The sequence below is a fragment of the Alteribacillus bidgolensis genome (assembly GCF_002886255.1).
GTDB lineage: Bacteria > Bacillota > Bacilli > Bacillales > Marinococcaceae > Alteribacillus > Alteribacillus bidgolensis.
Map to the genome: position 1 here is coordinate 860,448 of NZ_KZ614149.1, position 115,343 is coordinate 975,790.

A 115,343-nucleotide genomic window follows, 5' to 3' on the forward strand; every position below is an offset into this window, starting at 1 on the left:
TGCTAAAAGAGAGCAGTCGCCATACTGCCAAAAATAATTCCATATCGTTTCCATAAATATAGAAACATCCAAATATGGGAGCAAATAAAAAAGATTTTTATTGACGTTTTTACTATGCCTATATAGTAAAAACTGCGGATATACATCTTGAAATATTAACCAGTTTCCTCGTTCTAAAAATAAAAAGAAATTTTCCTGTTCTTTTTCAGATAGAAGTCTTGTGAGAAGATCCCCTTTTAAATCTGTCATATACCAGCCCCCGTTTCGGGATACCATATGACCTAATAAAGCCCAATGGATTTCAGGGTACTGAAGAAAAAAGTCAAAATAGGCCTGCGTACGAGTAACATTATTTATATTCCATTTCTGCGTAGTTTTTTTAATATCTTTTAATAGTTTTCTTTCACCGTAGGTTAGATTGTGTTCTGGAAAAGAGCTTGGTTTATTTTTGTTTTTCTTCTGTAATTCTTCTTTTATTTTAATATAAGATTGTTTCGTTATTTTCTTATTGTTTGACCAGCTGATCTTCATCAATTACCCTTCCTTCCCGTCCTGGAATATCCTTGTGTAGAAAGGAATAAGGATGTAAAAAGTGTTTTTAATAAGAGAGGGTTAGCGATTAATGAATCAATTAGAAGCGGAAGTAAATCGGCTGGTAAACATTTTGATAAGCGAGCAAAATCTAGACGGCTCTTGGTCCTACCCATTTGAAACAGGTATTTCAACCGATTGTTATATGATCATCTTATTACGCACGTTAGAAATAAATGATGAAGATTTTATTTACGAGCTGGTACGTAGAATTCTAAATAAGCAAGAAAAAAATGGATCATGGAAGTTATTTTATGATGAGGAAAAAGGGAATATATCGGCAACCGTTGAAGCATATTATGCTTTACTGTACTCAGGTTATCTAACAAAAAGCGATCCGGGGATGCGCGGTGCAAAAAAGTTTATTTTAAAAAACGGTGGTTTAAATGAAATCAATATGTTCACCAAAGTTATGTTAGCATTAACGGGTCAGTATAAATGGCCGAGTTATTTTCCGATGCCAGTGGAATTGCTGCTTTTGCCTACTTCTTTTCCAGTCAACTTTTTTGACTTTTCTGTGTATGCAAGAGTGAATCTACTTCCGATATTAATAGCTGCTGATTATACATTTAGTATAAAGACAGCACGGACTCCGGATCTATCCAATTTATTTTTAAATAGAAATGTTGATGGATGGGAAAGAGAATTACATGATTTACGGTCCTTTCTTTCTCCTATTCAACAAGGAATAAATAGGCTGATAGGGTATCCGAACGAGCTTCATCAGTTAGCTTTAGAACGCGCTGAGCAGTATATGCTGCAGCGAATAGAAGCAGATGGAACATTTTATAGTTATTTTAGTTCTACCTTTCTAATGATTTTTGCTTTAATGGCAAGGGGCTATGCGAAGCAGCATCCTGTTATCAAGAAAGCTGTTCAAGGACTGAAATCGTATCAGACCAGTATAAATAATTACACTCATATACAGTTCACAACCGCAAATGTTTGGAATACAGCTTTAATAAGCTATGGGTTACAAGAAGCAGAAATTTCTTCTTCATCGGAAACGATTCAAAAGGCCAACCAGTACTTACTGTCGAGGCAGCATTTTTTATATGGTGACTGGGCTGTTCATAATCAAAACGTGTTACCTGGAGGGTGGGGGTTTTCTGACATAAATACCATCAATCCTGATATAGATGATACAACTGCTTCTTTAAGATCTTTGCAATCCCTTATTATAAACGAACCCATTTATTATCAAACGTGGGATCGAGCTGTTCATTGGCTTTTATCCATGCAAAATAATGACGGAGGATGGCCTGCGTTTGAGAAAAATGTGAATAAGTCTATTCTTCAATGGCTTCCGGTTGAAGGGGGAGGGAAAATGATACTAGACCCTTCGACTGCGGATTTAACAGGGAGAACATTGGAGTTCTTAGGGAATTTCACCCATGCAGATCATTACTATCCTTTTGTAAAAAAGGGTGTGGATTGGCTCTTTCAAGATCAGAAAAAGGATGGGTCATGGTACGGCAGATGGGGCATTTGTTATATATATGGAACATGGGCAGCTATCACAGGATTAATAGCTGTAAATGTACGTAAAGACCATCCGTCTATTCAAAAAGCGGTCAAATGGCTATACAATATTCAAAATAAAGACGGCGGTTGGGGAGAGTCGTGTAAAAGTGACGCAGAGAAAAGATATGTTCCATTACAGGAAAGCACTCGCACTCACACCGCATGGGCGCTGGATGCACTTCTCGCAGCAGAAAAGGAAGAGACACCCGGCATAAAGCAGGGGATTCATTTTTTGTTAGAGACATCTGAGAAAAATAATTGGACAACAACGTATCCAAAAGGGCAGGGTCTCCCCGGAGGATTTTATATTCATTACCATAGTTACGAACATCTTTTCCCTTTAATCGCACTGAGTCATTATCAGAAAAAGTTTAATCCGGAACTATTTAAATAATTTTTTAAGGATTTTGTAATTAGAGGTTGGTATAAAATAAAAGGGGCAGTACAAAATAGGGAAAACAAAAATCTTGGAAGTGATGGGGTTGAAAAAACAAAAAAATATTGTAATATCCATAGTACTCTCAATTTTTGTTTTGAACAGCCCCCTGGCGGTGCATGCTTTTGAATCACAAGAGGTAGATAAGATGCAACCATCAATGCTTCCTCACTCTCCATTTGCCTATATCATACGGGAGCATTATTATGGTGAAATGCTTTCGTGGAAAGACGTTCGACCACTGTTGCCTCGTAAAGCAAAATTTCAGGTCATTGATCTAGAAACCGGGATAAGTTTTCAAGTACAAAAGCGTGCCGGTAATCAACACGCTGATGTACAGCCTTTAACAAGAAACGATACTCAAATCATGAAAGAAATTTATGAAGATAAGTGGAGCTGGAAAAGAAGGGCCATTCTTGTAAACATTGATGATCGTTTTATTGCCGCTTCTATGCATGGAATGCCTCACGGAGGAGGGGCATTATCAAATGGGTTTCCAGGCCATTTTTGTATTCACTTTGCAGGAAGTATGACCCACCGCACGAAAAACACAGATCCAACTCATCAACTGATGGTTTTAAAAGCGGCAGGAAAACTAGAAGAATACCGTGATCAGATGGATCCATATGAAGTAGCCGATCTTTTTCTTACAGCGATTAACCAAAGTGATCTGTATTTGTTACAGATCACTCTAGCTCAACCTTATAGGGAACATGCAGCAACTATTTTAGAGCGCTTCAATCAGATTGGGGTGGCTGCAAAAGACTCACCTTATAAAAAGATAGATCAACTGCCTGTCATAGCATTGGAATTACCTGTCGAACTTCAATATCATGACCCGAGACAGGGGAAGAAGAGAAAATCAGTTACTCTTACCCTTATCCGGGATGGCTTAACAAATCGTTGGGAGATTTATTCTAAGGAATTTTTTGACCTAAAATAACTTAGTTTTGAAAAAACAGGTAGAAATGTTAGAAGTCAGTGTGAAAACTAGAGTTTACATTGAAATAAAAGTTAAGCTCTAAAAAACATATTAAAAACCAAATCAAAAAAGTCGGTTCTGTCCTTTTATAGAACCGGCTTTGTTATGTTTAATTGGGAATCCACTTCTATATATGAGAGAAGAGTATCGATAATGATTGTTAAAAGTTACTGACTATCGTCGTTTAAGGTAGTACCAACAACAAAAAACAACTTTTATTACCACATTTTGGGTATTAATTGATATTACATATTTAATACTATTTTGAGTCATTCTAATAGCTGTAATAAAAATACAGCTAGGAGGATTTATATGACAGTAGCAAGTGATTTAAAAACAACTGTAGCTAATTTGAAGAGTGCTCAAGCCAGCTTAGAATCGTTTGCTTTGGCAACGGAAAATGAACAAGCGAAACAAATGTTCCAAAATGCTGCCCAACAAACTCAACAACTGGTGGATACCGTTTCTCCGCGTGTTCAACAAATTGAACAAGAAGAACCTCAGTATAAACAGTAATGTAGAGGAAAGAAAGGTTGGAAAACTCAACCTTTCTTTCCTTTTAATCCTAAATGATAAGAAGATGATAAAACGAAAAGAGTGTTGTACATGAAAACCCTAAACTTTTTGCTTTTAATTATACTTGTACTAAGCTTTGGCTCAGGATGCACCGAAAACCAAGATCAACTTAGTGATAATGGAGAGCCGACAAAGATAAACACAACAAAACCTAAAGATCAATCTCTTTCTAACCAGGTGAAGGAATTTGTCATTGAAAAGGATGAAATAACAGATGTCAAAGCTGTAAATACTGAGAATGAGCTTTTGCTTGCTATAAAAGTTGGACAGTTTGAACGTTTCCAAATCAAAAGCATTGAGGAAGAAGTTAAATCAGATCTTGAGAAAAAATATCCAAATAAAACAGTAGATGTATCTATCGATCAAAAAATTATTTGGGAGCTGGGAGCACTTGAGGATAAATTGCAGAAAGATGAGATAAAAGTGAAAGAATTAAAGGAAGACATTAAGAGGATTAAAGATCTTATGAAAGAAAAAACATAGTGGACTGGAGGTCAAACCATGGCCAACAATAAAAAGAAGAATTTAACTCCTGTTCAACAGGAATATCAAACATTTGAAAATGAGCGAGAAACAAAAAGACCTCTGATGGGAAACTGTATTAAAGCGTTTTTAACTGGAGGTGTCATTTGTTTAATTGGCCAGGGGGTGCAAACTCTATACATTTATTTTTTTAACTTCACAGAAGAAACAGCAGATAATCCAACAGTGGCAACGATGATTTTTATTGCTTTACTGCTTACAGGATTTGGTTTTTATGATCGTATTTCTCAATTTGGAGGAGCTGGTTCCGCGGTCCCAGTTACCGGATTTGGAAACGCGGTTATCTCCGCTGCCATTGAACATCGATCAGAAGGGTTTGTGTTAGGTGTAGGTCCTAATATGTTTAAATTAGCTGGTTCCGTCATCTTATTTGGAACGTTTGCCGCTTTTGTCGTAGCAACGATCAAAACGATTCTTATACAGTGGGGTGGATTTTAATGTTAAGCGGACATCGCACGTGGATTTTTGATCAAAAGCCTAAAATCACTTCTACTGGAACGATAGGCGGACCTTTTGAAGCAAAGGGAATGTTGGCAGAAGACTTTGATTTCCTCCATTCTGATTTATGGTTAAAAGAAGATTCCTATGAAAAAGCACATAAGGTTTTATTAGAAGAAGCGTGTGAACGAGCAATAAAAAAAGCAGGTCTTCAAAAGGAGCAAATTCAATTTTTTTTAGCAGGCGATCTGATAAACCAAATAACACCTACAAGTTTTGCCGCTGAAACCCTTGGTGCCCCGTATTTCGGATTGTTTGGTGCTTGCTCCACATCGATGGAAGGACTGGCTCTTGCAGCCTATATTGTGAACACAGGAGGGGCTAATTATATTTTAACTGGAGCTTCCAGTCACAATACAGCAGTAGAAAAACAATTTAGATATCCAACGGAATATGGGGATCAAAAGCCGCCCACCGCCCAGTGGACCGTTACAGGAGCCGGAGTTGGATTAGTAAGTGATAAAGGAGAGGGTCCCTCTATTACATCTACTACGATTGGTCGAGTTGTAAATATGGGGATGACTGATCCCTACAATATGGGTGGAGCAATGGCTCCTGCTGCTGTAGATACAATTGAAACCCATTTAAAGGAACGGAATATTAATCCTTCTTATTATGATTTGATTGTGACAGGGGATCTTGGACACATAGGGAGAGAAGTATCTTTTGATCTGCTTAAAAAACATGGGGTGCCTATACAGGAGGAAAATTATCAGGACTGTGGACTTATGATTTACCGAGAAGGACAGCCTGTTTTATCAGGAGCGAGCGGAGCAGCTTGTTCGGCAGCCGTTGTTTATGGTCATTTGTTAAATCGTATGAAGAAAGGGGATTTAAAAAGAATGTTAGTAGTAGCGACAGGAGCTTTATTATCTCCTTTAACAGTCCAGCAAAACGAAACTATTCCATGCATTGCCCATGCCGTTTCCATTGAACATGGAGGTGATTTAAAGAAATGATATTTTTTTGGGCTTTTGTAGTTGGTGGATTAATTTGTGTAATAGGCCAAATTATGTTCGATGTATTCAAATTAACACCGGCCCATACTTTAAGCACCTTCGTTGTTCTCGGCGCGATTCTCGATGGATTTGGTTTATACGAACCTCTTATTGCGTTTGCGGGTGCTGGAGCTTCGATACCTATCTCAAGCTTTGGTAATGCTCTTGTCCATGGGGCGATGGCAGAAGCAGAACAACACGGATTAGTAGGCGTTGTTACTGGAATGTTCGAAGTAACAAGTTCTGGTATTTCCGCCGCTATTATCTTTGGCATGATAGGAGCATTAATTTTTAAACCAAAAGGATAAGGAGGAAGGTTTCGTGACAGTAGGTTCTGATGTAAAACAATGTCTTTCAAGTATTAAAAACGTTAAAAATAGTTTAGCTAGTTTAGAGTTACGAACAGAGGATGAGTATGCAAAACAAACCTTCCAAGAAACGATAACAATCATGGAGGAGATAATGGATGACTTGAAAAAAAGGGTTGGCCGATTGGAACTGGAAGAAGATCAATATAGAGGTTTTTAGTCTAGCCGAATATTTAACATAAGAAGGGGGTCATACAGTGCCAGATTGGTTAGATATTGTTGTCCGGTCGTTAATCTTTTTAGTTATCCTTTTTATAATCACAAAAATAGTAGGAAAAAAACAACTTTCCCAACTTTCCTTTTTTGAATATGTTAGTGGTTTTACGATTGGTAGCATAGGGTCAGAAGTAATCATGAATCTTGATCTTAAGGTTATGCATGGGATTATAGGTATTGTAATTTTTGGAGTAATGCCGTTTGTGGCAGGTTATATTTCATTGAAAAGCAAGAAATTTCGGGATGTTATGGAAGGGAAAGGAACCGTTTTTATTAAGAATGGGAAAGTAATGGAAGAAAATTTGAAAAAGGAAAAATATACGATTGATGAACTGATGCAGTTACTGCGAACGAAAGATGTTTTCCAAATTTCCGATGTGGAATTTGCTGTGTTAGAAGCTAATGGAGAATTAAATGTGTTATTAAAGAAAGAAAATCAACCTTTAACAGCAAAAGATTTTGGAGTTAAAGTTCCCTCCTTTAAGGAACCGCAAACCGTCATAATGGATGGCGAAATTTTAGATGAACCATTATCTACTGTTGGTCAAAATCGAAATTGGTTAAAAACCGAATTAGAAAAGTTGGGTGTAACGATCGAAAACGTTTTTCTCGGTCAGGTGGATTCTTTTGGACAGTTATCTGTAGATCTTTTCGATGATAAACTTAAAGTTGCTGAACCTGTAGAAAAACCATTAATCCTCGCAACGATGAAAAAATGTCAGGCGGATTTAGAACTGTTTGCTCTTGCGACAAATGTAGAAGAAGCAAAGCAGATGTATAGTAAAAACAGCAAGAAATTAGACAAAGCCATAAATAAAGTGACTCCTCTATTAAGAGAATAAGATAAATTTATATCTAACATAGAGGAGTGGTTCCTTTGTCGTATCATAATATATTTTTTCTTGTAATATACAGATTAGCTTTGTACTGTTCGACTATTAACAGGCCTGCATTTTGCTTATGGTGTAAAAACAACTTTCATTGTGTTTTGTTTTTTCTTATTAGAGGCGGTAGAGATTGCTTCCCGATAACGTTCCAACGGAAAATAATGGGTGATGAGTGGTTCAAGGTTCACTTTCTTTTGAGCCATCAAATCTACCGCAATTTGTAACGTTCTTTTTTGTTCGCCATTGTACACATCCGTACCATAAGCGAAACTTCCTTTGATTTCTAGTTCATTCAGCCAGATCATCGTCATATCAAGGTTATCCACAAAACTTGCTAATCCTAATAAAACAACTTTTCCTCCTTTTCTGGCAAAACGAAGTGCATCATGTAAACTTTTACGATTACCTACACATTCGTAAACAATATCTGCCCCTCCATGGACAATAGGCTCACCGAAAACAGGGTGTAATACGTGCGCATCGAAGGATTTAGCTACTTCAGTAACATACTCTTGTCGTCTCGATAAAAAAAAGACTTCATCGGCTCCAAACTCTTTTGCTAGTTCCGCTTGAAAAGGATACTTCACTAACACTGCCACCTTGCAAGAAATATCTAATGCCCGAATGGCAGCTATAACACAAATCCCAATGACACCTGAACCTATCACAAATACTGTATCTGTGTTTTTCGGAGGATTATGTAAAACAGTATGTAAAGCACAGCTAAACGGTTCAACAAGAACGCCATTTTCATCATTTACAATTTCAGGCAGTTTAATAATTTGACTTTCATGAGCTACAACGTTATTCCCCCAGCTTCCCCCCGTATCCTTGCATGTGCCAGTGAGCAATCCTGGTGAAATAGAACCGTTGCTCATGTTTTTACAAAGGTTGTAGTTGCCCTGATTACATTCACGACAAAGGGGTGTGATCCCCCTTGCTTTACAAGATAAAATAGGATCAATAACTACTCGCTCTCCGACCGATACATGTTCTACCTTACTTCCAACTTTTGAGATCGTTCCTGCTATTTCATGGCCAATAGTAAAAGGAAATGAAATAAATGGAGATGTGGCAGGGCTGTCTTTCAGAGAAATTAAGTTTAAATCACTTCCGCAAATGCCGCCATATTTCACTTTTATCTCAACCCATTTATCTGTAGGAAGTTCTGGAGTTCTAACATCTCGTAATTGAACACATGTGAAGGGCCCATTAACATAAAGCGATGGATGCATTTTGCCCATCGCTTTACTAAAGGTGTATTTTGGCAAATTTAAGTTAAATTGTACAGCTTTCATTATAACTACTCACTTTCTTGTTATTAAATTTTCTCTCTTTATACTTTAGAAAAATTAACTTTGTTAAAGGATCAAAGTATAAGTAAAACTACGGCTTCCACAATTTGCACTTGGCAGTAAGCCAAGTTTTTCTAATATTTTATTGCATGGGTACTTGCGGTATGATTTTTCCTTCAATTCTCTCAAAAATATCATCCAAATCCCGTCCTGTAATGGTAAGACCGTGGTTTTTCAAACCAATAACTGTTCGGGATGGGTTTTTCGATTCACTGACTAATCGAGCAACTGATTCTGCTAGTTCTACTGTTCCGCATGGATAATTAAATTCCGTAGCCTTAATTCCATCCATCCACGCATGAATATGAACAATAGCTCCTACTTCGGGATGTTCTTGGTAGATCATCCAATGTTCAATTGCATCAACTGAAGCGCGTTTGGGTGTAATACGAGGTGGAACGCTAACTTTCATAGTATTCTTTTGGTCATCGTATCCGGAAATATAAAGAAAGTCTTTTCCTATTTTCCTCATGTTTGACTTATCTATTCCACTTGCACTCATCCAAAAGCTATTGTTATCTTTACGGGCACTGAGATTTCCATAACTTAACCCGCCAATTCCATACAGCTTTTTCAGGTGGCGTATGTCTCTTTCGGATAATATCTCCTCAAGGGGAAACGGAGCAGGCAGAAGGTTCATTTCATCTAGTTTTTTTCCTGATGCTCCTAAAGACTGGGTAATTTCGTCTCCATTCCATAGGGATTCCGGTAAATCTTTATAAAAATCATTATCAATAACAAGTTTAGATGAGGCAAGGGGTTCTAACCGTTCATAAATCTGTTGAAAAACCTGTTCGTCTCTTTTCTCTGTATCAAACGTTATACTGTAGTTTCCTTGTTCAGGGGTCAAAAAGTATAATTGGGTCTCCTTTTCACCATGAACTATATACATAAGGTGATTCGCCAAACTTCTTATTAGATAAGGATAAGCCTCTTTGTGAATGTCTTGAGGTTTAGTTTCTGTTTCAACGATAGAAACGACAAAAGTTCCTTGGGATTTTCTTCGGTATGGACGAGGAGCGTTACTATTAAGTACATGAAACACAAGCTTTATATTGTCCTCCGGAGTCGAATGATAAGTATATCCGTGTTCTAAAAATATGTTCCGTATCCCTTCAAACAACCATTGTGAACATTGGTTTGCAGGTTGTCCTGTAAACGTAAATGAATTCATATCCGATTCCTCCATTTCTTAATTAAAATTCGTTTTAAATATGATGTAGAAGCATTCCATGCTTAGGAATAATATCATCAATAAAAGCGAAAGTTATACATGTATATTTAAGTCAGCAGGAGGGAAGAAATTGTTCTACAAGGTAATTAAAAACGCAGCTAAATTCATACTTTCACTATTTTTTACTGTCAAAATTACGGGGCGTGAAAATATCGTAGACGATGGTCCCTTTATTATTTCTTCCAACCATCTTAGTAACTATGATCCAATATTGATTAGTTTAATGTTTCAAAACCACATTCATTTTTTGGCAAAAGCAGAGTTATGCAATCATCGTTTAACAAGCTGGTTTTTTAAGAAATTGCGTGTTATACCAGTAAATCGTCAAAGCGGTATAGTCATTCGGCCCGTGAGAGAAACGTTAAAACTATTACAAGAAGGAAAAGTGATAGGAATTTTTCCAGAAGGGACAAGAGTTGCAAATGGAAAAGAAATAGAGCCGAAGAAAGGAGTAGCTTTTTTTGCAGTTAAAAGCAACGTCCCTGTTTTGCCGGTAGCCATTACTTTTCACAAGAGCAAATTTAGGGTAAGACAAAAGGCTTTGATTAACATAGGTTCTCCGATTGATTTATCATCACGTAAAACGGTTGATTACAAGGAGTTGGCCTCTGATATATTGCAGCAATCAAGAAAATTAGCATTAAAAAATAACGAAAACGAAATAATTTTAAAAAACGGACAACGCAGTAAGTTAAATAATATTTTTGAAATAATACCTTCACTATTAAAAAAATCATAACGAATTGCTACAAGAAGAATGCAGCAAGAAGGAGTATAGAAAATGTTTGCATTTATCATCAATAAAACTTCTGGCAACGGGAAAGGACATCGAGTATGGAAACGTGTAGAAAAAATATTAGAACAAGAAGATCTTCCCTTTGTTGCTCGGTTTACAGAAGGCCCTCAACATGCTCAAGAGATAGTTAAAGATCTTAGCAGAAAAAATTTGAAAACAATTATAGTAGTAGGGGGAGATGGCACTATTCATGAGGTTGCAAATGAGCTTGCGTATAAAAATATATCTTTAGGGATTATTCCAGCAGGTTCAGGTAATGATTTCGCCCGCTGTATAGGAGTTCCAATGAACCCTTTAAAAGCTTTAGAGCGGATTATTGCAAATGAAAAGAAACAAGTCGATTTACTTCATCTTGGCCATCAATATTGCCTTACCGTAACTGGAATAGGTTTGGACGGGCAGATAGCTAAAAACGTGAATGACGGAGCATATAAAAAATTTTTTAATCAATTACGGTTAGGTGGATTGTCTTATGTCGTAAGCTTGTTAGAAACATTGAGAGACTACAAACCAACGAATGTCCAGATTACCATTGATGGAGTAGATATGACATTTTCAAACGTTTGGCTTGTAGCTGTAGCAAATGCACCAAACTATGGGGGCGGGATCACCATTTGTCCCGATGCTTCTTATAATGATGGTTTTCTAAATCTTTGTATTGTGCACGGAATAAAAAAATGGGAATTGTTACGTTTGTTTCCAAAAGCCTATAGAGGAAAACATACAACAGAGAAAAATGTTACTTTTTTACAGGGAAAAGAAGTTCAGGTCAGTTCTGGAAACTCAATCATGGTACATAGTGATGGCGAACAGATGACGGTAAGTCCTATTCATATACGTATTAAAAAAGATGCTCTACAAGTCGTGTAAGAGCATCTTTTTCAATTAAAAGCGACAGATTAAAACATAACTATTCTTCTTTGGGATTATTATTCACATTTTCTTTTATTCCTCTATCTTCAAAAATATTCTCATATTCGAGAATAAAGAAGGAGTAAAAGAAATCAGTCAGGAATTCATTTATTTTTTTGATATTATTCTTCAACTATGAACCCTCCCTCTTAAGATGTAAATGATCATGGAGATAGTACTTATTATTTAATCAGGTTAAGAATCCAATTTTTAAAATCAACCAAACGTAAAGACTCAGGTGTGGATTCTGTGCCTGTAACGACCATAGGGATATGTGAATCATTTTTATGAAAGCCTCCGTGACTGGCTCCACCCGGATGGGAAGGAGTAACTTCTCCGCTGAATTCGTAGCCTGGTTTGACGGAGGTGACAACAAAGTTTCCTTGATGGGAATGAAGGGTGCTATGGAGCCTCTTTAAAGCATCGGGGAAGTCTCCAAAATGAATATTGTCCTCTTGTATGTGAAGGTCAAGTATCGAAGGATCACCGTCTACTGACCACGTTTGATTGTATTCATCCTTCATTTCTCCATTTTCTTTAAAACGAAAAGTTTCTTTATTGTTTGCTGAAGCAACGTGAATCCAGTCATTCATTTTCCAAGCAATGATTTCTACTCGATCATCTTCTTTTAATTTCTCAACAATAGTGGTCAGTGGAACGTCCTCGGTATTTAATGAATAAATCAAACAAGACCTCAGGTTATTAGCTACAACAACTTGGTCATCTTTATGAACACCTCTGCTAAGTTTAGTGATTTTAAGGGGGAGTAAAAGCTTCCGTATGTCAACCATTGCTTGTCTGCGATCTTTTTTAACATGGGACTGGCCATTATCCCCAATAAGTATCCAAATATAATTTTTTAGTGCTTCTTCCCATGTTGGAAAAGAGTCTAATATGGTCTGTAAGTTTTTATCCATATCCTTGATCCCTTTCGTATCCATTGGCCCGTTTTTATGAACATTTTTATCATGATCCGGCAGATAGACAAGTGAAAAGTCGGGAATTTCATTATGATCAACCAAATGAGTAAATTCTTGGACGGAAAAATTATTATTAAATCCGTATTTATTCCACACGCGGCTGTATTTTTTCAAAGGACTTAGTTTTGATAATCGTCCGTATACAAACTTCTCAGCCGTAAACGTTTCCACCTGTTTTTCTATAGGAACAAAATAACGAATGAAACGAGGAATTGTTAAATTATGAGGAGTCTTGCCTCTATGAACCAGCGGGTTTATAGAAGCTGAATGTTTTCCTTGTTCGTGCAGGTCCTCATGGATGGTTGTTACCTGTGTATTCAAATGTTCATTATTTAATCGGTAGAGAGCATCATACATACTTTTAGACAGACCTAATTTCATCAGATCCTTAACGTGGGTTCCATAATTAATAATTCTGTTTTCTTCTTTGTTGTACCATACAAGAGAAGGAACGCCGTGCTGATCGGAATAGTGTCCAGTTAATAAAGTACTTTCAACATTCACTGACATAGTGGGAAAAGGTGCAACGACATCGGCAAAATAATTTCCATGTTCCATAAAATATGTAAATGCAGGTATTCTTTCCTCTTTTAAAGCCCGCTGCAAAGGCTTATCCATTAAGGTATCAAGCATTATCATGATCACACTTTTTTGAGAAGGGCTTGAAGGCATGTTTATCATCCTTTTAAGTTAATAAATAATGTTAGAAATACGTTTTGCATTTCATATAATTTAGTATGGAAGGTTTAGAAAAGATTATGTAATAAATCAGATGGTGGATATTTGGTAGAAGAACGGGGGATGACGAAAGAAAAATACATTATAAATATTACAAATTAGGTGATAGTAAAAAGGGTGAGTAACGAGGCTGTTGTGAAAGAGAGGTAATATGGATGAAAAATCAGCCATTGATTTTTTCTGCATCGATTGGACATGGACACAATCAGGCTGCGAAAGCTTTAAAAAATGAATTTAATAAAAAAGGTTTTTATCCAGAAATGGTTGATACATTTCACGTGATTAGCCCAATTCTTCATCACTTCATGCTTAGCAGTTATATTCGTCTATTGAAACTAGCTCCTTTTATATGGAGAAAAATTTACTTTTATGCAGAAGAGTATCCATTGTTTTTATTATTAGATCGCTTTGGTTCTCTTTTTATTGAACATTTGTATTCGATAATGAATAGGGAGGCTTGTCCGTTTATCATTTCAACTCATCCGTTTGTCACTGCTTTTTTATCAAGAGTTAAGCAGACAAAGCAATTAGATTTTCCTTTGTATACAGTTATAACGGATTTCGTTTTACACCCTGCATATATCAGAAAGGAAATTGATGGGTATTTTACAGCATCACCTAAGATTGAGGAATTTGCTAATTTGCATAATGTTCCTTCTCACCTTTTTAACTTAACAGGGATACCAATCTCGAACAACGAATGTATACACATATCAAAATGGAAAGCCCGTTATGATTTAGGGCTTGATCCAGGGAAGAAGACATTGCTAATAGCCGGCGGCGGCATTGGTTTAACAAATTTCGTACATGTCCTGCAGGTAGTAGAGCATTTAAAGGAACAGATCCAGATTTTATGTATGGTAGGACATAATCATAGAGCAAAACATAGAATTCTTCAAAAGAAAAGTAAGCACATGATTAAAGTGATAGAATTTACAGATCAATTTTTGTTATATTTAAAAGCGAGTGATGGTATTCTTTCGAAAGCAGGAGGACTAACCATGGCGGAAGCTCTTGCTTGCGAAACACCTATTATTATTTTTAATCCTGTTCCAGGGCATGAGGAACAAAATGCAAACTATTTAACACATGCAGGTGCTGCGGTAAAAGTAGATAAATGCATTCAATTACCCAGTGTTTTAGAGAGAGTCTTATATGAGAAAACATATTATACAAATTTGCAATATAACGCCCAAATGTTAAAGAAACCAAACGCTGCAAATCAAATTGTGGATCGAATACTTACGTTAACCAATCAGCAACAAATTACGAAAAGCCATTAATGGGGGAAGAAAATTAAAAATTTTCTTCCCCCATACATTCGTTTGTAAATCATTATTATCGATTATGCTGACTGGTCCAGATTGTTCGTACTGAAAAGCAGAAATGAATGATTTGATTTTTGAATCATAAACGCGTATTTAACCAAGTCATAACATTATTCAAGGCTTGTTGTTTATGGTGGGCGTGCCAGGGTCTATGGAGCCCCTCTGTATACATAACATGTTTTTTATCTTCAATTGTAATGGAATTTAAAAAGCGATGGACAGAACCTGGGTGAATGATAGGGTCTTGCTGATCATAAATGCACAAAATCGGAAACCGAAATGTTGCGGCTTCCGTTAATGCATGCATTCCATTACGAAGTAATTCCGTCAGCCAACGCGGCGTATATTCGAATGTAAAAAAAGGATCTTTTAATAAAGCATTACTCTCTGGAAAATAGGGCTTTAACTGACGAAATTTTCGCAGTATCCGAGCCCATTTATAAGGTTGGATGGATAAATTCGGTGAAACCCAGGAAATCAAATCTAACGTTCTTTTAAAAAGAAAAGGCATACGAAAACGGATCCCTAATGCAGGAGATGATAAAATAAAGCCTTCTGCTGTATGACGGTACATTTGTCCATAACGAATCACAATAAGCCCACCAAAACTGTGTCCAAATAAAAATAAGGGAAGGGAGTTATATTGTTTATAAAACATTTTGATTAATGTTTCCAGATCATCTAAATAATCTTTAAAGGTATTCACGTGTCCGCGCGGGCCTCCCGATTGGCCAAACCCCCGGATGTCAGGAGCAACCAAAGCAATTTGATGTTCCATACACACCTCTCCGATATCGGAGTAACGCCCTGAATGCTCGCCTGCACCATGAACCAAAATTAAAAGGGCTCGTGGTTTTTGAGGTATCCATCCACGATAAAACAGGTTTACATTTTCAGTTCCTTTAAAATAACCGTCAATATACATATTACTCACCTCCCTCCCCAAGTCATTTTTAGACTAACCATATTTTTTATCTTTACACTGGAGGGATTGCTAGTAATTTTTGTACATAGCCTGTGAGTTATTGGAAAATAATAATCTGTATTCGAAAACAGATTTGGAGTGGGTTTCCATGAGAATAGCGATTGTCACTGAAACATTTTTACCACAAGTAGACGGCGTTGTTACTCGAGTAACAGCCACTATTAAATGGCTTAAAGAACAAGGCCATACTTTGTTGATCATAGCTCCGGAGGGAGTAAATGAATTTGAAGGAATTCAGGTCAAAGGTATTCCTGCAAGGTCCTTTTTTATTTATAAGCACAGAAAGGTCGCACTGCCCAACCCAAAAGTTGGACAGCTGCTTGATGAATTTCAACCGGATGTCGTTCACGTTGTAAATCCTGCACTTCTTGGAATGGCAGGCATTTTTTACGGAAGAAAATGGCCGCTCATTGCTTCCTGGCATACGAATATCCCGCAGTATGCTGATTATTATAAGGTACCATATTTGAAGCCAATATTATGGTGGATTTTAAGAACCCTTCATAACAGAGCAGATGTAAATTTATGCACGTCCAACTCGGTCCAAAAAGAATTAACAGAACGGGGTTTTAAAAATGTCCACTTATGGAAACGGGGGGTAGATCTAAACAAATTTGGAGTGCAATATCGAGATGACGATGTTCGATATCGTCTATCTGAAGGAGAGACGGATAAAACGCTTTTATTATACGTGGGGCGTTTAGCGGCAGAAAAAGAAATTGAAAAAATTCGCGACGTACTGGATGGATCTAACCATTTTCGTCTGGCTATTGTAGGGGATGGTCCGCATCGAAGAATACTCGAATCCTACTTTCAAGGAACGCCGACAGTTTTTACAGGATTTTTGCATGGGGAAGAGCTGGCAAAAGCTTATGCTTCCTCGGATATTTTTGTTTTTCCTTCAAGAACCGAAACCCTCGGTCTCGTTATATTAGAAGCAATGGCTTCCGGTCTCCCAATTGTTGTAGCTAATTCAGGACCTACCGCTGAACAGGTGACAGACGGGGAAAACGGGATGTTGTATGATCCGAAAATAAAGGATGACTTTAAAAATACCGTATTAAAACTTCAGGATGGAACGTTGAGACAAAAAATGGGATATCAAGCAAGTGAAACCTCTCACGCCTTTAGTTGGTCTGCTCCAAGCAATCAGCTTTTGAGTTTTTTCAATGATTTAAAAGGTTCAGACAAAAAATCTAAGATGTCTCTGTTCAAAACTCTGTATGTTAAAAAGAGAGAAAGTTGAACGTGAAAGAGCAGGGGATGGCCCCTGCTCCTTTTCATATATTATTATAATTTAACATTTGAGCAGCCTATATATTTTATATTATTGAAAAAGCTGAGGCTGAGATTGCTGCTGTCCTTGGTTGTTTTGTTGGGCACCGATTTGTCCCTGCTGTTCCTGTTGATTTTGCTGACCTTGTTGTCCACTCATTTGACCTTGTTGTTGATTTTGCTGTTGTCCCTGTTGCCCACCCAATTGCTGCTGTCCTTGTCCTTGCTGATTACTTATTTGACCTAAATACTGTTGAGCTTGATTCACTGCAGCATTCATTTGGGTGAGAGCGCGGTTGGTTTGAACGTATTGCATTCCTTGATCTAGCATTTGAATAGCTTGTTGTAATGTTTGTTGAAGCTGTTGATCGGCTTGGGATTGTTGTTGTTGTGCTTGAGTGGTAAATTGCTGAATTTGTTGTAAAAGTTGATTTGTTTGTTGTCCCTGCTGTCCCTGTTGATTTTGCTGCTGACCTTGTTGTCCTTGCTGCTGCTGCAATTGATTTAAAGTGTTTTGCATTTGTCCCATTTGGCTTTTAAAAATGCTTAACTCTTCTGCAACCTCGGCTTCTGCTGAGAACCTAGCTAAATCTTCAACCTGTTTTTCAGTTTTTGTATCCACTATAATTCCTCCTGTGTTTATAATGGTGCAAAAGCACAACCATTATCATCCCCCTAGCTAACCATCATTATACGGGGCTTTACAGGGAGTTTGATTATATGGAGGGAGTGCTTTAAAAATAAATAAGAATAGGAAATTTATTGCATAACAGAACGTTTGTTCCATCTAACTAAACAAGAAGGGTACAGCAGTAGCAAAAGGAAGTTTCGTTAGGTCAAATGTATTAGTCAATAGAAAAAGCTAGGATATGATACCAGTAATCCCAGGTTTATATTGTTCGCTAAAGTGTCAGTCTTGATTAGCATAAAGCGTTCCAGAAATCTCGATATGCTTTAAATCATTCTGGAGGCGATGGTGGTAAACCGATACCGTTTTTTTTAAGAATTTGTTCTTTGTTGATTTTTATTCTTCTTTGCTTTGATACGTTTTTCTTTAACTCCTGATCACCAGCTTGATTCATATAAGTCTGATAACCTGCAATTGGGCCGCTATTTGTAGAAAGGTTTGAGGATTTCCTGATAAAATTTCCACTTATTCAGTCCTTGTTTTAAATTGGTTAACAAGGAATCCCCCTTTACTCTTAGAGCGCAAATGAATGAAGATCACTTAGCCTGGCATGAAACCCTTGAACTCCATGAATTAGTCGCTTTTCAAAGCATTGGTTTGATGAAGTTAAAACAAATGTATCCCCAGGTTAGCATCAAGAACTTCAGCAGATTTATGGAGAAGCTATACAATCCTTGGTGCAAAACTTGAATGAACTGTTACAATTTTTCTGTGTGCTCCTAGAGACTCACAAGAAAGAAATGAAAAAGATCCAATGACAGGATTTTATGCTGGAGATTTATTGGGGCTTGCTAAGACAACAGTTCGAAATTATGCTATAGCTATTACAGAAACAGCTACCTCTCAACTTAGAAAGGTGTTAAAAAGACAACTAAACAGCGCTATTGATTTACACGCTAGAGTATTTAGGTTTATGTACCAACGAAGTTATTATCCCTCTTATAATTTAGAAAAACTGTTACAAAATGATGTTCAAAATGCATACGAGCACTGAATTTATAAGTTACTTCGGAGGTTTCCGAAGTTTTTTGTACTTTAGGAAAGTTTAACTTGGCAAAAGGATCAAAGTATAAGAAAAACTAAGACTTCCGCCATTTGGACTCGGCGGCAAGTCGAGTTTTTCTAATGAAAATGTAGATGCATAAAATTTCATTATGGTTACACATCATAATATAGTCTTTGGAAGAAAGGAGGTAATAATGAAACATGTCATTGCGTTAATAATAAAAACGGTTCTTGTTCTTTTTGTACTGGTTGCTATTTTATCTTTGGCAAATGATTATGGTGTAGGAAATGTAATAGGACTGTCTCTGATTGTTGTTGGAGCAGCATATATTATAGGGGATTTGTTTGTTTTACAGTCAACTAATAATTGGGTTTCAACGATTGCAGATGTCGGTCTTTGTACTTTAGTTATATGGTTCATTGGGCCATACATTTTGAATGCTCACGTTCCATTTATTTTAGCTTTCCTTTCCGCTCTTTTTATAGGTGCTGGAGAATGGTTTTTTCACAAATATGTTATTAATGCAGTTATTACTAAAAATCCAAAAGTGTACTCATAATTTGATGATACCACTGCAATTAGAAGGAATGTGAATGAAATTAATTAGAAAGGACAATATAATCACGGAGGTGAAACAATGCAACAACAACCAGCTGGATTAGGTATCCATGAAAAAGCAGAATTACATGAAATGCTTGTGTTTAAAACAAACTGTTTAGCTAAATCGAAAATGATGAAAAATCAAGTTCAAGATACAGAATTACAGCAATTATTGGACCAAGATATTCAAGCATCTACAGACAACATTTCTCAATTACAACAACTTTTACAAGGATAGGGGATAAGTATGCAAAATTTTAATGATAGAGCAGCTGCTACAGATTTATTATTGGCCGCAAAATCTGGTGTTAGAAATTGTGCCTACGCGATTACAGAATCTGCTTCTCCAAATGTGAGACAGGCATTATCGCAACAATTGCAGCAGTCCATTAATTTTCACGAACAAGTCACAAATTATATGATGGATAAAGGGTATTATCACCCATATAACTTGAATGAACAGTTACAAATAGACCAGCAGGCAGTGCAGCAAACAATGCAGCAGCCCAATCAATAGATTACACCAAAGGGGCTGTCACATAAGTACTTCAGCTGAAATACACGCAAACTCCAGCGGTCGTCGGCTAAAAACGGTCACGTCCTGAGACCCAACACCGACATGAGAACGTCCGGTTCATTAAAGCAATAGCTGAAGATCCCGCAGTGAGCGGTATTTGCTCACGAGGAAACTGAAGCGTTGCCCGCGGAAATCGAAGTGTATTTCAGCTGAATAAAACCTTTTTGGGACAGCCCCTTAATTATTAAAAATATTTGAAAGTAAAGGTGAGAATTCGAGTGTGCTGCGGAAAGGAAGCCTTGGTAAATATTTTCTGATTAAGGTGAAGTGAATCGTTTGGAAAACATACTTGATAACCCCTCTGAAAGTCTTCTTTCACAAAAAGTATTCCCCTTTAAAAAGGTCTTTTCATCTGTAAACATCTTTTACCAAATAGTTTCTGTATTAAAAATGCAGCTAGGAGCAGTTACATATAATATATGCATTTTTTTAAAACTTTACAGAAGAAACAGCAGTTTTTGGCGGCTTCTTTATTGGTTGAGAGGTGTGTTCATAATCAAATGCAGAATCCACGGTTTAAAATCTACAATACGCTCATTTTTTGGATACACCTCTGTTCCTGCCACAATCATAGGAACTAATGATTCTTGTTTATGCAAAGATCCATGTGCTGCTCCACCTACATGAAGAGGAGAACCTGTATCTTTAAATTCATATCCAGGTTTGGCAGTGATCACAAAATAGTTTCCCTTGTGTGATGTTAGGCTGCTAGAAAGGCGTGCGAGTGCATCTGGATAATCTCCATAGTTTATTTTATAGTTTTTTACTGTAATATCTAGAAGCCTTTCATCTCCTGTAATGGTCCATGTTTGCTCATAATGATCTTGATATAAACCACCTTTAGAAAAAGTGAATTTTCCATCCTTCTCCCCTGAGACAACATGAGTTAATCCTTGTTCCTGCCATGCAATAATATCTATTCGTTTGTCCTGTTTTAAACTTGCCAGAATATGATTTTTTTCTACTCCATTGCCGAGGCAATAAACAAACGCCATTCGCTGATTCACAGCAAGAGCAATTTGATCTTTGCAGGGGATGGAATTATTATCTTTCATTATCGCAAAATCTTTCAGGATTTTTCTAAGGTTAATGACATAATGATGTTTATTATTGCCCATGGAAGCATGACCGTTGTCAGATAAAACAACCCACGTACACTCCTTAAGGGCTTTCTCCCAACTAGAATAAAGATTGAGAAGCTTTTGCAGTTGACGATCAATTTTTTGAATTCCTTTTAAATCCATCGGGCCTTTAAGATGGATGCGTAAATCAAGATCTTGGATGACGCACATCGTAAATGGGGGAAGTTTGTTTCTTTTTATTAAATGTTTTAGCTCCTTACAGCCTGCCTTATAATTACCAGAAAAAGTTTGGGGTGTGCTGGTAAATGGATTAAACTTTGAAAAAGAACCAAGGGACCATAAAGGCGGGGCCTGGATATGCCATGTGCCATTAAATCCAGTCATCCAGCGTAAAATTCTAGGCAGATGAATTTGCTGAATCGTATTTCCCCGATGTACAAACGCATTTATTGAGGCGCTTGCAAGTTTTCTTTCTGCTAATTCTTCATGTATTGTTTTTACTTGATTACTTAAATGAACATTGTTTAATTCAAAAAACATATCTTTAACAAACGAGGAAACTCCCGTTTTTATAATTTCTTTCACTCCGGTCCCATAATTTACTATTCTATTTTCACCTTCATGGTACCAAATGAGTGCTGGCAGGTGGTGTTTGTCAGCATACTCTCCGGTTAATAATGTGCTTTCTATTGTAACCGACATGGTTGGAAAGGAACTGACAACATGAGGGAAGTACCTGCCTCTTTCCATTAAATATTGCAAAGCTGGAGCATGTCCCGTTTGAACAGCTTCCTCTAATGGAGTTGACATTAAAGTATCAATAATTAATAAAATAACTGGTTTTGGAGTTGTAATCATCACGAACCCCCGTAAGATTTAACATTAAGTTTAGCATGAATAGAATCGGGAGATTTATACATCTTACAGAAGAGATAAACTCATATTATAAAAAGTTACATTTAGAGGTGGAAAATTCGTGGAATTAAAGGTCATGACCTATAATATTCACCATGGTAAAGGTATGGATAAACAAATTGACCTGACCAGAATTGCCGAAGTCATTCAAAGAAGTGATGTAGATATAGTTGGACTGAACGAAGTAGATAAGCATTTTTCAAAACGAAGCCATTATCAAGATCAAGTCTATGAGCTTGCAAAAAAATTGAATATGTACCACGGTTATGGCCCAGCTATTTCTTTAAAATCTAAAAATTCTTATGAGCAGAGGCAATATGGAAATGCCCTGCTGTCGCGTTATCCAATTATTCAAACAAAGACGCATTATTTTAATTTTATACCTTGGTTAACGGAAAGCCGGTCATTACTGGACGCTGCTATTCAAATAAATAAGAAGTTCGTTCAAATCGATGTTACACATCTTAGTCTTAATCCCATTCTTCATCAGATGCAAACGAATTTTATTATGAATCAGTGTAAAAAGTATACTCGCCCCCTTATCATTATGGGAGATTGTAATATGAAACCAGGGTCAAGGGGATGGAATAAAATTAACAGCCACTTTCAAGATGTTTGGAATGCAGCAGGTAATGGAGAAGGGTATACCTATTCATCGAATCGCCCGAGATATAGATTAGACTATATATTTACCAGTCCTGATTTATATATTATTAATACAGAACTCGTAACAGTAAAGCCAATGGCCTCTGATCACTTTCCATTAAAAACTACACTCCGTTTTGAAACCAATTAATTTTTCTGTGAGCTAAAAACATGGAGATGCTGGGGCAGCACTTTAAATTGAAAGTCCTGTATTTGGTATTTTTCCCCATCAAGGTTAAGTGCTATGGAATCTGGAATCGAAAAACGTCCTGATTGTATTTTAGTATGACTTATAATAGAAGAATTGTTTGATAGGCGGCACAGTTTAGCTATCAGTATTAAAAAAAGCTGGATTCGATTTGTTTTTTTACAGGCGAGAAGATGGAAATAACCATCGTCATTTGTGGAGCTTGTAATAAGACGTTCAAAGGGACCGACAGCGTTTCCATTCATAATTAAAAATAAAGATAAATCCGAAAGTACTTTATCAGTGGATACATTTACGGTAATCGGGGTGGATTGTTTTGTCATAAAAAATGTTTTAAGAAAGTAAAGAACATAAGCCCACTCCCCTATATAGGATTTAAGCAGGGGTGAAGTTTTATAAGTTATATCAGATAACCACCCTGCTGATGCAATGTTAACAAAGTATTGGCTGCCAAATTTTCCAATGTCAATCGGTCTTATATTATTATTTTCAATGACAGAAAGAGCTTGAGTTATACTGGATGATACTCCGATGTATTGAGCAATTTCATTGCTTGTTCCAAATGGAAAAATTCCTATTTGAGGACGATTTTCTTCTTCCGCTAAAATCTGTAAACAATAGTTTATGGTACCGTCGCCTCCTGCGATGAAGATCGCATCCCATTTATTTGTACATGCTTTCTTTAATGCTATTTCAATACCCTTGCTTTCTGTTACCTTTTGAACGAAGAGTACATAGCCCATTTCCTGAAGTTTGGCTGTTATTTTCGGAAAGCTTTTATGGATTTTTCTTTGCCCTGAAAAGGGATTATATATCATCAGTGCTTGTTTTTGTGATGTATGCTTCATAATACAAACCTCATCTATGCACGTTTTTAACCTGCAATTTGTTCCTCTTCATTTGGTTCTTTTTTAGATTGGACAATATCTTCGTTTTTACACGCTTGTTTTTATAGGAAATCGACATAGCCTTCACGCAAACTTCTTTGTATGTTGAATAATTTTGCCTCCATACACGAAAAATACTCGAAGCAGATTACATTATTCAACTATCTTATTAAGAGCCATTTAATTCAAAACTCAATCCCTGCTGTTTCAGCAAATAAAGAGAGGCGTATCGATATGAAAAAGGTAATGCTTATGCCTTTTTTACAATTATCAACTGGACATCATCAGGTTGCAAAATCATTTATTTCCTGGCTTAAAATATATGATCCAACAATTAAATGCGAAACTGTCGACATTTTTAGTTATGCCTATGGAAACATGGAAAACTTGGTTTCAAACATCTATATGAAATCAATCGTTTCCATTCCCTCGTTTTATAGCTGGCTCTACAAAAAAAACGCATTTGAAAACCATGAAAAAAACCGGTTTCGTGCATATGAATTATTATTCGAACGAGCGATGCTAAAATTGTTGGATGAGCAGCAGCCGGATTGTGTAATCTGTACGCACTGTTTACCTTCTTATATTTTAAGCTGCCTCAAGCAAAAGAAAGTTATATCTATTCCCATTGTGAATGTATACACGGATTTTTTTATAAATACGATTTGGGGAAAACAGGGGATTGATTTTCATTTAGTTCCTGACACTCCACTTAAACAAGCTTTAATGGACAAGGGTATAAAGAGGGAGAAAATCATTGTAACAGGGATTCCTGTACATCCATTAATCAAACGTTCAGAAAAACTAAAAGTTTCCACTTCAGAACGTTTAACCATTCTTGTAAGCGGGGGAAGTTTAGGAGTAGGGCAATTAAAATATTTTCTGGCTGCCATTAGACCTAATAGGTACCTTCAATATAAAATTTTATGTGGTAAAAATACTCAATTGTACCAAATGGTGAAAGCATTGAATCATCAAAATATTATTCCTTTAAAATACATTGAATCCAGAAGAGAAATGGATGTTCTTTATCGCCAATCAGACGGTATAATTACGAAACCTGGTGGAGTAACAATTAGCGAAGGATTATATAAGAAAATTCCTCTTTTTTTATATGACCCTTTGCCAGGTCAAGAGGAGATGAACCTACAGTATTTAAAATCACAGGGATTAGCTTTTCACCTGCACAATTGGAAAACAAAGCGGCCGATCGAAAATCAGATCTTTAGTAGCCTGAATTCACATACAAAAATAAATGATTTAGAGAATAGATTAAATCAATACCATGATCAAATTGCTGAAAATGAGCTGCTAAAGTTTTTTCCGCGCATAATTAATTAATTATTAACGATTTCATATGATGATAACACACTTTATTTGCTATGGTAGTTCCCGTAGGACTTTACGATAGAATTCAAAGAACAAATCGTCCAGCTGCACGCTTCAGGAAAACCCAGAGCTGAAATGATTAAAGAATATGAGCTGGAGCCACCTGTCTTTTATAAGTGGGTTCGTCAAATCCGGACCAGTGTATCCTTTGAAGAGAAAGACAACCGTACGCCTGAACAGGAAGAACTGATTCGACTACGCAAAGAGAATCAAAAACTTGCGATGGAGAATGATATTTTAAAGCAGGCCGCGCTGATCATGGGACGAAAAGTAGATGTGATCCGCAACAACCGTCACAAATACTCGGTATCAGCAATGTGCGACGTCCTACAAATTCCAAGAAGCTGGGCAAGGAGCCTGGGGTGGTGGCTCCGAGATCACGGACACAGCAGAAAATATTGGAGACCACCTAAGAGGAACTTGAGGATTAAAAGAAAGGCAAAATTCTACAATTTATGCTCGTTTTTCAAATGTAAACACAAGTGATGAAATTATTACGTTAGTTAATCGAATGAAAGAAAAGTTCGATGTCCCCGTTGGAATTAAATTAGCAGGTTCGGATTTTATTGAATACGATTTAGAGGTTATAGCTAAGACAAATGCAGACTTTATTGTGATTGATGGGGCTGAAGGAGGGAACAGCAGGAACAGCAGGAGCTCCCCCCACACTAGAAGATGATATTGGCCTTCCTACTCTTCATTCCATTGTAAGAGCAGCAGATTGGTTACAAGAAAACAATTTAAAGGATAAATATCAACTTATAGCAACTGGAGGATTAACAACTCCCGGTCACTTTTTGAAAGCTATTGCTTCTGGCGCTGATGCTGTTTATATCGGCTCAATAGCTCTTATGGCAACACTTCAAAGTCAAATGCTAAAAGCTCTCCCTAAATATCCACCGTCTCAATTAGCTATTTATACTGGAAAACTGAAAGAGGAATTTGATATAGAAGAAGGAGCTAAGGATTTAGCTAATTTTCTTAAATCCTGTACGAAGGAGATAAAAGCAGCGTTACAAGTTATAGGTAAAAGTTCAATACAACAATTAAGCAGGGAGGGTTTAGTAACTTTTGACAAAGAACTTTCAGAATTTATCGGGATAAGGTATGGCGTATCTAGAAGGAAAAATCAATAAAATTCATTATTATTTACAAAGGTGTACTTTTATTTTTATGGACTATCTTAGGAAGAGAATTAAACATTATAAAATATCCAAAATAATAATAGTATTCCATAAGAAATATATTGAATTTTCTAAAATTAAAAGAGACCGACAAGCCTATACAACAAAACGCTACTAATGAGAAAAAGTAAGCTATCTTACGGAAAATAATACCATACTTGTTACAATAAGGTTAAGTTTTTCTTATTATTCTCTCTTGTTTGGGTGGTTATTTTTAAATACATAGGAAAAAAGGTTTTAAAGAAGCTGATAATATGCATAAAACTATAACATTAAAAGAATATTCAGAAGTCGTGGAAAACTCCGCAAATCCAGTTGTCCTTGAGTTTTGAGCAGCTGGTGACGGGGCTGCAGACAATCCGGTGGTCTCAGCTGTGGCGGAGGAAACTACTGATGATATAAACTTTTATGATGTTGATGTTGATGAATCGAAGATCTTGCTGGTCAATTCGGCGTTCAAAGTATACCAACCCTAATTTTGATAAAAAACGGAAAAGAAATGAATCGTTCTTCTGGTTTTATGCCTGAAGAAACGGTAAAAGAGTTTATTTATACCTAATAAACCGAAGGATACCAAAGTGAATTTATGGAATTGGAGTAGGGTTTTTGTCCCAGCCTCTTTTCTTATTTATACCATATCAGAGCAGGTTTCTGTTAGTTATGGAGAACGTGTTTTTGAATCTACTTCACTTTACAAAGAGAAAAAAATTTTGAGTGATTCATCATTTGTAAGCTGGCTAACTTTTTTAAAAATATTTTTCCTTTACATTATTAATTAAAGGAGGGAGTAATTATGGAAGAAGTACAAAAAAACGCTTCACATGGATCCATGTCTAGAATAGTAGTTGCCTCTTTGGCAGGAAGTACAGTAGCCGGCATTGTTTTTGGAGTGATCATGCACATGATGGGTATGGTGGGGATGATCTCCTCCATGGTAGGAAGTGAAAGCCTAGCTGTAGGGTGGCTCATTCATATAATGATTAGCTGGATATTTGGACTTGGATATGGGGCGATGACGTTCTTATCCAAAAGTTTTTATGTGTTAGGGATCATACATGGGGTTCTTATTTGGCTGATTGGGCCTATTATTGTTATGCCAGTAATGATGGGGATGGGTCCCATGTTTACTCAAATGTTTGCACCGGATCAGTTAATGAGTTTGGTGACACATCTGATGTTTTCTCTTATTTTAGCTTTTATCTTTAAAAAGATGATTCTGGGTAAAAACTAGTTTGATTAACTTGTTTAAGGTTAGCTAGTTTAGATGTTAAAAAAGAAGCAGCTCCTATTTTTTATCCCTTCACCATTATTCAGAACTTTGATAAAAAGAATTTGGTAATTGCCTTTATCTTTAGGACCATGCTTCTTACAGGGTGCCAAAAAGATGCTCTACGAATATGTAATGATTTTTTTGTCTAGTATCTAATTATGGAATTATAAAGGGATCAAAAAATCATGACAATAAAAGCTCTATTTTTAAATTCATCTTTAAAAAAGTAAGGAAACCTTTTCATACAAGTGCGTTGCTACAGGAAGCTGGTGAATGGATTAGAAGAGAAAGTTTGCATGTAACAGTGTCCTGTTTACACTTATTTCATTTTTTTACCTTGTGGAGAGAAAGGAGAAAAAAATGCTTCAACTTTTGCAATCCTTCTTACAGAATTCCAATACTTTTAATAATCAAACACCTTCACCACCCCTAATCCCTTTGGATTTGGTCCACAAGACCTCCTCAAGGTGTTAACTCTAGTCCAATTCCTCCTGGATCTTTTAGCCAAAAAGGGGTTGGTTCTTCAAATATCTTACCAGGGGGAGCAAAAGGGATTGGAAGATCTTCCACTAAACGGCGGACCAGGATTAATGGGTACCCTTCAAAATGTACAAAATGTTTTAAAGGTTGCAGAAACTGCAGCCCCATTAATAAAGCAATATGGTCCGTTAGTAAGAAATATCCCGACCTTCTTGCGTCTGATAAAGGAATTAGGGAGTTCTGATAGTAATGAAAGTGATGACAATAAAAGCGAAGAAAATGACAATAACGATACAGATGATGATAAGGAAACAACAAGTTTAAGTGATGATAATGAACAGAAAAATGCAGCAGCACCTAAACTTTATATTTAAATAAATTTTTTCTTCTTCCTCGGGTTTCTTTAAGTATTGACAACATCGCGGCAAATGTACGGACAACTACCTGTTAAAATTTTCGTATTAGTAAATAAAAAAATAAGCATTAATATATATTAGGCTATAATACAAATGTGGTTTTTTAAAACTGAATGCGCTATTGCCTATAACATTTTAGTTTAATGGCATATACTTAAAGTATCCCAATAACGATAAGCAGAATAAACCGTATTACGGACACCTCCCAAAAATCCTATTTATTTCAAAACCTCCTGCAATAAAGAGTTGTGAGAAGTTAGTTTGAGTTATTTCTCATGACTCTTTATTAAGGCTGAAACCAAAACTCCTATTATACAATCAATTCAGTAAACCCTTAGACTATAAACGTTACCTAATAAAATGGTTAACGAGCAGGGCTTTCACGTGTTTTATTTACTAAATACTTTTTGATTATGGATAGAATGCTTATGATGCAGAATATGCAGGCTGGAAATAAAACGGCTGAACCTATCTTTAATCAGATCGAAGAGTTTAAAAGTCTAAACCGAAACTTTTTACAATAATATTGTCTATTTTGGATAAACAATTAAGAAGAAAAAAGCACAACTATTTCATTGGTGTTCTTAGAGCAAAAAAATATAGAAATGAGTATCTTTCCTTGTCCTATATTTGCTGTAGTAACTTCTTTGTTTGGGGATTTTATGATAATTTTAGAAGCATGAAGGAGGCTTTCTGATTTAAGGAATAGCCTCTTCTTTATTTTTAGTACACGTGATGTCCATGACCAAACGCCGCAGTTCCAACGATAATTAAGAGAATAAATAGTACGACGATTAAAGCGAACCCACTGTAATATCCATGTCCGTGTGACATAGAAGACACTCCCTTCCTTAGAATTAACTCCAATGTAATTGGTTTAGTTTCCCTTTATGTTCAACTTATATTTCAGAGAAGAAAGCGTTTGGGTAATAACCTTTTTTATTTTGGAATTTAATGATCGATTGATGAAAAATGTCTTCATTCAAATTGTTTCTAGTTATTCACACGGGCATTTTTGTTAACTTTCCATATCCTAAATAAAGTAAGATCATTAACATAAATACGAATATTAAACCTGGGACATATAATTCACTTTTTTTCAAAACAAATTTTAGGCAAAAACGTAAATGAAAACTCCTGTAGTTTATTCTTACAAATTGACTCCATCTTTAAGCATCATTGGTTTTAATAAAAAATATGAAATAATAGGAAGGGTGTTTATATGCCATCTCTTGTAATAGGGCCTTTTAAATTTAACAGTAATGATGGTGTGATTAATTTTGGGGATTCACAAAATATATCTCCAAAAGACACATCAAAAACAATAGACGGATCAGGTGGGAGTAATACAGGGGATTTTATCCAAACTAATAATGGAATTAATATTAATAATACATTTGATCACGATGTAAAAGATCAAAATCAAAGCGGGAATGTTTAATTAATAAAAAAACTTATTAATATTACCCGCAACTTAGTCGAATCAAGCGAATGGGGAGATCTATAAATGACCAAAAAGAGTACGTCGTATCTTAAGTGAAAAAAGTAAGGAGTAGATTGTAGAGCATGGCTAAGAGTTTCAAGGCAAAAATTAACTCCATCCGGAGTGGGATAATTGGAGTCGCATGAGTATAACGGGGTTTTTAGAAAAATATAATCATTTTCCGAAATAGAGTAGGGGGAAATAGTATGCAAATACGGGGTAAATATAAAATAAAACCGCACCAAAAGTAAATATTTTAGTATATATATATATTTAAAATATAGGATTTTGCCTTTACAAAAGTAAATGTATACATAGCTTAATATTATCTGAATCCTCAGTGAAAAAATTTCTTCCTCAACCATCGTCTTTCTACGGGACGATGGTTGAACTATTTAAAAATAATAATCCAAAAAAATGAAAAATAGTTATTTACCTTATCATTTTTAGGATTTTTTCATAATGTAAAGTACAGCGATGACAAAAAAATTGTGGTAATGATCAAGGTTGTTCTTTCCACCTTATTTTAAAGATACTGTCCTATCAAAAGGACAGTATCTTTTTTTAAATAATTATTTTTGTTTTCAAAAGAAAGAGGCAGTCCCTAACTCAAATATTGTAAAATATTCAATTTAATCCAAAAAATAGGAAACAGAATCAACGAAATCTTCTAGGGAATCCAAAACCATGACCAAACCCGGGTCCAAAGCCAAATTGGCGACCGTATCCATTCATATCGCCAGAGAGCATAAGTATTTAGCCCGTCCTGGTCAACATCGTCAGCCCATAGGATTAATACAAATTATTTAAATGCCTATATTTGTATTCCTGTGCTTTGGCACAAACGATTAATTCATTTCTTCGTACTTTATTGTTAAAGAAAACTTATACTGTTGCTTCTTCATTAGAGGTAACATTCAAAAAAACTCTCTTTTTCGAGGTGGGTATAATGAACCAAAATAATATATTTGATAAGGTTGAAAAAAAAACCGGCGTTAAAATGGATGAAATTCTGAAGATAGCGGATTCGGTTAAACATGCAAATTTTAAAGACGAAGCAACTGTTCGAAACCTAATTAGAAGAATTGGGAAAGTTGCCAACAGGTCGGTCAATAAACAAACAGAAGATCAAATTGTAGATGCCATTGTTAATGGCTCACAGCCGCTGAATTTTGATACCATTGCTAAAATGTTAAATAATAAAAGGTAATAGGATTGCAGCAGGTTAAAACGATACTCCCCTTAATCTAGTAAACGAAGGACTAAGGGGAGTATTTTAAAAACGTTTTGTAGGAACTAAACTGAAAATCGGTTTCAACTTAGTTAAGTCTAACTTATAACGTATACATACGATGAAACAGATGATTGATAAAGGGGCTATTACATTGAATCAACAAATGTATGGAGCCGGGGATAATATACATGGTTCTAATAACCAACAAATTTTTCTTATAAATTAACGGTACCATTTAGCATTAACATATATCTAATTTTTTTAAAGAGGGAGAGGTCACTATACAAAAATGCTAAGCCATGCGTATATAAATATAAAGGATATTTTTTCCTTTGTTGCTTTGTCATAGAGAAAGGAGGGTTTTGTATGTCATATGGTTATGGCGGAGGATTCGCATTAATTGTAGTGTTATTTATCCTCTTGATAATTGTAGGGGTATCCTTTGTGCGTCCTTTCTATTAAACTTTAAGTAACTCAAAGTTTCCGGCTAGCTTGATAAAGCAGCCGGATTTTTAAGATAGATTAAGAAAAAATTCAAAAGCCTATATATCAACCCATATTGGAATAACACTACTTGCCTCTAAGAACATGATTGTAAAGTGTCAATCAAACCCAACAATTAGATGTGTTTGAATTCAGCACTAAACACAAATAGACAGGTTGTATGTTAAGGTTTTACATGTTAAGACGGTAACCTTTCAGGTACATTCCTTGGCTAAAGAGTTTACATTACTTCCTATAGTTTTATTTCGTGTTTTTAAATATGAACCTGTTTAAGGTGCCTATTCATCTTTTTTAATATGGAATATAGTGAATATGATTGAAATGGTTATTATAAGGAAGGGAATGGAGGGGAGAAAATGAAGAGAACGGAAAACGTACCTTATTCGTCACCTTATCTCAAAGAAGAAAACAAAAATGAAAGTAGTGCCGACACAAATGAGGAAAAAACGGAAGAAGAAAAGGAACAGCGGCCAATGAATAGGGATCCATGGAATGATATATTGTTTGGGAGACCACCAGCTCCTGCTTCTTCTAAAGAAGATGAAACCACTGAAGGTGATACTGAGGATGGTGATGATGATAAACGTCCAAGGTTTTCTTGGATTTAAACGAATATGACAATCTTTTTTAACTGGAGCAAATGTCTTTCGCTCCGTTTTTTTTCATTTTTAAAATAGATTTTAGGTTCATAACTATGGGTAACCCATACCTTTCCAAGGAAAATACATTTGATTTATTTTCACTTCATAACTTCTATTCTAAAAGCATATATTTTTTACATATAAGAACTTTGCCATCTTTTTTAAGGTATAAATACATGTTCCCTAAAAATTAAATGGATGATAAAAGAACATATTTAAAATAAAAACATACCTTGCTACTACTAAGGATTAGTAAGGTGGGATCCAAATGCCTGCGATAGTTGGGGCAGTTAAAGTAATAAACGTAGGAGGAAGTGGAGTTTTTAATATTGGTGATGTGTTTACCATTTCTCCGGATAGTGCGGTAAAAACATTTGCTGGTGCAGGCTCATTTAATACAGGGGATTTTATTAAGGTGAGAAGTAATTATAGTTCCACAAATACGTATGATGAGGATATCGCGGATTCTAATATATATCCAATAAGATAATTAGAGGTGTCTTATGAACTTCTATATTAATCAAAACATTACAATAAATCATTTAAAACTTGGTGATATTTCAAACTCTTCCGTACTGCAAATTGGAAGTGCAGGTATTATAAAAGCTTTATCAAACCTTTACAATACAGGTGGGTTTGTTGAGCCCGCTCCCGAACCAGGTGAAGACAGTGCGTTCTTTGTGCCGCTTGCTCCACCTACAGGCTCTACGTAAAGAGGAGGGCTCGGCATGTATGATGGATACTGGGAAATGGTACAAAATATTCAAGCGCTTTATAGGCAGCTTCAATTTCAGCAAAATCAAATTTCTCAAATGGAATCGATGATCGAACAACTACAAGAAGAAATAAATAAATTAAAACAGAATCATTCATCTAATATTGAAAAGATAGAATATAAATTTGATCAATTAAAAGTGGAAACACTTGAAGGAACGTTAAATATTGGAATAACACCAAATGCTAACGATGAGGATAGTAACATTGAGGATTTTGTAGTAGGGGACAATAAAGTAAATACTCAATTAAACGAACAAAAACATAATACATTAAAAAATATTGAGAAACATATTCATGATTACTTAAATGATGAAGGTTACACTATTCTCGAATCCTTTGAAAAAAAATATTCTTATTATTTAGATGTTACTTACCGCCAATTTATTATTGAAGATATAAAGAAACAAATTAATAAACGCATTCAACATTATTTACACGAATATAACATTTCCGATCCTAGCCACAAAGAATTGGCTAAGATTGAAGAGATGACCATAATTAAGGTTAAAAAGGACATTTATAATACGTGTGAAGAATTTATTAGAAACTTACCGAGAAAGGAGTATTAAGGATGAATTTTACTGTAGTTAATCGTGAAGTTTGTGTGGAAAATATCCGCCTTATAGGTGTTTCTAATTCATCTGTGTTTTTAGTGGGTGATACAGATACGATTACCCTCTCATCTGTTTTTGACACTCCCCCTGAAGCTTTAATTGTTGGTCCATTCGTTCCACTATAAACCTTGGAAAAGGGAGTATATGTTATGAGCAAAAGAACATCCATTGTAAAAACATTAAAAGTAACGGATGTTACAACTAGTTCTGTCTTTGAAATTGGGGATGCCGTAAATATTCGGGCTTCCTCTAAAGCATTTGCGGTCCAACGTGAACATGAATTGTTTTTTACTAACGAGGGAGATTTTGAAGACTATCCTATTTTTACACAGGAAATTTCCAAACCAATTATTGATGAACAATTAAATATTCACAGGTATAATGATTCGCCTTATATTAAGGTGAATAAAATTAATGTTATTGGGGTGGCAGCTTCTGGAGTGTTTCAAATAGGTTCGACAAAGAATATTGAAAATCAGTCTAGAGTGAAACATATAAGACAATTGTCAGATAGCTCAGACAAATGATTAATTTGAGCACCATTCTATTTGTCGGGAATAAAATATAAGAGTAAAAATAATAGAAAAGGGTGTTCATATGCCATCGATTGTATTAGGTCCTTTTAAATTTAACTCAAATGATGGAGTTATTAACTTCGGGGATACAAGAAATATAGCCCCTAAAGAAACGTCTAAATCGATTAGCGGATCAGGAGGCGGCAATACAGGAGACTTTCTGCTTACAAACAACGGTATTAATATTAATAATACTATTGATCCCGATGTATTTGATCAAAATCAAACTGGTAATGTGTAAATGGAAATCAAATATAATATTATTTTGCTGATGTTGTGTTGATTTCTTCATGTTAATGTGAAGAAATGTTATTTTTTAAAGCCCATTCTTGAAAAACATTTTATTTTAATGTGAATCTGGGGATGGTTAAGATGGAAGAAGAGGACATAGCCGATTATAGATATACGATAGAAGAGCACAATGAGTCGTTTATTACGGTAATCCTTGGATTATTATTTGGTTTACTACGGGTTGACACTACGGAGAAGTCGAATAACAATAATACGCTTTTTTCAAAATCATCCCCCGTAATACCAAAAATCACCATCAAAGGTTTTATTTTTAATCACAATTAGAATTATAACATCATAATTATTTGAATATTTATTTGAATGAGTATCGAATGTTAGGGGGGATCTAATGGACAACTATTTCGTTGAATGGGAAAAAGCCTTTAAAAAATTTTTTCAGGATGAATTTTGGAATGATTTTAATCACTTTTTTGCCGAAAATGCATTACAACCACAAGTAAACCTATACGAATCCAAAGACCAGATATTGTGCATTATACTCTGGCCGCTTTTAAAAACGATGGAAGATGTCGACATAAAAGTTTATAATCGTGCCCTAGAAGTAAGCGGAAGGATTAAATTTGAGTATAAAGGGTTTCGTCTCATTCAACAAGAAATATTTCAAGGAGATGTTAAACGGAAAATTGAATTGCCTTATCCGGTTCGACAGGATAACATGGAATCGTCATATGACCGAGGACTTTTAAAAATACGTTTAGATTACTTATCAAATCAAAAACATAAGAAGAACATTAACGTTATTGAGTGACTAAGTTTTCATAAGTTTAGTAGATAAAAGGAGGCTTAGCCTTTCCAAAAATGAAATCTCCACATAACTTAATATTATCCGTTCTCTTCAATAACTAGTTTTACACCGTAACTTTATACTTCCGAAAACAACCGTTTAACTCCCAGACGATATTTTTCTGGGTGTGGCCGGTAAACCTCGAATTTGGATTAGTGGAAATGACACACAATTTCACAAGACAAGTAAGTTCAGTCTTAAGATTTCTCAACTAACAATAGAAAAACCAGTTGTGGCCATTAATGATCACAGCTGGTTTTACTTTCTTTAAAAAAGGGCTCGAAAGCCCATTTTTTTAATAACCGTATCCATATCCCCAAGCAGCTCCAACAATAATTAGTAAGATAAACAGAACGACGATTAACGCAAAACCGCCTCCGTATCCATACCCACCATGAGACATATTTAATTCCTCCCTTATTTATTTTCCCTATCAACCTATGCAAAACGTTTATGTTTGATCGGGCGGATGCACATATCGAGTGAACCGCTCTTTCATAATTTATTATTTGTTAGAAGTCTTAAGGTCTAACAATTAGGGAAGGTAATTTCCTTTGAAAATATAACAAGGGTTTGCATTCATTTTTATTGTTGAAGAATATGAAAGGTAGAAACTTTGGTCTGTTGCCGTTCTTTTTGGAGCCAAAAAAAGCTTCCAACTGAGGATTTTAGAACTACTGCGACTTATCAATCCAATTTTCACGCATTTAGTCCCAAAGGAATTTATTTATTGTCTTCTTCATCCTTCCCTTTAAGCAGCTTCTATTTTCTTATGAAAAATTTTTAGATCTTCCCAACCTTTTTGTAGCTTAAATTATTTGAACAACTGTTTATTTAAAGAAAAATACAATTGTTATTCTCATTTGCTATGGTCCATGTCCTAATTGTTCTAGGATTTCATTTAAGTTGTATAAACATTTTTTTATATTTATTTCTGATAAAAAACGATCCATTTTTGCAAAGAAGTCATTGTGGTTTAATGAAGGGGGACTTTCATAATTTGATGATTTATGTTCAACTGTTTTTTGAATTAATAATGGATCGTTCACAACAATTCCGTCAATTGTATAACCAAAGACATGTCGTAAAGTTATAGGATCGTTTATCCCCCAAGGAAAAGTTTTTAGGCTGTGTCGTTGGAATTGGTCTATTATTTCCTGATTAATTACGGTAACAGGTGGATTAATGTAATTTACATAAGGAATATTCTTTTTTATCCACTGATAACTGTTCATCGAATGAGAGGGAATCAACAAGCCTGTTTCTACTACAGGAAGCTGCTTCTTTAATTTTTTTAAAAAAGAAGAATCGAATGACTGTATCACAAATGTCGAAGGTTCCATGCCTTGTGCAATCTTTTTCTTTAATAAAGAGGAGCATTTATGAACTATCCCTGGATAACTAGTGTGTTTTACATCAATTAAAAATTTCGCTTTATTATAGTAAAGATCTAACGTTTCTTCTAAAGTAGGAATGGGTTCTGATTTAAAATCAGGATGAAACCAACTGCCTGCATCAAGGTTTTTTATCTCTTTGAAAGTAAGTTCATAAATATTACCTGACCCATTTGTCGTTCGATCCACCGTGAAATCATGAAGGATAACCAATTTTCCATCTTTAGTTACTTGGATATCCATCTCTAACATATCAGCTTTCATTTTTATGGCTTGATCAAAAGCTGCCATGGTGTTCTCCGGAGCATAAAAAGAAGCCCCGCGATGTGCAATAATAATAGGAGCTTTCCGTTGCATAGAAGGAGCTGTGATCACGGTTAGAATGAAGAGTAATAATACAATGGGATATATGGAATTGTCATTCATAAGATCATCTCCATAAAAGTTATGATGGATGAAAGAATCATTGCTTTGTTTGATACATAAAATTTATAATCGATATATTTATGTTATGTAAAAAATAAACAAAAAGGTCTTCTAGATGAAAAAATACGGGAGGGTATTTAATTGAGGAATATATTTTTAAAAAATTAACAAATTAAAGAGGCCCTTAATTACGACAAAGCCTTTTTGGAGCCAAATACATAACTAAAAAAAGGATGGTGTTTTGACCTAAAACTACAGTATTTGAAATGCCTTCCCAACAAAAGAAAATTTGTGGCTGCAAAACAGTTTGGTTTTTTTAACCAAATTTGGTGAGTTACTTTTTTGGATGCAGGCGTGAGTTGTGAGAATGGTTTGATGTTCATTTTTGTGTTGAAATTTAAAAAGAGTTGTAAGAAGTCAGTTTGAATTAACTTCTCACAACTCTTTACCGTAGGAGGGGTTAACATAGTGGCGTTTTTACTGGAGTTTCATTCTTCTAATTATTGTTGGAGTACTTTAATTATATGAAATGAAAAAATATATGAAATGGACAATAGCTTAATCAATTAAAAAGAGATCATATTTGTACTGGTATAATAGTGTTTTTTTAATTCCTTTACCAAAGGGGGCAGCAATCGTATATGTTCCACTCTAACCATCTAAGGAGAAAAATTTTAATCTCATTTATAAGGAGTATAGAGGTATGAGTAATTATATTAAATAATTACATTCTTGTATTTGCAAAAAATATCGTACGTAATAGTAAGGAAAAATAAAATCTAAGTCTGTAAGGACAAAGGAAAGTTAGGTCATAGTAGTCCGTTTATTTACGCTAACAATAATGGAGTAATTTTACATAAAAAACTTTAGCCTTATTTGTTTTGATAACCCAACTAAAAAACATATTGATCTAATTTCTTATATTACATGAATCGGACATGGTGTTTTCTTCATTTTGAAGAGTATCTTTTTAACTCGCTTCCTTTTAAAATATAAAACTGCCAAATTACCTTTTTCTTAATTTATTCTTAGAAAAGGTAAAATTTCTTTAACAGCCAAAATAATCCCTTTCCTTAGTCATTGATTTCATTTAAAAATCTCCAACGAAAAACCTCACACCCGTCATAATACTGATTTTTATAGTATAAAATCGGAGCATATACTTCTTCCATATTCTGTTGAATGGTTTTGATTACTTCTTTATTTGTTAATATATTAATTTCGGAAAATGGTATTTCTTTTTCTGTCAAATATTCCTTAACTTTCTTACATTTTTCACAACCAGGCAGGGTATATAAAATCATATTGATGCTCCTTTCTTTTAATTATAGATTAGCGAAAAACATTTTTTTATTCAGTAATAAGGATTACATATATTCATGAGAAAATAATGTACTATACGTATAAGAATTGAAACTTTTAAAAAAGGAAGAAGGAAACGGAAATGGATAAGTTAACGTTGTTATCTCAAATAAATTTATTAGATGAAATGCCGATGGAGGAATTACAAATCATTGATGAGATGAGTAATATGGAACCTGTAAAAAAAGGAACACTTATCGTGTCCCCTCACCAACCGATAAAATCGTTAGTTTTTCTTAAAAAAGGTCAGGTTCGTTTGTATCGAATTAATTCCGAAGGAAAGCAATTTACAGTTGATGTTTTAGTTGAAGGGAATATTTTTGGAGAAACCTCTTCGTTTAGTTTGACGGATGACGAAATATTTATAGAAGCGATGACAGACAGCAATTTATGTATTATGAGAAAGGAAGAATTTGAGCATTTTATAGAGCAAAATCCAAAAATTGCCTTAAAATTTATTAATATTTTATCTAACCGATTGAAAGATATTTATGACATGAGTGAAAAAATCGCTTTGGGAGATGTGAAGTACCGAATCTTATATTTATTACTTAAATTAAGTGAGAAAACAGGAAAAAGAAACAAAGAATGGCAAACCATTGAAATGAAGTTAACTCATGCTGATATTGCTACAATGGTTGGATCAACGAGAGAAACGGTAAGTACCCTTATAGGGAAATTGATAAAAGAAGGAGTTATTAAAAAAAGTTTTCGGAAAATGGCTGTCCATGCTAAAAAAGCGAAAGAAATCTTAGAACAGAAAGGATAACCTGAGTTCTTTAAAAACTTAGATAAGAAAGAAGGGTAGAACCATGAAAAAAGGGATTACTCTGCTATTATTTATTATCATTTTAAGTGCTTGTTCACAAAAACAAGAAGAAAATCAAACTTCAGGGTTATTAGAAAAAGAGTGGAAGGAGATCGAAGAGGAATCAGCTAATACAGAAGTTCGTCTCTATATGTGGGGAGGCGATGAGGATATCAATACTTATATTGATGAGTGGGCAGCTCCTGAATTAAAACAAGAATATGGAATCAATCTAAAACGCGTCCCCATGGACACCGAAGATATTTTACAACGTTTAATGACAGAAAAACAAGCCGGGCAAACGGAAGGGTCTGTAGATATTTTATGGTTGAACGGTGAAAAATTTAGAAATGCAAAAGTAAATGAATTATTGTGTGCAGTGGATAAAGGAGAAGTGGGGGCATGAAGTGGTTCAAAAATAAAGGGATCCATCAATGGAAAAATGTATGTCTTGTTAGCACCCTCGCTTGTTTCTATTTTTTTCCAAGCTGTTTGGGCAATAGACGAGGATATTAAAAAGAATATTGCAAATGAGGGTGGATAAGGTCCAAACGAGTTTAAACAAGCATTAATAAATAAAGGATTTAAAGATATGGTGCAAAAAGATTTTAAGAGTACTGTTGAAAATATAAAGATATATCTAGCCTAGGCAACCTGAAGCATATAAATTAAACGAAAAGTACTATTTAATGATTTACATGTAAAAAGCGGAGACAAGGTAGGGAGTAGCTGGATGGTACCGATTTTATGAAAGTTAAGTTGCTCGATTTTTTCAATCAGCTCTTTTTTTTAGTTTGGCTGGATGTCTGATAAGTTGGTAAAGCGGAAGAAATTAATGTACTTTGCCCCTAATGACTTGCGTATAATTAAGTACAGGGTTTATTTATTACCTTTGGCGGAAAGGAGGGATTGTTTGAATAAATCTTACTTTCCTATTCTAATTTGTTTGATACGTGGATTAAGTAAAGTGATGGAAGCTGATTTAAATAAATCCGCCAAAAAACTTGATTTAACAATAACCGAATTAAACTTTCTTTGGACAATCTTTTATGAGGAAGAACCTACGGTATCTAGAATTGCGGAGTTAACGATATTAGATTCATCTACCGTCACACAAGTATTAAGTCGATTAAAAAAGAAACAATTGGTTAGTATTTATAAAAAAGGTGAGGACTCGCGCTTTTCCTATGTAAAATTAACTAATAAAGGGAATAAGAAACGGGAATTATCTACTACTTATAATGAATATACCCTTCTTAAATTTTTTTATAAAGAATTGGATAATCCTGAAGAGAGAAAAAAAATGGAAATAACTCTGGATTACCTTCGAAAAATAAACCACTATTTTCATGGTGAAGAGTTTGTAAATTGGGTTTATAGTTTACCAAAAAAATTAGAAAAAGAGTTGGAAAAAAATGATCATTTTTAAATAGTATTTATAAATAAAGAATTTAACAGCATAAGAAGGGAACGGAGGCAGGAAACAAAGATAATATTGTGATATTAGGCGTAAAGATAGTTACTCTTGTTTGAGGAAAGCTGCTTTTTGCTCTTTCCGATTTAAGGTATAAATGGCCGCGACATTGTCGTATACAAGTAAAGATAATACTTTGCTGGTATCATTTCCGGTTAATTTATTGACTTTCAGTGTATTAAGAGTGGTAAATTCTACACTCATTTTGATACCAATAAATTTATCAAAATAAACGCTATAAACACGTATTGAGATATATCCGTGTTTGTAGCGTTTTACTATTTCTAGGAAACATACATTTTATATGTAATTTACAGTTTTTGATGAATGTGTCCACGCATCAAGATCGCTAAAGAATATGTTTATATTAAAGGTGTTTAGATATTTTTATGCACCTTACAAAACTTTGAAATGAAAGAAGGAGTGGATTTTAAATGTCACACTTTGCAGGCGGATTTGCGCTAATCGTAGTACTATTTATCCTTTTAATTATCGTTGGAGCAGCAGCGGTTGGCCACGGCTTCTATTAATAAATACAGTTTAGAATAGAAAGGAGGGACATTAATATGTCATTTGGACACGGTTTTGGTCATGGGTTCGGACATGGTTTTGGTGGATTTGGCCATGGGTTCGGTCATGGATTTGGACACGGTTTTGGGCATGGACACGGGGGCGGATTCGCCTTGATTGTAGTACTATTCGTTTTATTAATTATTGTAGGTGTCAGCTTCACTGGTCACCGTTAAAAAAGGACGCGAAGGCCGCAAAACCAGCGGTCTTCTTTTAATAAATATTTCCCCTTTTTTAATGACCAACAGGGGATTTTGAATTCTGTGTAAAATCCAGCAGGGTAGAGATTACGTCAACAAGCTGTTAAATAAGAAATTTTTCTCACCACCATATATTCAAAAATCCCCAGCGTTTTCTTTCAGTCTCAGGGGAGGCTTACGGCTTCCGAAGCCTTCAAGATGACTGAAAAGCTCACTATGAACAGGCGTTTATTCAGAATGTCCTTGCCATCTTAAATAAGTCCCTGAAAAACGGACAAGTTTTAGAAAATCTACGTAAATGTAAAAGAGAGAAGAGTATGAATACAGGATAGCATGATTATTTTGTTATTTTTATTTGGTACGGGATCAAAATAGCAGCCGTTTTCATAAGAAGTCTTCCTCCCCACACAAAGCCAAAACGTTGAATAGATTCTATCCCGTATTGGGAACAGGAGGATAGAAGCGGTACGCAGGAGAAGTGAGAGGAGAAAGAGCTTTCTGATAAAAACGGATAAGTACAATGACTATCTTTTTCATCGATACCACCCTTTCTTCTTAGTACAGACATACCCATTATTCTTCTTTGGAAAAGGAAAGTGCAGCCACCGCGTCATGCAGGTGTATGGATTCCTCATTCCTGCATTCCACTTGAAAGGAACGGATGAAGTCCATTTCATATAAGTCTGCCGCTATTAATCGACATAAATCTTCTACAAATCGGGGATTCTCATAGGCCTGTTCTGTCACCATTTTCTCATCAGGACGTTTTAACACAGGGTGAAGAAGAGCACTGGCATTTGTTTCTGCTGCTTCTAACAACTCTTTTTTCCAGTCAAAAGACACATGTTCATACAAATTTGCCTTGATGGTAACCATGCCTCTTTGATTGTGTGCCGAGTATTCACTAATTTCTTTTGAACATGGACATAGAGTAGTGACCGCTGCGGTTATTCCAATGGAAGGGCTATGTTTCTTTTCTTCCTCTTGATAAGAAGATTTCATCCACATATCCGCATGCATCAATCCGCCTTTTCCAGTTGCCGGGCCTTTCCGCTCAAAAAACCAAGGAAAGCTTACTTCCACCTCAGCATGATCCTGTTCCATCCATTGGACCAGTTCTTTGCTGAATTGAGAAAGGGATGAAAGGTCCAGCGTCCAGTTCTTTTTATGATATTCATGTAAAAGTTCTGTCAGCCTACTCATGTTTATTCCTTTGGACTGCTGGATGAGACTCGTAGTTAAAGTGAATTGAGCCACAGTCGTTTGGTGGCCGGGATCCAGTTCTGAGGTGATATTTACTGGATGACGGACGTTGCTGATACCAACTTTTTCTATAGGAAATAAGTAATCATTCGGTTTATTTTGTAAGTCGGGCATGTTTTCTTTATCTGTTGGTTTTTTTCCTTTAATAGGAGGGACAGAGCCAAAAAGTTTATGTCTTTCTTCTTTGTTGGGCAATATTTTTTTTAGGTGTAATGCCATGGTTTCTTCTCCTTTTGTCAATCTCATCATAGATGAACAATAATTTTTACGATAACTTCTAACGTATTATATAGTAATGATTACGATTTGAAAAGTTTTTCTTCTCCAAAAACCTTTTATGTGTTTGACCTAAAGGAGGAAATCAATTATAATAAGTTGATAAATAGTAATCATTACGATTTATAATTGAGAATATAAAAAAATTAAGAAGAGGGGGAGAAAACACTTATGCTTCAAGACTTATATCGCAAATTAGTGATGACGCATGCCAAGTATAGGCAGAATCATGGAAATCTTGAAGGTGATAATGTCTGGAAAGTCCATTATAAAAATCCAACATGTGGTGATGTCATCACACTTTATCTCCGCCTGGAAAGAGATAAGGTTCGAGATGTCTCCTTTGAAGGAGAAGGATGCAGCATTAGTATGGCTTCCTCATCAATGATGACGGAACTCATTAAAAATGAAGAGTTGGACACGGTTTCTGCTTTACGAGAAGCATTTGAACAGCTTATTCGTCAAGGAGAGAAACCAGGTGATGATATTGATCTTGGAGATGCCATGGCATTGGAAGGGGTCCACAAACTAAGAGCCCGCCATAATTGTGCATTAATGGCGTGGCAAGCCTTAGATAAGATATTGGATGATGTAGATTCTTACAGAGGACTGAAAGAAATGGAAATAAGGTAATCCACTGCAATAAAGCATGTTGCAGGGGGAATTGTCTGTTATAAATAGTAATATCAATTTAAGATATGAAGGAAAGGATGAAAAGAACATGGCGAAAAAATCAAAGATCGCAAAAGAACGTAAAAGACAAGAACTTGTGATGAAATATGCAGAGAAGCGGCGAGAGCTAAAAGAAAAAGGGGATTATGAAGCCCTTAGAAAGCTTCCTCGTGATTCTTCTCCGACAAGACTTACCAGTCGTTGTGCCATCACTGGGAGACCAAGAGGCGTCATAAGAAAGTTCGAGCTGTCCAGAATTAAATTTCGTGAGCTTGCTCATAAAGGACAAATTCCGGGTGTAAAAAAATCAAGCTGGTAAATAAAATTCTCCCTGCTATGGGAGTTTTTATTTATCTCTGACGCTCCAATAGAAAAGAAGAGAGGTATTTTAGATGAATAAAAAGACTCCTGTCACAATCATTAGCGGTTCGATAGGGTCGGGAAAGACAACTCTCATAAACGAACTGGTCTCTGCGTCAAAAGATATGAATACAGCCGTTATATCGCATGAGCCAAAACCGGTGACAGTGGTGGAACCCATTGGCCAAGTGAGAAAATATAAAAAACGGACGTTGGCTTCAACATATACGGTTTGTACTTCAACAATGGAAGAGTTATTGGAAGAAATGAAAAAACTAGCCGCCATAAATGACATCGATTATATCTTTATGGAGTTAGCAGGTACGGTTGAAGCTTTTCCTATTACTTATATGCTGTATAATCCTGAAGATGAAGATGCTTATTCTATATTAGAAGATATCTATATAGATAATATTGTCACTGTTATTGATACAACAAATTTCTGGCTTGATTTTACCTCAGACAAACAAATCCATTATCAACACCCTCTGACTCATCACATGACAGAGATGATGATGGCTGACCTGCTCATCAACCAAATAGAATGGTGTAATCTGCTTCTGATGAATAAGTACAAACACGTGAATAAAGAAAGGATCAATGAACTGGAGTGGTTTCTGGAAAAATTACAGCCTGCCGGCGAGATAGTAAAATTAGATTCAGGTGACACTTTAGCTAAGTATTTGTTCTATCGCCGCACATTTGATATGGAAGAAATGAGTAAAGCCTCCGCATTTTTAGGGGAAAAAACTGATGAAAGCAACGTTTTGAAGGTGGTAGGTGAGTATGGCATTGGCTCTTTTGTATATAAACGGGAAGGGTCTTTTCATTATGAACGGTTTCGGAAGTGGCTGGAACAACTGCCGCAGGAAATTTTACGTTCAAAAGGAATCGTATCCTTTTCCGAAGATAAAAAGAGAGGCTTTTTGTCTCAAGCAGGTCCTTCTATCACGTTAGAAATGGAAGAAGAATCATCCATTGGCAGACGTTCTGAAGAAAAAATTGAACTACATTTTATTGGGATAGAGCTTCCCTGTAAAGATATAATTGATGCATTAGATGCGTGTCTTGAACCTGCTCAAGAGAATCGAACTTTGATGGAAAAGTGTAAAGATATATCAGGTTTTAAGTAAAAAAGAATAACATTAAAGATATGCTCTGGAAAAAGAACGTGGAAAGCATGAGAGAGGGGGGATTCAAACTGGAAAAGGAACAGTAGAAATTATTGTCTTATCGTGAATCGATGCTGGAACACTTTCATAGAGAGTGGTATATACATCCAGTTTTGGTATTTATCTTAACCCTTCTTTTAAAAGGAAGGGTTTTATCTTTGATATTTAAATTGTAAATATTATCTAAATTGAAATCTCCTTGTCTTATCATGATTTGGGCAGACCATGATGGAAAAATGCAGGAAGAATGTGCACAAATTGAACTTCATTCCAAAAATATATCGTAATTATTACGATTTAATTTGACAATGATAGATCTCGTTTCTATAATAAATAACATAAATAGTAATAATTACGATTTACGGGAGCGATGTTCTTTGGATAATGTGGAAAGAATTCCAGTAACTATTTTAACGGGGTTTCTAGGATCAGGTAAAACAACGTTACTGAATCATCTTCTTACAGCAGATCATGGGGAAAGAATTGCGGTTATTGTGAATGAGTTTGGAGAAGTGGGAATTGATAATCAATTAGTGGTTGGTGCGGAAGAAGAGATTTTTGAAATGAATAACGGCTGCATTTGCTGCACCGTTCGAGGGGATTTAATCCGTGTTCTGACCGATCTCATAGCAGCTAAATTTGGTACCAATGGACGGAAAGGGGAAGTGGATTTTGACCGGGTTGTAATAGAGACAACTGGTTTGGCGGAACCAGCCCCAGTGATTCAATCCTTTTTTGTGGATGAAGCAATCGCCATGTTTTATCAGATGGATTCGGTGATTACGCTGGTTGATGCGAAGCATGCCAACCAACAATTGGATCAAACCCATGAAGCTCAAGAACAAGTAGCGTTTGCGGATATCATCCTGCTGAACAAAATCGACCTTGTAAACAATAAAGAAGTACAGGCACTAGAGAAAAGAATTCGCTTAATGAATCCATCGGTGAAGATTTTTAGAACAAAAAATGCTCAAATTGATCTGGAACATATATTATCCATTCATGCGTTTGAGTTAGATAAAAAATTAGAGGTCGATCCAGGCTTTTTAACAGAGGATCCGAATGATCATGAACATGATGATCACGTAACGTCTTTTGTGTTAAGAGCAAACCGTCCATTACATTTAGAGAAATTAGAAAAGTTAGTCAACCATTGGATAAGAGATTTCGGAACGGATATGTATCGATATAAAGGTATATTAAATATACAAGGAACAGAAAGAAAGGTGATTTTTCAAGGCATCCATATGCTGTTTGCTTCCACGATGGATCGCAAATGGAAGGATAATGAGGAGAGAATAAGTGAAATAGTCATCATTGGAAAAGATTTAGATCAAGAACAGTTTGAAACGCAGTTTACAGAATGTGTGGAAGAAACGTTATCTAATTAAGTAGATGGAAAAGCAGGAGAGATGTTCAATGAATATAGCTGCTGCATTAGATATTCTAAGGGAAAAAGGATATAAATTTACAGGAAAAAGAGCAAAAATGCTGGAAATATTCGTCGAAGAAAACCGGTATTTATCGGCCAAAAACGCCTTCCAATTTATGAGGGATGATTATCCCAACTTAAGTGTAGACACGATTTATCGAAATATCAAATTATTTGAGAAACTAGATATTTTAGAGTCCACAGAAATAAAAGGAGAAACACGTTATCGTTATAAATGTTCGAAAGATCATCACCATCAAATCATCTGCACTGATTGTGGCACGGTTCAAAAAATAGAAATGTGTCCGATGGAGGCTGTGTCGACTACACCGGAAGGGTTTACGATTACCCACCATAAATTTGAAATTTATGGATATTGTGAGGACTGCAAGCCATAACAGAACTTTCTCCCCAACTTTTTCAAGAAAATAAAATAATGAAGGTATCTTTTTCAATGAAACTATGGAGATCATATGAATTAGAGGTTACTTCTTATCCTTCCTTTGACACCATCATGTTTATAAAGGGAGAAACTCATTTGAGAGAGTGTGTTGTAAGGATGGATGGATAATTATTTCCAGATTTTTCTAATCTTTAAATTGTAATAATTATGAAAAAATCTCTAGGTGAGAACCTTCTTAAACAGGATATTTTGTGTTGCTAAAAAACAAAATAAGGTTTTTCGTCAAATGCGACATGTAAATAATAAATATTTTAATAGGAAAATCTAATGATTAATGGGAGGACAATATGTCACGTGTACCTGTAACAGTATTGAGCGGTTATCTTGGAGCTGGAAAAACAACGGTACTTAATTACATTTTAAATAATGCCGAAGGGCTTAAAATTGCGGTCATTGTGAATGACATGAGCGAAATTAATATCGACGCCAACCTCATTGAACAAGGAGGCTTTTCACGATCAGAAGAAAAACTGGTGGAGATGAGCAATGGCTGCATATGCTGTACTCTACGCGAGGATTTACTAGTGGAAGTAGAGAAACTTGCCAACGCTGGCGATATTGACTACATGCTTATTGAGTCTTCCGGTATTAGTGAGCCAATTCCCGTGGCACAAACGTTTACGTATTTAGATGAAGATATGGATATTGACTTAAGTCGCTTCTGCCGGCTGGATTCCCTTGTAACAGTAGTCGATGCCTATGGGTTCTGGAAGGATGTAAAGTCCGGAGAATCCCTGCTGGATAGAAAGCAGGCAGTAGGGGAGGAAGATGAACGGGAAATTGCTGATTTGCTTATTGATCAAGTGGAATTCTGCGATCAGCTGATTATAAATAAATGCGACAAACTTTCGGAAGAAGAACTAGCTAAACTGGAAGCTGTATTGAGAAAACTTCAGCCGGAAGCCACCTTCATTCGAGCAATTCACGGAAAAGTCAATCCGAAAAACATCCTCCATACTAAAGCGTTTGATTTTGAACGGGCCAGTGCTGCTGCCGGCTGGATTAAAGAATTACAGCAAGGACCTGAAAACCATACACCAGAAACCGAAGAATATGGCATTACTTCCTTTGTATATAAAAAACAGCGGCCTTTCCATACGAATCGTTTCAATGACTGGCTGGAACATCAAATGCCGGAATCCATTATCCGGGCGAAAGGTATTGTCTGGTGTGCGACACGAAATGATGTTGCTATTTCCATTTCTTATGCCGGCGGCTCTGTGTCGATCAGTCCTGTTTCTTATTGGCTCGCATCCTTGCCTCAACGTATGCAAGCACAAGTGAAAGCGGAGAATCCGGAATCGATCCGGCATTGGCATGAGGAGTTTGGCGACCGGATGAATGAATTTGTCATTATTGGAGCTGATATGAATGAAGCACAAATCCGCGAAGAATTAGATGCCTGCCTTTTAACAGATGAAGAGATGAAAACAGACTGGGAAACATTAGAAGATCCGTATGACTGGATTATTCAGCCTGCAGCCACAAATAGTTAATCAACAAATCTTGTTCAAACAAAAAATAACCATGGAGTAGAAAGTAGTAAAAATTGAAAAAAATAAATAATTACGGAAGGGGACTACATATGGAAGAAATCATTGCTATTCCCAGAAAAGTGGTATCCACATTCCGCAGAGGAAAATAATTTGAATCATATTATGTTTGAACAAAATACTTCCACATAAGTGGCAGAAACTGTTCAGGAAGAAACCGGAGCGGAAGCGCTAAAATCCATAACTTGGAATTTCGGTGGTGGAAGATGAACTCGATAAGAGTTATTTCAGTTTTTCAGTTTGATGGAACAAAACTTGCACAATCTAGAGATTTCCTTGAATGAATAATGAGAAAAACTTGAAAAAAGCAGGTTTAATATTCAAAAAGCCTAATGTAGTTGTATGTTAAACATAATATGATTAATTACTTAGATAATCTAGTGATATGATTATTTTAACAATATCAAAACGTCAGCATCTGAGAATATCTAAAAAAACCGAGGTGAAATAACCTGTGGCTTTAAATGAAAAAGCGCGATTGTTGGAGTTATTAGATAAATTGAGGGAAGAAGAAATAAGTACTATTCGACATTATATACCTAAACATCTGGGGGACCGGATAAGTTTAACTTCTCATTCTTCATGAAGACATACACCGGCTTGTTCCATAATTAGAGGGGCTGTCCCTTTTTGGACAGCCCCTTTCTATTTATAACTTGTTTACTCGCTTCTCGGGTTGTTGACGTTTCATTGCTTGCTTTTCTTGATTTAGTTTTAACCTTTCTTCTTTTAATTTCTGTCTTTCCTCTCGGAGTTGCGTCCTATTTTGGATTAGGTGTTTTTCGCTTTTCAGTGCTTTTGATAATGAGAAAATTAACCCAATCATGACAAAGGTAAAAGGAAGGGCTGCAATGATCATCACCGTTTGCAGGGCGTTTAAACCACCGGAAAGTAAAAGAATGGCAGCTGCTGATGATTGAATGATTCCCCAAATAAGTTTCACTGACATAGGGGGATTCATGCTTCCATTTGTTGTTTGCATGCCAAGGACAAACGTTGCTGAGTCAGCTGAAGTAATAAAGAATGTAATTATTAATAAAGTAGCAAGAACAATCATAATGGAAGCGAAAGGAAACTGCTCGAGAAGGGTAAAAAGAGCAACTTCTTCTCCCATTTTGGTCATAACGTTATAAAGGGCTCCTCCTTGTGCAATATCTTCCTGGATGGCTGTTCCTCCAAATACAGAAAACCATAATCCGCCAAAAATGGTGGGAACGGCAAGGACACCAATAACAAATTCACGAATGGTTCTTCCCCTTGACACACGGGCAATAAATGTTCCGACAAACGGAGACCAGGCAATCCACCATGCCCAATAAAAAATGGTCCAATCTTGTACCCACGATTGATCCCCCGCAAAGATATTTGTATCAAAACTCATACTAGGAAGGTTTTGCAAATAGCTTCCTAGAGTTTGCGTAAATACATTAAAAATATAAACGGTTGGCCCTGTAAAGAGGAGAAACAACATTAAACTAATAGCAAGAATGATATTAAATAAACTTAACATTTTTATACCACGATCAAGTCCTGTTGCTGCGGAGAGCATATATAATAAAGTAATGACTAAAATAACGATCAATTGAGTTGATGTATTGTTAGTCACAGAGTCGAAGATGGAGGACAAGCCACCCGTGACTTGGGCAGCACCAAAACCTAGTGAGGTAGAAACGCCAAAGATGGTAGCAAACACAACAATAACGTTTATTGCTGTGCCAATTTTTCCATTGATTCGATCCCCTAAGAGTGGTTTAAAAGCCGCACTAAGAACGCCTGGTGCTTGATGACGAAACTTAAAATAGGCGAGAGACAGAGCTACCACCGCGTAAATTGCCCATGGATGTAACCCCCAATGAAAGAATGAATAGCGAAGAGCTTCCTCTTGCGCTTCTACTGTTTCAGGAACTTGTGAAGAGGGGGCATAATAATGATATAAAGGTTCAGCCACTCCCCAGAAAACAAGCCCAATACCCATTCCAGCTGTAAATAAAAAAGCGAACCAAGTGAGGTAATGATATTCAGGCTTTTCATCAGGCTGTCCTAACTTTAATCGACCATAAGGACTAAAGATTAAGAATAAGGCAAATAACAAGAAACAAGTAGCAGAAAGTAAGTAAAACCATCCTAAATGAGAAGAAATGGCTCCTTGGATAGCACTGGTTATTGCTTCAACATTGTTTGGGGCCACAACCCCCCAAATAATAAAAAGCAGAGCTATGAACAAAGAAATGAAAAATACGGGTGTAAGTTTCTTCATGACAATGACAACACCTCTTTCTGAATAGTATAAGAAGAAAAGGACCAATTGTGTCTAGACCAATTGTGTCTACATGTAGACATCTTATAATCATGATTGTAACATAATCAATATTTCCAAACAATTATGAATTTTATAATGGATTTCAAAAAAGTCTATCTGTTTTAAAGGAAGGGAACCAGACAAGGTCAGAACTGGTTCCCATGACGGGGCGAACTGTGATCAAGCACGGGTTATTTACGCTGTTCAAGAGGTAGTTATTATTGTTTTGTTGAGGTTTATATTTAGTTAACATAATATATATTATCAGAAGTTAAATGAAGAATCGATTTCCGTCTCAAAAATTGAGTAAACTTATGATATTGAGACAGAAAAATTTAATTTAAAAACAAACTTTTGATGCTTTTGATGATTGCTATTAAGTAAGTCTAATTTCATCTCTTAGTAGTTTATTTATAATAAATCCAGGAATTGTTGTGCATTTCTCGATCACAATCACCTTTTTTTCGTAAGTATTCTAAATGAGCCAATGTTTCTCCGACAGCAAAACGTGTTTCGTGTACATTCAGTTCTTTTTTAAACAATTTTTGGCTGGCTTCATAAACATGACATGGTTTTTTAATGATGGCTTGCAGTTTTGTTAATCGTTCTTCATGGTGCTCTTTTATTTCGTCAATTCTTTCGTTTGCTCCATAAAACGGTTTTCCATGCGAAGGAATAACATAATCTGCATGCAGAGCCCTTATTTTATCTAATGACTCCAGATACAATTGAAGCGGGTTTTCTTCACCATGAAACCAGTACGATATGTTCGGAGTAATTTTGGGAAGAATATGATCAGTCCCAAGCAAAACGTTGTGTTCCGCATTATAAAATGTTACTAACCCATCTGAATGCCCGGGAGTAAAAATGACTTCGTATTCATAATTACCAATTCTAACCTTCTCCCCCTCTTCTAAATAGTGATCCACTCTAGGATAAGGGGTTACATAATGAATAAATTCTTCTGTGTTATTTTTCATTTTATTTGCTTTCTCGTCTGGAACACCTGCTAATGTGTAATTTCTGCGAATCTCATTAATAAACTCATTCGTCCATGCATTATATCCCAGGTCTGCATCTGTCTTCGTCATCGAGACATAAGCGCTGGTTTTTTCTTGCAGCCCTCCGGCATACCCAAAATGATCTGGGTGGTAGTGCGTAATGATAATGTTATTAATTTCTTTGTTGCTAAGTTCTTTATCCCACAAATCAACGGTGTATTTGTTATGTAAACCTGTGTCAATAACAGTCCAACCATCTTCTCCTTCTGCAAGAAAGCAATGAACGTGATTTAATCGAAATGGCAGATCAATTTTTATTTGCTTGATACCTAGTGTATCGATCATAAAGGAGCCCCCAATAGTGCATATTTAATAAAGGTTAAAAATAACTGTTCCCTTTGCTGCGGTCGTCTCGTCTTGTTTGACGGCTTTAACGGTGAAAATAAGTTTTTCTTCCTTTTTTTCTGTTAATTCAGCTGTGAGCGTTAATACATCATCTAAAAATACCATACCGGTAAAACGGGTTGAAAACGATTGAATAAAGCCTTGCTCCATGTATGGCGTAAATAATTTACTGATATTTCCCATGGTCCACATTCCGTGAGCAATAATGCCTGGAAGTCCTGCTTTTTCGGCTTCTTCATCAATGGTGTGGATCGGATTAAAATCACCTGACGCACCGGCATATTTAATTAAATCAAGCCTTGAAATAGGAGACAGCGTGATAGAAGAAATACATTCATTCACACTAAGCTCTGTGATTGCTGTCATAGTGACCATCCCCCTCTCTTGCTTGTTCTGTAAGAACGAGTACTACCTTGGATGTGAAAAGATTGTTTCCTTGCTTGTCTTCACCAACGTTAATTAGGGTTAGAAAACCGATATGACCGGACGCAGCCTGTTTTTCTCGATAATTTTCTACTTTGGAGTGACAATATATTTTTTCACCGATGAGTAAAGGTCTTTTGTATTCGAATGTCTGCTCGCCGTGAATTAGCCCTGCGACTGGCAGGTTTAAACCGGAAATGGTTCCATATGAAAAAGTACGAGGGAAAGTCGGAGGTGCTATGTTGTTTTTATATTTGGATTGTTTTCCATATTCTTTATCAACGTAAAGAGGATGAGCATCACCTATAGATCTTGCGAATGCTGCTACTGCCCCTCTTTCTACTTGATTTTCCACTTTTTCTGATTGTTTTCCAATTAAATGTTTATACATTGGGTTACATTCCCTCTTTCTGGCGTGATAATAACAAGTTTACACTATTCGGAAAATTCATTCTAGGAAAGTGCATACATCATAACACTCCCTCTGTTAGCTAGAAACAGAGGGAGAAAAATCAAAGCTTATCCTGTCATAGTCGTACTGAAATAAACAATCCAGGCCATCATAAGAAATCCGATGACCCCTTCTCCCATAATCGATCCTGTTTTTGTTGTTAGTGGTGCCTTAATATAAAACTTAGCAGGATACAATAAAGCAACTCCGCGCGGTGTTAGCATATCAAGCAGTAAATGACTTGCTGCACCTATAGTCAGACCGTACTGAAATGGTGCTGCCCAGTTCTCTTGTACGGCTCCGGAAGTTAGAAATAGAAACACTAAAAATAGTAAGCTGTGAGTAAATGTACGATGACCGAATATTTTATTGACCATTTTAGATATTAGGCCAAGCCTTCTTCCAATCCAGGAAAAAGGCTGGCATATATCTGGAATTAATCCTCCAGCTATCGTGCTTCCTACAAATATAGCACCATGGATGCTCTCTAATTGAAAAGGCATAGAATAAAATGCATAACATGCGGCGCCTGCTGCTGCAGCTCCTATAGTGTGAGTACCTGCATTCATTTTGGATTAACCTTTCTACTTTCTTGTTTGTTTACATAATATTTTTATATAAAACTAGGTGTTTTTTGATTCATTGAGCTTTTGATAATCAATTGTTTTCCAAATTCCTTTTACATTTCCATTTGTCTCGGTATCTATGACAAAAGAGCCATTACTATATCGATCACTTTTTCTCAGCTGATCAGGGAATTCTGCTGTAACTTCTCCGTTCTCTGTTAATATTTGAATAGAATCTTCTGTCTCATCAACAATTTCAAGCCCGACAATGTGGTGAGGTTTAGATTTTAACTCTCTCAACATGACTAAACCTCGTTTTGCACGTGTGCTTCTCTCAAATTCGGTCAAAGGCATTTTTTTCATTGCTCCGCGCTGGGTAACCGCGACGATATAAGTTTTGTTATCATCTAGGGTCGTCATGCTGAGGCCATTTATGACGTAATCATTTTCTTTAAGATTAATTCCTTTCACCCCTGCTGCTCTTTGTCCGACAGGAGATACTTCTTCTTCGTGGAAGCGAAGACCATAGCCTTTGTGCGTGCCTATTAATATCTCGTTCGTTCCGTCCGTCATTTCTACATTAACCACTTCATCTTCTTCTTTTACTTTGACAGCAACGAGCGCTCTTGAATACCGCTGCGCTTTATACGCAGATAAGACAGTTTTTTTCACCATACCGTGTTTTGTAAAAAATACGAGGAATTGGTCTTCTGTAAAAGAAGAAACAGGAACTGCTTTAATTAACGAATCATCAGAATCGAGCTGAACAATATTACCTATATGCTGGCCATTATCTTTCCAGCGGATATCAGGCAGTTCATGTACCGGCATGAAAAGATAATTTCCTTTTTTTGTAAAAAGAAGCAGTGTATTTGTCGTATTTAATTCCTGGAAGAAAAGCAGGTCATCCGTTTCTTTCATTCCTGGCGGTTCTTCATTTGATGCAGAATATGAACGCGGACTTGTACGCTTCACATATCCTTCTTTTGTAGCAGTGACGATAACATCTTCTGAAGGCACCATAACTTCAAGATCAATTTTTAACTCTTCAATTTTATCTTCAATAACGGTGCGGCGTTCATCGTTGTATGTCTTCTTTACGCGTTCAAGCTGTTTTTTTATAACATTAAGAAGCTTTTTCTCACTCGATAGAATACCTTCAAGCTTCTTAATTTGCTTTTCGAGTTCCTCTGCTTCTTTTTCTAACGTTGTAATATCTGTGTTCGTTAAACGGTATAACTGCAAAGTAACAATGGCTTCTGCTTGGGCTTCTGTAAACTCGAACTGCTCGATAAGGTTATGTTTTGCATCCTTTTTGTCTTTAGAAGCACGAATGGAAGCAATCACATCATCTAAAATGGAAATCGCTTTGATTAATCCATCCACAATATGCTGACGGTCTCTTGCTTTGTTTAATTCATAACGGGACCTGTTCGTAATAACATCTTTTTGATGCTCGACATAAGCTTGCAGCAGCTGTTTTAAGCCTAATAGCTTAGGTGTTTTATGATAAATAGCTACCATATTAAAGCTGTAAGACACTTGCAGATCCGTAGTTTTATATAAGTAATTTAAAATACCATTTGGATCCGCATCTTTTTTTAGTTCAACGACAATACGCAAGCCTGTTCGATCTGTATCATCACGAACTTCTGCGATTCCGTCGATTTTTTTATCAAATCGGATTTCATCCATTTTTTTAACGAGATTTGCTTTAATCACTTCATATGGAATTTCTGTAATAACAATTTGCTTTCGTCCGCCTCTTACCTCTTCAATATCAGCTTTTGCGCGGACAACAACTTTTCCTTTTCCGGTTTGGTAAGCTTTTTTAATGCCTTCTACCCCTTGGATAATCCCGCCAGTTGGAAAATCCGGCCCCTTTAAAACAGTCATTAAGTCATCGACCGTGCAATTTGGATTATTTATTTCCATAAGGACAGCATCAATAACTTCTCCCAGTTGATGAGGCGGGATATCGGTTGCATAGCCAGATGAAATACCTGTAGATCCATTTACTAATAAATTTGGATACATGGCCGGCAGAACGACTGGTTCTTCTAAAGAGTCATCAAAGTTAGGGATATATTCTACCGTGTTTTTTTCAATATCTTTTAAAAGCTCTGCAGAAATCGAAGAAAGCCTTGCTTCGGTATAACGCATAGCAGCTGGCGGATCCCCATCAATGGAACCATTGTTCCCATGCATTTCAACGAGCAAATTTCGTCCTTTCCATTCCTGGCTCATTCGCACCATTGCGTCATAAACAGATGAATCACCATGCGGATGATAATTACCGATCACATTACCAACGGTTTTTGCTGCTTTTCGGAATGGTTTGTCTGCTGTGTTTCCATCTTGCAGCATGGCGTACAAAATCCTGCGCTGCACTGGTTTTAAACCATCTCTTGCGTCAGGCAGTGCCCGCTCTTGAATAATATATTTACTATAGCGGCCAAAACGGTCGCCCAGTACATCTTCTAACGGCAAATCTAGGTATTTTTCAGCTTCTGCCACCTTTTACTCCTCCTCGGCAAAATGAAGGTTTTCGTTTTCTAAGATATTCGTATCTTCTTCGAGGCCAAATGCGACGTGGGATTCAATCCATTTCCGTCTGGGTTCTACTTTATCTCCCATTAAAGTAGTCACTCGTTTATCAGCCCGGGCAAGGTCTTCGACTGTAACTCGGATTAATGTTCTTGTGTTGGGATTCATCGTCGTTTCCCAGAGCTGGGTAGCATCCATTTCCCCGAGACCTTTATAACGCTGAATGGCATAGCCTTTTCCGACTTTATTTATCGCTTCTTTTAGACCGTCTTCATCCCAGGCATATTCAATTTTTTGCTTTGCTCCGCTTCCTTTGCTGACTTTGTACAATGGAGGAAGGGCAATATATACTTTGCCTGCTTCTACGAGCGGTCTCATGTAACGGTAAAAGAAAGTAAGCAGAAGCACCTGGATGTGAGCACCATCCGTATCGGCATCTGTCATGATGACTACTTTGTCATAGTTACGGTCTTCCATTGTAAAATCAGCGCCTACGCCCGCTCCGAGCGAATAAATAATTGTACGGACTTCTTCATTTTTCATAATGTCATCAAGTTTTGCTTTTTCTGTATTAATAACTTTTCCTCGTAGCGGCAAAACAGCCTGGAATTTACGGTCTCTTCCCTGTTTGGCAGAACCCCCTGCAGAGTCGCCCTCGACTAAATACAATTCGTTTCTTTCTGGGTTTTTGGATTGCGCTGGTGTAAGTTTTCCGCTTAACAGCACATCTTTTTTGCGGCTCTTTTTGCCGCTTCTGGCTTCTTCGCGTGCTTTTCTAGCCGCTTCTCTAGCTTGTGCAGCTTTGATCGCTTTTTTAATAAGCATAGCGCTTACCGCAGGGTTTTCTTCAAAGAAATAAGTTAGTTTATCTGAGACCACTTGATCGACGGCAGAACGCGCTTCTGTGGTGCCAAGCTTTCCTTTTGTCTGTCCTTCAAATTGAAGCATGTTCTCTGGAACCTTAATGGAAACGACAGCTGTAAAACCTTCCCTTATATCTGAGCCGTCAAGGTTCTTATCCTTCTCTTTCAAGAAATTCATTTTTCTTGCATATTCATTGACCGCTCTGGTCATTGCCGTTCTAGCTCCTGATTCATGAGTACCGCCATCTTTTGTACGTACGTTATTAACAAATGACAAAACATTTTCGGTATACGCATCGTTAAATTGAAAAGAAAATTCAACATCTATATCCTGGTTAGTTCCTTCAAAATAAACAACTGGATGCAGGACTTCTTTGTCTTCATTTAGGTATTCTACAAAAGCTTTAATTCCGGTTTCATAAGAAAATGTCTCTATCTCTTTTTTGTCATGTCTCTCATCGGTAAGCCGTATGCTTACTCCATTTAAAAGAAAAGCAGCTTCCCGCAGCCGTTCTGCCAGCGTTTCATATTGATAGGTGGTCGTACTAAATACATCAGAATCTGGCTTAAAACGAATAATGGTCCCCGTTTTTTTAGTGTTCCCTTGTTTTTTTAACGGTGTAACCGGCTGTCCGCCATGAGCGAATTCTTGATAAAAGATTTCGCCATCACGGTGAATCGTGACAGTCAGCCATTCCGATAGAGCATTGACGACAGAAGCCCCTACTCCGTGCAGTCCCCCGCTCGTTGCATAACCGCCCTGACCGAATTTGCCCCCCGCATGCAATACGGTGAAAATCACTTCTGGTGTAGAACGACCTGTGCGGTGCGTACCTGTAGGGATTCCTCTACCTTCATCGGCCACGGTCACACTGTTGTCTTTATGAAGAATAACATCTATCGTATCACCAAACCCAGCTAGGGCTTCGTCGACTGCATTATCTAATATTTCAAACACCAGATGATGAAGTCCGCGTGTGTCCGTACTGCCAATATACATCCCTGGCCTTTTTCGGACAGCGTCAAGTCCTTCTAACACCTGAATAGCATCATCGTTATAATCAAAAGCTTGTTTCAATGGCGTGTTCTCCTTTCTAAAAAAAGCAAAACCTGTAATCTACACTATAACATACCATAAATAGAACGTATGTTTCATCCTTCATTTTGTAATATGTATTCTTATTCTATCGTTATTAGGAGAAATGTTAACACTTCTTTATTAATAACAATGCAAAAAGAAGCGCTCATGTTAAAAAGAAATGAGCGCCAATTCTAAAGTTTACATTGTTTTTGCATGTTCTACTTTTATACATTTATCCATAATAACTGTCAAGCCGGCATCTTTTGCAATATGATATGCTTCCTCATTTTCTAAGCCAAGCTGTGCCCAGAAAACATCAGCATTTGTTTCGGCTGCTTCCTTGGCTACCCCAGGGAGATGTTCGCTGCGCCGGAACACATTAATAATATCAATGGGTTCATTAATTTCTTGAAGAGATGCTGCTGCTTTTTCTCCTAATACTTCTGTTGCTTTTGGATTAACAGGAATAATTTTATAGCCTGCATTCTGCATGACTTTACTCACTTGATAAGAAGTACGAGAAGGATCCTCGGATAACCCCACCACTGCAATTGTTTTACTTTCTTTTAAAATGTTTTCAATCTCGTTTTGCGTTGGGTATTCTAGCGTGTTCATCATGTATCCTCCTTTTATAAAGTTAAGATAAAAACCCATTATTTGTAAGGTGCTCTTTTGCTACAGCACTTGGGTCTTTGTCTTCATAATCGACCTTGTAATTCATTTCTTCATCCGTAATGTTGCCTGATAACTGGTTCAAGATTTCCGCAAGCTCCGCGTACTCATCTAACGTTTCTTGTTTCAGCAAAGGCGCTCCTTGATATGGAGGAAACAGATCTTTGTCATCTTCTAAGCTGAATAAGTCATATTTTACCATATCAGCGTTTGTGGAATACGCATCAATAAAATAAACTTCTCCTGCTTCAACGGCCCGAGTGCGAAGACCCTGGTCCATTGTTTCTACGTTATCAAAAGAAAATACATAGACTTCCTGTATGCCAATATAACCATCTTCTCGATCGGCAAACTCAAAAGTAATTCCAGCTGTTAGTTCTTTCGTATAGTCTTCCATGTCTGATATCTTTTCTATTCCGAGTTCTTTTGCTTGTTCATATACTTCTTTCTCATTGCTTCCTGGTTTAGGCTGTCTATCTAATAAAGCAGTCAGTGCCGTTCCTGTAAATTCAAGATACATATCTACTTCATCCACGGTTAATGCGTTGAATGCCATGTCTGTACTTCAAAACTCAGATTCAACAGTTACGGAAATATCTGTTTCTTCTTCGATTAAATGTTTATACATGTTCGCAATTATTTCTGGTTCCGCCCCCACTTTTCCTCCTATCACAAGTTCTGATTTTTGATGAAAGGAAAAAAGAGGGGTTATGACGACAAGTACAGAGACGGTAAGAACGACGATAACAGGAGTTAGTGCTTTTCCTCGCGATGTTCGTTCGGTTATTCGCAATATGAAATCGAAAAACAGAGCCAACAGAGCTGCCGGTATCGCACCGAGCAAAATATAGGCATTATCGGCACGGTCAATCCCTGTCATAATAAAATCACCGAGTCCTCCTGCACTGATTAATGCAGCCAGCGTTGCGGAACCGACAATTAAAACCATCGATGTGCGAATCCCTGCCATAATGACAGGAATAGCCATGGGCAGTTCAATTTTCCGAAGCCGCCGAAACGAACTCATTCCCATATCAGTTGCTGCTTCTTTTAACGCTGGATCGACTCCTTTAATGCCGGTATCACGTGTTTCTTAGAATTTGACCGTCTGTCGGCTCTATTAAACGGTTAATCATTTTCAGGGTGGTCGTTTTTCCACATCCGCTAGGCCCTATTAGTACAAACAATTCTCCTTGATTTATCGTTAGGTTGAAATCGTGGACTGCTTTTGTTCCGTCTGCAAAATGTTTAGAAATATTTTTAAATGTGATCATAGCTTGCGACCTCTTTTCATCATAACAAATCATACACCTGTATATCACATTTCTTTACGATTCAAACCTTTCTTTATACTTTAGGAAAGTTTAACTTTGTTAAAGTATCAAAGTATAAGCAAAACTACGACTTCCGCCATAAGACTGCGGCAAGTCGAGTTTTTCTAATTTTAAAAAACTTGAAAACGCTCGTTCTGTAACGTCAAGTACATTTTCTTGTTGTGCCTATTCTAACAGCAGGGAACAGCAAAAACCTGTCAGAGTTTCTGACAGGTTTCCTTCTTATATGACAACGCCGCCGTCGACGCTTAAAACGGTTCCTGTTATAAAGCGAGCTTCGTCTGAAGCGAGAAATGCATATGCATTAGCGATATCTTCCGGACGGCCAAGGTCATTTAATACGGACTTTTCTTTCATTGTATTTAATACTTTTTCAGGCATTTTTTCCGTCATTGGTGTTAGGATAAAACCTGGAGCAACAGAATTGACGCGGATATTATAGCGGCCAAGCTCTTTAGCCCACGTTTTTGTCATACCGTTCATCCCGAATTTGGTGGCAGCGTAATTGGTCTGCCCAAAATTTCCGTAAAGGCCTACTACAGAAGATGCATTTAAAATAACTCCGCTGTTTTGCTCTTTCATTTGCGCCGCTACTGCTTGGGTCATCAGAAAAACGCCTTTTAAATTAACATTTATTACGTTATCCCACTGGTCTTCTTCCATTTTTAAAAGCTGGGCATCTGCTGTAATCCCTGCATTGTTTACAAGAACATCCACAGTACCGAAGTGTTTAACAGCGAATTCGATGCCTTTTTGGGCAGAATCTTTTTTCGTAACGTCCGCTTCTACTCCGAGGACTTTCCCTTCATAAGCTGAAAAAGAGTCTGCCGTTTGATCAACCTCTTCTTGTTTCAAATCAACTAATACAACATTTGCTCCTTCAGTTAAAAACTTTTCTGCGGTAGCTGCTCCAATGCCGCGTGCTCCACCTGTAATGACGACTGTTTTATTTTCTAGTTTCATCTTATCTTCCTCCTACTATTTTTCAATTTATACCAATCCGACAGATGCTAGAAGAATAGCAACAATAACGGATAGAACAGGAATACCTACAGCCACGACGAAAATATCTTTATAGCAATCTTTATGTGTCATGCCGGTAATTGTTAAAAGCGTAAGTACAGCACCGTTATGAGGAAGCGCATCCAAACCGCCGGAAGAAAGAGATGCTACTCGGTGAAACGCTTCTGGGGCGATCCCTGTATTCATAGCAATTTCATAATATCTTGCCCCAAGTGCTTCAAGCGCAATTCCCATGCCGCCGGATGCAGATCCAGTAGCACCAGCTAAAATATTTACTGCAAACGCTTCGGAAATGAGCGGGCTTCCCTTTACTCCCATTAAAATTTCAGTGAGTCTTTCAAATCCAGGCACTGCTTGCACTACGGTACCAAATCCAACGGCCGCACTGGTGTTAATAATGGCTGTGACAGAACCAGCAGCTCCAAGGTTAATCGCCTTAACGAAATGTTTAAATTTTGTTAAATTCAATAGCATTATTAACACAATGCCAGAAAGAAGGGCGACTACAATGTCCCAGCCGAGCAAATTCAGCGTAATAAGCACAGTTAAAAGCGGTAAAAGAGATAATAGAAAAGGCGGGTCTTCACCTTTTACATCGACAATTTTTTTATCTTTTGGTTCAGTAAATACTTCGCCAGCTTTTGTCATACTCCTTTCACGCCAGCGCAAATAAACATACCCTCCAACCGACATGACACCGCCTGCTGCAATCCCCATTATTGGTGCTGCTGTGGCAGACGTATTAAAGTATTCTATCGGAATAAGGTTTTGAATCTGCGGTGTGCCGGGTACTGCTGTCATGGTGAATGTAAAGGCCCCAAGTGCTACAGTAGGCGGAATTAATCTTCTGCTGATGTTTGCTTCCCGAAATAAAGTTAACGCTAGTGGATAGACAGCAAACACAACCACAAACAAACTTACACCGCCATATGTTAAGACAGCGGCTGAAACGAGTACGCCTAAAATAGCTCGTTTCGTGCCGATCAGTTTTGTTAATGCAACAGCAACCGCCCTTGCCATTCCGGTGTCTTCCATCAACTTTCCAAACACCGCACCAAGCATAAACACAGGAAACCAATCTTTTGCAAAATTAACGAAACCGCCCATATACGTATCTTTATAAGCATCTAATAAATCCAGCCCGCCGGTGAGAGCGACCACTCCGGCTGCAATCGGAGCTACCCATATGATCGACCAGCCAAGGTAGGCGAGCACCATTAATACGATAAGTCCTAGTAATATACCAAACAATGAAAATTCCCCCTTTATAATAAATTTGGAAAAGCAGTTTTCTCGGTTTGTATCGATAAATTCATTTTTTCTTCTTTAAAGATCCGCTTATCCATTTCTCTTAATTGTGGCGAAATGGAAGGCTTAAAGCACATTTGATCGAAAATATCTTTTTCTACATCTATACCAGGAGCGTATTCTGTTAATTCAATCCCGCCGGGGACCAGTTTAAAAACAGCACGTTCTGTTACGTAATAAACGTCCTGTCCTGTTTCAAGGGCATACTCTCCGCTGAACGTGATATGTTCCACGTCGTGAAGGAACTTGTTGATTTTTCCTTCCTGCACAATATGAAGCTCCCCGTGTTTAATTTCAACGTTTAATCCGCCAGCGGTAAACGTGCCGCAGTATACGACTTTTTTGGCGTTTTGTGAAATATTAATAAAACCGCCTGCTCCAGCAATTTTTGGACCAAATTTACTAACATTGACGTTTCCTTTACGGTCTAACTGAGCTAATCCTAAAAAGGCAACGTCCAGGCCGCCGCCATCATAGAAATCAAATTGATACGGCTGATCGATAATGATGTCAGGGTTGGTAGCGGCTCCAAAACTTAACCCTCCTGCCGGTACTCCTCCGATCGGTCCGGATTCAACGGTTAAACGCATTTCTTTGCCAATGCCTTCTTCGTTTGCAACCATGGCTACACCCTCTGGCATCCCAATTCCTAAGTTTGTAATGGCATTTGGCATAAGTTCCATCGCAGAACGGCGAGCGATGACTTTTCGTTCATCGAGCAGAAGGCGGCTTAGCGATGTAAAAGACGTTTTTATTTCTCCGCTGTAAGCAGGGTTGTACTGTTCTCCATAGGTTTGCATATGATTTTTAGGTTCTGCTTCTATAATGGCATCTACATAAATCCCCGGTATCTTGGCCATGCGGGGATCTAAGCTGGCATTTTCGACAACTTTTTCTACTTGGAGAATTACTTTGCCGCCCGAATTGCGTGCAGCCTGGGCAATCGATAAAATCTCCAGCGTACCAGCTTCTTTTTCCATCGTTGCGTTGCCGTTTTCATCGGCATAGGTGCCGCGGATTAATGCTGCGTCTATAGGAAAAGCTTTGTAGAACAAGTAATCCTGATCATTAATCGAAATCAGCTCTACGACATCTTCTTTTGTACAATTATTTAGTTTCCCGCCGTCATTTCGAGGGTCCACGAATGTTTTTAAACCAACATGAGTGAAGGTGCCGGGTTTTCCGGCAGCAATATCCCGAAAAAGGTGAGTGATGACACCTTGAGGTAAATTGTAGGCCTCGATCTTATTTTCAATCGCTAGTTTTTGCAGCTTAGGGGCAAGTCCCCAGTGACCACCAATGACTTTTTTTACAAGGTTTTCATGCCCGAGATGGTTTAGTCCTTTCGATTTACCATCTCCTTGGCCTGCAGCATACACTACGGTCAGGTGCTGCGGCCTCCCTTCATCGAGAAACCTTTCTTCTAATGCTTTCGTTAACTCTTCAGGATGACCATTTCCGACGAATCCGCCAGTAGCAATAGTAGAACCGTCTTTAATTAACGCTGCGGCTGCTTTTGCACTCATTACTTTGCTCATGACTTCTACTCCTTCTTTTGTTTGTATCCGCTTTCATTAACGGTTGGTTTAGTAAAATGCAAGTGTTGTGCCAAAATTATAAGCCGTATTAGAAGGATTTAAATAAGATTTAAAAGGGAAAACAGATACTCCTTTTGAAAAGGAGCTTTTCCATTTGTTATATTAAGTTTACATTTAATAAGCGGTTTCAATTAAATTGTAAGTTTATCTTTACAGTTATTAAAAGGCGAAGAAAGGTTGTTAAGCTAAACGAACATAAAAGAACCACGCAACAGATACCAATCTGTTTGTGGTTCTTCTTTTATTCTAACGAATGCTTTTTAATTTTTTCATAAAGAGCTGTACGGCTGATGCTTAACATGGCTGCTGCTTTACTTTTGTTTCCAGCGGCGTTTTGAATAGCTTGCGATACAGCATGTTTTTCCGCTTCATCAAGAACCGATTGCAATGGTTTTGTATTTTCTGGCGAGTTGTCTCTTAATTTTTCAGAAAAATGCTCTGGTTCTAAAAAAGAATAAGGATCCGCAAGGTTAATGGCTCGTTCGAGAACATTTTCGAGTTCTCGAATATTGCCGGGCCAATCATATTGAAGCAATAAATATTTTGCTTTATCTGCAATGCCTTGAATGTGTTTTCCCATTTGTTCAGAAATTCTATTTAACAAGAGATTGGTTAATTTTTTAATATCTTCTTCTCGCTCACGCAGCGGCGGGATAGAGATAGCCACAACATTCAGCCGGTAGTATAAGTCGAGGCGGAATTCTCCTTTATCAACCATCTCTTCTAAGTTTTGGTTCGTGGCAGCAATAATGCGGACATCGACTGAAGTTGTGTTGTTTGCTCCCACCTTTTCTACTTCTTTTTCCTGCAGCACCCGCAGGAATTTCACCTGCATATGAAGAGGCAGCTCCCCGATTTCGTCCAAAAAGATTGTACCTCCGTCTGCCGCTTCAAATTTTCCTTTTTTACCACCTTTTTTTGCTCCGGTAAAAGATCCTTCTACGTACCCGAATAATTCTGCTTCTAACAATTCAGGTGGTATTGCAGCACAATTTACTTTTACAAAGCTGCCCGGAGCTCTTGCACTGGCGTTATGAATCGCGTGAGCAAACAGCTCTTTCCCCGTCCCGCTTTCACCAAGCAGGAGAACATTCGAATCAGTTTCCGCTGCTTTTTCTGCAAGCTGTTTTGTCTGCTTCATTTTGCTGCTTTCACCAACGATATCAGAAAATTGATATTTAGCCTGATATTGTTCTTGCCATTCCCCTTTATATTGTTTTAGCTCTTTTTCCATGCGCTGGATTCGTTTATACAAAGCATTGAAACCGCCAACATTTTTAAACAGCACTTTTCCGACAGCGCCTGTAATGTGTCCGTTTTTAATAATAGGAATCCTCGATGCGATCATGTAATCCCCTTTTATGCGCTGTAAATCAGCTATTTCTGCTTTTCCGGTTTGAACAACGATGTGCATTCTCGTATTTTCAATCACTTCTGTGACATGGTGTCCTATTACGTCTTGCAGGTTTATTCCGAGAAAGTCAGCATATTCCTGGCTTAACATCGTTATGTAACCATCTTTATCTACCATAATGATTCCGTCATAGAGGTATTCATAAATTGTTTCTAAGGTTTCTGCTCTTTGTCCTGATATTTGCCAAGCAGCAGAAGTCTGGTCTTTTATAAAAGTGAAAAGAAAAGCCGGCTTCTCGTCATAAGTGATCTCGTATTTGGCAGCATGAAAAGCAGCATCCGGAAAAGCTAACGTTATACTTTGTTCTTTTTTCGGTTCTAACCGTTTTAATAAATGCCATTCATTTTCCGTAAAAAGAGCCTCCGCAGGCTTCTTTGTTTTGCCAAACGTTCTCCAGTCTTCTACGATTTTATTCCAAAAGAGAGGGTGATTGTTTCTATCAGTAATTACTATTGCTTCCTGCAGCTGATTTAAAATGGCATGAAAGTGATCATTTTGTTCGGCAAAACGTTCTTCCATAAAATCAATCCATTTTTCAAATGAAAAAAAACCGATAAATTTTCCTTTTTCATCGGTAGCGGGAAGCGGTGTCCGGCTCAGACCTTCAGAACTTAGAGAAGAATGTAACGGCAGCTCGACGGCGGGTGCTGTGCAAATGTTCCCTACTGGCGTTTCAGGCGAAATACCTTCTACAATGGTTTCATATAAATCTTCTTTATGTATACGGCCGGCATATTTTTCTTGTTTTGTCATAATGACAGCTTCATCTGTATCATGTTCTTTTAATTGCTGGGCTGCTTCTTGAATCGACGTAGAGAATTTCATTTTTAAACCAGGCTTTATTGTTATTTCCTCTCGTTTTGGCAATTTCATCGCACTCAACTCCGTTTAGTAGTATGCTTTATACCAATAGTAGTATACCACTGATGAAAAAAGGAAGACTGCATGGACATGACAGTCTCCCTTAACGCTTATTTTCTGTGACGATTGACGATCAAAGCCGTTCCCTGGCCGCCGCCAATACATAATGTAGCCAGTCCGCGGGCCGCATCTCTTCTTTTCATCTCGTGCAACAGTGTAACGAGAACTCTTGCTCCTGAAGCACCGATAGGATGACCGAGAGCAATGGCTCCTCCATTAACGTTGACACGGTCTGGATCGATCTCTAAATCTTTTAAAACCGCTAAAGATTGTGCGGCAAAGGCTTCGTTTGCTTCAATTAGGTCCATATCACCAATGGTAAGGCCTGCTCGCTTTAATGCTTGTTTGGAAGCAGGTACCGGTCCGTAGCCCATTATTTTAGGGTCAATAGCAGCATTTCCATAGGAAGCAATAGAAGCAAGCGGGGTTAAGCCGAGTTCTTCTGCTTTTTCTTTTGCCATGACGACAAGCATCGCACTGCCGTCATTAATTCCAGAAGCATTGCCAGCTGTTACCGTGCCGTCATTTTTAAATGCTGGTTTTAATTTTTGAAGCTTTTCTATCGTCATCCCAGGCTTTGGAAATTCATCGGTATCCACCACAATCGGATCGCCTTTTCGCTGTGAAATCTCTACTGGGACAATTTCTTCCCTAAAAAGACCAGATTGTATCGCCTTTTCTGCTCGCTCTTGGCTCTTTAGTGCAAATGCGTCCTGCTCTTCGCGGCTGAAATTCCACTGATCAGCGATATTTTCAGCTGTAATACCCATATGAATATTGTGAAAAGAATCCATTAAACCGTCTGTCAGCATCGTATCTATCATTTTGCCATCCCCCATCCGTTCTCCCCAGCGTGCGCCAGGTAAAACATATGGGGCATTACTCATCGACTCCGTTCCTCCTGCTACAATCACATCTGCGTCTCCTAATGCGATAAACTGAGCGGCCATGCTGACTGTACGAAGACCTGAACCGCACAGTTTATTAATCGTCATGGCTGGCGTACTGTCGGGAAGTCCGCTATGAATGGCAATTTGTCTTGCTGCATTCTGGCCAAGGCCTGCCGATAATATATTGCCAACAAGCAATTCGTCAATTTCTTCTGCGTTGATGCCAGCTCGTTCAATTGCAGCCTTAGCTGCTATGACACCAAGATCCACGGCTGATTTTGAAGACAGTGCACCGCCGAAGCTTCCGATCGGCGTTCTCGCTGCACTTACAATAACTACTTCTCTCATGAAAAAACCTCCTGAGCTTGCAAATGTGTGATAGAGATCTCTTTTTATAAATGCAAAAACGGTGCCAAATTTTTATGAAATTTAGGATAAAGTATATTGCCATGAGGACTTAGCGGAAAGTCAAGTTTTTCTAATAAGATAAAAAAGTATCCAGGGCAAGCCAGTTCGGCGTTCTCACAGGACTGAGGAACTTAGCCGAACGTCATTTAAAACAAGGGCGCTTGCGCTTTTCTTAGGGAAGTTTAAAATTGGTAAAGTCCTTTGTATTTTTCTTTTAGATACGTTAGTAAATGTACAGGATTCACACCTTCCCCAGTAGCATCTTTAAGAATTTCTTCCGGTTTTTTCATTCGGCCGTGCTGGTGAACATTTTCAGTTAGCCACTCTTTAATAGGGGCCAGTTCTCCTCTTAAACAATGATCATCAAATGTTGGTATGTCTTTTAGCATCGCGTTTTTTAACTGGGCTGCATAAATATAGCCTAATGCATAAGATGGAAAGTAACCGAACGCACCGAATGACCAATGCACATCTTGGAGAACTCCTTTACTGTTATTCGGCGGAGTTACGCCTAGGTATTCTTCCATTTTTTCATTCCAGACGCGCGGAAGATCTTTTACTTGAAGATCGCCGCTAATCAGCGCTTTTTCCATTTCGTATCGCAAGATAATATGAAGCGAATACGTCATCTCATCTGCTTCAATGCGGATAAGAGATGGTTTTGCTTCATTGATAGCGTGATAAAAACGATCGAGAGCTACGTCGTCAAATTGTCCGTTCGAATAAGATTTTAATAAATCATAATTCCTTTCCCAGAAAGAACGATTGCGGCCGACAAAGTTTTCATAAAATAACGATTGGGATTCATGAATGCCCATGGAAGTGCCATCGCATAGGACGGTTCCTTCTAGTTTTTCTGACAGGTTTTGTTCGTAAAGAGCATGACCGCCTTCATGAATCGTGCCAAATACGGCGGTGCGAAAATCGTTTTCATCATATTTGGTTGTTACCCGTACATCATTTGGATTTAATCCAATCGCAAATGGATGTACCGTTTCATCAAGTCGGCCGGCTTTAAAGTCATACGTCATTTGTTCTAAAATATCTAAGCTGAACGCGCGCTGCTTTTCTTTTGGGAAATGTTCGAACAAAAAGCTAGTATCCGGTTTATGCGGAGAAGAAGTGACTCCTTCCACTAATGGAATTAATCCGTTTCTCAAACGCCCGAATACGTCATCGAGCTTGTCCACAGTCATCCCTGGTTCATAATCTTCAATCAAAGCATTATATGGATGGCCTTCATATCCCCAGTACTCAGCAAATTTTCGGTTGAAATCTACAATTTTCTCGAGGTAAGGCTGAAAAGTTTCAAAATCATTATTTTCCTTCGCTTCTTCCCAAACCGATTCCGTTTTTGACGTTAAAACGCTGTATTCCTTAAATTCGTCTTCTGGGATTTTTTTGGAACGATCGTATTCCTTTTTCAATTCTTCGGTAGCTTTCGTTGTAATGGAGGAAACAGTATTTTCCGCTCCGCTTTCTAATAGTGTATGAATGTATTCTCCGGTTTCTTCAGATGTTTTTAGTTTAAAGAGCTCAGTCGAAAGGAGCCCGAGCACTTCTGAACGCTGATCCGCTCCCTTTTTAGGAGCGCCGGTGCGCGCATCCCAATGCATTAAGCCAATGGCTTGTTCGTAGGCAGATAATTTTTTCATATGTTCATGAAACGCAGCTTCGGTTTTTTTTAGACTCACTAGATTCGCTCCTTTATATGTAGAAAATCCTGCTTCAGTCAGAAACAATTTCTTGATAAATAACGATTATCCTGCTGATTTACCGTTATTTTTGAAACATTTCTGTTCTCATGTTATAACATAAAAACAGAGAGGAGAGATACAATGGAACTGACGATTACCCCGGCAGCAGCTCATCATTATAAGGATGAAATGGATTTGAAAGAAGGCGATCACCTAAGATTGTTTGTTCGAATCGGCGGGATCGGCTCCGGCGGCTTTTCGATTGGAGTGGCAAAAGAAAAACCCGAAGCAGAGGCGTACGTGCTTCAGGAAAAAGGTGTTTCTTTTTTTGTCAATCCCCAAGATAAATGGTATTTAGACGGCATGACGATCTCGTACGATAAAACCATTGATTTGTTGCAGTTTGAAAATCCGAAGATCTATGATGTTATCAACCCGAAATAAGGTTGAGGATTAGTTTTTTAAATGATATTCCCACGCCTGCTGCAGCTGCTCTTTTGCTTCTTCGATCGCTGTTTTCCCCTCTGGCAGACGCACTGGCTCCCCATGCGATTGGAATGCTTTTTCCACGTTTCCGATCGCTTTTTCTATTTGCTGCAATGAATACAGCCCTTGATCCTTTTGAAATCTCACCAACTCTTTTTCCCTCCTTGAAGGTATTACTCTAAAAGAATATCCAAAACAAGAAAAGAATATGACTACTTTTTTCTGGGTCTTTTGAACTAAAAAAGGACAGGCTTCTTTTATTGCTTACCTCAGATTCAAAAGAAAAAATGCATAATAATGGGAGCTCAGGCGAAAATTATAACTACAATTTAAAGGAGGGCATTATGTATGAATAAAGAACGTGCCAAAGAAATTTTCCACGCACCTGAGATGATCGATGTTACCCATGATGAAAGACCAGTGTACATTGAAGAGGTTATTGAAAGAAATGAAACGGCTCGTATTCACCCCATGGATCAACCTAACATTATTCAAGAAGTACCTTTATATGAATTGAAAGAGAAATAAAAATAAATTTATCAATAAGATTTGTTCTCATCTTAACGAGCAGGTCTTTTTGATGAGATCTTCTCTGTCGATTTGAAGGTGCAATGGTACACAAAACAGTTCATACAAAAAGAGCCAGCATTCTAACCATTCTGGCTCTTTCATTTATATTTATAAACAGTAATAAAGTTATTTTCTTCCATTATTTTTATTTTGTTTGCGAATCTCTTCTACTACATGATTTGGTAAATTTGGAATAAATCCCCCTAACTCCGTTGAGCCAGCTGGTATATTATTGGTTGGGATCCTGCGAACAGCACAGACGCTGTTACAACAAATATTAACAACCGCATTCACATTAAGTAAGAATACCTCATTCAAAATATGTTACGTATGAGTAAGCTAGATGGTAGAGTAGTAGACTTGAGAATCCTTGTACAAAAAAATAAGAAAAAATAGTGGACCTTGACAAAAGGGATAAGCAGGGTGGCACTCCACCATTCTTTTATCACAAACGTCAGTCAAGAAATATGGGAAATGAAGGAGATTCTACCTGTATTGTTTGATAATCCTTTGAAAAGGGCTGCTATTTTAGAAGATATACAAATCGTGTGTATAGGAATTGCTAAAACCTTAGAAAAACAAATCGGGTTGCTGGGCGAATTAGGGATAGACTTAGCCATTGGCGAAGAAGGAAAAATAGGAATCATTGAAGTAAATGGCAGATCGCAAAAAGAATTTTATCATCAAGTAAAGGGAAAAGATTGTGAGAACATTGAATTAATATATAGACATCCTTTAGAGTATGCATACGCTTTAGCTAAATCATAAGCATAAGAAAGACTGATGTATTGTATCTCAACCAATTCATTGTTCTAAAAAGGATCTGAACAAATAGCTCGGTTCTTTTCTTCTTTGCACCTTGGTGTGTAAAAGTTGAAAAATATAAGGCCCCTACCGCATACACTTCATTTGCTGCGGATGGGGCTGGGTTTTAAAAAAGTTCAACCAGAACTTCTGGCTGATCTTATCTACGAACCGATAAGTTGTCATCTCCATCAAAGCTTTTCATATTATGCTGCTTTAACGGTTCCGCGGAGGTCTTTTCCCCCAATACTGATAATAATCCGTTTTAATATTGCCGTTATAAAGCTTGCGTTTTTTTGTCGCTTTTTTGCCGAAAAGCGACTCAAATTTTTCATTCGAGGTCAATACATAAACCGACCATGTGTCAAGCGGACGCAGCGTGGTGCCAAGTTCTTTGTAGAGCGCTTCAACGACTTCTTTATCGCCGAGCCGTTCGCCGTATGGCGGATTGGAAACGAGACAGCCATAATCTTTTTGGGCTGTAAAGTCGGTAACTTGCATTTGTTTAAACGATACTGCGCCATACAGCCCTGCTTCCATCGCATTTTCTTCTGCGAGTTCGACCATTTTATGATCAATATCGGATCCTTGAATATCCAGGGGCTGGTCATAGTTTGCTTTGTCTTCTACTTCTTCTCGGGCCCGGTCCCAAAGCTGCACAGGAATCCACGGCCATTCTTCAGAAACAAATTCGCGGTTAAAACCAGGAGCGATGTTCTGTCCGATGAGAGCGGCTTCGATTGGAATCGTACCGGAACCGCAAAACGGGTCTCTAAAAGGACGGTCTGGATGCCAGTTGGTAAGCTGAACCATAGCCGCAGCGAGGGTTTCTTTTAAAGGAGCTTTGTTGTGTAAGGGGCGGTATCCTCTTTTATGCAGCCCATCCCCGGACGAGTCAATAGAAAGTACGGCTGTATCTTTATGTATAGCAACTTCTATTTTAAAAAGGGCGCCAGTTTCTTGAAACCAATCCGTGTGATAAGACTGCTTTAACCGCTCAACAATCGCTTTTTTTACAATAGATTGGCAGTCTGGCACACTGTAAAGTTTAGATTTTACGGACCGGCCTGTTACGGGGAATTCTGCATCTTCTGGCAGGAACTTTTCCCAAGGCACCGATTTTGTTTGTTCAAATAATTCTTCAAAAGTTACGGCTTTAAATGAAGCGGCTTTTACTTTAATACGATCGGCTGTGCGAATCCACAAATTAGCTCTTGGGATTGCATCAAGCGGTGCGGTAAATTCTACTTTGCCATTTTCCATGTTAACATTTTCATAGCCGAGAGCTTTTACTTCTCGGCCGACCAGGGCTTCTAATCCCATCGTAGCTGTGGCGATTAATGTTACTTTATTTTCCATGCTGGAACTCCTTTGTGCTGTAAAAAATTGTTCAAGATGTTTTGCTTTTTTTAGTATAATTCCACTTGAATAATCGTTTATGCTTAAATAATCGTTCATGTATGATATTGCTTGCAGTCTTACAAAACTTGGTCATACTTTTTCAGTTTATCATATAACACGGATCGGCTGACACCTAATAATTTAGCCGCCTTGCTTTTGTTGCCTTTTGCTTGATGCAGTGCCTGATGAATAGCTGTTTTTTCAGCTTGTTCAAGAAGGGAATATGGATCATGGTCTTTATCAATAATTGTTCTATCTCGTCCCACTTGCTTTAGCACATAATCTGGTAAATCCTCGACTTGAATCATGCCGTGTTCTGCAAAAATCATTGCGCGCTCTAATATATTTCGCAGTTCGCGTACGTTGCCAGGCCAGTGATACTCTATCATGATTTCCTGTGCAAGCGGGTCTATACCGGTAATACTTGTGCCATTTACTTTATTTAATTGTGGAATAATTGACTCACTTAATAAATAGATATCTTCTTTTCTCTTACGCAGCGGTGGAATTTCAAGAAATTACATTTAGCCGATAGAATAAGTCTTCTCTAAATTCTCCTTTTTGAACCATTTCTTCAACGGAACGGTGTGTCGCTGTAATAATGCGAACGTCCACTTGTACCCGTTTTGTTCCGCCTACTTTGTAAAAGCCGTTTTCTTGGAATACGCGAAGCAGTTTAGCTTGCATTAAAAAAGACATATCTCCTATCTCATCAAGAAACAATGTTCCTTTATGGGCAATGTCAAAACTTTCCTAGCTTCCCCTTTTGTACGACCCCTGTAAACGCACCTTCTTCATAGCCGAAAAACTCAGATTCTAATAGGTGCTCAGGAATCGCAGCGCAATTAACAGTAATAACGGATCGTCTCCGCGTGCACTAACGGAGTTCGTGTGCGAACAATTCTTTGTCTGTACCGCCTGTCCGTAGCCGTTTTATTTCATATTGGAGAATGTTTGTTGAGAGAGAAAAAGAAGAGCTGAAGCATTAACTTGTAGGCTTTTTTTCCCATTGTTCGATCGATATGGTTTTAGGTTTATTGGATTTGGCGTACACCGCGTTATGAATAAGAATATCAAATCCTGGCAGTTCTTTCATCATGCGATGGATGTCTTCTTCTTTGCTGACATCGGCTTGTATAACTTCAGCTGATCCCCCATTTAGTACATGGTGGGAACACCGATAAAGAAATGTGTTCGTTATGAATCGTTTCTGCAACCGTTTCCAATTCGAAATGTTCAAATAATCTAAACTTTCCTTCTTTCATGAAAATAAGTAACAGACCGGCCATAAGAACTAAAAGATGGGATAGCGGTGTGACAATACAACCAAAATGGTCTTCGTTTAATTGGATCCCCTCTGCGTAAAATTCAGCATTCGTGTTTAAGTTATAATGGGTCAACTCTACTCCCTTTGGCTGGCCGGTTGTCCCAGAAGTGTATTAGATACAAGCGGTTACGTCTGGAGAAAGATCGATAGTTTCAGCTTCTTGATCTACTTCTTTTATTTTCCTCAGAGACAGAGTATGCTGGCGCTTTTGAAATTTCGTTCGTATCCGTTAACATTATCATTTCTAAATAAGAAAGCTTAGAAAAAACCGCTTCTACATCGTTTGCTTTTTCAGAAGTGGTAAAGAGAATTTTCGTTTCAGAGTTTGATAAAATATATTCTGCTTCTTTTATCTTAAACATGTAATTGAGCGGTACAACGATGGCACCTAGTTTGAGAACAGCATAAAAAAGATAAATAAATTTATGCTGTTTGGCAGCCAGACAGCGATGCGGTCTTCTTTATTCACTCCTCTGTTTCGCAAAAGATTAACATATACGTTGGTTTGCTGGTTAATGTATTCATAAAAATACGTTAGAATACGTTTTCTCTTTAAAGCGTACTGCTTCTGCGGTTGGTTTTCTCCATGCTTGCCTTTCAAGGGAAAAAGCCAGGTTCATTCGTTAACCTCCTTTTTGAGAAACCAGGCTCCGTCCGTGAATATGGTTTCCCTGTAACGTAAGAAGCTAGTTATTTTCAAAGAAAGTGCGATCCGAATTAATGCGGTATAGAAAGAACTAATTTCCCGAAGTTTACGCCTTGATCTATTTTTTTGTGTGCCTCGGCTGTATCTGAGAGCTCAAAGGTTTCATCAATGACAGGGTGAATACCATGAGCTTCCCAGAAGTTAAGCATTTGCTGAAATTCTTTTGGCGACCCCATTGTAGAACCGAATATATTTAATTGCTTAAAGAAAATCCGCGGCATGACTAATTTCTCCACCGGCCCTTTTGTGGCTCCAAAAGAGACGATTCTGCTTGCAGGCTTTGCTAAAGTGATAAGATCATTAAAAACATCGCCGCCGATGCTGTCAATAGCCAGGTCAGCCCCTCCGCTCATTTCTTGTAATTCTTTGACCCAGTTGATTGATTCCTTGTAATTTACGCCGCCAGCAGCCCCCATATCGACAGCTTTTTGAATTTTTTCATCACTGCTTGACGTAACAAATACTTTCGCTCCAAGGGCAGCTGCGATCTGTAAAACGAATGTGGCAACACCTCCTCCGATACCAGGAATAATGACACTTTCTCCAGGTTTTATCTGCCCTCTTGTTACTGCAGCTCTAAATGCGGTTACCCCGCCAAGCCCAATAGCCGCCGCTTCTTCAAAGTTAAGATGCTCTGGTTTGTGGAAGACGTTTTCTTCGGGAATGCTTATATATTGAGCATAGGTTCCATCGATAGGAACTCCTAGTACCGAAAAGTCCGGCCCTGCATAATCTGGATGATCTCCCCAGTTCATCGTTGGGTTTATGACAACTTCCTGCCCTTTTAGTGCACTTTTTACCCCTTCTCCAACTTTGACAATTTCGCCTGAACCATCTGCGCCAAGGATGGATGGAAGTTTTATTCCAGGGTATTGGCCATAGCGAATAAATAAGTCGCGTCGATTTACAGCAGCGGCGTGAAGTTTTACCAATACATGTCCTCGTTCTATGAAAGGATCCGCTGTTTCTTCGTAATAAAGTTCACCAGGATTGCCAATTTCTTTTAAGATAATTGCTTTCACGCTTTTCCTCCTATACATAAATACATTTTTTAAAAGGTTGGTCTCTGTCATGGGACGGGGCTGATTTAAAGCATGACTCCATTTTCCTTTAAACGTTTATATTCGTCACTTGAAATATTTATTTCGGCCAACAATTCTTCTGCATGTTCTCCAAGCCTAGGTGCCTTTTGTTTGTAAGTGCCAGGCGTTTTCGACATTTTAATAGGGGGAGAAATATGAGGATGGTTTTCAGTCTGTACCATTTCTCTATAAGCTAACTGCGGGTTATGTTTCATTTCTTCTAGGGTTAAAACAGGTGCCACACAGGTATCCATATCAGAAAAAATAGTAAGCCATGCTTCTAATGGCTTTTCTGAAATGATTGTTTGAATATCCGCTTTTAATTGATGCTGTTTAAATAAGGGAGCATCTAAAAGCGGAATAAACTCTTCTTTACCAATTCCTTTACAAAATGCTTCCCAAAATTTTGGTTCCAAAGCTCCAACCGATAAGTAACGCTTGTCTTTTGTTTCATACACTTCATAACAAGCTTTGCCGCCAGAAAGGGTTAATTCTCCGGGGCGGGGTTCGACGTTGGTCGTTAAATAATCAGGGAGAATAGTCTGCATCCACGAAATGACATTATCAAGCATGGATATATCGATAAACTGACCTTTTCCTGACTTTTCTCTTTCTAATAAAGCCATCATAATTCCAAACGCTGCAGGTAATGCTCCTCCGCCTAAATCGGCTATTTGCGCAGGAGGAACTGTTGGTTTTGTATTTGGTCTTCCAAAAAAATGGAGAAGACCGGAATAACTAAGATAATTTATGTCGTGGCCGGGCAAGTCTTTATATGGTCCGGTTTGGCCATATCCTGTAATGGCACAATATACGAGGGCTGGATTAACGGATGCTAATACATCATAGCCAATACCAAGTCTGTCCATCACTCCGGGGCGGAAGGATTCCACCACAACATCAGCTTCTTTCACCAGCTTTAAAAAAACTTCTTTGCCTTGATCTGCTTTTAAATCAATACTTATACTTTTTTTGTTTCTATTTAAAGAATGAAAAAATGCGCTGTTTTCATCTATTTTTGGTTCTTCCCATCTTGCATAATCGCCGGTTTTCATATCTTCTACTTTGATTACTTCCGCTCCGTAATCTGCGAGCAGCAGCGTACAATAGGGTCCTGGCAAAAGTCTTGTTAAATCAAGAACGCGATAGGAATTTAGCGGCATGGCTTGTACACCTCCTGCTTCGTTATATCATTTATAAGTTAAGATTTTTTGCAATAATTCCTTTCATAATTTCATTGGAGCCCGCATAAATCGAAGTGACAGCGGTATCACGAAATCTTCTCGCTATTTCGTATTCTTCCATATATCCATAGCCTCCATGAACCTGCATACACTCCACAGAGACTTTTTTTGCTAAATCTGTTATCCACCATTTAGCCATAGAAACTTCAGTAACAATATCTGCCCTTTCTATATGTTTTTCAATCAATTGATCAACAAACGTGCGGCCAATTTTAATTTCGGTTGCCATTTCCGCCATTTTAAATTGTGTATTCTGAAAGGAGCTGATCACAGAATACGGAAAATCCGCTTCCAAGCCTCCGTATATTTCTTCTGCCCACGGGCATAAAAAGCCTTGTTCCCCAAGCTTCTTCCAAAATGAACGAGGTATTGTTTTTTGGTTTTCCCATGTTTCAAAATATGGTTCAGCTTCTTGTTTTAAAAACTTTTGAAGAGAAGCACGAAAGATTTGATGTTCTTCCTTTATATATTGTTGGTTCATGATAATGCCCTCGTTTTCTATTTAACTCAATCGTTCGATAATGGTTGCATTGGCCATTCCGTGGCCTTCACACATGGTTTGCAGACCGTATCTTCCCCCTGTTCTCTCCAATTCGTGAATCATCGTTGTCATTAGTCTTCCTCCGCTTGCTCCTAACGGATGGCCCAGTGCAATAGCTCCACCGTTTGGATTTAACTTTTCCGGGTCGGCTCCTGTCTCTTTAAGCCAGGCGAGCGGTACCGGCGCAAAGGCTTCATTAACTTCAAAATGATCAATATCGTTTATCGCAAGTCCTGCTTTTTTAAGCACTTTTTCTGTTGCTGGAATGGGGCCAGTTAACATAAGGGTAGGGTCGGAACCTACAACACTGCGGGCGAGGACTCGAAAACGCGGTTTTAAACCAAGTTGTTCTGCTTTTTTTCGTGACATTAATAAAACGGCCACGGCGCCGTCGCTGATTTGGCTTGAGTTCCCTGGATGAATTTTTCCATTTTCATCAAAGGACGGTTTTAAGCTTCCCAATTTTTCTAAACTGCTGTTTGCTCTTGGTCCTTCATCGTTTTTCATGGTTTCTGATCCATTACTCTCTGGAGGAGTTACTTCAAGCGGCATAATTTCTCTATCAAAGCGTCCCTCCTTTTGAGCGTTAATCGCTTTTTCATGACTTTCTAGCGAAAATTCATCTAGCTGCTCTCGGCTGAATCCCCATTTTTCTGCGATACGTTCCGCAGACAATCCTTGATTGATCATTTCATATCTGGACGTCAATTCGTCACTGAACTCGACTCCCTGGATGTTGGAGAACATAGGAACGCGTGACATGTTTTCAATTCCCCCTGCTACCACCACATCCATATCCCCGCTTGCAATTGCTTGAGCCGCAAAATGTACTGCTTGTTGACTCGACCCGCATTGGCGGTCAAGCGTTGTGCCAGGAACTTCGATCGGATAATCCGCAATAAGCGCGGAAACCCTTGCAATATCAAAAGCCTGTTCACCTACTTGGGATACACAGCCGAAAATTACATCTTCAATGAGGCCAGGCTCTATATTTGTCCGTTTTACGAGTTCTTTTAACGGTTGTGCTGCTAATTCATCAGCACGTACTCCGCTAAGTTTACCTTTTCTTTTTCCAACGGGTGTTCTTACAGCTTCCACTATTACGGGTTCGTTCATATCTTATCTCCCTCTCCACTTTGTTTTCATGCCCTTTTATTTGAAACATTCTGACATAAAAGTATTTTATTTCGGCTGCATTCTGATTGCACCATCGAGGCGGATTGTTTCTCCGTTCAGCATTGGGTTTTCAATGATGCTTTGGGTTAAATTTGCAAATTCTTCCGGACGACCCAATCGGGATGGAAATGGAACCATGGCGCCAAGGGAAGCACGTGCTTCTTCTGAAAGCGTTTGAAATAAGTGTTTCAATTAATCCAGGTGCAATAGTCATTACTCTTATCCCATGTTTCGCAAATTCTCTAGCGATTGGCAGAGTCATAGAAACGATCCCGCCTTTTGATGCATTATAAGCTGCCTGCCCAATTTGTCCTTCATAAGCGGCTACAGAAGCTGTGTTAATAATCAATCCTCGTTCGCCTTCTTCATTTTGTACGTTTTGGATCATTCTTTCTGCAGCCAATCTCAGCACATTAAATGTTCCTATTAAATGCATGCCGGTTTTTGTACAGCCATAATGATCATATATTTCTTGTCCAAAATTGTTTTTGAAAAAACGAACGATTTCCGGTGTTTAGAGGTTCACCAGCGCTGCTGAATTTTTTAACTTGAAACGTGTGCTGCTTAATAAGCTCTTCTCCTGCGGCTTTCATCATTCGGTAAGCGGTAGGAGCGTAGGCAAAACATGTCACTTTATAACGTTCCATTAAATCATAGTACGCTTTAATATCAAGTCCCCCTTTATAAATGATGATCGGAACGCCAAGGCTTAACGGGCTTATAATGCTGTTAAAAAAACCATATGCCCATCCTGGATCTGCACCGCCAAAGAATATATCATTAGAATGCAGCCCGGGTGCGTATTTTGTATAGGGATATACGCTCAGTAAAATTTTATGCCCCCAAACAGCTCCTTTTGGCATCCCTGAGAGCCTGATGTAAATTGAATAATGCTTGGATCCATTAAGGTTGTTTTTTCTGTTTCATAGTGATTAGAAGCGTTTTCAAGCTGTCCCCAAAAGTTATGAGCAGGTGGAGTGTCATCATCAATGACAAATATTTGTTCGACAAGGCTGATATTGTTTACCTTTTTCATTTGTTCTTGATTGCTGACAAGCATCTTGCTGCCTGAAACAGACAATCGGTGAGCAATAGCTTCAGGTCCAAATGCTGTAAATAATGGTACATACACTGCGCCAATTTTCCACGTCGCTAGAGCAGTGAGTACGAGTTCAATATCCTTTCCAAATAAACAAGCAACTCGGTCTCCTTTTGTTACACCAAGAGAGCGAAAGCTGTTGGCAAGCTGATCAGATTTTTCTTTTAGTTGAGCAAAAGTCCAAGTCTGCTGTTTTCCTGATTGATTTTCCCAATATATAGCAACATGATCAGGATCGTTAGAAAAGCGGTCACAGCATTCATGTGCTATGTTAAATGATTGATTGGGATTAGAATCAAAGGATTGTTAAGCTTCCTCCCAAGTAAAATTTTTCGCTAATTCTTCATAAGCTAATTTTTGAATCATGTGAACAGCTCTCCTTTTTTAAGCAAAAAATAATACAAGTATATCCCTTATACCTACAATATTATGCAAGAAATTTGCCAATCTTAAAAAGTTTGTAAAATAGGATGTACAGAAACTTTTAAAGTTATTTTTGTATAAATTTCATACAAACGACAGCTTACATGTGTATTATATTCAAACAATTCCGTTCTCTTATGGGAGATTTTCCACTGAAGTAATTAATTCACTTGTTGGCCTCTCCATCCCAAAATGGCCGCCGCAGTGCTTTTTTGTCTATTTTTCTAAACGGCGTTACGTTGAAATTTAACATGACTATTTCTCCTTTGTAAACGTATGATTAATTTTTGAACCATTGTTTATTTTATTGTATTTTAAATTTTTAGAAAAAACAACATATTTTTTAATCAATACAAGAAGATGATGCAATGTTTTAAAAAGTTTTTCATTGCAATAGTTGACTTCATATTTGCTCTGTAAGCCGTAAGTTAAATTTTTTTCATTTTCCAACAAATATAATATAGCCAATAAAAAAAACCCCTGATCAGGGGTTCGTTCAGAGGCACAAAACATTCTAGTAAGCCATGTTCTGTTCCATTGTGCTGCTGCGGTTTTTCACCTTGCACTCCGGAGGCAGTCATCTATCTGCAGAGTTTGACTCTGCCCTTTCTTTCCGTTTTATTCCTTCAGAAAGGCGCCCCTACCAACATTTGGGTTTCTCGCTCGAGGGGTTTACCGCGTTCCACTCCGTTTGTTTCCAAACGGACTACGTCACTGTGGCACTTTCAGGGTAATAAGACCATATCATAGCGACACAGGTCGTTTCCCCGCCGTCAGCCTAGTAAGGTACCAGACTGCCCTAACTTATGGTTTCGTCAGGCACGAACACTACAGCCGTCTCAGGCTGTGCGAGCATGGACTTTCCTCTGCACGATATGTGCAGCGACTGCCAGAATGTTTTATGCTTCATTTTGTGACAAATGCTATTATAACGCGAATGAGTTTGTTTGGCAACCTATTATTTCAGGAAAGTTTTAGGAGTTTTTTTGGATCGCACGTTTCGATAGCTGGTCAGCAGCCCGATTTGTACTCGAAGGTATCCACTTTACGAAACACAATTCACATTCCTCTAATTGAATTAATATTTCAGAAAGGTACGGCTTATACGCGGCTTTTTTTGTATGGCGTTTTTCTACAGCTTCATCGACAAGTTTTGAATCTGTACATATAGAGGCCATATTCCAATTATTTTCTTTGCATATCTTTAATGCTTCGAGAAGCGCTGCAAATTCAGCTTCGTGATTGGTCATTGGACCAAGTGGGATAGCGTAGTGTTCATTTTCTCCGTTCCCTTTATTAATAAAAATTCCTGCACCAGCAGGACCAGGATTCCCAGCACTTGCCCCATCTACAAATATCTTTAACAATCTTACCTTAAACCTCCCGTAAAGAAAAATGCGAGCGTCTGGATTATGCGTTATCTAAATTAACAGACTCGCAAATATGGTTCTATTGACGGACCAAAGGAATCTTTGTGAGATACATAAGTGGATATTATATTATGCAAATATAAATAAAGCTTGTGAAGACTGTTGCTTTTTAAAAATTCATCTCTTTTAAATAAGGTATTTCTGAGCGGGCTTTCTCTAAAACATTTTTATCAAAATGCCCATATATCAACTCTTCTTGATGTATAGAGGCTTTTTGAAGCACTTTTCCGAAAGGATCGATCCATTGTGTACTTCCGCATGCATTGTCAGATATTGTATTTACACCAGCAACATAACATTGGTTATCTAACGCCCGGCAAGGCAGTTGAATGTCCCAGCGTAATTTTGCCGTTTTGCTCCAGACAGAAGGGCAGATAATAAGGTCTGTTCCTTTTTTGGCTAGTTCTCTTGCTGGTTCAGGAAATTCCATATCAAAACAAAGTAAAATACCAATACGTCCAAATCGAGTGGAAAAAGGGTCATAGCTCTTAGGACCCGGGGAAAAAATTTCTTTTTCTGCTCCCCATAATTTTGATTTTCGGTAAAAGCCGAGCTGTCCTTTTGGCTCATCGATAAATGCAGTCATAATATATAATTGATCTCCGCTTCTTTCTGGAAACGAAACAACAATGGCCATCCCCGTTTTTTCACTGAGATTTCTAAAAAATTCAATGCTGGGTGTGTTTTTTTGTGCTGGTTCTGCTAGTTGAAAAAACATTTCTTTTTCTGCATGATAACCGCTTAATGTAAGCTCAGGAAATACTACTAAATCAGTACCTTTCGATGCAGCTATTCTTACCGTTTCCGCACAATGCTTCTTATTTTCCTCCACTTCTCCATGAAAGGAAAGTTGTTGTGCTAAACATATTTTGAAGCTGTTTTTAGTCATATAATTTTTTGCCAAATACTTCTTTTTCTAGATTTGACAACCGTTTTAGGATATCATAGTTTGTACCGCCTGCTGCCTGTACAGAAGATGTCTGATCTGCTGCAGGGGCTTGAGGTTCTCGATTAAACCGTGTTTCACCAGCAGTTCTATTAGAATGCTTTTTTGATTGTTCTAAAGATTGTTCTAGTTCATTTATTCTCTCTTCAAATGCTTCATAATCTTGAATAATCATGTCAAGAAATTGGTCCACTTCATCTTTATTATAGCCTTTCATGCTGCTTTTAAAGTCTTTATCTAAAATTTCTTTGGCTGATAAACGGATGTTTTGCATGCTTTGGTTCACCCCAAATATCATTTCAGTTTAATTTATGAAAATTATAAATCGTTATTTGTATTTCATTTTTTCAGAACTTCAGGCAAAAGTCAATTTGTAATGCCTTCACTCTTCAAAGGCGTCTAGTTCTTCTGACATATCTTCTACCGTTTGCTGCAGGTCATCGGGTGTAATTCTGTATATTGGATAATGATCGGTGGCAGCTTTTCGTTCGGCTGCCTGCAAATAATAACGAGGAGTTCCTTCTTGTTCTTCGGAATATAATATCAATAGGGCATCTGTTTTCATGACAATAAAATCATTTTTCGCTCGCAGCTGTCCTGGATTATCATAGGGCTTTTTAGATATTGCTTCTGTAAAATCAGCCTTATTTATGATACGTTGGTACCTTTCCTGTGCTTGTTCTGGCCAAATGCTTTCTTGTTCCAAAAATGGAGGAAGAACGGCAAGTTTTAAAGCATCCCATGAATGTTTTAAATCAATGACCACTTCAGCGGTCCATTGTTCTACACCGGGCTGACCTGTAACAACAATCCATTCAAGTCCTTCATCTAAAAAACCAATCAGTCTGTTTTCAATCGTTTTTTTGATGTAGGTAATTTCGTTTGCATTCGGTTGAAAGATTCCCATTTCCTGAGGTTTATAACCAGTAACCGCAAGTACTCTCAAAAAATGTTCACCTCTTTTCTGTTTTCAAATGAAACCGACGGGGCACCGCCGGTTTATTTCCCTTCAATCCTTTAGTTTGAGTTCGACATTTGAGTGCTAATGTTCTTGTCGTAAAACAGTAAATTTTCCCTAAATATGTTCTATTCTGCGCTTGCCCGGGAAATATTTCACTTCATCATTTCCCTATTTCCTTTTTATTTTGTAAGCGCTTCATTCGTTTGTTTAATTGCGGAGTCACATTACCATTTATTTTAACTGCTTTATGGACAAAGTGCAGGGCTTTTTCTGGATTTTTTTCTCGATGTTCATAAAATTTAGCAATTTCAATGGCAGCATCTGCGCTGTTAGAGCTATTATTTTCTAATACTTTAAGGAAACACTCTACTGCTTCTTTTTCTTGATTTAATTTTTTATTTACAAAGCCAAGCGCAAACATGCACTCTTCTTGCCATTCCCTTCTCTCTATTGTTGTTTCGAGTGCTTTTACAAAACACCATCTTGCTTTGTTCCATTCTTTACACTGAACGTACCATCTCCCTATTTCATAGGTTTCTCGACCGCATGATCTATTGCTTAGTACTCGTTTGGACAGATCGATATAAAGTGTGATTAAAGATAAAACATCCCACTCGTTATGCGTGAGCACCCCTTTAATATAATTGGGATGTTTTTCATTTAAAAAGTCAAAATAAAGCATTGGTGCTAGATATCCCGGGGTGTCATCGATACGCTCGAATTGTAATATTTCTTTTTCTACGACAGAAAGCTTACAAGAAGACAGCCGATGTTTAAAGAGCCGGCGGGCAGCGTGCAATAAATCAAAATGACCGAATGCAGGTAGTTTAGGAACTTCGTTTCGCACAAACGTGTGCCTCGTTTTTAGCTGCGGCCAGTCAAAGGCTTTTCCGTTATACGTGACAAGGTTTTGTGTAGAAGCCGTATCTGTTAAAAAATGATGATACAAGGCGACTTCAGCTTCTGGACCTGGCAGAAAAAACTGACTGACTTGTACATGTTCTTTTGTAAATTGTGCACCGCCGAGTAAAAAAATCATGTTTCCTGCCCCGCTGTTTAAACCCGTTGTTTCGGTATCAAAAAATAAAAGATCTTCCGGACTTCTTTCATTCGGATGAAGAGGATGAAACGCTGTTTCGTTTTTCCACTTCTCCCAAACATCAAAAAGCTCCTGTAATTTATATTTTCCATGAGCATGCTTGAATGGATAAACGACTTCCCTCTTTATCATGTACTGGTCTTCTAAAAAACGGGATTCTGCACTCAAGTCCTCCCACACTTTTGCAAAAGGAATTTCTTTATTATGGTAATGATCGACAGGGACCGTTTCCTTATCTTCCTTTTCTGACTGGACAGGCTTATTATCTCCTAAATGGTGTTTCATACGATGTAGTTTATTTTTCAGCTTCAAACTGGTGTTCCTCCTCTAACAATCTCATTAGACGAAGTGTGAGCCATTTTGCTTCTTCGCCAAGATTTAAATCAGAACCAACGCATGATGGGCAACCCGTTGTACAAGGACAAGATTGTATAAGCTTTTTGCCGTTTTGCAGAAGTTCCAGCAAGCTGTAATAAACTGCAGAAGACAAGCCTACTCCGCCAGGATATCTATCATATAAAAAAATGGTCGGCTTTTCAGAATGAGTTGCTTTCATTTGCGGGACCACATGGAGATCGCTTTGGTCACACATAACATGTATGGGTGCTACATGGCGGAGAACATTAGCAATTCCTATTAAGGCTTGTTCCAACGGTTCTTTCCCAAACTTGGATACAGTTTGATATGGAAAACTTATCCAGCAGGCATTGGTATGCAATTCTTCTTCGGGAAGATGAATCGAACCGGAACCGATATTTTCAAAGGTCGTCATTTTTATTTTTTTAAAGATCGTCGCTTTTGCGTTGACCATCACATCACCAAACGCAGATTCAAAAGACGGATATTCCGTGCTTTTATCTTCTTCTAAAACTTTTAATTCCACAGCAAGATTAGCATCTGTAAAGTATTCTACTTGCACTTCTTTGACATAAGCTTTCTTTTCTTCCCAGTCAAGTTCCTCCACTTGGTATTGAACACCTTGATGTAAATAAATGGCTTTATCATGTAACAGTGTCATCGCGCTAAATCGATCCATTTCGCCGATCACTTTCACGTTAGCAATGTCTGTTTGATCAATAATAACAACATTTTCCTGTGAAGCAGACCGTAAGCTGACACCATGAGCCGGGAAGCCGTCATTCATCCAATACCACTTATGGCCGCGGTGGTGCAATACTTGTTCTTCCGTTAAATATTCAAGTACCTCTTCAATCTCCACACCATCAAACGTTTCTCCTTCTTGAAATGGGAGTTCAAACGCAGCGCACTTAATGTGATCTACTAAAATAATAAGATTGTCTGGATGAATTCTGGCTGATTCTGGTGTTTGATCCAAGAAGAACTCGGGCTGCTGAATCATGTATTGGTCAACAGGAGCTGAACTGGCAACAAGAAGGATCAGCGATTCATCCTGCCTTCTGCCTGCACGTCCAGCCTGCTGCCAGGCACTTGCAACAGAACCCGGATAGCCCGTCATAATGCAAACTTGAAGCTGGCCGATATCTACCCCTAATTCTAGGGCGTTTGTACTGACTACTCCCATAATGTCTCCGTTTCGAAGTCCTTTTTCAATTGCTCTTCTTTGTTTCGGGAGATACCCTCCTCTGTACCCTTGTATTGATTTGGGGCCGAGCTCTTTTTTTACTAACTCTTGCAGGTGGCTTAATATCACTTCTACTCTCACCCGGCTCTTTGCAAACACGATCGTTTGTATTTTTTCTTTTAAAAAAAGCGAAGCCAATTTATTAACTTCCGAGGTCGCTCCTTTACGAATGTTCATTGCTTCATTAACAATCGGAGGATTATAAAAAACGAAATGTTTTTTTCCTCTTGGGGCTCCATTGTTATCAATTAAATGAAAGGATTCGCCCGTAAGTGTTTCGGCTAGTTCTTTTGGATTTGCAATGGTTGCAGACGTACATATAAAAACAGGTGAACTGCCGTAAAAATTTGCGATTCTCTTTAACCGTCTTACCACATTGGCAACATGACTGCCGAATACACCGCGGTACGTATGTAATTCATCAATAATAATATATTTAAGGTTTTCAAAAAGGGAGACCCATTTTGTATGATGAGGCAAAATAGCGGAATGGAGCATATCAGGGTTTGTAATAACAACGTGGCCGGCCTTGCGGATAACCTGCCTGATATTTGGAGCTGTATCCCCGTCATACGTATAGCTTTTAATATCCACTTCCATTTCATCTATTAATTCATTGATTTCACTTTTTTGATCTTGGGCTAGTGCCTTTGTTGGAAACAAATAAAGTGCTCTAGATTCTTTATCGTCAAGAATGGATTGTAGTACTGGTAAGTTATAAGATAACGTTTTACCGGACGCTGTTGGTGTAACAGATACCGTATGTTTTTGTCCCGCACCGCTTTTTTCAAAAGCAGTATGCTGATGGGTATAAAGAGACGTAATGTTCCTATTTTCCAGGGCTCTTACTATCCGTTTATCCAGTGATGAAGGGAACGAAACTGTTTTAGCTTCTTTTTCCTCAAGCGTATGCCAATATTCGATTCTATCGTTTAAAGTGGTTTCTTTTTTCATCCAATCGATTAATTCCTCAATTGATTTTTTTTTCATGAAGTTCACCCCTTTTATGGGAGTTAGCCTGAGATGCGTGCAACACAGCATTCGTTTCGGTACAATTTTCTTTTTACACTGTGTTTATACAAACAGATTATTTTAAGAAATGCGATCGCGCACGATTACATGCATCTCGGATTAACCCCGGTCAATAAAGCAGTATATATATTATAAAATAAAATCTCTTCGCCTTGGCATGAAAAGATATGAAGAACACTCTAAGAATGCCGTTTCCTATTCAAACCAACATTTATCATTCGTTTTCTTTCAACATATAAAACAAGCCGTGACTATGTGATGACGCTCACATAATAACGGCTTGAGCTCAAAAAGAATGTACTAATGTCTATGCCCCTAAATAAAGTTGACGCACTTGATCATTTTCTTTTAATTCTTCTGTTGACCCTTCCAGCTCAATTTTACCATTTTCTAAGATATAAGCATACTTTGCTGTTTCTAAAGCCAAATGTGCATTTTGTTCAACGAGTAGGATAGATATGCCTTCTTCATTGATTTTTTCCAAGGTAAGCATCAATCAAAAAATTCAAAATATTAACTCGATAACGTGTGTGTTTTATTAGTACATTCGACGGTAACAAAGGTAACGGTGCTATTAGCAATGAGTACTCAATAAAAAATACAGTACGCGTTATTTAAGCAGAAATATTTAGACACCCATCTATACATTTAATTTTAGATATTTAAAAAAACATCCTCCATAAAGGGAAGGATGTTTTTCTCAAGCAGAATAAAGGTGCTGTATTATTTTTTAGATGGAATGGTACGATCTATTACTCTTTCTTTATAAAGTTTGTTCATTTCTTCATCATTTAGTCTTACAAGAAGTGAATGCGGAATGCCGCAAAGTTCTTCAAGTTCTTTTATGAGGTTTATGCGATCTATTTCCTTCATTAAGATCGTCTCCCCTTCGCTAATGAGTATTATACTTATTTTTTTATTATACGTTATAAAACGAAATATTCAAAACATTTTATAAAAATCTGTATTAATACAGGTATATTACAAATATATGTATTCAATGATACAAAAAAAACAATAACGGGATATCTCCGCTATTGTACTAATAATTTTTAAGAAATATTGTTATTATCGAACAGTGTAATAATCATTAATCATCTGCAAAATAGATTTTTCTTCTTTGTTTGGTGTGAAACGGCGTTCGTTTGTCTTTTTGTGTGTTTGTTTCATTCTAACCACTCCCAATTTGTTATATGTTAATGATAATTATACAACTGTGTTATAAAACAGTCAATTGATTTTTTGGAATTTTTATAAAGATCTAAAAAGCAGACGCTAAGCAAATTTTTATAAAGAAATAGCCGATTTCCTATACGCTAAGGATATCGGCTTTTAATATTTTATTGAATTATATATACGGAAAAATGATTGGGATAAGATTAATCACGGAACTGGTTAACATTTGAGCAAAGATAAAATGTTAATCTATTGTTTACCATAGGATGATGTTTAATAGTTTGTGTAAACATGTTGAAGACAAAAAAAGAGGCAGGGTATCCTCGTAGTTAACGACCAAGAAAACTAAGAAAGGAGATGCCCTACCTTGTCTATCAGTATAGGACACAACAACTTAGAAAATCAACTTGATGAAATGGTTCGAACGTTTGTGAAAGAAAAACTTGAATCCATCATGAAAGAAGAAATGGAGACTTTTTCGAACACGAACATCCTGAATGAAAGAATTACAAAATGGAACGTATCCAAGATCTTTGGACACCAAATACGGTCACATCAACCAATTAAATGTTCCAAGAGATCGTGATAATGCTTTTCAAACCAGCGTTTTTGAACCTTATGAAAGACGTGAACAATGGCTAGGTGAAACCATTATTGCCATGTATCAGAAAGGTGTCAGTACCCGAGAAATTAGTCACTTTATCGAAATAATTTTAGGTTACTCTTATTCTCCTGCGACAGTTAGCCAGATCACAGATGTGGTGATGGATGACATTGAAACATGGAAAGAGCGTCCTCTTCAGAAGCGCTATTCTGTTCTTTATTTGGATGGGACCTATCTTAAACTGCGTCGTGATAATGTTGATGATGAAGTCATTTACCTGGTAGTAGGGGTGACTGAAAACGGTTACCGAGAAATTTTGGGCTTCTATGTCGGCGGAAAAGAAAACTCTCTCAAGTGGAAAGAAATCCTCTTAGACCTCTATAACCGTGGTGTTGAAGAAGTTATCTTAGGTATTTTTGATGGACTGCCTGGACTTGAAGAAGCCATGAAATCTGTATTCCCTAAAGCTGACGTCCAGCGTTGTGTGGTCCATAAAGTTCGTAATGCATTAAATGAAGCACGTACCAAAGACCAATCTGCCCTGGCAGAGGACCTCAAGCCTATCTATCAAGCAAATAGTCATGAAGAAGCTCATAACCAGTTTGAGGCCTTTAAATCCAATTGGCAGAAGAAGTATCCGAAGATCGTGAAATCCTGGGAAAAGGATCTCTCAGTGCTTTTAACGTTCTTGCGTTATCCTTCGTCGATTCGTCCCATGATTTACACGACAAATATCATGGAGCGAATCATGAAAGAGTTCAAGAAACGCATTAAAACCATGAATAGTCTCCCAAATGAAAAGGCAGCTGAGAAGGTGGTCTATCTTAAGGTGAATGAATATAATCACAAATGGTCTGAGCGCAAATTACGAGGCTTTGGAACGGCCCTATGATGCATTACAAGACATGTTTACGCAACGGTATGGTGACAAGTAAAAGGTGACAGGTGTTCTGGTATAGCCCCCGCGGGGGCTATACCAGAACACCTTCCCTCCTCTCAGTTAACTGAGCGATACCCTATAATGAGATTTACACTAACTTATTGACGGTACCTTAGTATGTTATAAATTGTGAATTTTGGAATAAGAAAGTACAAATTGCAACACCAAATAAACATACTTAAAAAATTTTAATGATGTTGTTCATGATTTTCTTCTTGTTTTTTCGTACAAAGAAATCTTTCCAATAATCATAATTTTGGCATATAGCAGCCTCATTATTTGTCTGACTTCTATTTGCTGTACAGGTTAAAAGAAGTAGTAAAGTAACAATTAATGCAAATGTTTGATATTCATTATTTGTGTGATAACTTCCAGTAAACGTAGCTTTCTAACCAATCCATTGCTTTACCATTGGTATTCTTTTAGTTACTAAATAATCCAAGACCCAAACAAACAATAGTGATATACCCACTAAAGGGAAGAAAATGCCAAGAACTAGGATAATTAAGGCCACTCCTTTTAACATCTTAAAGTTTTCTGGCAATGCCGGGGCACCCAGTTTCCCATTCGGCTTTCGTTTCTTCCACATGATAAGTCCACTTAACGGAATAACAATTAAAGCAAGGACCAAGAGGAGATTAAATAGTTGATTTATAAATCCAAAATCACCTTGGTGAAAGGAAATCCCAAGGGAAATGATTTTTCCCATGATTCCATAATCTTTCCATCCTAATTTAGCTAAAACTTCTCCATTATATTGATCAATGTGCAACGTTTGTTGAGTCCAAGGCTTAGGGCGGTCAGGATAAACGTCAGCTGGATCTAGATATACGGTGTATACCCCAGTCTTGTCTTCAGGGAAGACTATTTTGTACCCTGGAATTACATTCTTGGATTCTGCAATTTGAATGACCTTCTCAATCGAAATCGGTGTCCCCTCGCTAGCTATAGAATTTGGGACAGGTAAGTTCTCCGCGGCCCACGGAACGTCTGCTACTTCTTTAGTAGGGACAGTAGACTCTGGAAATGCATGTTTTTCCCAAGGTTGATCACCCACTGGACTACCAGTTCCGGTTGCATCGACAGCGCTTTTGGCCATACTTCCCCAAACATCCGTCCACATTAGTCCGGATAATAGAATAATGGCAATAAACAATGAAAACCAAAATGCTGTCACAGCATGTATATCACCCCAAAAAACCCGTTTGCTCTTAGAAAATCGAGGAAAAAGTATCCCGGATAAGGATTTATTTTTACGAGGCCACCATAAATAAACACCAGTAATGATTAAGATAATAGCCCAGCAAGCAGCAAGTTCCACCAACCGGTTTCCTATGGTACCACCCCATAATTCACCATTATGTAGATCTTTGACCGATGCCATAAAACGTTCATCCTCGTTTATCCTTCCAATGAAGTCTCCATTGTATGGATTAACATACACTGATACACTTTCTCCGTTATCCGTTGTTCCAACCTCAGATGTTCTGTTCTCTTTAAAAGAAGGTGTGAAACTTGTAATTTCTGCATTTGGGTAATTCTTTTTGACTTCGTTGATTTGTTCGCTAGATGAAATTTTTTGTTCCCCTTGTTTTACATAATAAAGATCATGATACATATGATTTTCAATTTGCGGTTTAAATAGGTAACACCCTCCTGTTATCGCCAAAAAAATGATCAGCGGCGCGAAAAAAATCCCTGCATAGAAATGCCATCTCCATACCGTTTTATACAGAGAGGCTTTTGTATGTTTTTCAGTCAATTCTTTGGGATTTTTAATTGTTGTTTCTACTTTTACAGACTCCATTTGGTTGTCCCCTTTTTATTTTTTTGAATGGCAACAAGTTTTACCATTCATTTCTTCCATAATCACTTTAATAGCTTCTTCAAAATTGTAGATGTTTCCACCAAATCCCAGTTGAAATTGTTTAGCCTGTTTTAGAGAGTCAAAAGTAATAACTTGCGGTTGACAGTAATTAAGGTGAACATCAGCATTTAACAAAAACGTCGCCATCTTGGCACTTATCGTTGTATCCTTTAAAAAGTCATAACAAATAATTTGGGAAACCTCTTTTTCGATAGCTTGATAGCGAAGCAGACCACAATGAGCGCAGCAGGTATGTTCAACTTGTTGATTTAATTTGATAAGTTGAACGGATAGTTTCGTATTAGAGTTTTTATTGCAATAAGAACAAATGTTAGCAGAAATATGGTGTTGAGGAGTACAAGTAATTCCATTTGATGTTTTTATTACTTTCTGTTGCTTAATTAATGGTTTTAAGTCACGGTAAACGGTCATCTCGGACACGTCTAATCTTTTACTGATTTCAGAAACGCGTAAAGTTCCTTCTTGTTCTAACCATGTTAAAATTTGTTGTTGTCGTTCAATCGGTAACATCTGATTCCTCCTGTTTTTATGATAGTGATTTCAAAGAAGATAAAACAAATACGTCAATGATCCTATTGAACTGCTATTCTTAAAGGATTCAACATAATTCGTTTATATAAATTAATTATAATTTAACTTACGTTTTAAGTAATTGTACAAAACGGAAAAATGTTTAAAAATGTTTGGAATTAACATCATATTATTTATTAGAATTTAATATTTAAATGTGAGGACATAATGAAATATTAAAGTTCCTTCCATCGAAGAAAATTACATGGATACAACCGGCTATACTGATCAAGTCTTTGGATTAAGTCATATACTTGGATTTCGTTTTGCACCTCGATTGCGTGATTTAGCCGATTCAAAACATAATTTTATCGGTCAATCAAGTGATTTTCCAATTGATTAGAGGTATCTTGCTAGAAAAATTAATTCAACAATCATTCAAGAAAATTACGATAATGTTTTACGATTAGCACATTCGATTCGGGAAGGAAAAGTATCTAGTTCACTTATTATGGGAAAATTAGGTTCATACGCACGCCAGAATAGGTACCCACTGCACTTCGTCCTAAATAGGAAGAATTGAAAAGACTGTTTTTATTCTAGGTTATATTTCTAATGAAGCATTACGTCGGGGAATCAAAAAAGATTTAAACAAAGGAGAATCAATGAGTAGTTTAGTGAGGGCTTTGTTCTTTGGAAAGCGTGGGGTATTAAGGGAGCGTCGACTTCGTTTCACCTTCAACGTGCTGGTGCTTTGAATATTTAAAAAGCTTTAAAAGGGATGTCCCTTCTAAAGCTTTTGATCATTACTTTAATATTAATTTATCAATTTCATCGACTAATTTACCGATTTCAGGCTTGCTGACTTGGGCATTTGCACCAACTCTCTCTCCTTTGTGGTACAAATCTTCGGTAATTAAAGAAGAAAAAATAACAACTGGCAGATGTTTAAGTTCTTCATGTTCTTTTATTTTTATAGTTAAATGATGCCCGTCCATCCTTGGCATCTCAAGGTCAGTTATAATTAAATCCGGTAATCGTTTATTATCGCTTCCATCTGTTTCTGTGAGAGAACTGATGTAATCCCAAGCTTCTTTTCCGTCTTGATATAATACAGAAGATGTGTAACCTGCATCCTCAAGAGTATTTTCGAGCAGTTTTCTGAGGATCGGAGAATCTTCGATGATCATTAGTGTTTTGTGAGCACGGTCCTTAACATGTTCATCATTTCTCTGGATGCCTTGCATTTCTGAACTAGGAGCAATATCCATTACAATTTTTTCATAGTCCAGCAGCAGTGACATTCCTTGGTCCATTTTAACAATACCTATTGTATTTGCATCATGGCCTTGTGACAGGTCACCAGGTTTTTCAATCTGCTCCCATGAAATACGGTGGATGCGAGATACCGAATGGACATGAAAAGCTACTTTCATTTGATTCAATTCCGCTATAATAAACTTGTCATATTCAGGTTGGTCAGCGGGTGGATATCCTAGTACTTTAGCAAGATCTATTACTGGGATTACTTCTTCTCGCAAACGTACAATACCTTCCAAATGCTTATGACGATTAGGTGTTTCTGTTATTTCTACTGGTTGAAGAATTTCACGAACTTTTAATACGTTAATACCAAATGTACCTGTTCCTACGTTAAACATAACGATTTCTAATTCATTCGTTCCGCTTTCAAGTAATATGTCTGATTGATTTGTAACAGCCATAATTGTCCCCCTCAAGTGTTAACTAAAATAAACCAAATAGTACTTTTGTCTCTATTTTACCTTATTCTGAGCTGGCTGCAAAAAAAAGTATAAAAAATCCGGCAGATTTTTCTGCCGGATCGTATGAAGGGTTAAATATTAACGGTCACATCTCCGCTTTCACGAAGTTCTTCTACTAATTTTTGAATTTCTTCGCCTTCTTTTTGCTGCACCATTTGTTCTTCTAGCTGTGGTTTCATCTCTTCAAAGGAAGGACTGTCTTCTCCTTCTTCCCCTTGTTGACCTTGGCTCATTTGTTCATACATATCCCGTAATTCATCTTCCGAAACTTCTATTTCGCCAGCTTCATCTTTTACTAACTTTTCAACTTTTACTTGTTTTTCGATGTCACTTTGAAGTTCGTCTTCGGAAAGATTTTCACTTTCAAGAGCCTTTTGAAACTCTTCATCGGATCCGAATTGTTCTTTCAAGGAGTTGAGTTCTTCTTTTATCTCATCCTCGCTAGCACTCAATTCGCGTTTATCTGCTTCTTGTACTAATAATTCTTGACCGATAAGCTGTTCTACTGTCTGTTCTTGAATTTGCTGTTTCATTTTGCCGCCATCGTCTTGCTCTTCAATGTTCATTCCTTGCATTGCATAAGTATTAAGAGTAGAAACATAAACAGATTCAAATTCATCTTTAGAAATCTCTTCACCATTTACCTCAGCTACTACGTCAGGTATATCTTCAAGGTCTGGCTCCGGCATTTCTTGTTCTTCAGGAGCTTCTTCTTGCGCTTTCTCTTCTTGCGCTTTCTCTTCTTGTCCCTCTTCTTGCTGCTGGCCTTCACCTTCTTGACCTTCTTCATCACCGCATGCTGCTGTTACCAATACGGATACAGCAAGGGCGAGACTTAATATCCACTTTTTACTCAAAGGAATTCTCCTTTCCTATCAATACTGAAATGTATTGTAACATACAGAGTGTAAATAAAAACATGTAAAATACATAACTGGCTGGGTTTATAAAGAAATTTAGTGAAAATCTCAAAACGATCAAATACTTGAATACTGATATGACAGGCTGTATAAATTCTAGGTGCATGACGAAAGACAAATTTGTAAAATTATAAAAAACGTACCAAATCTCTCTAATTATCTTTAAGTAGAGGAAATAACAAGCCAAGGCCTTGCTTGTTCCCAGACAATGCGTGCATCTACATCGAATACGCGCTGCACATATTCATTTGTTAATGTATCGTATTTAGATCCTTTAGTCAGGATTTCCCCATTTTTCAATAATAATACGTTTTGTATAGAATTTGGCATCTCTTCTAGGTGGTGAGTAACATAAAGAAGAGCAGGGGCATTATCAAGATGAAGTAAATGTTCCAAAGAAGATAGAAATTCTTCTCTGCCCTTTACGTCAAGCCCTGAACATGGTTCATCTAACAGTAATAATGGGGGTTCAGCAATCCAAGCTCTTGCCAGGAGAGACCTAGTTTTTTCTCCTTGAGATAAATGTAGATAAGGGGTGTTTCTAAGATGATATATTCCAAAGAAATCAAGCCAGTACTCTGCTTTTTTGATATCCTCCGTTTTGAATGTTTTATAAAGGCCAATCGAGGCGAAAAGACCGCTTAACACCACTTCAAGAGCGGTACTGGTTTGTTTCGTCCGGTACCTGTCATCTAAAGAGTCACTGACCCAGCCTATTTGCTGGCGAAGTTTTTGAATATCAATTTTTCCATATGTACCTTGCCAACTCACCAAATGTCCTTTGCTAGCCCACACATATCCTGCTATAACTTTTAAAAGTGTTGTTTTTCCAGAGCCGTTCAAGCCTAATAAGCCCCAGTGCTCCCCTTTTTTTATGTCAAAAGTAATATCTTTCAGCCTTGGATTCCCTCCTGTGGTGACACTAACATTTTGAAAAGATAAAAGCGTATCATTAAAGTCTTCCACAGATTTTCCCCCTTTGCTGTTTTCGGAGTGGCCATCGTCAAGAAAAGACACCCTTCAAAGGACGAAGAAAGGGTGCCAGATGTCATCTATTAACAGCAGTCGCTGTTTGTTCCGCCTTTCATAACAAGTCCTACTTGCCCATCACCGGAACTTTCAACATCTAATGTCACGTTTTGAACGTGAGAAACGATTTGTTCTTCGATTGCTACGTTAATTCCGTTAACTTCCTGCTTTACATCGGTTTCTGCCGGCTCATCCAGAGCCAGTCCTAATTTTGGACCGCCTCAGCCCATGCCGGAGAAAACAACCCGGATCGTAGACATGTCATGTTCATTCATTACTTCTTGAATAAAATCCTTTGCTTGGTTAGTAATTTCCACGATTCATCACCTCTTTCTCTATTTATATTTTAGATGATCTCTTTATTTTTGCAAAGGAAAATGCAATATGATTATTGTTTTGTTCGCTTCCGAGTCCAGAAATGATGAAAATTCACTCCTGCTATTCCTTGAATAATTTTTTCATTAAAGTGCTTTGATAGCCATTCTAATAAACGCGGGAAATCTGCGGGACTTTCTAAACCTTTTATTGTCGTATCAATCCCGTCGAAGTCAGAACCAAATCCAATAATGTTTTCTGCTCCTTTACTGCAAAGGTAATCGATTTGTCTTGCTAAATCCGTGAAAACAGCGGAGTTAGAGCCATTTATAAACCGGGGGTAAAAAGTTAATCCAATAAAGCTGTTTTGTTTTGCTAAAGCCTCTATCTGTTGATCGCTTAAATTTCTAGGATGATCATACAGGGCTTTTACGTTTGCATGGCTTACAGCAACATGTTTCGCGTGTTCCAAAACATCCCAGAAGCTCCGTTCGTTTAAGTGTGCAGCATCCACAACCATATGATTTTGATTTTGCCATGCTATGACCTTTTTACCGGCTTTTGTCAAACCGTATTTGTTTGATTGAGAACTCCCCGCAGCGAGCTCGTTTTTTTCGTTCCAAGTAAGGCTTGCCATTTCGACTCCATTTTCCTTTAAGTTTTTCCATTCATGAAGGTTATCCCCAAACATCCCTGCTCCTTCTAAGGATAAAATAGCATTCGTGTGAAAAGGTGTGAGTTGAATCGGCTTCCAGGGGGTCCATTTGATAAGGTTATTACCAGCAATGTATTTTTTGAATAAATACAACTCTTTCATTATATTTTTTTTTTGACGACTTAACGAATCCTTTACGGACGTATATAGAGCAAAATTCTGAATTTTCACATTTCCTTTTTTGAGGCTGCTCGTATTCACACGAAGAGGTGATGACCCATTAAAGGAAGGCTGTTTCATGGCCAGCATTTTCCATAAAGCATCACAATGAGCGTCTGCAATAAACATGCGGCTAGTCTCCTTTATCATTCTCTCTTTTATAGTATGATATGCGTCTATGCACCAGGTGTGTAACGAGCAGTTAGGTATGGTTTAGTATTTTTTCATTCTTATTCCTACCGCCAGTGTTTCATTTTTGTTTTTTAATATCCAGCCAAAAGATGGATGCCGATCTAAAGACGGCTGATCGTCAGCATGCTGGAGAGCACCAGCCTCAGCAACACAGGATATCGTTTCTGGTCTGTTTGATTCCTCCAGAACCAAAGAAAATTCTACAATTCCCTGTCAACCACCTGTTAGGGTTGAAGTTAGAATGATCTTTGGATGTTTATAATCTGACTGGTTATGAATAAATTCTTTCGCTCTATCTGTAAGCATAACTTCATTCATTTTTATTTCCTTTCTTAGTAGAAAAGCTCAGCTTGACCGATTCGTTAAACCTTAAAAAGGACTGCCCCTTTTTAAGTGGGCAATCCTGCAAACACTGGTTACTCTTTGTTCAACCCTAAGAGAATCTAAGCGGGAGCGGCCGGTGAAGAACTTTCACATGCGCCGGAAGTACTCCTGAGTCCTTGGCACTGAGCAAATGACGGTACATTTTTTTACCTGCTGCTGCATTTGCTGAGTGTATCGTAATTCGTTCTGGAAATTGTTTATTTTCTAATAGGTATAATACTACTTCAAACCCGTTCTTATTTTTACTGCCAAGATCATGATCAAGTGATAGATGAGAAACTGGCTGATTATCTTTTAAGAGCAGAATACAATCTTCTGCTGTCGTGACCAAAATATGGTCATCTGGACTAGGCCTCACATCGTCTAGAAATATGTTACGTCGTTCCAAATTAAACCATCCTTTAAAATTATTTTTCTGTCGGAACTTAGCGATGTTATGTTAGTGCCTTTTGGGTGTATTTTAACACAGCAGTTGGTTATAAACAAAATTTTCCTTTAAATCAAGGATTTTAAATGGTTGATGCTTTGATCCAAATCTGTTGTGTCTTCTGCTTGATTATCCTTCTTCCAATCTGTAATAAGGGTTTCTGCGGCACGGGAAAAATCCTTCAGGAATTCTTCCCATTGCTTATAAAAAAAGGATTTATACTCTTGTTTCAATTGATGATGGTATTTTTCAATTAATTGGTCTCCGTATGGACGAAGCGCTTCTTCTAATTGTTCTTTCATCACTTTATTTTTTTGCTCTACAAAAAATTGTTGATAAGAGGTATAGTTTGAAATAAAAGAGAACGTACTGCTGTTTACTGGGACATGCTCTTTTATTTTCGTTTCAGGGAAATTATTAATATGTTTTCGGACAAAAAAACCACGAATTTCAGAAAACAGCTTTTCATGTATACTATCTTGCAGCTCCTCCCATTGCTTTTGTATAAAATGTTCTATGCGAATGATTGTTGCTCTTATTTCTTGAACAATTTCATGAAAAATAAACTGAACCAATTCATTCGTGTAACGATGCAGCTGTGATGAAAAGCTTTCACTATCTTCGAAACGAGCTGCGTTAAACAGCACTTTATATTCATCATAATATCTGTAAAAAACCCGCTGTTTAACATAAAAAAATAATTCTTCCAGTTCTTGTTCTATCCATTGCCATTCCGTAACGGGATTAGTATTCTTCAGCCATTCAACAAAGGATACTAACTCTTTTTGCCAGTATTGTTTCTTGGCAATGCGGGTTTGCTCTTCTTCAGCGAAACTCTCTTTCTGCTGTTGCAAAATCGTTATTGCTTGTCTTATTTCAGCTATTCCTTCTTTTATGATTGTATTCTCTAAATTACCTTTGGCAAACTGTTGAAAGTGTTCCAAAAATCCTGCAGCTCCAGAATTATGCCAGTACTCGTTGGGATTATTGTTATATGATTTTAAGGCGTTCCTGCCCGATATTGGAAGAACATGTGGTTTGGTAATATGTAAACGGATCAGCTGATCTTTTACATAATCTAATACCGTGTTTAATTCTTTTTTACTTTGGGCAAGGTCGGATGCATTTACTAGGAAGAAAAATTTATCATAAGAAAAATAATCTTTTGTTCTGCCTAGCTGTAATAAAAATTCACGATCTGCTTTTGAAAAAGCATGGTTATAATAACTTACAAATAACACGGCATCTGATTTTTTCATTTCTTCAAAAGCGATTTGACTATGGCGGCGGTAGATGGAACCTATTCCGGGTGTATCGACTAACAAATACCCATTTCTTGTAAAAGAACAATCGAAATAAATATTGACATTCTTAATGAGAAGGGCATGCTCTTCACTTGCTGCAGCCTGTTTATAAATCTCATAGTCTGCATTTTTAATTTCTCCGATAATGTTTTTGAACGTATGAACGGATTGATAATATTGTTCTGCTAATATGATTTCTTCCTCTTTAAGAAGCTCCATTGGATCCGGTTTTTGATCAACTCTTTTATCATTTTCATTTCTGGAATCTGCGGCTTCTTCATTGTTTTTAGCATAAACGTCGCACCAATCTTCAACAGATGCAAGGGTGAGATTGGCTGGTCTTAAAATATCATTCATATCATCAACAATATCTTGTTCGGATTTATAAAAAATCTCCACCGACCGATGAGAGTGGTTATTGTCGGGTGCTTGAATATAATGTACAGAAGCAGTGGTCGGATTTGCAGAAACAGGAAGAAAATGCTCTCCGAGAAGTGCATTAGCTATAGAAGATTTTCCAGCACTGAATGCCCCAAACAACGTAATGCGGTACGTTTTCTGATGAAGACGAGACGCTTTTTCTTTTAAAGAATGTTCTATTTCAGACAATCCTTTTTTATTTATATATGTAACGGCCGCTTCTAATTTTTGAGCTGCCTTTTCTTTTGATTCGAAAAAAGTTTGGGTATGCTGCTGTTGAGCATTTTCATAGAAAGAACCAATATCAACTTCCGAGGCATTTATATTAAGGTTATTCCATTTGTAGAATGACTGCGAATCATCAGATGCATCAGAAGGTAAAGATATAGGTTCACGAGCATTCCTTAATTGTGTTATGACGTCGTTTATCCATTTTGTTAACGTATGATAATCTTGCTCCCATTGAGCCCATTCTTCTGTAATATGTTTTAATTTCGATACTTTTGTTGATAACTGCTTCGTTTGAATGCACTGTTGTTCTTGAACTGCTTCCTTTATAGACGGTAGTAAATCAATGAGTATTTCTTTGTATCGTTTTCTGATTTCGTCAAGAACGATGCGGCTGTAAGTTAAAACATAATCTTGTGAAAATTGAGCCCCAAAGCGCTCTGCTCGTTTTAACAAATCCGAATCGATGTTGTAATGAATAGAAAGCAGATCATTAGTGAATGATCTGGAATTTATGCCGTAAATAGATAAAATACGCTGTATGCCATTTCTTAAATGTACGTCTATATAGTTTTTTACATTCTCATTTAAACTGTCTATTAGTTTTTGTTTCCGTCTTTCTTTTTCAAAAGAAGTTTTGTTTTTTGAGAATAATCCTTTTAAACGAAACGAAGATTGTCTTGATTCTAAGTAATCGCGAACCAAGTTTCTTGTGTGGTAAGGAGTGATTTTTGCATTTTTAAATATGGTTTCACATTCTTGAAAAATATCTTTATCAATTAAACGTTCCCATTCTGGTATGCTTTTTAACGATTCTTTTTTTTCATTTAACGCTTGTTCTACTGATGGCAGCGAAATATAGGTACGCATGTATTGCACCGTGTTTTCTGACGGTTGGATGTGTTCATTTACAAATACTGCGAGATGTTCGAGTTCACGGTAAATCCCCAGTGCGCACGTTTGAATGACTTGATTAACAGTTGATTCACTACTTATAAATAATTCATTTATAAAAGCATTCCAGTCTTTTTTGTTTACTAAAGGATCTGCAGCAGAGATAAAATATATGTTTTTCACACGTATGTTATTTTTACGCAGACTCGCTTGAATTTTTTGTTGAAAGAGAGAGAATGCCATTTCTTCTTCCTCATGTTTATCAATTTGATTGATAAGAAGAACTGGTGTTATGTAAGATTGGTTTAATTGTTTTAAAAAAGTAAAATTTTCTTCTGACTCAACTTTTTGATAATCTACTGTGTAATAAACTGTGTCTGCCTCTACGAGACGTGCTTCGGCCAGGGCTTTATGGCTTTTTTCTGTAGAATCAATCCCGGGAGTGTCCAATATTTCAAGGTCAGTCGGAAATTGCGGTATGGGCAGTGTAAGATACACTTCTGTCATTTTATCCGAATTTGTAAACCATTCTTCATTCCATTGCTTATCTGTTAATTTGTGGGTTTCTCCTGTTTTAGAGTCCAAATAAGAAATAGCAGCTGAGCTTCCGTTTTGAAAATGAACAATATTTGCGCTCGTTGGAATTGGGTGGGATGGTAAAAGATTTTTCCCTATAATTTGATTAATTAATGTAGATTTACCTGCAGAAAAATGTCCGCAAAAAGCAGCTGTTCGTCGTTTATTCTCTAATTTTAAAATCAGTTCGTGCATGTTATGAAAAACACGCGGGCATTCATAATATGAGGCCGCGTGCTGAATATTTTGGGCTATCTCCATAAGATTTTTATCAGAAAACGTATGCTCGGTAAACATCTTTGTCCGCTCTTTTTCGGATAAAAAACAGGATAATATAGTTGAATCTTGCATAAGGAAAGCCTCCTTGATCCGTTAAAAAGCTGCATTTATCTTTTTCTTTTTCATGACAACAGCATAAATAGAGAGAGAGACTGCACCTAGTAAGCTGCTTATTCCAAGCCACTTATAAAGCCCAGCCCCGCCAAATTCATCCATTGCCCATCCTCCCCCTAGGGAACCAGCAATCCCGGAAATACCGAAAAATGTGGTAATAAATAATAAATGGCCAGTTGCTTGAAGTTCTTCTGGCACTAGCTTTGTAATATATGATAAAGAGGAAAAGTACATTAAACCAAACGATACACCATGAAACACTTGGAGCCAAATCAAATGTACAGGATCATCAGTTAGCCCCATTATTAACCAGCGGCTTGCATAAATGAGTCCTGAAATAATGATAAAAATGAGCGGATGAAAGCGGCGAAACCATAGAACCGATAAGAAAAAAATGACAGCTTCCGATACAACGCCGACAAACCATGCTCTGCCAATGAATGATTCTCTGCCACCAAGTTCAAGGATATATAAACCAAGAAAACTATCATTAGCACGGTGTCCTATTGAAATAAAGAAAACCAGCATTAGAAAAATAAATACGTGAGGCTGAAGCCCAAACTTTACTGCGTTTATCAATGTTACTGGTTTTTTCGAGGGTTTTACATCTCTGAGAAAAAAGATTAATATAAAAGCTATAACCGCACAAGTTTGAAAGGGCAATGGAATAAAAGCAGGACTGTACGTCTCAAGAATAAAACCGGTTACAAGAGAAGTCACAGCAAATCCAAGGGATCCCCACATTCTTATAGAACCAAAATTCAATTTCTCCTGAAGAGCTGTTTTTTGTGCTAAACTGTCCCCCAATGCTGTACATGGTGCTAGAAATATAAATAAACAGAACATGAAAAGCATAAGCGTGGGAAGAGAATTCATTTGAAATAAAATAATACTCATAACGATAGCTGCACCCATACATATCATGAGGACTTTTTTGATTGATTTCCATTTATCGCTTCTATATCCCCAAAATGGCTGCGCAAATACAGAAGCAAGTGGTCCGATTGCCATCAGCCAGCCGATATGTGTTTGAGATATTCCTTTATATTGAAAATAAACCGGCGCATATCCTACGATAATGGTTAAAGCAGAATAGGCAAAAAACAAATAGATCATTAAAGGGAAAATTCCTTGCTGCCGAATCATTTCATTCCTCCTTCTTTTACGTTGGTCCATAAAGAAGGCCACGCCAATTAATAGATTTGGCCCGACCCTCATCACAATATAATTATCTACAATAAAAAGTCTTTTTCGTATAGATAGGAATATGGGATATCTAAGAAAACATATAGTTCCTCATTGACAGGGAAAGAATACGTGCGTATTCTTTCTTCCCTGTGAATATCAGTGTACAAATCTGACAATATACCTCTATTTTCATAGTTCATTCGAATAATGTTTTCTAAAAAGTAAGGACGCCAGCTCCAGTTTCGATTGCGTTCTTCCGCTCTATACTGCCATTTTCCTTCCTCATCTTTTACAGCGTTCCCCGATTGCTGAAACCCTTCATGGTTACAAATATATACCCTAAAGGTGATGTCCTCTAGTGCTGAGGCAATATTCTGGGTAAGTTTATCGATATCATCCAATGCTTTATTATCTTTCAATTGTTCTTGAAGCCGCTGGTTTAATGTGTTCATTAAATCAAGCTGTGCTTGAATTTTCTTTTTTTCAAATTGGAGAAAGTGGTGAAAATCTTTTCGCAACGTCTCAGCAAATGCCATTTTATCGAGAAATTGAGGTTTCGGTTTTCCTAGATAAATCCCTTGATAATACCGGGCTCCATGTCTCCAGGCATAGTTCAGTTGATTAAACTCGCTTATGCGTTTAAATAAAAGGGAGGCGCCTATTTTTCGAGATAACATAGACAAGGAGTGCAGGGCATCACTAAACATGCTTGGAAATGAATGGTCTTCCATAAATTCTAAATCTACTTTTATAATATCAGGCTCTAAAAATGCAATAGAATCTAAGTTCCTCGTATTTTTTCCAACGTCATCAAGCGCGACTTTAATTTGCGTGCTTTGTACGTACTGAATGAAATGTTTTAAGTGAGAGATTTCTCCTGTGATTTCATGTTCTTTTATTTCAAGAACGATATTTTTAAAGGAAAGGCCTTGTTCTTTATAATTTGTCAGATTTTCAAAAAATTGCTCCCCTCCATCTGACACGATTATATTTGCATCCACATTTAAGAAAAGAAAGTCAGTTCTATTTTCTTTTAAATAAGTCGTTAACGCTTGGTGTTGAATGTGTTCCTCTATTTCTAATCGATATTCTTCGGGTATGTTTTGATCATGTAAAAAGGAACTGAGACTGATTACTTCCCCATTGTCTTTTTCGTACCGTTCAAGCACTTCATAACCTATAATTTCTTGCTTATCAGCACTAATAATAGGTTGGTAGTAAGGAAACACTCTATCTTTGTTCATTACAATATCAAGGACGTCCATATTTATCACCTATTTTTCAAGGAAATTAATTAATTGTTTACGGTTAAAATAAGAAACGTGCAGAAGTATCCAGCTCTTACTACAATCCCGATGCTTGCACATAGATAGTCTGCATGAGAGGGCTGGACACTGGGGCTAGACAGTTTAACAGCAATTCTTCTATCAGTGCAAAAAAAATCTGTATAAGGTGCTTTTCTTATACAGATCCGGGAGCTTTACACGTTATTTCATGCGAAATCATAAGGTGTCTGCTGATAAACATAGTAGTTCAGCCAATTTGTAAACAATAGATTCGAATGGGCTCTCCAGCGCAAAGGCGGATCGAGTAAATGATTATTTTCTGGAAAATAATTATCTGGAATATCTGTAGAGATACCCTTTTTATTATCTCTTTTAAATTCGTCCCGCAAGGTCTCTGTATCATATTCACTATGACCTGTTACAAAGATCTGTTTCCCGTTTTGGGCAGAAACAATATATAAACCGGCTTCTTTAGACTCCGCTAATATTTCTAAGTCCTCTACTTTTTCGACGTCTTCTCTTTTTGTTTCTGTATATCTTGAGTGCGGTACATAAAACACATCATCAAAACCTCGCAGCAAATTATGATTAGAATTATTTACACTATGTTTATATATTCCAAATTTCTTTTTTGGCAAAGGATATTTTGGCACACCATAGTGATAATATAATCCAGCTTGAGCGCCCCAGCAAATATGGAGAGTAGAAGTCACATTGGTTTTGCTCCATTCTAAAATTTTTGTTAATTCTTCCCAATAATCAACTGTTTCAAATGGAAGCTTCTCTACCGGTGCTCCTGTGATAATCATTCCATCAAATTTTCGATAACTCACTTCATCAATGGTTTTATAAAAAGCAGCTAAATGCTCTTGAGGAGTATTTTTAGACTGATGTGTATCCGGATGCATAAACGATACATCTACTTGCAGCGGGGTATTGCCGAGCATTCTTAAAATCTGGGTTTCTGTTGTTTCTTTCAAAGGCATTAAATTTAAAATGAGAATTTTAAGAGGCCGAATGTCCTGTGTGTACGCACGGCTTTCATTCATAACGAAAATATTTTCTTTAGTCAATATATCTTTTGCCGGTAAATGGTCGGGTACTTTAATAGGCATACGTCTCTCTTACTCCTTCGTCTTATTTCTATTTCTCTCTAAATATTTTCTTTCATTACGGGTTCTTTAGTTCTACAAAATATCATGAAATTGAAAAATAGGCAATAACTATCCGCGGATTATTTTTTATCTTGTTTTTTGTTCCACTGATTGGAAAGTATAAAATTTTAGCATGGATGAATCATCGACGCCGTCAAAATTTGAGGAAATCAGTATAAGTGCAACTAGGCAATCGCCTTCACCTAAAGACTTGGCGCTAGCAAGTTTTCTTTAGATTGTTTCTAGCAGCTTGTTTGCTAAAGATACGGAAATAGCAGTCGTCCCTAGGGGTTCTATTTTTCTGCGGTATTTTTCATGATGAAAATCAGAGCTTCCCGTTTTTAAAAGGAATCTGACCGTATCTTTTCCCATTTTTTATAGTTGTTTATGGTGTTTTATGTTTGCAAATCATGGTTTCGATGATACACTTCTACTCCTATCTAGCGAATCTTGTTTAACCTATTTTTCTATTTTATCATCTAAATCGTAGTAGACAGGATGCGCAATAACAGTAAGCTCGCCGGCAAACCGAGTTTTTCTAATTAATTGAATCGCTTCTTTAGGGGAAAGCTCTTTTGCTTTTTCCCATAACCAGGTTTCCCTTCGCCCAAGTACCTATCAAATACTTCCGAAATGGAAGCGGCGTATGCTTTTTCAAACTAATTAAGCCCTAGCTTCATGCGGGCGGCCGGCACTACCTCCATCCACATGTTTCAGCACATTCTCTGCTGATAGATTGATTTTTATCCAATGCATTTTCTTCAGCATAACATGCAGCCGTTCTTCACGCATAATTCTCTGTTCTTCTAGTGCCTTTTCAAACAATTTTCTCATTTATATTTATTCCTTAGCCGAGCATATGTACACTTTTACCATTAATTTTCGTAGATAGTTCAATACCGTTTATAATAGTTAACTCTAGGGTGGACGCTTTTTCTTTTGCTTCTTCTATCCCGTTTGTTGTGTCGTAGTCTGTTAGTGCAACGGTCGCCAAGTTAGCATGATAACATTTTTGCATTATTTCAGACGGGGGATATCCCCCGTCTGAGGCTGTCGAATGCATGTGTAAATCAGCTTTTATCATTCTGTTTGTCTTCTTTTTCCTCATTTAACTCCAAATTCCAAGTAGCCATTCCCCTGCCGGTATGGTCCATATAAGAAAACTCGTAATGAGAAGAAGGATTTACTTCAAAAGCTATCGTTCCACGGCGAAGTCCCTCCGGACGTAATTGTCCTCCTATGAGACGTTGATCATCATGCATTGATTCGTGTTCTGCAGCATGGCCTTCTTCATCAATAACGAGGGTGTTAAAAAGTGGAATTTCTCTAGCTTCCTCTGAAGTATTAAAAAATGATACGTCTACAACAACATAACGACTATCCTCTTTGTTCATTATGTAAGCTTCATGGACCGTAATATCAAAACGATTGACGCGGCTAGTCTCCTCCATTTCCAGTAAATGTTCGGAGTCGGCGGAGACAGTTTGATAAAATTGTTCTCCGCTATCTGCTCCTCGTTGTGATTGAACAAACATACCGCTAAAAAAACCTAGAATGAGTGTTAAGCCAAGCAAGAGCCAATATTTTTTGTCCATCTTCTTTCCTCTCTCCCATTCCCATCAGAAGCCTGATCTCTCAGAAAAAGTCCCGGAATTTCCGGGAAAGATTAATGCTTGTTTGATGCTCTAAAATAAGTACACATTTTTATTTCCACCAATCATCGTGAACGGTAACTGGCAATTGCCGTTTGTGCTCGGTTTGTTCATATCTTTTTATAAGTTTTTCTTCCGTTTTTGGATCGATACGTTTTCCCTCTAGAAAGTCATCGATTTGATCATACGTCATTCCTAAAGCTTCTTCGTCTGGCAATCCTGGTTTATCACTTTCTAAATCAGCTGTTGGTACTTTTTCAAAGAATTGAGATGGTGCTTGTAATTCTCTTAAAAGTTCTTTTCCTTGCCGTTTGTTTAAGCCAAACAATGGCGCAATATCACAAGCCCCGTCTCCATGTTTTGTGAAAAAACCAGTTACCGCTTCTGCAGCATGGTCGGTTCCTATAACAAGACATCCATATTCTGCAGCAATATCATACTGTACTTTCATACGTTCTCTTGCTTTTGTATTCCCTTTGTTAAAATCACTCATTTTTCTGTCTGTAGCTTCTTCAAAAGCATGTTCAGCAGCATCGGCTGCTTCTTTTATATTAACAGTTATTGTTTGAGATGGTGAAATAAAATCCATAGCAGAAACGGCGTCGTCTTCATCGAATTGTTTCCCATATGGAAGTCTCAACGCTATAAATGTATATGATTTAGTTTCTTCATTATTCAATTCATCTACAGCCATTTGCGCTAATTTTCCAGCCAAAGAGGAGTCTTGACCGCCGGAGATCCCCAGCACAAATCCATTTACCCCGGTCTTTTTGGCATATTCTTTCATGAAATTTTTACGTGTTTTTATTTCATCTTTTGGATTAATAGATGGCTGAACGTTTAATGCGTCGATAATTTCTTCTTGTGTAACTTTCATTGTAATCCCTCCACGAGTATACTGTTTATCTTTTCCTGCTATGATCCGTTTTTAAACCTTTTGTATTGTATAAGGAAAAGCGTTCAATCTGATGATATTGCCCTTCTGCTTCTAGAATATGAATTTGATTACTGCCCAGCAGATCAAAGTGAGGAAATGAAAGTCGCTGATGAATCCATTCTTCTTTTAAACCATATTGCCTTCCCCATTGTGCAAGCTTATGAATATTAGCGCAGCCAACTTTTGTTACGGTATGGCAGTCAGGGAATCTTTCATCATACCAATAATGAGTTATAAAAGCAATCTCTTCCAATTCTACTTTTTCTTTCCAAGCTTTTAATTCTTCTTTTTTGACCCCAAAAGCCATAATGCTAGATCCCTCTTTCTCTTTATACCATAAGTTGACGCTATAAAAGAATATTCATGATAGATTTACTTTCATTTAGTTAGACTTTTTATTTTTCTCATAAACTTCATGCCATTGCGGCAGCTGTTTTTTTATAGAGACAGGACGGAAGGATTCTTTTTTCACGCAGACATGGCTGCTGCTTCCGTGTGCACATATTTGGCCATTCTGATTATTAATTTTGTATCCGTAAACAACTCTAAGGCCGTCATAAGAATCAATCCAGGTTAAAAGCGTTACAGATTCTCCGAAGCGAGCAGGAAACTTGTAATCAAGATCGATGTTTATGACCGGAGAAACAATACCTGCTGCTTCTAAATCGCTGTAATCGAAACCGAGTTCTTTTATTAACTTCGTACGGCCTAATTCACACCAGACGATATAATTAGAGTGGTGAACCACTCCCATTTGATCTGTTTCTGCATATCTTACATCAATTTTTGTTTCCGTTATTTTCATTTTTACTGTCCCCGCTTTCTGCCTGTTTATAGATGAATGCTGCGTTTATATCTTCTTTGGTTAATAAGCGTAAAGCATCTAACGCTGTCTCGTTATTTTCTGTTAATCGAAACGCTTGCTGCTGAAATAGCTCTTCTGCCATATCTTCAGCAAAGCGAGCATTGCCGGAGGTATCCATGGTTACATAGACATATTTTAAATAATCTAAAGCCCCGTTTTCAAAATAATAACCATAACCGCGTACATATTGATCGGTGACAGCAGCAAGTTCGTCCGGCACAAAAGAGGGAAAATAAAAAGATTTTTTGAAACGGGACTGCAATCCAGGGTTTGTTTGAAACAATTGATCCATAGGGCCTGGGTATCCGGAAAGAATAACTACTAGATTTTCATCATGTTTGGTCATTTCTTCTACAAGTGTGTCCAGCGCTTCTCTTCCAAAATCTCCTCTCCCTGGTGCAGCTAAGGAGTAGGCCTCATCAATAAACAGCACACCGCCAAGAGCTTCTCTAATCTTTCGTCTCGTTTTTGCAGCTGTCTGACCGGTATACTCTGCTACTAGATCACTTCTGCCGCAGACGACAGTATGGCCGCGTTTTAATAAGCCCATATCTTTTAGAATACTGGCATACAAATTTGCTACCGTGGTCTTTCCTGTCCCAGGAGGCCCAGTAAATACTGTATGAAGCTGAATCGGTGCGACAGGGATATCTGCTTTCCTTCGTTCGTTTTGTATATGAATAAACGAGGCCAGCTTTTTCATTTCCTGTTTTACTTCCTTTAATCCAATAAGCGAATCTAAACGAGATAAAGGAGACTCACTGTCTTTGGTGTTTTCTGTTAGGGCTGGGTCTTTCATATCTTCAGCAGTAAGCAAAGCGAAATCGTCCATGTGAGAAGAGGATTCTCCCCCAATCTTCGCACCCTTTTGAAAAATAGCATCCATAACAATATTTTTTGCTGTACGTGCATTCCCGAATGTTTCATCAACTTGCTCTTTTTCTATTCGTTTTTCAAGTTCTTTTTTTCCATCTTCACTTATGACAAAATCATTATCTAACGCAACTTTCTCTGCAATCTCAAGAAGTTCATCGGCTGAATAATCGGGAAGATGAATATGGTTGCTTTCAGGAAAACGGCTGCGAAGCCCCGGATTTGATCTCAGAAATTGCCGCATTTCTTCTGGATATCCAGCTAATATGACGGCAAATGTTCCTGCATATTCACCGCTTGTCATAGCTGACACAAGTGTGTCAATAGCTGTTTGTCCGAAATCGTTCCCTGACATGCCTTCTCTTTTCAAGCTATAAGCTTCATCAATAAACAAAATACCGCCTACTGCTTCTTTCACTAGGTTTATCGTCTTTTCTTCCGTTTGTCCGACATAGCCGCCTACAAGCTGCGAACGATCTGCTTCAAGTACTTCATCGCGCTGCAAGAGCCCAAGTTGATGGTAAATTTTTGCTAAGAGACGTGCAAGCATTGTTTTGCCCGTTCCAGGGTTACCAGTAAGGATCATATGCAAACTTCGTTCATCGTTTAAGTGATAACCTTTTTCTTTACGCTGTTTTTGATATTGAAGATAATGATATAAACGGTGAACTCGATTTTTTACAGTTGTTAATCCAATCATTTGGTGAAGTTCGTCCAACGGATTTTGTTCTGTATGTGGAATGGCTGCCGTCTGCTGCAGCAATTCATGCCATTGTTGTTTTAGTTCTGTGAGATCGGAAACGGCTGTTTTTATAATCTTCACTTGCTCAGGTGAATAAAACGACCCTGCGGCTGTCCGCAGGTATTCATCTGCTGCGTTATGCAATGTTGTAAATAAACCCATACCTTTATCAATTAACTCATCGAGAGTATGTAAATCAAAGGATTGTTTTGAAGCTAATTGTTCCAATGTATTATATTTGCTTTTCAGTAATTCTTTCGATTCATGCAAAGCATGAAGTTCTTTATCAGCCATATCTTTTAGTTGAGCTGCAGCTTTTTTTCTAGCGCTGCTTTGATCTGTTTCGCGTATAGAAGTTAAAGGAAGAGAAAAGATAGTATCTTTCATATATTCGATTTGTTCTAAAGCGGAAAGCTTTAATAAAATAGGCTCTTCGTCATTTAATTCCAAACCGTTTGCTATCCAGTTTTTTACCATAGGATCAAATCTATAGCGTTTATTGTAGCGGTCTCTAGCTAACAGACCATAAATTTTTGCTGCTGTTTGTTTTTCTTGTTCGTTTTCTATGTCCGCTTGTTCCAAAATGTATTGAGCTTCCTTAGGAGAAAAATAGTTCATTTGGTTTTCCCATGTCTCAATATCCAATGTTACCACATCGTAGTTAGAAATCGACAAAACGTAAACGCTCCTTAATCATAAGTCTCTTATTATATTTTACCTTATTTTTCATCCATATAAAAAAATAATGAATAAATATATGATGGCCTGGTTGTTGATAATGGACGCGCAGTACGTATCAATACATTTGCATCATTAGCAAAACTCGGCTTGTCGGATATCAAACAGTGCGAAAAAGCTGTCCCCTACAATGTAAGAAACAGCAAGCTATCAACGCTATTTTATTTTAACCCATTTTAATACCCATCTAAGTATTAAAATTGACCAACCTCCAATTAGACCGCCGGCTGTATTTAAGATCACATCATCAATGTTTGCTACACGATGAGTAAAAATAAATTGATTCATTTCTATAAAGGTTGATAAACCAATAGATAACAGTGGGATAATCCATACAGCTCTTCGTTTTTTCTTAAAAACAGCAGCCGTCAAAATTCCAAAAGGAAGAAACATAAAAATATTTCCTCCAAGTATTCGAACAGGATTTTCGATATCTGGACTATAATAAGCAATGCGAAAGATGCTGCGAAACGGAACTAAATTATAATTTCTCCCTCCAGGACCTAATGGACCGTAAGAAGATCCATAGTTCCAGGCAAATAAAGTGACATAAAAAAGAATGCCGAGATATACAAGCAACAGTATTAAAATGATTTTTTTCCAAGATACGTTGATTTTGTTGGGTGTCGGGTTGGAAGGTGTGTCCAGATTATTCATGTATAACTCCTGCCTTCGTTTACTTTTTCTTTATTCATTATGGTTTCTCGATGTCATTTTGGCAAGAAGAAACGTCATGTATTAATCAACAAAAAATATTTAAAAAGAACCTGATTTGCTGTCATGAATAAAAAGAAACCGCCTAACAAAAGGACTTTTCCCTTTTTATTAGACGGTTCTTTCACATCACATGGCGACAATCCGAGTTTTATTAAGTAGAACGACGTTTATCCATCTACAAACGGTTTCTTCTTATGATTACTTCATCGCTTTTTTGCTCTCCCATTTTTCTTCAATCTTTTCTAAAATGGAGGGATTCTTTAGTATTTCTTGTTTATTCTCTTCTAATAATTCCTTCATTGAAATTCGTTTCTTTTTATTCATTATAAACTCTCCTTAATAAATTTATTGTTTTGCCTCTTTTTTTAGTTAAATACAGCTTTTCTTAATTATTAGATTTTTATACTTATTGTTATAATTAAATACGATACGTGAAATTTTATGGAGGCAAAAGAAAAACCGAACCCGGTCAGGTTCGGCCTTCTCTCCTTTAGCTTTTAGCGCTTCTTGCTTCAGCAAGTTTGCTGCGAAGTACCATTTGAAGAATTCCGCCGTGACGATAATAGTCTGTTTCAACTTCACTATCAAATCGTGCAAGAGCTTCAAATGTTTTCTTGTTGCCATCTTCATCTGTTGCTTCTATTTCTACATAATCACGTGGTTGAACATTGTTGTCAATTTTCACATTAAATGTTTCTTTTCCAGTGAGTCCAAGGCTTTCTGCATTTTCGCCTTCTTTGAATTGGAGCGGCAGAACACCCATTAATACAAGGTTGCTGCGGTGAATGCGTTCAAAGCTTTCGGCAATTACGGTTTTGATGCCGAGCAGGTTTGTACCTTTTGCAGCCCAGTCACGAGAACTTCCCATTCCGTAGTCCTTGCCTGCAATAACCATAAGGCCGGTGTCATCTTCTTTATATTTCATTGCAGCATCATAAATGGCCATTACTTCTCCATTTGGCCAATATGTTGTATATCCGCCTTCAGTACCCGGAGCAAGCTGGTTTTTAATACGGATGTTTGCAAACGTACCTCTCATCATCACCTCATGGTTTCCGCGGCGGGATCCATAAGAGTTAAATTGAGCAGGTTTAAGTCCTTTGTCCATCAAGTACTTACCAGCTGGGCTGTCTTTTGCAATAGAACCTGCCGGAGAAATGTGGTCTGTAGTAACCGAATCTCCAAATTTACCGATGACACGCAGGTCATTAAGCTCTTTAATGTCTTCAGGTTCTTCAGACATTTCTTCAAAGAATGGCGGGTTTTGAATGTAGGTGGATTCGTCGTCCCAGTCATACAATGCTGCATTTTCATCAGATTGAAGATCGTTCCAGCGCTCGTTATTATCGAATACACTCTCGTATTCTTTTTTGAACATCTCAGGTGATACGTTGTTATGAACAAATTCTTTAATTTCAGCAGCTGTCGGCCAAATGTCTTCAAAGTAAACATCATTGCCATCTTTATCCTTGCCGAACGAATCGTTATTCATATCGAAATTCACGTTCCCCGCAAGAGCATATGCCACTACTAACGGAGGAGAAGCAAGATAGTTTGCTTTTACAAGCGGGTGGATGCGACCTTCAAAGTTACGGTTACCACTTAATACCGAAGAAACGAGCATATCATTTTCTGCAATAGCTTCTTCAATTTCTTCTGGAAGCGGTCCGCTGTTTCCGATACACGTTGTACAGCCATATCCTACTAGGTTGAAACCGAGTTGATCGAGATAAGGCATCAAACCTGCATCTTCTAAATAACGCGTAACGACTTTTGAACCAGGAGCAAGGGATGTTTTTACGTATTCTGGTACGTCCAGCCCTTTTTCAATTGCTTTTTTAGCAATTAATCCAGCTCCGATCATTACGTATGGGTTCGAAGTATTCGTACAGCTTGTGATTGCTGCGATTGTTACTGCACCTGTTTCAAGTTCAGAAGTTTTACCGTTTGGATGTTTCACTTCTGCTTTTTTGTTAATATCCTCCGGCGCCAATCCAAATCCTTGATTTCCGGCAGGTGCTGTTAAAGCATCATTAAATCGCTTTTTCATCTCAGACATAGGAATCAAGTCCTGCGGACGCTTTGGACCAGACAAGCTTGGCTCAATTTGAGAAAGATCGATTTCGACTACTTTTGTGAAATCCGGTTCTTCTTTTCCGTCTTCATAGAAAAGATCATTTGTTTTGCAATACTCTTCTACCAATTTAATGTGGTCTTCCGTACGTCCTGTAAGGCGTAAATAATTTAATGATTCTTGGTCTACCGGGAAGAAACCGCATGTTGCACCGTATTCTGGCGCCATGTTTGAAATGGTTGCACGGTCTGCAAGCGGCATTTCAGCAAGGCCAGGACCAAAGAATTCAACAAATTTACCAACTACGTTAGTCTCACGAAGTGTTTGAGTCACTTTAAGAGCGAGGTCAGTAGCAGTTGCTCCGTTTGGAAGAGAGCCTTTCAAACGGACCCCGATCACTTCAGGTGCTGGGAAATATGATGGCTGCTGCAGCATGCCAGCTTCTGCTTCAATACCGCCTACACCCCAGCCAAGCACACCAAGTCCGTTAATCATAGTGGTATGAGAATC

At 37.5% G+C, this 115,343-nt stretch carries 123 protein-coding genes, 1 other RNA gene and 8 pseudogenes (2 of these 132 cut by a window edge); 52 read left to right on the plus strand and 80 right to left on the minus strand.

The annotated features are described in order from the left end of the window. Positions 1 to 531: the start of a DUF2515 family protein gene (locus CEF16_RS04470; RefSeq protein ID WP_091580193.1), read on the minus strand. Its footprint begins 639 nt before the window's first position; 531 of the gene's 1,170 nt are visible here — the first part of the coding sequence; its start codon is at positions 529 to 531; its stop codon lies off the left edge, out of view. 91 nt (positions 532 to 622) lie between these two features. Between CEF16_RS04470 and shc the strand changes: the two genes are divergently transcribed. The 9 genes from shc (at position 623) to CEF16_RS04515 (ending at position 7,574) form a co-directional block, all read left to right on the plus strand. Next, complete coding sequence (shc, locus tag CEF16_RS04475; RefSeq protein WP_091580195.1) at positions 623 to 2,509, plus strand: squalene--hopene cyclase; 1,887 nt, start codon at positions 623 to 625, stop codon at positions 2,507 to 2,509. A 190-nt stretch (positions 2,510 to 2,699) separates the two neighbouring features. Continuing rightward, positions 2,700 to 3,494 carry a hypothetical protein gene (locus CEF16_RS04480; protein WP_139185884.1) on the plus strand — a complete coding sequence of 265 codons (795 nt, stop codon included), beginning with the start codon at positions 2,700 to 2,702 and terminating at the stop codon, positions 3,492 to 3,494. 351 nt (positions 3,495 to 3,845) lie between these two features. Continuing rightward, positions 3,846 to 4,049: a DUF1657 domain-containing protein gene (locus tag CEF16_RS04485; RefSeq protein ID WP_091580201.1), complete on the plus strand. Its 204-nt coding sequence runs from the start codon at positions 3,846 to 3,848 to the stop codon at positions 4,047 to 4,049. Positions 4,050 to 4,139: 90 nt separating this feature from the next. Beyond that, positions 4,140 to 4,592: a YhcN/YlaJ family sporulation lipoprotein gene (locus CEF16_RS04490; RefSeq protein WP_091580203.1), complete on the plus strand. Its 453-nt coding sequence runs from the start codon at positions 4,140 to 4,142 to the stop codon at positions 4,590 to 4,592. 18 nt (positions 4,593 to 4,610) lie between these two features. Then, entirely contained in the window at positions 4,611 to 5,090 is a 480-nt protein-coding gene (gene spoVAC / locus CEF16_RS04495; protein ID WP_091580206.1) for a stage V sporulation protein AC, read from the plus strand. After that, a complete protein-coding gene (gene spoVAD / locus CEF16_RS04500) occupies positions 5,090 to 6,109 on the plus strand; it encodes a stage V sporulation protein AD (RefSeq protein ID WP_091580209.1) in 1,020 nt (339 codons plus the stop codon). The genes spoVAC and spoVAD overlap by 1 nt, the downstream gene beginning before the upstream one ends. Beyond that, on the plus strand, positions 6,106 to 6,456 hold the full coding sequence (gene spoVAE / locus CEF16_RS04505; RefSeq protein WP_091580211.1) for a stage V sporulation protein AE: 351 nt from the start codon (positions 6,106 to 6,108) through the stop codon (positions 6,454 to 6,456). The genes spoVAD and spoVAE overlap by 4 nt, the downstream gene beginning before the upstream one ends. Positions 6,457 to 6,469: 13 nt before the next feature. Next, positions 6,470 to 6,676, plus strand: coding sequence for a DUF1657 domain-containing protein (locus CEF16_RS04510; RefSeq protein ID WP_091580214.1), 207 nt, complete (start codon positions 6,470 to 6,472; stop codon positions 6,674 to 6,676). Between the two features lie 37 nt (positions 6,677 to 6,713). Further along, complete coding sequence (locus CEF16_RS04515; protein ID WP_091580217.1) at positions 6,714 to 7,574, plus strand: DUF421 domain-containing protein; 861 nt, start codon at positions 6,714 to 6,716, stop codon at positions 7,572 to 7,574. A 116-nt stretch (positions 7,575 to 7,690) separates the two neighbouring features. Here the strand turns inward: CEF16_RS04515 and CEF16_RS04520 are convergent, their stop codons facing one another. Then, positions 7,691 to 8,917 carry a zinc-dependent alcohol dehydrogenase gene (locus CEF16_RS04520; RefSeq protein WP_091580220.1) on the minus strand — a complete coding sequence of 409 codons (1,227 nt, stop codon included), beginning with the start codon at positions 8,915 to 8,917 and terminating at the stop codon, positions 7,691 to 7,693. Between the two features lie 139 nt (positions 8,918 to 9,056). Next, complete coding sequence (locus CEF16_RS04525; RefSeq protein ID WP_091580223.1) at positions 9,057 to 10,148, minus strand: class II aldolase/adducin family protein; 1,092 nt, start codon at positions 10,146 to 10,148, stop codon at positions 9,057 to 9,059. 130 nt (positions 10,149 to 10,278) lie between these two features. On the opposite strand from CEF16_RS04525, the gene CEF16_RS04530 reads away from it, so the two are divergent. Both CEF16_RS04530 and CEF16_RS04535 read left to right on the plus strand, forming a co-directional pair. Beyond that, positions 10,279 to 10,947, plus strand: coding sequence for a lysophospholipid acyltransferase family protein (locus CEF16_RS04530; protein WP_170031589.1), 669 nt, complete (start codon positions 10,279 to 10,281; stop codon positions 10,945 to 10,947). Between the two features lie 42 nt (positions 10,948 to 10,989). Then, positions 10,990 to 11,874, plus strand: a complete 885-nt coding sequence (locus CEF16_RS04535; protein ID WP_091580228.1) for a diacylglycerol/lipid kinase family protein — start codon at positions 10,990 to 10,992, stop codon at positions 11,872 to 11,874. A gap of 40 nt (positions 11,875 to 11,914) precedes the next feature. Here CEF16_RS04535 and CEF16_RS24745 read toward each other — a convergent pair whose 3' ends face one another. Beyond that, a complete protein-coding gene (locus CEF16_RS24745) occupies positions 11,915 to 12,049 on the minus strand; it encodes a hypothetical protein (protein ID WP_281259145.1) in 135 nt (44 codons plus the stop codon). A gap of 49 nt (positions 12,050 to 12,098) precedes the next feature. Then, positions 12,099 to 13,568 carry an alkaline phosphatase family protein gene (locus CEF16_RS04540; RefSeq protein WP_091580231.1) on the minus strand — a complete coding sequence of 490 codons (1,470 nt, stop codon included), beginning with the start codon at positions 13,566 to 13,568 and terminating at the stop codon, positions 12,099 to 12,101. Between the two features lie 221 nt (positions 13,569 to 13,789). Between CEF16_RS04540 and CEF16_RS04545 the strand changes: the two genes are divergently transcribed. After that, positions 13,790 to 14,917 (plus strand): MGDG synthase family glycosyltransferase, encoded by a 1,128-nt coding sequence (locus tag CEF16_RS04545; RefSeq protein ID WP_091580234.1) that lies wholly within the window; start codon positions 13,790 to 13,792, stop codon positions 14,915 to 14,917. Positions 14,918 to 15,041: 124 nt separating this feature from the next. On the opposite strand, the gene CEF16_RS04550 is transcribed toward CEF16_RS04545, so the two are convergent. Next, positions 15,042 to 15,887 carry an alpha/beta hydrolase gene (locus tag CEF16_RS04550; protein ID WP_091580237.1) on the minus strand — a complete coding sequence of 282 codons (846 nt, stop codon included), beginning with the start codon at positions 15,885 to 15,887 and terminating at the stop codon, positions 15,042 to 15,044. A 148-nt stretch (positions 15,888 to 16,035) separates the two neighbouring features. Here CEF16_RS04550 and CEF16_RS04555 point away from each other — a divergent pair, with 148 nt between their 5' ends. Further along, the gene (locus tag CEF16_RS04555; RefSeq protein ID WP_091580239.1) at positions 16,036 to 17,193 is read left to right on the plus strand and encodes a glycosyltransferase family 4 protein; all 1,158 of its coding nucleotides are present in this window, start codon (positions 16,036 to 16,038) and stop codon (positions 17,191 to 17,193) included. A gap of 81 nt (positions 17,194 to 17,274) precedes the next feature. Here the strand turns inward: CEF16_RS04555 and CEF16_RS04560 are convergent, their stop codons facing one another. Together CEF16_RS04560 and CEF16_RS24750 are read right to left on the minus strand one after the other, a co-directional pair. Next, positions 17,275 to 17,844, minus strand: coding sequence for a hypothetical protein (locus CEF16_RS04560; protein ID WP_091580242.1), 570 nt, complete (start codon positions 17,842 to 17,844; stop codon positions 17,275 to 17,277). Between the two features lie 337 nt (positions 17,845 to 18,181). Beyond that, a complete protein-coding gene (locus tag CEF16_RS24750) occupies positions 18,182 to 18,304 on the minus strand; it encodes a hypothetical protein (RefSeq protein WP_281259146.1) in 123 nt (40 codons plus the stop codon). 131 nt (positions 18,305 to 18,435) lie between these two features. Between CEF16_RS24750 and CEF16_RS24260 the strand changes: the two are divergent. The 4 genes and pseudogenes from CEF16_RS24260 to CEF16_RS04580 all read left to right on the plus strand — a co-directional run bounded on the left by CEF16_RS24260 (position 18,436) and on the right by CEF16_RS04580 (position 20,033). Then, positions 18,436 to 18,904 (plus strand): annotated as a pseudogene (locus CEF16_RS24260) (spore coat protein). A gap of 205 nt (positions 18,905 to 19,109) precedes the next feature. Beyond that, entirely contained in the window at positions 19,110 to 19,475 is a 366-nt protein-coding gene (locus CEF16_RS04570; protein WP_091580243.1) for a DUF2512 family protein, read from the plus strand. A 78-nt stretch (positions 19,476 to 19,553) separates the two neighbouring features. After that, complete coding sequence (locus CEF16_RS04575) at positions 19,554 to 19,754, plus strand: spore coat protein (RefSeq protein WP_091580246.1); 201 nt, start codon at positions 19,554 to 19,556, stop codon at positions 19,752 to 19,754. Between the two features lie 9 nt (positions 19,755 to 19,763). Then, the gene (locus tag CEF16_RS04580) at positions 19,764 to 20,033 is read left to right on the plus strand and encodes a spore coat protein (RefSeq protein WP_091580248.1); all 270 of its coding nucleotides are present in this window, start codon (positions 19,764 to 19,766) and stop codon (positions 20,031 to 20,033) included. Positions 20,034 to 20,563: 530 nt separating this feature from the next. Here the strand turns inward: CEF16_RS04580 and CEF16_RS04585 are convergent. Next, positions 20,564 to 22,033 (minus strand): alkaline phosphatase family protein, encoded by a 1,470-nt coding sequence (locus tag CEF16_RS04585; RefSeq protein ID WP_091580251.1) that lies wholly within the window; start codon positions 22,031 to 22,033, stop codon positions 20,564 to 20,566. 118 nt (positions 22,034 to 22,151) lie between these two features. Here CEF16_RS04585 and CEF16_RS04590 point away from each other — a divergent pair, with 118 nt between their 5' ends. Then, positions 22,152 to 22,886, plus strand: coding sequence for an endonuclease/exonuclease/phosphatase family protein (locus CEF16_RS04590; RefSeq protein WP_245917762.1), 735 nt, complete (start codon positions 22,152 to 22,154; stop codon positions 22,884 to 22,886). On the opposite strand, the gene CEF16_RS04595 is transcribed toward CEF16_RS04590, so the two are convergent. Beyond that, the gene (locus CEF16_RS04595; RefSeq protein ID WP_091580253.1) at positions 22,883 to 23,791 is read right to left on the minus strand and encodes a YegS/Rv2252/BmrU family lipid kinase; all 909 of its coding nucleotides are present in this window, start codon (positions 23,789 to 23,791) and stop codon (positions 22,883 to 22,885) included. The two genes, CEF16_RS04590 and CEF16_RS04595, sit on opposite strands and share 4 nt — an antisense overlap. A gap of 141 nt (positions 23,792 to 23,932) precedes the next feature. Here CEF16_RS04595 and CEF16_RS04600 point away from each other — a divergent pair, with 141 nt between their 5' ends. From CEF16_RS04600 to vrrA, 7 genes and pseudogenes are all read left to right on the plus strand, one after another. Then, positions 23,933 to 25,171: an MGDG synthase family glycosyltransferase gene (locus CEF16_RS04600; protein ID WP_091580256.1), complete on the plus strand. Its 1,239-nt coding sequence runs from the start codon at positions 23,933 to 23,935 to the stop codon at positions 25,169 to 25,171. A gap of 66 nt (positions 25,172 to 25,237) precedes the next feature. Then, a pseudogene (locus tag CEF16_RS24265) lies at positions 25,238 to 25,561 on the plus strand (transposase); the annotation flags it as partial. A 169-nt stretch (positions 25,562 to 25,730) separates the two neighbouring features. Then, positions 25,731 to 25,898: a glutamate synthase-related protein gene (locus CEF16_RS24755; RefSeq protein ID WP_254780968.1), complete on the plus strand. Its 168-nt coding sequence runs from the start codon at positions 25,731 to 25,733 to the stop codon at positions 25,896 to 25,898. Beyond that, complete coding sequence (locus CEF16_RS24270; RefSeq protein ID WP_254780974.1) at positions 25,840 to 26,355, plus strand: glutamate synthase-related protein; 516 nt, start codon at positions 25,840 to 25,842, stop codon at positions 26,353 to 26,355. The genes CEF16_RS24755 and CEF16_RS24270 overlap by 59 nt, the downstream gene beginning before the upstream one ends. Positions 26,356 to 26,830: 475 nt before the next feature. Then, a complete protein-coding gene (locus CEF16_RS25215) occupies positions 26,831 to 26,962 on the plus strand; it encodes a thioredoxin family protein (protein ID WP_091580261.1) in 132 nt (43 codons plus the stop codon). A gap of 234 nt (positions 26,963 to 27,196) precedes the next feature. After that, positions 27,197 to 27,634 (plus strand): hypothetical protein, encoded by a 438-nt coding sequence (locus CEF16_RS04620; protein ID WP_091580264.1) that lies wholly within the window; start codon positions 27,197 to 27,199, stop codon positions 27,632 to 27,634. 593 nt (positions 27,635 to 28,227) lie between these two features. Next, a complete protein-coding gene (gene vrrA, locus CEF16_RS04625) occupies positions 28,228 to 28,527 on the plus strand; it encodes a VrrA/YqfQ family protein (RefSeq protein WP_091580266.1) in 300 nt (99 codons plus the stop codon). Between the two features lie 765 nt (positions 28,528 to 29,292). On the opposite strand, the gene CEF16_RS04630 is transcribed toward vrrA, so the two are convergent. Next, positions 29,293 to 29,403, minus strand: coding sequence for a YjcZ family sporulation protein (locus CEF16_RS04630; protein WP_091580269.1), 111 nt, complete (start codon positions 29,401 to 29,403; stop codon positions 29,293 to 29,295). A 388-nt stretch (positions 29,404 to 29,791) separates the two neighbouring features. Here CEF16_RS04630 and CEF16_RS04635 point away from each other — a divergent pair, with 388 nt between their 5' ends. The 11 genes from CEF16_RS04635 to CEF16_RS04690 all read left to right on the plus strand — a co-directional run bounded on the left by CEF16_RS04635 (position 29,792) and on the right by CEF16_RS04690 (position 35,457). Continuing rightward, complete coding sequence (locus tag CEF16_RS04635) at positions 29,792 to 30,010, plus strand: spore germination protein (RefSeq protein ID WP_091580272.1); 219 nt, start codon at positions 29,792 to 29,794, stop codon at positions 30,008 to 30,010. A 991-nt stretch (positions 30,011 to 31,001) separates the two neighbouring features. Continuing rightward, the gene (locus CEF16_RS04640) at positions 31,002 to 31,262 is read left to right on the plus strand and encodes a stage VI sporulation protein F (RefSeq protein WP_091580274.1); all 261 of its coding nucleotides are present in this window, start codon (positions 31,002 to 31,004) and stop codon (positions 31,260 to 31,262) included. A 390-nt stretch (positions 31,263 to 31,652) separates the two neighbouring features. Beyond that, the gene (locus CEF16_RS04645; RefSeq protein WP_091580277.1) at positions 31,653 to 31,748 is read left to right on the plus strand and encodes a YjcZ family sporulation protein; all 96 of its coding nucleotides are present in this window, start codon (positions 31,653 to 31,655) and stop codon (positions 31,746 to 31,748) included. 398 nt (positions 31,749 to 32,146) lie between these two features. Further along, the gene (locus tag CEF16_RS04650; RefSeq protein WP_091580279.1) at positions 32,147 to 32,398 is read left to right on the plus strand and encodes a hypothetical protein; all 252 of its coding nucleotides are present in this window, start codon (positions 32,147 to 32,149) and stop codon (positions 32,396 to 32,398) included. Positions 32,399 to 32,699: 301 nt separating this feature from the next. Next, positions 32,700 to 32,921, plus strand: a complete 222-nt coding sequence (locus CEF16_RS04655; protein ID WP_091580283.1) for a spore germination protein — start codon at positions 32,700 to 32,702, stop codon at positions 32,919 to 32,921. A gap of 13 nt (positions 32,922 to 32,934) precedes the next feature. Next, positions 32,935 to 33,144 (plus strand): spore germination protein GerPB, encoded by a 210-nt coding sequence (locus CEF16_RS04660; RefSeq protein WP_091580286.1) that lies wholly within the window; start codon positions 32,935 to 32,937, stop codon positions 33,142 to 33,144. 15 nt (positions 33,145 to 33,159) lie between these two features. Next, positions 33,160 to 33,777, plus strand: coding sequence for a spore germination protein GerPC (gene gerPC / locus CEF16_RS04665; protein ID WP_091580289.1), 618 nt, complete (start codon positions 33,160 to 33,162; stop codon positions 33,775 to 33,777). 2 nt (positions 33,778 to 33,779) lie between these two features. Continuing rightward, the gene (locus CEF16_RS04670; protein WP_091580291.1) at positions 33,780 to 33,947 is read left to right on the plus strand and encodes a spore gernimation protein GerPD; all 168 of its coding nucleotides are present in this window, start codon (positions 33,780 to 33,782) and stop codon (positions 33,945 to 33,947) included. 24 nt (positions 33,948 to 33,971) lie between these two features. Beyond that, positions 33,972 to 34,349: a spore germination protein GerPE gene (locus CEF16_RS04675; protein WP_091580294.1), complete on the plus strand. Its 378-nt coding sequence runs from the start codon at positions 33,972 to 33,974 to the stop codon at positions 34,347 to 34,349. Positions 34,350 to 34,419: 70 nt separating this feature from the next. Beyond that, complete coding sequence (locus tag CEF16_RS04680; protein ID WP_091580297.1) at positions 34,420 to 34,638, plus strand: spore germination protein; 219 nt, start codon at positions 34,420 to 34,422, stop codon at positions 34,636 to 34,638. 399 nt (positions 34,639 to 35,037) lie between these two features. Beyond that, positions 35,038 to 35,457, plus strand: coding sequence for an Hsp20/alpha crystallin family protein (locus tag CEF16_RS04690; protein ID WP_091580301.1), 420 nt, complete (start codon positions 35,038 to 35,040; stop codon positions 35,455 to 35,457). A 331-nt stretch (positions 35,458 to 35,788) separates the two neighbouring features. On the opposite strand, the gene CEF16_RS04695 is transcribed toward CEF16_RS04690, so the two are convergent. From CEF16_RS04695 to CEF16_RS04705, 3 genes are all read right to left on the minus strand, one after another. After that, complete coding sequence (locus CEF16_RS04695) at positions 35,789 to 35,896, minus strand: YjcZ family sporulation protein (protein ID WP_091580304.1); 108 nt, start codon at positions 35,894 to 35,896, stop codon at positions 35,789 to 35,791. A gap of 463 nt (positions 35,897 to 36,359) precedes the next feature. Next, the gene (locus CEF16_RS04700) at positions 36,360 to 37,313 is read right to left on the minus strand and encodes a glycerophosphodiester phosphodiesterase (RefSeq protein ID WP_091580306.1); all 954 of its coding nucleotides are present in this window, start codon (positions 37,311 to 37,313) and stop codon (positions 36,360 to 36,362) included. Positions 37,314 to 38,386: 1,073 nt separating this feature from the next. After that, a complete protein-coding gene (locus CEF16_RS04705) occupies positions 38,387 to 38,617 on the minus strand; it encodes a glutaredoxin family protein (RefSeq protein ID WP_091580309.1) in 231 nt (76 codons plus the stop codon). A gap of 140 nt (positions 38,618 to 38,757) precedes the next feature. On the opposite strand from CEF16_RS04705, the gene CEF16_RS04710 reads away from it, so the two are divergent. The 5 genes from CEF16_RS04710 to yjcZ all read left to right on the plus strand — a co-directional run bounded on the left by CEF16_RS04710 (position 38,758) and on the right by yjcZ (position 41,703). Next, a complete protein-coding gene (locus CEF16_RS04710) occupies positions 38,758 to 39,444 on the plus strand; it encodes a Crp/Fnr family transcriptional regulator (protein WP_091580311.1) in 687 nt (228 codons plus the stop codon). Between the two features lie 43 nt (positions 39,445 to 39,487). Then, positions 39,488 to 39,889 carry a hypothetical protein gene (locus tag CEF16_RS04715; RefSeq protein WP_091580314.1) on the plus strand — a complete coding sequence of 134 codons (402 nt, stop codon included), beginning with the start codon at positions 39,488 to 39,490 and terminating at the stop codon, positions 39,887 to 39,889. 507 nt (positions 39,890 to 40,396) lie between these two features. After that, positions 40,397 to 40,912: a MarR family winged helix-turn-helix transcriptional regulator gene (locus tag CEF16_RS04720; RefSeq protein WP_170031592.1), complete on the plus strand. Its 516-nt coding sequence runs from the start codon at positions 40,397 to 40,399 to the stop codon at positions 40,910 to 40,912. Between the two features lie 479 nt (positions 40,913 to 41,391). Continuing rightward, entirely contained in the window at positions 41,392 to 41,487 is a 96-nt protein-coding gene (locus tag CEF16_RS04725; RefSeq protein WP_091580319.1) for a YjcZ family sporulation protein, read from the plus strand. Between the two features lie 36 nt (positions 41,488 to 41,523). Beyond that, positions 41,524 to 41,703, plus strand: coding sequence for a sporulation protein YjcZ (yjcZ, locus tag CEF16_RS04730; protein WP_091580322.1), 180 nt, complete (start codon positions 41,524 to 41,526; stop codon positions 41,701 to 41,703). 314 nt (positions 41,704 to 42,017) lie between these two features. On the opposite strand, the pseudogene yidD reads toward yjcZ, so the two are convergent. Both yidD and folE2 read right to left on the minus strand, forming a co-directional pair. Then, positions 42,018 to 42,264, minus strand: a pseudogene (gene yidD / locus CEF16_RS25220) (membrane protein insertion efficiency factor YidD). Between the two features lie 36 nt (positions 42,265 to 42,300). Then, a complete protein-coding gene (gene folE2, locus CEF16_RS04740; protein ID WP_091580328.1) occupies positions 42,301 to 43,209 on the minus strand; it encodes a GTP cyclohydrolase FolE2 in 909 nt (302 codons plus the stop codon). A gap of 228 nt (positions 43,210 to 43,437) precedes the next feature. On the opposite strand from folE2, the gene sufU reads away from it, so the two are divergent. The 6 genes from sufU to CEF16_RS04770 all read left to right on the plus strand — a co-directional run bounded on the left by sufU (position 43,438) and on the right by CEF16_RS04770 (position 48,861). Continuing rightward, a complete protein-coding gene (gene sufU, locus CEF16_RS04745) occupies positions 43,438 to 43,899 on the plus strand; it encodes a Fe-S cluster assembly sulfur transfer protein SufU (protein ID WP_091580333.1) in 462 nt (153 codons plus the stop codon). Positions 43,900 to 43,987: 88 nt separating this feature from the next. Further along, on the plus strand, positions 43,988 to 44,257 hold the full coding sequence (rpsN, locus tag CEF16_RS04750) for a 30S ribosomal protein S14 (protein WP_091580337.1): 270 nt from the start codon (positions 43,988 to 43,990) through the stop codon (positions 44,255 to 44,257). A 73-nt stretch (positions 44,258 to 44,330) separates the two neighbouring features. After that, positions 44,331 to 45,431 carry a CobW family GTP-binding protein gene (locus CEF16_RS04755; RefSeq protein WP_091580343.1) on the plus strand — a complete coding sequence of 367 codons (1,101 nt, stop codon included), beginning with the start codon at positions 44,331 to 44,333 and terminating at the stop codon, positions 45,429 to 45,431. 425 nt (positions 45,432 to 45,856) lie between these two features. Next, positions 45,857 to 46,861 (plus strand): CobW family GTP-binding protein, encoded by a 1,005-nt coding sequence (locus CEF16_RS04760; RefSeq protein ID WP_245917967.1) that lies wholly within the window; start codon positions 45,857 to 45,859, stop codon positions 46,859 to 46,861. Positions 46,862 to 46,889: 28 nt separating this feature from the next. Next, a complete protein-coding gene (locus tag CEF16_RS04765) occupies positions 46,890 to 47,300 on the plus strand; it encodes a Fur family transcriptional regulator (RefSeq protein WP_091580354.1) in 411 nt (136 codons plus the stop codon). A 352-nt stretch (positions 47,301 to 47,652) separates the two neighbouring features. After that, positions 47,653 to 48,861 carry a GTP-binding protein gene (locus CEF16_RS04770; protein WP_091580359.1) on the plus strand — a complete coding sequence of 403 codons (1,209 nt, stop codon included), beginning with the start codon at positions 47,653 to 47,655 and terminating at the stop codon, positions 48,859 to 48,861. 706 nt (positions 48,862 to 49,567) lie between these two features. On the opposite strand, the gene CEF16_RS04775 is transcribed toward CEF16_RS04770, so the two are convergent. From CEF16_RS04775 to CEF16_RS04855, 17 genes are all read right to left on the minus strand, one after another. Further along, the gene (locus tag CEF16_RS04775) at positions 49,568 to 51,175 is read right to left on the minus strand and encodes a glycine betaine uptake BCCT transporter (protein ID WP_091580362.1); all 1,608 of its coding nucleotides are present in this window, start codon (positions 51,173 to 51,175) and stop codon (positions 49,568 to 49,570) included. Between the two features lie 449 nt (positions 51,176 to 51,624). Continuing rightward, positions 51,625 to 52,563 carry an MBL fold metallo-hydrolase gene (locus CEF16_RS04780; protein ID WP_091580364.1) on the minus strand — a complete coding sequence of 313 codons (939 nt, stop codon included), beginning with the start codon at positions 52,561 to 52,563 and terminating at the stop codon, positions 51,625 to 51,627. Between the two features lie 24 nt (positions 52,564 to 52,587). Then, positions 52,588 to 52,989 carry a MaoC/PaaZ C-terminal domain-containing protein gene (locus CEF16_RS04785; RefSeq protein WP_091580367.1) on the minus strand — a complete coding sequence of 134 codons (402 nt, stop codon included), beginning with the start codon at positions 52,987 to 52,989 and terminating at the stop codon, positions 52,588 to 52,590. Further along, positions 52,967 to 53,437 carry a MaoC family dehydratase N-terminal domain-containing protein gene (locus tag CEF16_RS04790; protein WP_091580370.1) on the minus strand — a complete coding sequence of 157 codons (471 nt, stop codon included), beginning with the start codon at positions 53,435 to 53,437 and terminating at the stop codon, positions 52,967 to 52,969. The genes CEF16_RS04785 and CEF16_RS04790 overlap by 23 nt, the downstream gene beginning before the upstream one ends. Positions 53,438 to 53,565: 128 nt before the next feature. Beyond that, positions 53,566 to 54,066: a metal-dependent hydrolase gene (locus CEF16_RS04795; RefSeq protein WP_091580372.1), complete on the minus strand. Its 501-nt coding sequence runs from the start codon at positions 54,064 to 54,066 to the stop codon at positions 53,566 to 53,568. A 54-nt stretch (positions 54,067 to 54,120) separates the two neighbouring features. Next, positions 54,121 to 56,580 carry a DNA topoisomerase IV subunit A gene (gene parC, locus CEF16_RS04800; protein ID WP_091580375.1) on the minus strand — a complete coding sequence of 820 codons (2,460 nt, stop codon included), beginning with the start codon at positions 56,578 to 56,580 and terminating at the stop codon, positions 54,121 to 54,123. 3 nt (positions 56,581 to 56,583) lie between these two features. Beyond that, positions 56,584 to 58,551: a DNA topoisomerase IV subunit B gene (gene parE, locus CEF16_RS04805; protein WP_091580377.1), complete on the minus strand. Its 1,968-nt coding sequence runs from the start codon at positions 58,549 to 58,551 to the stop codon at positions 56,584 to 56,586. A 201-nt stretch (positions 58,552 to 58,752) separates the two neighbouring features. After that, on the minus strand, positions 58,753 to 59,169 hold the full coding sequence (locus CEF16_RS04810) for a CoA-binding protein (RefSeq protein ID WP_425428015.1): 417 nt from the start codon (positions 59,167 to 59,169) through the stop codon (positions 58,753 to 58,755). 22 nt (positions 59,170 to 59,191) lie between these two features. Beyond that, a complete protein-coding gene (locus CEF16_RS04815; RefSeq protein ID WP_091580383.1) occupies positions 59,192 to 59,782 on the minus strand; it encodes a glycine betaine ABC transporter substrate-binding protein in 591 nt (196 codons plus the stop codon). Positions 59,783 to 59,791: 9 nt separating this feature from the next. Beyond that, entirely contained in the window at positions 59,792 to 60,259 is a 468-nt protein-coding gene (locus tag CEF16_RS04820) for an ABC transporter permease (protein ID WP_245917763.1), read from the minus strand. Positions 60,260 to 60,308: 49 nt separating this feature from the next. Next, a complete protein-coding gene (locus tag CEF16_RS04825) occupies positions 60,309 to 60,500 on the minus strand; it encodes an ATP-binding cassette domain-containing protein (RefSeq protein WP_091580387.1) in 192 nt (63 codons plus the stop codon). A 282-nt stretch (positions 60,501 to 60,782) separates the two neighbouring features. Then, on the minus strand, positions 60,783 to 61,523 hold the full coding sequence (gene fabG / locus CEF16_RS04830) for a 3-oxoacyl-[acyl-carrier-protein] reductase (RefSeq protein ID WP_091580390.1): 741 nt from the start codon (positions 61,521 to 61,523) through the stop codon (positions 60,783 to 60,785). A gap of 27 nt (positions 61,524 to 61,550) precedes the next feature. Next, positions 61,551 to 62,834 carry a GntP family permease gene (locus CEF16_RS04835; protein WP_091580393.1) on the minus strand — a complete coding sequence of 428 codons (1,284 nt, stop codon included), beginning with the start codon at positions 62,832 to 62,834 and terminating at the stop codon, positions 61,551 to 61,553. Positions 62,835 to 62,848: 14 nt separating this feature from the next. After that, entirely contained in the window at positions 62,849 to 64,429 is a 1,581-nt protein-coding gene (locus CEF16_RS04840; RefSeq protein WP_091580395.1) for an acyl CoA:acetate/3-ketoacid CoA transferase, read from the minus strand. A gap of 301 nt (positions 64,430 to 64,730) precedes the next feature. Beyond that, positions 64,731 to 66,776 carry a sigma 54-interacting transcriptional regulator gene (locus CEF16_RS04845; protein WP_245917764.1) on the minus strand — a complete coding sequence of 682 codons (2,046 nt, stop codon included), beginning with the start codon at positions 66,774 to 66,776 and terminating at the stop codon, positions 64,731 to 64,733. Between the two features lie 98 nt (positions 66,777 to 66,874). Next, complete coding sequence (locus CEF16_RS04850) at positions 66,875 to 68,062, minus strand: acetyl-CoA C-acetyltransferase (protein ID WP_091580399.1); 1,188 nt, start codon at positions 68,060 to 68,062, stop codon at positions 66,875 to 66,877. Between the two features lie 242 nt (positions 68,063 to 68,304). After that, a complete protein-coding gene (locus tag CEF16_RS04855; RefSeq protein ID WP_091580758.1) occupies positions 68,305 to 69,777 on the minus strand; it encodes a carboxypeptidase M32 in 1,473 nt (490 codons plus the stop codon). 183 nt (positions 69,778 to 69,960) lie between these two features. Between CEF16_RS04855 and CEF16_RS04860 the strand changes: the two genes are divergently transcribed. Next, entirely contained in the window at positions 69,961 to 70,263 is a 303-nt protein-coding gene (locus CEF16_RS04860; protein WP_091580401.1) for an iron-sulfur cluster biosynthesis family protein, read from the plus strand. A 9-nt stretch (positions 70,264 to 70,272) separates the two neighbouring features. On the opposite strand, the gene CEF16_RS04865 is transcribed toward CEF16_RS04860, so the two are convergent. Next, positions 70,273 to 70,455 (minus strand): hypothetical protein, encoded by a 183-nt coding sequence (locus CEF16_RS04865; protein WP_091580404.1) that lies wholly within the window; start codon positions 70,453 to 70,455, stop codon positions 70,273 to 70,275. A gap of 198 nt (positions 70,456 to 70,653) precedes the next feature. On the opposite strand from CEF16_RS04865, the gene CEF16_RS04870 reads away from it, so the two are divergent. After that, positions 70,654 to 70,833: an H-type small acid-soluble spore protein gene (locus tag CEF16_RS04870; protein WP_091580406.1), complete on the plus strand. Its 180-nt coding sequence runs from the start codon at positions 70,654 to 70,656 to the stop codon at positions 70,831 to 70,833. A gap of 354 nt (positions 70,834 to 71,187) precedes the next feature. Next, positions 71,188 to 71,643: pseudogene (locus tag CEF16_RS25090) on the plus strand (YheC/YheD family protein). Between the two features lie 252 nt (positions 71,644 to 71,895). On the opposite strand, the gene CEF16_RS04880 reads toward CEF16_RS25090, so the two are convergent. The 23 genes and pseudogenes from CEF16_RS04880 to CEF16_RS23590 form a co-directional block, all read right to left on the minus strand. After that, positions 71,896 to 73,038 carry a THUMP domain-containing class I SAM-dependent RNA methyltransferase gene (locus CEF16_RS04880; RefSeq protein ID WP_091580412.1) on the minus strand — a complete coding sequence of 381 codons (1,143 nt, stop codon included), beginning with the start codon at positions 73,036 to 73,038 and terminating at the stop codon, positions 71,896 to 71,898. Positions 73,039 to 73,157: 119 nt separating this feature from the next. After that, on the minus strand, positions 73,158 to 73,589 hold the full coding sequence (locus tag CEF16_RS24275; protein ID WP_483860545.1) for an AAA-type ATPase lid domain-containing protein: 432 nt from the start codon (positions 73,587 to 73,589) through the stop codon (positions 73,158 to 73,160). A 1-nt stretch (position 73,590) separates the two neighbouring features. Then, positions 73,591 to 73,779: a sigma 54-interacting transcriptional regulator gene (locus CEF16_RS24280; protein WP_245917766.1), complete on the minus strand. Its 189-nt coding sequence runs from the start codon at positions 73,777 to 73,779 to the stop codon at positions 73,591 to 73,593. Between the two features lie 43 nt (positions 73,780 to 73,822). After that, complete coding sequence (locus CEF16_RS24285; protein WP_342750494.1) at positions 73,823 to 73,936, minus strand: sigma 54-interacting transcriptional regulator; 114 nt, start codon at positions 73,934 to 73,936, stop codon at positions 73,823 to 73,825. A 129-nt stretch (positions 73,937 to 74,065) separates the two neighbouring features. Beyond that, positions 74,066 to 74,320 carry a Rossmann-fold NAD(P)-binding domain-containing protein gene (locus CEF16_RS23575; RefSeq protein ID WP_170031595.1) on the minus strand — a complete coding sequence of 85 codons (255 nt, stop codon included), beginning with the start codon at positions 74,318 to 74,320 and terminating at the stop codon, positions 74,066 to 74,068. Then, complete coding sequence (locus CEF16_RS25225; protein WP_091580415.1) at positions 74,223 to 74,480, minus strand: hypothetical protein; 258 nt, start codon at positions 74,478 to 74,480, stop codon at positions 74,223 to 74,225. Before CEF16_RS25225 ends, CEF16_RS23575 begins: the two co-directional genes overlap by 98 nt. A gap of 79 nt (positions 74,481 to 74,559) precedes the next feature. Then, a complete protein-coding gene (locus CEF16_RS25230) occupies positions 74,560 to 74,850 on the minus strand; it encodes an AMP-binding protein (protein WP_091580417.1) in 291 nt (96 codons plus the stop codon). Positions 74,851 to 75,124: 274 nt separating this feature from the next. Beyond that, positions 75,125 to 76,135, minus strand: coding sequence for a zinc-binding dehydrogenase (locus CEF16_RS04900; protein WP_091580420.1), 1,011 nt, complete (start codon positions 76,133 to 76,135; stop codon positions 75,125 to 75,127). Positions 76,136 to 76,200: 65 nt separating this feature from the next. Further along, positions 76,201 to 77,358 carry a CaiB/BaiF CoA transferase family protein gene (locus CEF16_RS04905; protein WP_091580423.1) on the minus strand — a complete coding sequence of 386 codons (1,158 nt, stop codon included), beginning with the start codon at positions 77,356 to 77,358 and terminating at the stop codon, positions 76,201 to 76,203. A gap of 31 nt (positions 77,359 to 77,389) precedes the next feature. Beyond that, positions 77,390 to 77,920 carry an acyl-CoA dehydrogenase family protein gene (locus CEF16_RS04910; RefSeq protein ID WP_091580428.1) on the minus strand — a complete coding sequence of 177 codons (531 nt, stop codon included), beginning with the start codon at positions 77,918 to 77,920 and terminating at the stop codon, positions 77,390 to 77,392. Between the two features lie 21 nt (positions 77,921 to 77,941). Beyond that, on the minus strand, positions 77,942 to 79,096 hold the full coding sequence (locus CEF16_RS04915) for a thiolase family protein (RefSeq protein WP_091580432.1): 1,155 nt from the start codon (positions 79,094 to 79,096) through the stop codon (positions 77,942 to 77,944). Positions 79,097 to 79,162: 66 nt separating this feature from the next. Next, positions 79,163 to 79,592 (minus strand): annotated as a pseudogene (locus CEF16_RS04920) (SDR family NAD(P)-dependent oxidoreductase); the annotation flags it as partial. Positions 79,593 to 79,617: 25 nt separating this feature from the next. Further along, a pseudogene (locus CEF16_RS25235) lies at positions 79,618 to 80,525 on the minus strand (AMP-binding protein). A 408-nt stretch (positions 80,526 to 80,933) separates the two neighbouring features. Continuing rightward, on the minus strand, positions 80,934 to 81,146 hold the full coding sequence (locus CEF16_RS23185; protein ID WP_139185888.1) for a hypothetical protein: 213 nt from the start codon (positions 81,144 to 81,146) through the stop codon (positions 80,934 to 80,936). A gap of 45 nt (positions 81,147 to 81,191) precedes the next feature. Continuing rightward, an RNA gene (gene rnpB, locus CEF16_RS04935) (RNase P RNA component class B) lies at positions 81,192 to 81,575 on the minus strand. A gap of 77 nt (positions 81,576 to 81,652) precedes the next feature. After that, positions 81,653 to 82,045 (minus strand): RNase H family protein, encoded by a 393-nt coding sequence (locus CEF16_RS04940; protein WP_091580441.1) that lies wholly within the window; start codon positions 82,043 to 82,045, stop codon positions 81,653 to 81,655. Positions 82,046 to 82,217: 172 nt separating this feature from the next. Beyond that, entirely contained in the window at positions 82,218 to 82,997 is a 780-nt protein-coding gene (locus CEF16_RS04945) for a carbon-nitrogen hydrolase family protein (RefSeq protein ID WP_139185889.1), read from the minus strand. Next, positions 82,990 to 83,328 carry a cell division regulator GpsB gene (gpsB, locus tag CEF16_RS04950; protein WP_091580447.1) on the minus strand — a complete coding sequence of 113 codons (339 nt, stop codon included), beginning with the start codon at positions 83,326 to 83,328 and terminating at the stop codon, positions 82,990 to 82,992. The genes CEF16_RS04945 and gpsB overlap by 8 nt, the downstream gene beginning before the upstream one ends. Before the next feature lie 108 nt (positions 83,329 to 83,436). Next, positions 83,437 to 84,000, minus strand: coding sequence for an SLOG family protein (locus tag CEF16_RS04955; RefSeq protein ID WP_091580450.1), 564 nt, complete (start codon positions 83,998 to 84,000; stop codon positions 83,437 to 83,439). A 175-nt stretch (positions 84,001 to 84,175) separates the two neighbouring features. After that, positions 84,176 to 85,426 (minus strand): ribonuclease H-like domain-containing protein, encoded by a 1,251-nt coding sequence (locus tag CEF16_RS04960; RefSeq protein ID WP_091580453.1) that lies wholly within the window; start codon positions 85,424 to 85,426, stop codon positions 84,176 to 84,178. Then, entirely contained in the window at positions 85,410 to 87,707 is a 2,298-nt protein-coding gene (locus CEF16_RS04965; protein ID WP_091580456.1) for a DEAD/DEAH box helicase, read from the minus strand. Before CEF16_RS04965 ends, CEF16_RS04960 begins: the two co-directional genes overlap by 17 nt. 349 nt (positions 87,708 to 88,056) lie before the next feature. Further along, entirely contained in the window at positions 88,057 to 88,233 is a 177-nt protein-coding gene (locus tag CEF16_RS23585) for an ATP-binding cassette domain-containing protein (protein ID WP_170031601.1), read from the minus strand. A 239-nt stretch (positions 88,234 to 88,472) separates the two neighbouring features. Next, on the minus strand, positions 88,473 to 88,622 hold the full coding sequence (locus CEF16_RS23590; RefSeq protein WP_170031604.1) for a hypothetical protein: 150 nt from the start codon (positions 88,620 to 88,622) through the stop codon (positions 88,473 to 88,475). Positions 88,623 to 89,292: 670 nt separating this feature from the next. Between CEF16_RS23590 and CEF16_RS04975 the strand changes: the two are divergent. Next, a pseudogene (locus CEF16_RS04975) lies at positions 89,293 to 90,464 on the plus strand (IS256 family transposase). A gap of 393 nt (positions 90,465 to 90,857) precedes the next feature. Here CEF16_RS04975 and CEF16_RS04980 read toward each other — a convergent pair. Together CEF16_RS04980 and CEF16_RS04985 are read right to left on the minus strand one after the other, a co-directional pair. Continuing rightward, complete coding sequence (locus CEF16_RS04980; protein WP_091580460.1) at positions 90,858 to 92,276, minus strand: PepSY-associated TM helix domain-containing protein; 1,419 nt, start codon at positions 92,274 to 92,276, stop codon at positions 90,858 to 90,860. A 15-nt stretch (positions 92,277 to 92,291) separates the two neighbouring features. Then, positions 92,292 to 92,867, minus strand: a complete 576-nt coding sequence (locus CEF16_RS04985; RefSeq protein ID WP_091580462.1) for a DeoR family transcriptional regulator — start codon at positions 92,865 to 92,867, stop codon at positions 92,292 to 92,294. Positions 92,868 to 93,114: 247 nt separating this feature from the next. Between CEF16_RS04985 and CEF16_RS04990 the strand changes: the two are divergent. Next, positions 93,115 to 93,630, plus strand: a pseudogene (locus CEF16_RS04990) (Tn3 family transposase); the annotation flags it as partial. 43 nt (positions 93,631 to 93,673) lie between these two features. Here CEF16_RS04990 and CEF16_RS04995 read toward each other — a convergent pair. The 21 genes from CEF16_RS04995 to acnA all read right to left on the minus strand — a co-directional run. Then, entirely contained in the window at positions 93,674 to 94,591 is a 918-nt protein-coding gene (locus CEF16_RS04995; RefSeq protein WP_091580465.1) for a chemotaxis protein, read from the minus strand. A gap of 131 nt (positions 94,592 to 94,722) precedes the next feature. Next, the gene (locus CEF16_RS05000; protein WP_091580467.1) at positions 94,723 to 95,508 is read right to left on the minus strand and encodes a SurA N-terminal domain-containing protein; all 786 of its coding nucleotides are present in this window, start codon (positions 95,506 to 95,508) and stop codon (positions 94,723 to 94,725) included. A gap of 225 nt (positions 95,509 to 95,733) precedes the next feature. Further along, the gene (locus tag CEF16_RS05005) at positions 95,734 to 96,537 is read right to left on the minus strand and encodes an ABC transporter ATP-binding protein (protein WP_170031607.1); all 804 of its coding nucleotides are present in this window, start codon (positions 96,535 to 96,537) and stop codon (positions 95,734 to 95,736) included. 89 nt (positions 96,538 to 96,626) lie between these two features. After that, positions 96,627 to 96,917, minus strand: coding sequence for a HesB-like (seleno)protein (locus CEF16_RS25240; RefSeq protein ID WP_425427956.1), 291 nt, complete (start codon positions 96,915 to 96,917; stop codon positions 96,627 to 96,629). A 71-nt stretch (positions 96,918 to 96,988) separates the two neighbouring features. Then, entirely contained in the window at positions 96,989 to 97,918 is a 930-nt protein-coding gene (locus CEF16_RS05010; RefSeq protein WP_170031610.1) for a dipeptidase, read from the minus strand. Positions 97,919 to 98,002: 84 nt separating this feature from the next. After that, the gene (locus CEF16_RS23595; protein ID WP_170031613.1) at positions 98,003 to 98,173 is read right to left on the minus strand and encodes a hypothetical protein; all 171 of its coding nucleotides are present in this window, start codon (positions 98,171 to 98,173) and stop codon (positions 98,003 to 98,005) included. 241 nt (positions 98,174 to 98,414) lie between these two features. Further along, entirely contained in the window at positions 98,415 to 98,753 is a 339-nt protein-coding gene (locus CEF16_RS05015) for a cyclic-phosphate processing receiver domain-containing protein (RefSeq protein ID WP_091580476.1), read from the minus strand. Positions 98,754 to 98,860: 107 nt separating this feature from the next. Continuing rightward, positions 98,861 to 102,565 (minus strand): dynamin family protein, encoded by a 3,705-nt coding sequence (locus tag CEF16_RS05020; RefSeq protein WP_091580478.1) that lies wholly within the window; start codon positions 102,563 to 102,565, stop codon positions 98,861 to 98,863. Positions 102,566 to 102,586: 21 nt separating this feature from the next. After that, positions 102,587 to 103,753 (minus strand): MFS transporter, encoded by a 1,167-nt coding sequence (locus CEF16_RS05025; RefSeq protein WP_091580481.1) that lies wholly within the window; start codon positions 103,751 to 103,753, stop codon positions 102,587 to 102,589. An 86-nt stretch (positions 103,754 to 103,839) separates the two neighbouring features. Then, positions 103,840 to 105,060: an EAL domain-containing protein gene (locus tag CEF16_RS05030; protein ID WP_091580485.1), complete on the minus strand. Its 1,221-nt coding sequence runs from the start codon at positions 105,058 to 105,060 to the stop codon at positions 103,840 to 103,842. A gap of 227 nt (positions 105,061 to 105,287) precedes the next feature. Beyond that, on the minus strand, positions 105,288 to 106,196 hold the full coding sequence (gene metA, locus CEF16_RS05035; RefSeq protein WP_091580487.1) for a homoserine O-acetyltransferase MetA: 909 nt from the start codon (positions 106,194 to 106,196) through the stop codon (positions 105,288 to 105,290). A 702-nt stretch (positions 106,197 to 106,898) separates the two neighbouring features. Beyond that, positions 106,899 to 107,069, minus strand: coding sequence for a hypothetical protein (locus tag CEF16_RS24290; protein ID WP_245917767.1), 171 nt, complete (start codon positions 107,067 to 107,069; stop codon positions 106,899 to 106,901). Between the two features lie 13 nt (positions 107,070 to 107,082). Next, a complete protein-coding gene (locus CEF16_RS24295) occupies positions 107,083 to 107,319 on the minus strand; it encodes a PHP domain-containing protein (RefSeq protein WP_245917768.1) in 237 nt (78 codons plus the stop codon). Next, positions 107,306 to 107,830 carry a DUF4352 domain-containing protein gene (locus CEF16_RS05045; protein ID WP_091580490.1) on the minus strand — a complete coding sequence of 175 codons (525 nt, stop codon included), beginning with the start codon at positions 107,828 to 107,830 and terminating at the stop codon, positions 107,306 to 107,308. Before CEF16_RS05045 ends, CEF16_RS24295 begins: the two co-directional genes overlap by 14 nt. 109 nt (positions 107,831 to 107,939) lie before the next feature. Beyond that, the gene (gene nadE / locus CEF16_RS05050) at positions 107,940 to 108,764 is read right to left on the minus strand and encodes an ammonia-dependent NAD(+) synthetase (protein WP_091580493.1); all 825 of its coding nucleotides are present in this window, start codon (positions 108,762 to 108,764) and stop codon (positions 107,940 to 107,942) included. 25 nt (positions 108,765 to 108,789) lie between these two features. Further along, on the minus strand, positions 108,790 to 109,131 hold the full coding sequence (locus tag CEF16_RS05055) for a hypothetical protein (protein WP_091580495.1): 342 nt from the start codon (positions 109,129 to 109,131) through the stop codon (positions 108,790 to 108,792). A gap of 75 nt (positions 109,132 to 109,206) precedes the next feature. Further along, positions 109,207 to 109,629 carry an acyl-CoA thioesterase gene (locus CEF16_RS05060; RefSeq protein WP_091580498.1) on the minus strand — a complete coding sequence of 141 codons (423 nt, stop codon included), beginning with the start codon at positions 109,627 to 109,629 and terminating at the stop codon, positions 109,207 to 109,209. Beyond that, positions 109,604 to 111,979 (minus strand): AAA family ATPase, encoded by a 2,376-nt coding sequence (locus tag CEF16_RS05065; protein WP_091580501.1) that lies wholly within the window; start codon positions 111,977 to 111,979, stop codon positions 109,604 to 109,606. The genes CEF16_RS05060 and CEF16_RS05065 overlap by 26 nt, the downstream gene beginning before the upstream one ends. Before the next feature lie 219 nt (positions 111,980 to 112,198). Continuing rightward, positions 112,199 to 112,699 carry a VanZ family protein gene (locus tag CEF16_RS05070; RefSeq protein WP_091580504.1) on the minus strand — a complete coding sequence of 167 codons (501 nt, stop codon included), beginning with the start codon at positions 112,697 to 112,699 and terminating at the stop codon, positions 112,199 to 112,201. A gap of 258 nt (positions 112,700 to 112,957) precedes the next feature. Next, on the minus strand, positions 112,958 to 113,083 hold the full coding sequence (locus tag CEF16_RS05075) for an FbpB family small basic protein (protein WP_091580506.1): 126 nt from the start codon (positions 113,081 to 113,083) through the stop codon (positions 112,958 to 112,960). A 166-nt stretch (positions 113,084 to 113,249) separates the two neighbouring features. After that, on the minus strand, positions 113,250 to 115,343 hold the 3' portion of the coding sequence (gene acnA, locus CEF16_RS05080; RefSeq protein ID WP_091580509.1) for an aconitate hydratase AcnA. It continues 642 nt past the right edge of the window; 2,094 of the gene's 2,736 nt are visible here — the last part of the coding sequence; the start codon falls outside the window, past its right edge; the stop codon is at positions 113,250 to 113,252.

Bases quoted from the DNA above. Each gene is read 5' to 3' on its own strand.
- shc (WP_091580195.1), top strand. From the start codon at position 623: ATGAATCAATTAGAAGCGGAAGTAAATCGGCTGGTAAACATTTTGATA.
- CEF16_RS04480 (WP_139185884.1), top strand. From the start codon at position 2,700: ATGCAACCATCAATGCTTCCTCACTCTCCATTTGCCTATATCATACGG.
- CEF16_RS04485 (WP_091580201.1), top strand. From the start codon at position 3,846: ATGACAGTAGCAAGTGATTTAAAAACAACTGTAGCTAATTTGAAGAGT.
- CEF16_RS04490 (WP_091580203.1), top strand. From the start codon at position 4,140: ATGAAAACCCTAAACTTTTTGCTTTTAATTATACTTGTACTAAGCTTT.
- spoVAC (WP_091580206.1), top strand. From the start codon at position 4,611: ATGGCCAACAATAAAAAGAAGAATTTAACTCCTGTTCAACAGGAATAT.
- spoVAD (WP_091580209.1), top strand. From the start codon at position 5,090: ATGTTAAGCGGACATCGCACGTGGATTTTTGATCAAAAGCCTAAAATC.
- spoVAE (WP_091580211.1), top strand. From the start codon at position 6,106: ATGATATTTTTTTGGGCTTTTGTAGTTGGTGGATTAATTTGTGTAATA.
- CEF16_RS04520 (WP_091580220.1), bottom strand. From the start codon at position 8,917: ATGAAAGCTGTACAATTTAACTTAAATTTGCCAAAATACACCTTTAGT.
- CEF16_RS04525 (WP_091580223.1), bottom strand. From the start codon at position 10,148: ATGAATTCATTTACGTTTACAGGACAACCTGCAAACCAATGTTCACAA.
- CEF16_RS04535 (WP_091580228.1), top strand. From the start codon at position 10,990: ATGTTTGCATTTATCATCAATAAAACTTCTGGCAACGGGAAAGGACAT.
- CEF16_RS04540 (WP_091580231.1), bottom strand. From the start codon at position 13,568: ATGCCTTCAAGCCCTTCTCAAAAAAGTGTGATCATGATAATGCTTGAT.
- CEF16_RS04545 (WP_091580234.1), top strand. From the start codon at position 13,790: ATGAAAAATCAGCCATTGATTTTTTCTGCATCGATTGGACATGGACAC.
- CEF16_RS04550 (WP_091580237.1), bottom strand. From the start codon at position 15,887: ATGTATATTGACGGTTATTTTAAAGGAACTGAAAATGTAAACCTGTTT.
- CEF16_RS04555 (WP_091580239.1), top strand. From the start codon at position 16,036: ATGAGAATAGCGATTGTCACTGAAACATTTTTACCACAAGTAGACGGC.
- CEF16_RS24750 (WP_281259146.1), bottom strand. From the start codon at position 18,304: ATGAATCAAGCTGGTGATCAGGAGTTAAAGAAAAACGTATCAAAGCAA.
- CEF16_RS04570 (WP_091580243.1), top strand. From the start codon at position 19,110: ATGAAACATGTCATTGCGTTAATAATAAAAACGGTTCTTGTTCTTTTT.
- CEF16_RS04575 (WP_091580246.1), top strand. From the start codon at position 19,554: ATGCAACAACAACCAGCTGGATTAGGTATCCATGAAAAAGCAGAATTA.
- CEF16_RS04580 (WP_091580248.1), top strand. From the start codon at position 19,764: ATGCAAAATTTTAATGATAGAGCAGCTGCTACAGATTTATTATTGGCC.
- CEF16_RS04585 (WP_091580251.1), bottom strand. From the start codon at position 22,033: ATGATTACAACTCCAAAACCAGTTATTTTATTAATTATTGATACTTTA.
- CEF16_RS04595 (WP_091580253.1), bottom strand. From the start codon at position 23,791: ATGAAGCATACATCACAAAAACAAGCACTGATGATATATAATCCCTTT.
- CEF16_RS04600 (WP_091580256.1), top strand. From the start codon at position 23,933: ATGTTGAATAATTTTGCCTCCATACACGAAAAATACTCGAAGCAGATT.
- CEF16_RS24755 (WP_254780968.1), top strand. From the start codon at position 25,731: ATGAAAGAAAAGTTCGATGTCCCCGTTGGAATTAAATTAGCAGGTTCG.
- CEF16_RS24270 (WP_254780974.1), top strand. From the start codon at position 25,840: ATGGGGCTGAAGGAGGGAACAGCAGGAACAGCAGGAGCTCCCCCCACA.
- CEF16_RS04620 (WP_091580264.1), top strand. From the start codon at position 27,197: ATGGAAGAAGTACAAAAAAACGCTTCACATGGATCCATGTCTAGAATA.
- CEF16_RS04630 (WP_091580269.1), bottom strand. From the start codon at position 29,403: ATGTCACACGGACATGGATATTACAGTGGGTTCGCTTTAATCGTCGTA.
- CEF16_RS04635 (WP_091580272.1), top strand. From the start codon at position 29,792: ATGCCATCTCTTGTAATAGGGCCTTTTAAATTTAACAGTAATGATGGT.
- CEF16_RS04640 (WP_091580274.1), top strand. From the start codon at position 31,002: ATGAACCAAAATAATATATTTGATAAGGTTGAAAAAAAAACCGGCGTT.
- CEF16_RS04645 (WP_091580277.1), top strand. From the start codon at position 31,653: ATGTCATATGGTTATGGCGGAGGATTCGCATTAATTGTAGTGTTATTT.
- CEF16_RS04650 (WP_091580279.1), top strand. From the start codon at position 32,147: ATGAAGAGAACGGAAAACGTACCTTATTCGTCACCTTATCTCAAAGAA.
- CEF16_RS04655 (WP_091580283.1), top strand. From the start codon at position 32,700: ATGCCTGCGATAGTTGGGGCAGTTAAAGTAATAAACGTAGGAGGAAGT.
- CEF16_RS04660 (WP_091580286.1), top strand. From the start codon at position 32,935: ATGAACTTCTATATTAATCAAAACATTACAATAAATCATTTAAAACTT.
- gerPC (WP_091580289.1), top strand. From the start codon at position 33,160: ATGTATGATGGATACTGGGAAATGGTACAAAATATTCAAGCGCTTTAT.
- CEF16_RS04670 (WP_091580291.1), top strand. From the start codon at position 33,780: ATGAATTTTACTGTAGTTAATCGTGAAGTTTGTGTGGAAAATATCCGC.
- CEF16_RS04675 (WP_091580294.1), top strand. From the start codon at position 33,972: ATGAGCAAAAGAACATCCATTGTAAAAACATTAAAAGTAACGGATGTT.
- CEF16_RS04680 (WP_091580297.1), top strand. From the start codon at position 34,420: ATGCCATCGATTGTATTAGGTCCTTTTAAATTTAACTCAAATGATGGA.
- CEF16_RS04690 (WP_091580301.1), top strand. From the start codon at position 35,038: ATGGACAACTATTTCGTTGAATGGGAAAAAGCCTTTAAAAAATTTTTT.
- CEF16_RS04695 (WP_091580304.1), bottom strand. From the start codon at position 35,896: ATGTCTCATGGTGGGTATGGATACGGAGGCGGTTTTGCGTTAATCGTC.
- CEF16_RS04700 (WP_091580306.1), bottom strand. From the start codon at position 37,313: ATGAATGACAATTCCATATATCCCATTGTATTATTACTCTTCATTCTA.
- CEF16_RS04705 (WP_091580309.1), bottom strand. From the start codon at position 38,617: ATGATTTTATATACCCTGCCTGGTTGTGAAAAATGTAAGAAAGTTAAG.
- CEF16_RS04710 (WP_091580311.1), top strand. From the start codon at position 38,758: ATGGATAAGTTAACGTTGTTATCTCAAATAAATTTATTAGATGAAATG.
- CEF16_RS04715 (WP_091580314.1), top strand. From the start codon at position 39,488: ATGAAAAAAGGGATTACTCTGCTATTATTTATTATCATTTTAAGTGCT.
- CEF16_RS04725 (WP_091580319.1), top strand. From the start codon at position 41,392: ATGTCACACTTTGCAGGCGGATTTGCGCTAATCGTAGTACTATTTATC.
- yjcZ (WP_091580322.1), top strand. From the start codon at position 41,524: ATGTCATTTGGACACGGTTTTGGTCATGGGTTCGGACATGGTTTTGGT.
- folE2 (WP_091580328.1), bottom strand. From the start codon at position 43,209: ATGGCATTACACCTAAAAAAAATATTGCCCAACAAAGAAGAAAGACAT.
- sufU (WP_091580333.1), top strand. From the start codon at position 43,438: ATGCTTCAAGACTTATATCGCAAATTAGTGATGACGCATGCCAAGTAT.
- rpsN (WP_091580337.1), top strand. From the start codon at position 43,988: ATGGCGAAAAAATCAAAGATCGCAAAAGAACGTAAAAGACAAGAACTT.
- CEF16_RS04755 (WP_091580343.1), top strand. From the start codon at position 44,331: ATGAATAAAAAGACTCCTGTCACAATCATTAGCGGTTCGATAGGGTCG.
- CEF16_RS04765 (WP_091580354.1), top strand. From the start codon at position 46,890: ATGAATATAGCTGCTGCATTAGATATTCTAAGGGAAAAAGGATATAAA.
- CEF16_RS04770 (WP_091580359.1), top strand. From the start codon at position 47,653: ATGTCACGTGTACCTGTAACAGTATTGAGCGGTTATCTTGGAGCTGGA.
- CEF16_RS04775 (WP_091580362.1), bottom strand. From the start codon at position 51,175: ATGAAGAAACTTACACCCGTATTTTTCATTTCTTTGTTCATAGCTCTG.
- CEF16_RS04780 (WP_091580364.1), bottom strand. From the start codon at position 52,563: ATGATCGATACACTAGGTATCAAGCAAATAAAAATTGATCTGCCATTT.
- CEF16_RS04785 (WP_091580367.1), bottom strand. From the start codon at position 52,989: ATGACAGCAATCACAGAGCTTAGTGTGAATGAATGTATTTCTTCTATC.
- CEF16_RS04790 (WP_091580370.1), bottom strand. From the start codon at position 53,437: ATGTATAAACATTTAATTGGAAAACAATCAGAAAAAGTGGAAAATCAA.
- CEF16_RS04795 (WP_091580372.1), bottom strand. From the start codon at position 54,066: ATGAATGCAGGTACTCACACTATAGGAGCTGCAGCAGCAGGCGCCGCA.
- CEF16_RS04810 (WP_425428015.1), bottom strand. From the start codon at position 59,169: ATGAACACGCTAGAATACCCAACGCAAAACGAGATTGAAAACATTTTA.
- CEF16_RS04815 (WP_091580383.1), bottom strand. From the start codon at position 59,782: ATGGCATTCAACGCATTAACCGTGGATGAAGTAGATATGTATCTTGAA.
- CEF16_RS04820 (WP_245917763.1), bottom strand. From the start codon at position 60,259: ATGGGAATGAGTTCGTTTCGGCGGCTTCGGAAAATTGAACTGCCCATG.
- CEF16_RS04825 (WP_091580387.1), bottom strand. From the start codon at position 60,500: ATGATCACATTTAAAAATATTTCTAAACATTTTGCAGACGGAACAAAA.
- fabG (WP_091580390.1), bottom strand. From the start codon at position 61,523: ATGAAACTAGAAAATAAAACAGTCGTCATTACAGGTGGAGCACGCGGC.
- CEF16_RS04840 (WP_091580395.1), bottom strand. From the start codon at position 64,429: ATGAGCAAAGTAATGAGTGCAAAAGCAGCCGCAGCGTTAATTAAAGAC.
- CEF16_RS04845 (WP_245917764.1), bottom strand. From the start codon at position 66,776: ATGAAATTGCCAAAACGAGAGGAAATAACAATAAAGCCTGGTTTAAAA.
- CEF16_RS04850 (WP_091580399.1), bottom strand. From the start codon at position 68,062: ATGAGAGAAGTAGTTATTGTAAGTGCAGCGAGAACGCCGATCGGAAGC.
- CEF16_RS04855 (WP_091580758.1), bottom strand. From the start codon at position 69,777: ATGAAAAAATTATCTGCCTACGAACAAGCCATTGGCTTAATGCATTGG.
- CEF16_RS04860 (WP_091580401.1), top strand. From the start codon at position 69,961: ATGGAACTGACGATTACCCCGGCAGCAGCTCATCATTATAAGGATGAA.
- CEF16_RS04870 (WP_091580406.1), top strand. From the start codon at position 70,654: ATGAATAAAGAACGTGCCAAAGAAATTTTCCACGCACCTGAGATGATC.
- CEF16_RS04880 (WP_091580412.1), bottom strand. From the start codon at position 73,038: ATGGAAAATAAAGTAACATTAATCGCCACAGCTACGATGGGATTAGAA.
- CEF16_RS24280 (WP_245917766.1), bottom strand. From the start codon at position 73,779: ATGTCTTTTTTAATGCAAGCTAAACTGCTTCGCGTATTCCAAGAAAAC.
- CEF16_RS04905 (WP_091580423.1), bottom strand. From the start codon at position 77,358: ATGCCGCTAAATTCCTATCGCGTTCTTGATTTAACAAGACTTTTGCCA.
- CEF16_RS04910 (WP_091580428.1), bottom strand. From the start codon at position 77,920: ATGAACCAACAATATATAAAGGAAGAACATCAAATCTTTCGTGCTTCT.
- CEF16_RS04915 (WP_091580432.1), bottom strand. From the start codon at position 79,096: ATGAACGAACCCGTAATAGTGGAAGCTGTAAGAACACCCGTTGGAAAA.
- CEF16_RS04945 (WP_139185889.1), bottom strand. From the start codon at position 82,997: ATGACTAAAAACAGCTTCAAAATATGTTTAGCACAACAACTTTCCTTT.
- gpsB (WP_091580447.1), bottom strand. From the start codon at position 83,328: ATGCAAAACATCCGTTTATCAGCCAAAGAAATTTTAGATAAAGACTTT.
- CEF16_RS04965 (WP_091580456.1), bottom strand. From the start codon at position 87,707: ATGAAAAAAAAATCAATTGAGGAATTAATCGATTGGATGAAAAAAGAA.
- CEF16_RS23590 (WP_170031604.1), bottom strand. From the start codon at position 88,622: ATGAAGGAAATAGATCGCATAAACCTCATAAAAGAACTTGAAGAACTT.
- CEF16_RS04980 (WP_091580460.1), bottom strand. From the start codon at position 92,276: ATGGAGTCTGTAAAAGTAGAAACAACAATTAAAAATCCCAAAGAATTG.
- CEF16_RS04985 (WP_091580462.1), bottom strand. From the start codon at position 92,867: ATGTTACCGATTGAACGACAACAACAAATTTTAACATGGTTAGAACAA.
- CEF16_RS04995 (WP_091580465.1), bottom strand. From the start codon at position 94,591: ATGGCTGTTACAAATCAATCAGACATATTACTTGAAAGCGGAACGAAT.
- CEF16_RS05010 (WP_170031610.1), bottom strand. From the start codon at position 97,918: ATGTTTATTGCAGACGCTCATTGTGATGCTTTATGGAAAATGCTGGCC.
- CEF16_RS05020 (WP_091580478.1), bottom strand. From the start codon at position 102,565: ATGCAAGATTCAACTATATTATCCTGTTTTTTATCCGAAAAAGAGCGG.
- CEF16_RS05025 (WP_091580481.1), bottom strand. From the start codon at position 103,753: ATGATTCGGCAGCAAGGAATTTTCCCTTTAATGATCTATTTGTTTTTT.
- CEF16_RS05030 (WP_091580485.1), bottom strand. From the start codon at position 105,060: ATGGACGTCCTTGATATTGTAATGAACAAAGATAGAGTGTTTCCTTAC.
- metA (WP_091580487.1), bottom strand. From the start codon at position 106,196: ATGCCTATTAAAGTACCCGACCATTTACCGGCAAAAGATATATTGACT.
- CEF16_RS24290 (WP_245917767.1), bottom strand. From the start codon at position 107,069: ATGAGAAAATTGTTTGAAAAGGCACTAGAAGAACAGAGAATTATGCGT.
- CEF16_RS24295 (WP_245917768.1), bottom strand. From the start codon at position 107,319: ATGATAAAAGCTGATTTACACATGCATTCGACAGCCTCAGACGGGGGA.
- CEF16_RS05045 (WP_091580490.1), bottom strand. From the start codon at position 107,830: ATGGACAAAAAATATTGGCTCTTGCTTGGCTTAACACTCATTCTAGGT.
- nadE (WP_091580493.1), bottom strand. From the start codon at position 108,764: ATGAAAGTTACACAAGAAGAAATTATCGACGCATTAAACGTTCAGCCA.
- CEF16_RS05055 (WP_091580495.1), bottom strand. From the start codon at position 109,131: ATGGCTTTTGGGGTCAAAAAAGAAGAATTAAAAGCTTGGAAAGAAAAA.
- CEF16_RS05060 (WP_091580498.1), bottom strand. From the start codon at position 109,629: ATGAAAATAACGGAAACAAAAATTGATGTAAGATATGCAGAAACAGAT.
- CEF16_RS05070 (WP_091580504.1), bottom strand. From the start codon at position 112,699: ATGAATAATCTGGACACACCTTCCAACCCGACACCCAACAAAATCAAC.
- CEF16_RS05075 (WP_091580506.1), bottom strand. From the start codon at position 113,083: ATGAATAAAAAGAAACGAATTTCAATGAAGGAATTATTAGAAGAGAAT.